General features: G+C 67.7%; 112 protein-coding genes, 1 tRNA gene and 1 pseudogene (2 of these 114 only partly in view). 76 read left to right on the top strand and 38 right to left on the bottom strand.

From position 1 onward, the window contains the following. Positions 1-224 carry the 5' end (the start) of a MarR family transcriptional regulator gene (locus AS031_RS11480; protein WP_058268281.1) on the bottom strand. The gene continues 376 nt to the left of window position 1, outside the view, so the window shows 224 of its 600 coding nt (coding positions 1-224); it begins with the start codon at positions 222-224; its stop codon lies beyond the left edge, outside the window. A gap of 56 nt (positions 225-280) precedes the next feature. Then, complete coding sequence (locus tag AS031_RS11475; protein ID WP_058268280.1) at positions 281-628, bottom strand: hypothetical protein; 348 nt, start codon at positions 626-628, stop codon at positions 281-283. Between the two features lie 123 nt (positions 629-751). Between AS031_RS11475 and AS031_RS11470 the strand changes: the two genes are divergently transcribed. Further along, positions 752-3202, top strand: coding sequence for a phosphoketolase family protein (locus AS031_RS11470; RefSeq protein WP_058268484.1), 2451 nt, complete (start codon positions 752-754; stop codon positions 3200-3202). Between the two features lies 1 nt (position 3203). Here AS031_RS11470 and AS031_RS11465 read toward each other — a convergent pair whose 3' ends face one another. From AS031_RS11465 to AS031_RS11455, 3 genes are all read right to left on the bottom strand, one after another. Next, the gene (locus AS031_RS11465) at positions 3204-3983 is read right to left on the bottom strand and encodes a DUF429 domain-containing protein (RefSeq protein WP_058268279.1); all 780 of its coding nucleotides are present in this window, start codon (positions 3981-3983) and stop codon (positions 3204-3206) included. Then, positions 3980-5332 (bottom strand): carboxylesterase family protein, encoded by a 1353-nt coding sequence (locus AS031_RS11460; protein WP_074446959.1) that lies wholly within the window; start codon positions 5330-5332, stop codon positions 3980-3982. Before AS031_RS11460 ends, AS031_RS11465 begins: the two co-directional genes overlap by 4 nt. 134 nt (positions 5333-5466) lie before the next feature. Next, entirely contained in the window at positions 5467-5955 is a 489-nt protein-coding gene (locus AS031_RS11455; protein ID WP_058268278.1) for an inorganic diphosphatase, read from the bottom strand. A gap of 157 nt (positions 5956-6112) precedes the next feature. Here AS031_RS11455 and dacB point away from each other — a divergent pair, with 157 nt between their 5' ends. Continuing rightward, positions 6113-7642 (top strand): D-alanyl-D-alanine carboxypeptidase/D-alanyl-D-alanine endopeptidase, encoded by a 1530-nt coding sequence (gene dacB, locus AS031_RS11450; protein ID WP_058268482.1) that lies wholly within the window; start codon positions 6113-6115, stop codon positions 7640-7642. A 3-nt stretch (positions 7643-7645) separates the two neighbouring features. Here the strand turns inward: dacB and AS031_RS11445 are convergent, their stop codons facing one another. Continuing rightward, positions 7646-7864: a hypothetical protein gene (locus AS031_RS11445; RefSeq protein ID WP_058268277.1), complete on the bottom strand. Its 219-nt coding sequence runs from the start codon at positions 7862-7864 to the stop codon at positions 7646-7648. 178 nt (positions 7865-8042) lie between these two features. Here AS031_RS11445 and AS031_RS11440 point away from each other — a divergent pair, with 178 nt between their 5' ends. The 15 genes from AS031_RS11440 (at position 8043) to AS031_RS11370 (ending at position 21697) form a co-directional block, all read left to right on the top strand. Beyond that, on the top strand, positions 8043-9170 hold the full coding sequence (locus AS031_RS11440) for a zinc-dependent metalloprotease (protein ID WP_058268276.1): 1128 nt from the start codon (positions 8043-8045) through the stop codon (positions 9168-9170). 75 nt (positions 9171-9245) lie between these two features. Continuing rightward, positions 9246-10301, top strand: a complete 1056-nt coding sequence (gene tilS / locus AS031_RS11435) for a tRNA lysidine(34) synthetase TilS (RefSeq protein WP_176716541.1) — start codon at positions 9246-9248, stop codon at positions 10299-10301. 30 nt (positions 10302-10331) lie between these two features. Beyond that, positions 10332-10883, top strand: coding sequence for a hypoxanthine phosphoribosyltransferase (gene hpt / locus AS031_RS11430; RefSeq protein ID WP_058268275.1), 552 nt, complete (start codon positions 10332-10334; stop codon positions 10881-10883). Positions 10884-10889: 6 nt separating this feature from the next. Next, the gene (locus AS031_RS11425; protein WP_058268274.1) at positions 10890-11261 is read left to right on the top strand and encodes a VOC family protein; all 372 of its coding nucleotides are present in this window, start codon (positions 10890-10892) and stop codon (positions 11259-11261) included. Between the two features lie 4 nt (positions 11262-11265). Further along, positions 11266-12312 (top strand): LacI family DNA-binding transcriptional regulator, encoded by a 1047-nt coding sequence (locus AS031_RS11420; RefSeq protein ID WP_058268273.1) that lies wholly within the window; start codon positions 11266-11268, stop codon positions 12310-12312. Between the two features lie 164 nt (positions 12313-12476). Next, positions 12477-14540 (top strand): ATP-dependent zinc metalloprotease FtsH, encoded by a 2064-nt coding sequence (ftsH, locus tag AS031_RS11415; protein WP_058268272.1) that lies wholly within the window; start codon positions 12477-12479, stop codon positions 14538-14540. A 9-nt stretch (positions 14541-14549) separates the two neighbouring features. After that, the gene (folE, locus tag AS031_RS11410; RefSeq protein ID WP_058268271.1) at positions 14550-15194 is read left to right on the top strand and encodes a GTP cyclohydrolase I FolE; all 645 of its coding nucleotides are present in this window, start codon (positions 14550-14552) and stop codon (positions 15192-15194) included. An 8-nt stretch (positions 15195-15202) separates the two neighbouring features. Further along, a complete protein-coding gene (gene folP / locus AS031_RS11405; RefSeq protein WP_058268270.1) occupies positions 15203-16123 on the top strand; it encodes a dihydropteroate synthase in 921 nt (306 codons plus the stop codon). 14 nt (positions 16124-16137) lie between these two features. Further along, complete coding sequence (gene folB / locus AS031_RS11400) at positions 16138-16527, top strand: dihydroneopterin aldolase (protein WP_058268269.1); 390 nt, start codon at positions 16138-16140, stop codon at positions 16525-16527. After that, on the top strand, positions 16524-17069 hold the full coding sequence (gene folK, locus AS031_RS11395; RefSeq protein ID WP_058268268.1) for a 2-amino-4-hydroxy-6-hydroxymethyldihydropteridine diphosphokinase: 546 nt from the start codon (positions 16524-16526) through the stop codon (positions 17067-17069). The genes folB and folK overlap by 4 nt, the downstream gene beginning before the upstream one ends. Then, positions 17066-17614, top strand: coding sequence for a DUF3180 domain-containing protein (locus AS031_RS11390; RefSeq protein WP_058268267.1), 549 nt, complete (start codon positions 17066-17068; stop codon positions 17612-17614). The genes folK and AS031_RS11390 overlap by 4 nt, the downstream gene beginning before the upstream one ends. Then, the gene (locus AS031_RS11385; protein WP_058268266.1) at positions 17595-18107 is read left to right on the top strand and encodes a PH domain-containing protein; all 513 of its coding nucleotides are present in this window, start codon (positions 17595-17597) and stop codon (positions 18105-18107) included. Before AS031_RS11390 ends, AS031_RS11385 begins: the two co-directional genes overlap by 20 nt. After that, positions 18104-19792 carry a PH domain-containing protein gene (locus AS031_RS11380; RefSeq protein WP_082641996.1) on the top strand — a complete coding sequence of 563 codons (1689 nt, stop codon included), beginning with the start codon at positions 18104-18106 and terminating at the stop codon, positions 19790-19792. The genes AS031_RS11385 and AS031_RS11380 overlap by 4 nt, the downstream gene beginning before the upstream one ends. Further along, entirely contained in the window at positions 19785-20678 is an 894-nt protein-coding gene (locus AS031_RS11375; protein ID WP_058268265.1) for a Rossmann-like and DUF2520 domain-containing protein, read from the top strand. The genes AS031_RS11380 and AS031_RS11375 overlap by 8 nt, the downstream gene beginning before the upstream one ends. Positions 20679-20680: 2 nt before the next feature. Further along, positions 20681-21697 carry a pantoate--beta-alanine ligase gene (locus tag AS031_RS11370; RefSeq protein WP_058268264.1) on the top strand — a complete coding sequence of 339 codons (1017 nt, stop codon included), beginning with the start codon at positions 20681-20683 and terminating at the stop codon, positions 21695-21697. A 165-nt stretch (positions 21698-21862) separates the two neighbouring features. Here AS031_RS11370 and AS031_RS11365 read toward each other — a convergent pair whose 3' ends face one another. Then, positions 21863-23725: an HNH endonuclease signature motif containing protein gene (locus AS031_RS11365; RefSeq protein WP_058268263.1), complete on the bottom strand. Its 1863-nt coding sequence runs from the start codon at positions 23723-23725 to the stop codon at positions 21863-21865. Positions 23726-24333: 608 nt separating this feature from the next. On the opposite strand from AS031_RS11365, the gene AS031_RS11360 reads away from it, so the two are divergent. Both AS031_RS11360 and AS031_RS11355 read left to right on the top strand, forming a co-directional pair. Beyond that, positions 24334-24900, top strand: coding sequence for a type 1 glutamine amidotransferase domain-containing protein (locus AS031_RS11360; RefSeq protein ID WP_058268262.1), 567 nt, complete (start codon positions 24334-24336; stop codon positions 24898-24900). Positions 24901-25026: 126 nt separating this feature from the next. Beyond that, positions 25027-26505, top strand: coding sequence for a DHA2 family efflux MFS transporter permease subunit (locus AS031_RS11355; protein ID WP_058268261.1), 1479 nt, complete (start codon positions 25027-25029; stop codon positions 26503-26505). A gap of 64 nt (positions 26506-26569) precedes the next feature. On the opposite strand, the gene AS031_RS11350 is transcribed toward AS031_RS11355, so the two are convergent. Both AS031_RS11350 and AS031_RS11345 read right to left on the bottom strand, forming a co-directional pair. After that, positions 26570-27406 carry an alpha/beta fold hydrolase gene (locus tag AS031_RS11350; RefSeq protein ID WP_058268260.1) on the bottom strand — a complete coding sequence of 279 codons (837 nt, stop codon included), beginning with the start codon at positions 27404-27406 and terminating at the stop codon, positions 26570-26572. A gap of 92 nt (positions 27407-27498) precedes the next feature. Then, a complete protein-coding gene (locus AS031_RS11345; protein WP_058268259.1) occupies positions 27499-28353 on the bottom strand; it encodes an alpha/beta fold hydrolase in 855 nt (284 codons plus the stop codon). A 68-nt stretch (positions 28354-28421) separates the two neighbouring features. On the opposite strand from AS031_RS11345, the gene lysS reads away from it, so the two are divergent. From lysS to AS031_RS11330, 4 genes are all read left to right on the top strand, one after another. After that, the gene (gene lysS / locus AS031_RS11340) at positions 28422-29960 is read left to right on the top strand and encodes a lysine--tRNA ligase (protein ID WP_058268258.1); all 1539 of its coding nucleotides are present in this window, start codon (positions 28422-28424) and stop codon (positions 29958-29960) included. A 2-nt stretch (positions 29961-29962) separates the two neighbouring features. Then, positions 29963-30133 carry a hypothetical protein gene (locus AS031_RS20035; protein WP_169793879.1) on the top strand — a complete coding sequence of 57 codons (171 nt, stop codon included), beginning with the start codon at positions 29963-29965 and terminating at the stop codon, positions 30131-30133. 139 nt (positions 30134-30272) lie between these two features. Next, the gene (locus AS031_RS11335) at positions 30273-30605 is read left to right on the top strand and encodes a histone-like nucleoid-structuring protein Lsr2 (RefSeq protein ID WP_058268257.1); all 333 of its coding nucleotides are present in this window, start codon (positions 30273-30275) and stop codon (positions 30603-30605) included. Between the two features lie 550 nt (positions 30606-31155). Further along, positions 31156-33648 carry an ATP-dependent Clp protease ATP-binding subunit gene (locus AS031_RS11330; RefSeq protein ID WP_058268256.1) on the top strand — a complete coding sequence of 831 codons (2493 nt, stop codon included), beginning with the start codon at positions 31156-31158 and terminating at the stop codon, positions 33646-33648. A 564-nt stretch (positions 33649-34212) separates the two neighbouring features. Here AS031_RS11330 and AS031_RS11325 read toward each other — a convergent pair. Together AS031_RS11325 and AS031_RS20315 are read right to left on the bottom strand one after the other, a co-directional pair. Then, a complete protein-coding gene (locus tag AS031_RS11325; protein ID WP_058268255.1) occupies positions 34213-35067 on the bottom strand; it encodes an IS3 family transposase in 855 nt (284 codons plus the stop codon). Then, positions 35064-35468 carry a helix-turn-helix domain-containing protein gene (locus tag AS031_RS20315; protein WP_371325986.1) on the bottom strand — a complete coding sequence of 135 codons (405 nt, stop codon included), beginning with the start codon at positions 35466-35468 and terminating at the stop codon, positions 35064-35066. The genes AS031_RS11325 and AS031_RS20315 overlap by 4 nt, the downstream gene beginning before the upstream one ends. A gap of 551 nt (positions 35469-36019) precedes the next feature. On the opposite strand from AS031_RS20315, the gene AS031_RS11320 reads away from it, so the two are divergent. The 6 genes from AS031_RS11320 to AS031_RS20030 all read left to right on the top strand — a co-directional run bounded on the left by AS031_RS11320 (position 36020) and on the right by AS031_RS20030 (position 41578). Beyond that, entirely contained in the window at positions 36020-38140 is a 2121-nt protein-coding gene (locus tag AS031_RS11320; protein WP_058268254.1) for a S9 family peptidase, read from the top strand. A gap of 94 nt (positions 38141-38234) precedes the next feature. Further along, a complete protein-coding gene (locus AS031_RS11315; protein ID WP_058268253.1) occupies positions 38235-38744 on the top strand; it encodes an amino-acid N-acetyltransferase in 510 nt (169 codons plus the stop codon). Between the two features lie 246 nt (positions 38745-38990). Continuing rightward, positions 38991-39992, top strand: coding sequence for a dihydroxyacetone kinase subunit DhaK (dhaK, locus tag AS031_RS11310; protein ID WP_058268252.1), 1002 nt, complete (start codon positions 38991-38993; stop codon positions 39990-39992). Between the two features lie 2 nt (positions 39993-39994). Further along, positions 39995-40627 (top strand): dihydroxyacetone kinase subunit DhaL, encoded by a 633-nt coding sequence (gene dhaL / locus AS031_RS11305; protein ID WP_058268251.1) that lies wholly within the window; start codon positions 39995-39997, stop codon positions 40625-40627. After that, the gene (gene dhaM / locus AS031_RS11300; protein WP_058268250.1) at positions 40624-41319 is read left to right on the top strand and encodes a dihydroxyacetone kinase phosphoryl donor subunit DhaM; all 696 of its coding nucleotides are present in this window, start codon (positions 40624-40626) and stop codon (positions 41317-41319) included. The genes dhaL and dhaM overlap by 4 nt, the downstream gene beginning before the upstream one ends. A 91-nt stretch (positions 41320-41410) precedes the next feature. Further along, positions 41411-41578 carry a hypothetical protein gene (locus AS031_RS20030; RefSeq protein WP_169793878.1) on the top strand — a complete coding sequence of 56 codons (168 nt, stop codon included), beginning with the start codon at positions 41411-41413 and terminating at the stop codon, positions 41576-41578. Between the two features lie 21 nt (positions 41579-41599). Here AS031_RS20030 and AS031_RS11295 read toward each other — a convergent pair whose 3' ends face one another. From AS031_RS11295 to AS031_RS11285, 3 genes are all read right to left on the bottom strand, one after another. After that, entirely contained in the window at positions 41600-42082 is a 483-nt protein-coding gene (locus AS031_RS11295; protein ID WP_058268249.1) for a hypothetical protein, read from the bottom strand. 63 nt (positions 42083-42145) lie between these two features. Continuing rightward, the gene (locus AS031_RS11290) at positions 42146-42580 is read right to left on the bottom strand and encodes a DUF3592 domain-containing protein (protein ID WP_058268248.1); all 435 of its coding nucleotides are present in this window, start codon (positions 42578-42580) and stop codon (positions 42146-42148) included. 49 nt (positions 42581-42629) lie between these two features. Beyond that, positions 42630-43556, bottom strand: coding sequence for an HhH-GPD family protein (locus AS031_RS11285; RefSeq protein WP_058268480.1), 927 nt, complete (start codon positions 43554-43556; stop codon positions 42630-42632). Between the two features lie 184 nt (positions 43557-43740). Between AS031_RS11285 and AS031_RS11280 the strand changes: the two genes are divergently transcribed. Then, positions 43741-44430 carry a hypothetical protein gene (locus AS031_RS11280; protein WP_058268247.1) on the top strand — a complete coding sequence of 230 codons (690 nt, stop codon included), beginning with the start codon at positions 43741-43743 and terminating at the stop codon, positions 44428-44430. Between the two features lie 65 nt (positions 44431-44495). Here AS031_RS11280 and disA read toward each other — a convergent pair whose 3' ends face one another. The 3 genes from disA to AS031_RS11265 form a co-directional block, all read right to left on the bottom strand. Beyond that, a complete protein-coding gene (gene disA, locus AS031_RS11275) occupies positions 44496-45572 on the bottom strand; it encodes a DNA integrity scanning diadenylate cyclase DisA (protein WP_058268246.1) in 1077 nt (358 codons plus the stop codon). Positions 45573-45837: 265 nt separating this feature from the next. Beyond that, positions 45838-46332, bottom strand: a complete 495-nt coding sequence (locus tag AS031_RS11270) for a 2'-5' RNA ligase family protein (RefSeq protein WP_058268245.1) — start codon at positions 46330-46332, stop codon at positions 45838-45840. Positions 46333-46419: 87 nt separating this feature from the next. Then, the gene (locus AS031_RS11265) at positions 46420-46626 is read right to left on the bottom strand and encodes a hypothetical protein (RefSeq protein WP_058268244.1); all 207 of its coding nucleotides are present in this window, start codon (positions 46624-46626) and stop codon (positions 46420-46422) included. A gap of 141 nt (positions 46627-46767) precedes the next feature. On the opposite strand from AS031_RS11265, the gene AS031_RS11260 reads away from it, so the two are divergent. Together AS031_RS11260 and AS031_RS11255 are read left to right on the top strand one after the other, a co-directional pair. Then, positions 46768-48381, top strand: coding sequence for a peptide chain release factor 3 (locus AS031_RS11260; RefSeq protein WP_058268243.1), 1614 nt, complete (start codon positions 46768-46770; stop codon positions 48379-48381). Positions 48382-48388: 7 nt separating this feature from the next. Beyond that, on the top strand, positions 48389-49624 hold the full coding sequence (locus tag AS031_RS11255; RefSeq protein ID WP_058268242.1) for a beta-ketoacyl-[acyl-carrier-protein] synthase family protein: 1236 nt from the start codon (positions 48389-48391) through the stop codon (positions 49622-49624). Positions 49625-49731: 107 nt separating this feature from the next. Here the strand turns inward: AS031_RS11255 and AS031_RS11250 are convergent, their stop codons facing one another. The 5 genes from AS031_RS11250 to AS031_RS11230 all read right to left on the bottom strand — a co-directional run bounded on the left by AS031_RS11250 (position 49732) and on the right by AS031_RS11230 (position 56184). Next, positions 49732-51102: an MFS transporter gene (locus tag AS031_RS11250; RefSeq protein ID WP_228379619.1), complete on the bottom strand. Its 1371-nt coding sequence runs from the start codon at positions 51100-51102 to the stop codon at positions 49732-49734. A gap of 176 nt (positions 51103-51278) precedes the next feature. Next, positions 51279-52607, bottom strand: a complete 1329-nt coding sequence (locus AS031_RS11245) for an enolase C-terminal domain-like protein (RefSeq protein ID WP_058268241.1) — start codon at positions 52605-52607, stop codon at positions 51279-51281. Continuing rightward, positions 52604-54217, bottom strand: a complete 1614-nt coding sequence (locus tag AS031_RS11240; protein WP_058268240.1) for an aldehyde dehydrogenase (NADP(+)) — start codon at positions 54215-54217, stop codon at positions 52604-52606. The genes AS031_RS11245 and AS031_RS11240 overlap by 4 nt, the downstream gene beginning before the upstream one ends. Positions 54218-54243: 26 nt before the next feature. Continuing rightward, on the bottom strand, positions 54244-55158 hold the full coding sequence (gene kdgD / locus AS031_RS11235; RefSeq protein ID WP_058268239.1) for a 5-dehydro-4-deoxyglucarate dehydratase: 915 nt from the start codon (positions 55156-55158) through the stop codon (positions 54244-54246). Positions 55159-55299: 141 nt separating this feature from the next. Further along, on the bottom strand, positions 55300-56184 hold the full coding sequence (locus AS031_RS11230) for a LysR family transcriptional regulator (protein ID WP_058268238.1): 885 nt from the start codon (positions 56182-56184) through the stop codon (positions 55300-55302). A gap of 138 nt (positions 56185-56322) precedes the next feature. On the opposite strand from AS031_RS11230, the gene AS031_RS11225 reads away from it, so the two are divergent. From AS031_RS11225 to AS031_RS20075, 5 genes are read left to right on the top strand one after another with little or no spacing between them, the layout of a single operon-like run. After that, positions 56323-57333 (top strand): tripartite tricarboxylate transporter substrate binding protein, encoded by a 1011-nt coding sequence (locus AS031_RS11225; protein WP_058268237.1) that lies wholly within the window; start codon positions 56323-56325, stop codon positions 57331-57333. A gap of 5 nt (positions 57334-57338) precedes the next feature. Next, complete coding sequence (locus AS031_RS11220) at positions 57339-57914, top strand: tripartite tricarboxylate transporter TctB family protein (protein WP_082641995.1); 576 nt, start codon at positions 57339-57341, stop codon at positions 57912-57914. 9 nt (positions 57915-57923) lie between these two features. After that, positions 57924-59468, top strand: a complete 1545-nt coding sequence (locus tag AS031_RS11215; RefSeq protein ID WP_058268236.1) for a tripartite tricarboxylate transporter permease — start codon at positions 57924-57926, stop codon at positions 59466-59468. Then, positions 59465-59872 (top strand): universal stress protein, encoded by a 408-nt coding sequence (locus AS031_RS11210; protein WP_058268235.1) that lies wholly within the window; start codon positions 59465-59467, stop codon positions 59870-59872. Before AS031_RS11215 ends, AS031_RS11210 begins: the two co-directional genes overlap by 4 nt. A gap of 13 nt (positions 59873-59885) precedes the next feature. After that, positions 59886-60206, top strand: a complete 321-nt coding sequence (locus tag AS031_RS20075) for a hypothetical protein (RefSeq protein WP_176716540.1) — start codon at positions 59886-59888, stop codon at positions 60204-60206. A gap of 48 nt (positions 60207-60254) precedes the next feature. Here AS031_RS20075 and AS031_RS11200 read toward each other — a convergent pair whose 3' ends face one another. Beyond that, complete coding sequence (locus tag AS031_RS11200) at positions 60255-60749, bottom strand: NUDIX hydrolase (protein WP_058268234.1); 495 nt, start codon at positions 60747-60749, stop codon at positions 60255-60257. A gap of 111 nt (positions 60750-60860) precedes the next feature. Here AS031_RS11200 and AS031_RS11195 point away from each other — a divergent pair, with 111 nt between their 5' ends. Continuing rightward, on the top strand, positions 60861-61130 hold the full coding sequence (locus AS031_RS11195; protein ID WP_058268233.1) for a hypothetical protein: 270 nt from the start codon (positions 60861-60863) through the stop codon (positions 61128-61130). 11 nt (positions 61131-61141) lie between these two features. Here AS031_RS11195 and radA read toward each other — a convergent pair whose 3' ends face one another. After that, entirely contained in the window at positions 61142-62515 is a 1374-nt protein-coding gene (gene radA, locus AS031_RS11190) for a DNA repair protein RadA (protein ID WP_058268232.1), read from the bottom strand. A 57-nt stretch (positions 62516-62572) separates the two neighbouring features. Then, positions 62573-63700, bottom strand: a complete 1128-nt coding sequence (locus tag AS031_RS11185; protein ID WP_058268231.1) for an FUSC family protein — start codon at positions 63698-63700, stop codon at positions 62573-62575. 251 nt (positions 63701-63951) lie between these two features. Between AS031_RS11185 and pstS the strand changes: the two genes are divergently transcribed. The 5 genes from pstS (at position 63952) to AS031_RS11160 (ending at position 68617) form a co-directional block, all read left to right on the top strand. After that, positions 63952-65073: a phosphate ABC transporter substrate-binding protein PstS gene (gene pstS / locus AS031_RS11180; RefSeq protein WP_058268230.1), complete on the top strand. Its 1122-nt coding sequence runs from the start codon at positions 63952-63954 to the stop codon at positions 65071-65073. Positions 65074-65177: 104 nt separating this feature from the next. Then, entirely contained in the window at positions 65178-66110 is a 933-nt protein-coding gene (pstC, locus tag AS031_RS11175; RefSeq protein WP_058268229.1) for a phosphate ABC transporter permease subunit PstC, read from the top strand. Next, positions 66111-67223, top strand: a complete 1113-nt coding sequence (pstA, locus tag AS031_RS11170; RefSeq protein ID WP_058268228.1) for a phosphate ABC transporter permease PstA — start codon at positions 66111-66113, stop codon at positions 67221-67223. Positions 67224-67302: 79 nt separating this feature from the next. Further along, positions 67303-68082 carry a phosphate ABC transporter ATP-binding protein PstB gene (gene pstB / locus AS031_RS11165; RefSeq protein WP_058268227.1) on the top strand — a complete coding sequence of 260 codons (780 nt, stop codon included), beginning with the start codon at positions 67303-67305 and terminating at the stop codon, positions 68080-68082. A gap of 139 nt (positions 68083-68221) precedes the next feature. Continuing rightward, positions 68222-68617 (top strand): hypothetical protein, encoded by a 396-nt coding sequence (locus AS031_RS11160; RefSeq protein ID WP_074446957.1) that lies wholly within the window; start codon positions 68222-68224, stop codon positions 68615-68617. A 24-nt stretch (positions 68618-68641) separates the two neighbouring features. Here AS031_RS11160 and AS031_RS11155 read toward each other — a convergent pair whose 3' ends face one another. The 4 genes from AS031_RS11155 to AS031_RS11140 form a co-directional block, all read right to left on the bottom strand. Next, on the bottom strand, positions 68642-69046 hold the full coding sequence (locus tag AS031_RS11155) for a hypothetical protein (protein WP_058268476.1): 405 nt from the start codon (positions 69044-69046) through the stop codon (positions 68642-68644). A gap of 164 nt (positions 69047-69210) precedes the next feature. Next, the gene (locus tag AS031_RS11150; protein ID WP_058268225.1) at positions 69211-70221 is read right to left on the bottom strand and encodes an inorganic phosphate transporter; all 1011 of its coding nucleotides are present in this window, start codon (positions 70219-70221) and stop codon (positions 69211-69213) included. A gap of 1 nt (position 70222) precedes the next feature. After that, positions 70223-70786 (bottom strand): DUF47 domain-containing protein, encoded by a 564-nt coding sequence (locus tag AS031_RS11145; RefSeq protein ID WP_058268224.1) that lies wholly within the window; start codon positions 70784-70786, stop codon positions 70223-70225. Between the two features lie 345 nt (positions 70787-71131). Continuing rightward, a complete protein-coding gene (locus AS031_RS11140; protein ID WP_058268223.1) occupies positions 71132-71791 on the bottom strand; it encodes a hypothetical protein in 660 nt (219 codons plus the stop codon). 216 nt (positions 71792-72007) lie between these two features. Here AS031_RS11140 and AS031_RS11135 point away from each other — a divergent pair. Further along, a tRNA-Lys gene (locus AS031_RS11135) sits at positions 72008-72080 on the top strand. 111 nt (positions 72081-72191) lie between these two features. On the opposite strand, the gene AS031_RS11130 is transcribed toward AS031_RS11135, so the two are convergent. Then, positions 72192-73358: a GDSL-type esterase/lipase family protein gene (locus AS031_RS11130; protein ID WP_058268222.1), complete on the bottom strand. Its 1167-nt coding sequence runs from the start codon at positions 73356-73358 to the stop codon at positions 72192-72194. 53 nt (positions 73359-73411) lie between these two features. On the opposite strand from AS031_RS11130, the gene AS031_RS11125 reads away from it, so the two are divergent. The 6 genes and pseudogenes from AS031_RS11125 to AS031_RS11105 all read left to right on the top strand — a co-directional run bounded on the left by AS031_RS11125 (position 73412) and on the right by AS031_RS11105 (position 77637). Beyond that, positions 73412-74452: a LacI family DNA-binding transcriptional regulator gene (locus AS031_RS11125; protein WP_058268221.1), complete on the top strand. Its 1041-nt coding sequence runs from the start codon at positions 73412-73414 to the stop codon at positions 74450-74452. A 95-nt stretch (positions 74453-74547) separates the two neighbouring features. Continuing rightward, a complete protein-coding gene (locus AS031_RS11120; protein WP_058268220.1) occupies positions 74548-75381 on the top strand; it encodes a DUF4397 domain-containing protein in 834 nt (277 codons plus the stop codon). Positions 75382-75500: 119 nt separating this feature from the next. Continuing rightward, positions 75501-76229 (top strand): class F sortase, encoded by a 729-nt coding sequence (locus AS031_RS11115; RefSeq protein ID WP_058268219.1) that lies wholly within the window; start codon positions 75501-75503, stop codon positions 76227-76229. Positions 76230-76244: 15 nt separating this feature from the next. Then, a pseudogene (locus AS031_RS20310) lies at positions 76245-76367 on the top strand (RNA polymerase subunit sigma-24); the annotation flags it as partial. Positions 76368-76388: 21 nt separating this feature from the next. Then, positions 76389-76859 carry an RNA polymerase sigma factor gene (locus AS031_RS11110; protein WP_371325985.1) on the top strand — a complete coding sequence of 157 codons (471 nt, stop codon included), beginning with the start codon at positions 76389-76391 and terminating at the stop codon, positions 76857-76859. Beyond that, positions 76846-77637 carry an anti-sigma factor gene (locus AS031_RS11105; RefSeq protein WP_058268217.1) on the top strand — a complete coding sequence of 264 codons (792 nt, stop codon included), beginning with the start codon at positions 76846-76848 and terminating at the stop codon, positions 77635-77637. The genes AS031_RS11110 and AS031_RS11105 overlap by 14 nt, the downstream gene beginning before the upstream one ends. Before the next feature lie 10 nt (positions 77638-77647). Here AS031_RS11105 and AS031_RS11100 read toward each other — a convergent pair whose 3' ends face one another. After that, entirely contained in the window at positions 77648-78130 is a 483-nt protein-coding gene (locus AS031_RS11100) for a hypothetical protein (protein ID WP_058268216.1), read from the bottom strand. A gap of 205 nt (positions 78131-78335) precedes the next feature. Here AS031_RS11100 and AS031_RS11095 point away from each other — a divergent pair, with 205 nt between their 5' ends. Beyond that, positions 78336-79001: a dihydrofolate reductase family protein gene (locus AS031_RS11095; RefSeq protein ID WP_058268215.1), complete on the top strand. Its 666-nt coding sequence runs from the start codon at positions 78336-78338 to the stop codon at positions 78999-79001. Between the two features lie 46 nt (positions 79002-79047). Here AS031_RS11095 and AS031_RS11090 read toward each other — a convergent pair whose 3' ends face one another. Beyond that, positions 79048-79839, bottom strand: coding sequence for an ANTAR domain-containing protein (locus AS031_RS11090; protein ID WP_228379618.1), 792 nt, complete (start codon positions 79837-79839; stop codon positions 79048-79050). Positions 79840-80395: 556 nt separating this feature from the next. Here AS031_RS11090 and arfA point away from each other — a divergent pair. The 12 genes from arfA to AS031_RS11030 all read left to right on the top strand — a co-directional run bounded on the left by arfA (position 80396) and on the right by AS031_RS11030 (position 91013). Then, on the top strand, positions 80396-81958 hold the full coding sequence (gene arfA, locus AS031_RS11085) for an arabinosylfuranosidase ArfA (RefSeq protein ID WP_058268474.1): 1563 nt from the start codon (positions 80396-80398) through the stop codon (positions 81956-81958). Between the two features lie 47 nt (positions 81959-82005). Then, positions 82006-82596, top strand: coding sequence for an HhH-GPD-type base excision DNA repair protein (locus AS031_RS11080; RefSeq protein ID WP_058268214.1), 591 nt, complete (start codon positions 82006-82008; stop codon positions 82594-82596). 160 nt (positions 82597-82756) lie between these two features. Then, positions 82757-83761, top strand: a complete 1005-nt coding sequence (locus tag AS031_RS11075; protein WP_058268213.1) for a LacI family DNA-binding transcriptional regulator — start codon at positions 82757-82759, stop codon at positions 83759-83761. Between the two features lie 87 nt (positions 83762-83848). Next, positions 83849-84406, top strand: coding sequence for a cysteine hydrolase family protein (locus AS031_RS11070; RefSeq protein ID WP_058268212.1), 558 nt, complete (start codon positions 83849-83851; stop codon positions 84404-84406). Between the two features lie 204 nt (positions 84407-84610). Beyond that, positions 84611-84913 (top strand): urease subunit gamma, encoded by a 303-nt coding sequence (locus tag AS031_RS11065; protein ID WP_058268211.1) that lies wholly within the window; start codon positions 84611-84613, stop codon positions 84911-84913. Positions 84914-84922: 9 nt separating this feature from the next. After that, entirely contained in the window at positions 84923-85276 is a 354-nt protein-coding gene (locus AS031_RS11060) for an urease subunit beta (protein WP_058268210.1), read from the top strand. Continuing rightward, positions 85273-87018: an urease subunit alpha gene (gene ureC / locus AS031_RS11055; RefSeq protein ID WP_058268209.1), complete on the top strand. Its 1746-nt coding sequence runs from the start codon at positions 85273-85275 to the stop codon at positions 87016-87018. The genes AS031_RS11060 and ureC overlap by 4 nt, the downstream gene beginning before the upstream one ends. Before the next feature lie 19 nt (positions 87019-87037). Continuing rightward, positions 87038-87523 (top strand): urease accessory protein UreE, encoded by a 486-nt coding sequence (gene ureE, locus AS031_RS11050; protein WP_058268208.1) that lies wholly within the window; start codon positions 87038-87040, stop codon positions 87521-87523. A gap of 150 nt (positions 87524-87673) precedes the next feature. Then, complete coding sequence (locus AS031_RS11045; protein WP_058268207.1) at positions 87674-88342, top strand: urease accessory protein UreF; 669 nt, start codon at positions 87674-87676, stop codon at positions 88340-88342. A 30-nt stretch (positions 88343-88372) separates the two neighbouring features. Continuing rightward, a complete protein-coding gene (gene ureG, locus AS031_RS11040; protein WP_058268206.1) occupies positions 88373-88990 on the top strand; it encodes an urease accessory protein UreG in 618 nt (205 codons plus the stop codon). 146 nt (positions 88991-89136) lie between these two features. Then, entirely contained in the window at positions 89137-89967 is an 831-nt protein-coding gene (locus AS031_RS11035) for an urease accessory protein UreD (protein ID WP_058268205.1), read from the top strand. After that, complete coding sequence (locus tag AS031_RS11030; RefSeq protein ID WP_058268204.1) at positions 89967-91013, top strand: HoxN/HupN/NixA family nickel/cobalt transporter; 1047 nt, start codon at positions 89967-89969, stop codon at positions 91011-91013. The genes AS031_RS11035 and AS031_RS11030 overlap by 1 nt, the downstream gene beginning before the upstream one ends. On the opposite strand, the gene AS031_RS11025 is transcribed toward AS031_RS11030, so the two are convergent. The 3 genes from AS031_RS11025 to AS031_RS11015 form a co-directional block, all read right to left on the bottom strand. Next, on the bottom strand, positions 91010-91459 hold the full coding sequence (locus AS031_RS11025) for a transferase (RefSeq protein ID WP_058268203.1): 450 nt from the start codon (positions 91457-91459) through the stop codon (positions 91010-91012). The two genes, AS031_RS11030 and AS031_RS11025, sit on opposite strands and share 4 nt — an antisense overlap. Before the next feature lie 118 nt (positions 91460-91577). Beyond that, positions 91578-92237: a GntR family transcriptional regulator gene (locus tag AS031_RS11020; RefSeq protein WP_058268202.1), complete on the bottom strand. Its 660-nt coding sequence runs from the start codon at positions 92235-92237 to the stop codon at positions 91578-91580. 159 nt (positions 92238-92396) lie between these two features. Continuing rightward, positions 92397-93734 carry an MFS transporter gene (locus tag AS031_RS11015; protein WP_058268201.1) on the bottom strand — a complete coding sequence of 446 codons (1338 nt, stop codon included), beginning with the start codon at positions 93732-93734 and terminating at the stop codon, positions 92397-92399. A 188-nt stretch (positions 93735-93922) separates the two neighbouring features. On the opposite strand from AS031_RS11015, the gene AS031_RS11010 reads away from it, so the two are divergent. The 5 genes from AS031_RS11010 to AS031_RS10990 all read left to right on the top strand — a co-directional run bounded on the left by AS031_RS11010 (position 93923) and on the right by AS031_RS10990 (position 98444). Continuing rightward, a complete protein-coding gene (locus AS031_RS11010; protein ID WP_058268200.1) occupies positions 93923-94747 on the top strand; it encodes a sugar phosphate isomerase/epimerase family protein in 825 nt (274 codons plus the stop codon). A gap of 100 nt (positions 94748-94847) precedes the next feature. After that, the gene (locus tag AS031_RS11005) at positions 94848-95621 is read left to right on the top strand and encodes an SDR family NAD(P)-dependent oxidoreductase (protein WP_058268199.1); all 774 of its coding nucleotides are present in this window, start codon (positions 94848-94850) and stop codon (positions 95619-95621) included. A 47-nt stretch (positions 95622-95668) separates the two neighbouring features. After that, on the top strand, positions 95669-97432 hold the full coding sequence (locus tag AS031_RS11000) for a dihydroxyacetone kinase family protein (RefSeq protein WP_058268198.1): 1764 nt from the start codon (positions 95669-95671) through the stop codon (positions 97430-97432). Further along, positions 97429-97920: an RpiB/LacA/LacB family sugar-phosphate isomerase gene (locus AS031_RS10995; protein WP_306589756.1), complete on the top strand. Its 492-nt coding sequence runs from the start codon at positions 97429-97431 to the stop codon at positions 97918-97920. The genes AS031_RS11000 and AS031_RS10995 overlap by 4 nt, the downstream gene beginning before the upstream one ends. An 83-nt stretch (positions 97921-98003) precedes the next feature. Then, entirely contained in the window at positions 98004-98444 is a 441-nt protein-coding gene (locus AS031_RS10990) for an SRPBCC family protein (RefSeq protein ID WP_058268197.1), read from the top strand. Here the strand turns inward: AS031_RS10990 and AS031_RS10985 are convergent. Continuing rightward, the gene (locus AS031_RS10985; protein ID WP_058268196.1) at positions 98422-99981 is read right to left on the bottom strand and encodes a carboxylesterase/lipase family protein; all 1560 of its coding nucleotides are present in this window, start codon (positions 99979-99981) and stop codon (positions 98422-98424) included. The two genes, AS031_RS10990 and AS031_RS10985, sit on opposite strands and share 23 nt — an antisense overlap. A gap of 101 nt (positions 99982-100082) precedes the next feature. On the opposite strand from AS031_RS10985, the gene AS031_RS10980 reads away from it, so the two are divergent. Continuing rightward, complete coding sequence (locus AS031_RS10980; RefSeq protein WP_058268195.1) at positions 100083-100835, top strand: GAF and ANTAR domain-containing protein; 753 nt, start codon at positions 100083-100085, stop codon at positions 100833-100835. Here the strand turns inward: AS031_RS10980 and AS031_RS10975 are convergent. Beyond that, a complete protein-coding gene (locus AS031_RS10975; RefSeq protein WP_058268472.1) occupies positions 100820-101110 on the bottom strand; it encodes a hypothetical protein in 291 nt (96 codons plus the stop codon). The genes AS031_RS10980 and AS031_RS10975 overlap by 16 nt on opposite strands. Before the next feature lie 184 nt (positions 101111-101294). Between AS031_RS10975 and AS031_RS10970 the strand changes: the two genes are divergently transcribed. Further along, positions 101295-102116, top strand: coding sequence for a nucleoside hydrolase (locus AS031_RS10970; RefSeq protein WP_228379617.1), 822 nt, complete (start codon positions 101295-101297; stop codon positions 102114-102116). 96 nt (positions 102117-102212) lie between these two features. Here AS031_RS10970 and AS031_RS10965 read toward each other — a convergent pair whose 3' ends face one another. Beyond that, positions 102213-103472: a glycoside hydrolase family 1 protein gene (locus AS031_RS10965; protein ID WP_058268193.1), complete on the bottom strand. Its 1260-nt coding sequence runs from the start codon at positions 103470-103472 to the stop codon at positions 102213-102215. Positions 103473-103689: 217 nt separating this feature from the next. Here AS031_RS10965 and AS031_RS10960 point away from each other — a divergent pair, with 217 nt between their 5' ends. The 6 genes from AS031_RS10960 to AS031_RS10935 form a co-directional block, all read left to right on the top strand. After that, positions 103690-105246, top strand: a complete 1557-nt coding sequence (locus AS031_RS10960; protein ID WP_058268192.1) for an ABC transporter substrate-binding protein — start codon at positions 103690-103692, stop codon at positions 105244-105246. A 61-nt stretch (positions 105247-105307) separates the two neighbouring features. Continuing rightward, positions 105308-106249, top strand: coding sequence for an ABC transporter permease (locus tag AS031_RS10955; protein WP_058268191.1), 942 nt, complete (start codon positions 105308-105310; stop codon positions 106247-106249). Further along, entirely contained in the window at positions 106246-108390 is a 2145-nt protein-coding gene (locus tag AS031_RS10950) for a dipeptide/oligopeptide/nickel ABC transporter permease/ATP-binding protein (protein ID WP_058268190.1), read from the top strand. The genes AS031_RS10955 and AS031_RS10950 overlap by 4 nt, the downstream gene beginning before the upstream one ends. Next, positions 108387-109394 (top strand): oligopeptide/dipeptide ABC transporter ATP-binding protein, encoded by a 1008-nt coding sequence (locus AS031_RS10945; protein WP_058268189.1) that lies wholly within the window; start codon positions 108387-108389, stop codon positions 109392-109394. Before AS031_RS10950 ends, AS031_RS10945 begins: the two co-directional genes overlap by 4 nt. 35 nt (positions 109395-109429) lie before the next feature. Next, positions 109430-111712: a family 78 glycoside hydrolase catalytic domain gene (locus AS031_RS10940; protein WP_058268188.1), complete on the top strand. Its 2283-nt coding sequence runs from the start codon at positions 109430-109432 to the stop codon at positions 111710-111712. 81 nt (positions 111713-111793) lie between these two features. Next, positions 111794-112256, top strand: partial view of a hypothetical protein gene (locus AS031_RS10935; protein ID WP_058268187.1) — the 5' portion only. Its footprint extends 2 nt past the window's final position; 463 of the gene's 465 nt are visible here — the first part of the coding sequence; the start codon lies at positions 111794-111796; its stop codon straddles the right edge of the window (only 1 of its three bases is visible, at position 112256).

Raw genomic sequence — 112256 nt, 5'->3', positions numbered from 1 at the left:
TTGACCGGCCCCACCCCGATGCCGACGTACCAGTACCCGCTGCGCAGTGCGATCAACGCCGCGTCCACGGCCTGTTCCGGGCATTCAACGATGCCCTGGACTTCGTCTTCGTAGGAGCGGTCGAAGTCCAGGCGCGCGGGGATATGCCGCAGCTCCTTCAGCAGCTGCGGCACCCGGTCGCCGTCGCGCCGGCTGTCCCTTTGGTTGATGGTCAGCGTGAACATTCTGGGTACACACTACCCGTAAGTAGGAAAAGCGCGAGGGGCAGTATTACGGCTGGTCAAACGTCCGCAGGCCGGTCATACGGCGGGATCGCGGGAGCCCCGGCCGGAAGCCGGGGGAACCTCCGGTCGATGGTGAGGTGGCGGCCCTTGGGTTCGGCGCCGGACGGCGCGGAACCTTCCGCCACGCCCAGCAGCAGCACCAGGACCAGGACCGTGAACAGTACGGTCCGGGCGAACATGACCCAGCCGGCCCGCCAGAAACCAGGTTCCCCGCCCGTGCTGATCCGGACAACCTCCGTTTCACTGGCCAGGGACCCAAGCGAACGGCCTCCGGCGCAGCAGAACCCGTACAGCCACGGCGCCGCCAGCCAGGTGGCGACGCCGGCACCTGGCCGGGGGCGCATACCTGGACGGCTCGACGGGTACGTCTGCCCATGTGAAAGCCGAATAGTGGTTGTGCCGGCGCCCGCAGGATGTTGCGATGGAAGCACGGCGCCCAGGCGGCGCACCCGATCGTGAGGATGGTTATGGCCGGCAGCACTGGGAATCAAGACACCGGGGTCAAAGACGCCACGCATGAGGACAGCACGCACCCGGACCCGGACCGGGACACGCTGGAACTCGTGGACCGCTGGTGGCGTGCAGCGAACTATCTCTCGGTGGGACAGATCTACCTGCGTTCCAACCCGCTGCTGCGCGAACCGCTGCAGCCGGAACACACCAAGTCCCGGCTGCTGGGCCACTGGGGCACCACGCCCGGCCTGAACTTCGTCTACGCGCACCTGAACCGCGTCATCCGCCGCGACAACCTCGAGATGCTCTTCGTGGCCGGCCCCGGGCATGGCGGCCCCGCCGTCGTCGCCAACGCCTGGCTGGAGGGGACGTACTCAGAGATCTACGCCCACGTGGGCAACGACGAAGCCGGCCTGGCCGAACTGTTCCGCCAGTTCTCCTACCCCGGCGGGGTTCCCAGCCATGCGGCGCCGGAAAGCCCGGGATCCATCAGCGAGGGCGGCGAACTCGGGTACTCCCTGGCCCACGCCTACGGGTCCGTGCTGGACAATCCCCAGCTGGTGACCGCCGTCGTCATTGGCGACGGTGAGGCAGAGACCGGGCCGCTGGCCGCCAGCTGGCATTCGCACAACTTCCTGGACCCCGCCGTGGATGGCGCCGTGCTGCCCATCCTGCACCTGAACGGCTACAAGATCGCCAACCCCACCGTCCTGGCACGGATGCCCCAGGACCAGCTGGAACAGTTGCTGCGCGGCTACGGACATGAGCCGTATTTCGTGACGGTCACGGACCCGGACAGCACCGATCAGGCGCACCGTGACTTCGCCGCGGTTCTGGACCGCTGCCTGGCGGACATCCGGACCATCCAGGACCAGCACCGCGGCGGGCGCGGGAACCAGGCCGACACCGCGGGGGAGCATGACGGGCACCGCTGGCCCGTGATCGTGCTGCGGTCGCCCAAGGGTTGGACCGGTCCGCGCACCGTCGACGGCCTGCAGGTTGAAGGGACCTGGCGGGCGCACCAGGTGCCGTTGTCCGAGGTCCGCACCAACGGTGAACACCTCACGCAGCTGGGGGAATGGTTGCAGTCCTACCGCCCGGAGGAACTGTTCGACGGCGACGGCCGGCTCCGCGCCGACGTCGCCGAAGCCGCGCCGGCCGGTGACTTCCGGATGAGCGCCACCCCGCACGCCAACGGGGGCGTGCTGCGGCGGGCGCTGGACCTGCCCGCGTACCGGGATTACGCGGTTGACGTCCCGGCGGCCGGCACGGACCGGGTCAGCCCCATGATCACGCTGGGAGCGTGGATGCGGGATGTTATTGCCCGGAACATGGAGAACTTCCGGCTCTTCGGCCCCGACGAGACGGCGTCCAACCGGCTGCAGGCCGTCTATGAGGTCACCGACAAGGTGTGGCAGTACCGGATCGACGACGCCGACGAGCACCTGGCGCGGTCCGGGCGGGTCATGGAGGTCCTCAGCGAGCACCTGTGCCAAGGCTGGCTGGAAGGCTACCTCCTCACCGGCCGGCACGGTGTCTTCAACTGCTATGAGGCGTTCATCCACATTGTCGACTCCATGTTCAACCAGCACGCCAAATGGCTGAAGGTGCACCGCCGGCTGCCGTGGCGCCAGCCGGTGGCGTCCCTGAACTACATCCTGTCCTCCCACGTCTGGCAGCAGGACCACAACGGGTTTTCCCACCAGGACCCCGGCTTCATCGACCACGCGGTGAACAAGAAGGCCGAGATCATCCGGGTGTACCTGCCGCCGGATGCCAACACGCTGCTCTCCGTCATGGAGCACTGCCTGGCCTCCACGGACTGCGTCAACGTGGTGGTCAGCGGCAAGCAGCCCTCGCCCACCTGGCTGAGACCCGCGGACGCAGCCAACCACTGCCGCCGCGGCCTGGGAATCTGGACGTTCGCCGGGTCCGAGGTCCCCGGTGAGGAGCCCGACGTCGTCCTGGCCTGCGCCGGCGACGTGCCCACGGTGGAAACGGTGGCGGCGGCGGAACTGCTCCGCCAGGGGGCACCCGGACTCAAGGTCCGGGTGGTCAACGTGGTGGACCTGATGCGTTTGCAGGATGAGAGCGAGCACCCGCACGGGCTGCCCGGGCGCGACTTCGACGGCATCTTCACCGCGGACAAACCGATCATTTTCGCCTACCACGGCTACGCCGCGCTGATCCACCGCCTGGCCTACAAGCGCACCAACCAGGACGGCCTGCACGTGCATGGCTACCAGGAGGAAGGGACCACCACCACGCCGTTCGACATGGCCATGCTCAACGGCATCGACCGTTTCACGCTGGCCATCGACGCAATCGACCGGGTGCCCGGCCTGGCCGAAAAGCATTCGCTGCTGCGGCAGGACCTGCAGGACCGGCGGAACCGCGCCCGCGAGCACACCCGTACCCACGGCGAGGATCCGGAGGAGATCCGGAACTGGAAGCTGGGCGGCTGACCTAGAAGGGGAGTTCGTCCAGCGTGCAGGACGGCAGGTGGATCCAGCCTTCGCTGCGCGCGGCAGCGGCGTGCGCAGCATCCGGCAGGAGGGTACGACGACGGCCCACGGCCCGGGCGGCCAGCGCGGCGATGACCGCGTCGAACAGGTCGTCCGACGCGGTGATCCGGTCCCGGTGGCCGGCGAGGTCCAGCCACGGGGCCCGCTCTTCAAGTAACGCGAGCAGGGCCTCCAGGCGTTCCGCCTCCGGGACGCCCCGGCCTTTGTAGCCGCGCCCGTTCAGGCCCCAGATCTTCAGCGAAGCGGCGGGGTACACCTCGGCGAGCCTGCCCGAGCCGTCGCGCGGCTGGGGGCCGTGCAGCTGCGCGATCTTTGCCTGGATCACCGCACAGCGCATGGCCGGATGGGCCAGCCGGTCCGCCGAGACGCTCAGCGGGATCAGCCCCGTGTGGGCGGTGCAGAACCGGTCCGTGTCCCGGTAGGCCAACAGCCTGCGGCCGGCGATCCCGTCGTGTTCGAGGACCGGGACGGCATCGAAGTTCAGGTGGCCCGTGAGGAAGGGGAGCAGGGCGTCCGGCCAACCCACGGGGCAGTCGACGCCGGTAATGCCGCAGGTGCCGAAGAGATCCACGATCTGCTGGTCGTCCACGTCCAGGGCCAGGTGCTCCAGCCGTGCCGAACCCTGCGTTGGGCTGTTGCTTCCGGTGCCGCCGCTCCACTCGATGACCGCCACGGCAGTCTTCCTGGTGGCTGCGGCCAGGTCAACGCCGAGGGTTCTCACTGGTCCCCGACCCTGCGGTAGTGGAGCGCATCGTCGATGGCGCCGGCCCCGCCCAGGTCCTCGCCGCGGGCAAATGAACTCCACAGTGCCCGCACGGCCCGCCCGGTCATGTCCACCTGCGCCCAGTCGGCGCCGGCAATAAGTCCCACACCATCCCAGGTTTCACGGGTTCCCAGCAGCAGCGGCAGGTCGATGGTGTGGGCGGCGCCGAAGATGTTGCCAGGGGCGTGCCAGTCCAGGACGTACCGGTGCACCCGCCCGCCCGCCCGGGCATGCCGGCGCGCGAACCTGCGGGTGGCACGGCCGTACACGGCCTGGGTGACCACCCAATCCACCGCCCGGACGGCGCCGGGACCCACTCCGGGAAGGGAACGCAGCCGCATCAGGAGCGGGCTTCGCGGCAGGAACAGGCGGGCTTCCTCAGAGGTGTGCCCGATCAGCACCTCGATGTGCGGCGCGGCACCGTTCCAGGCTGCCTCGATGTCCTTCTCCGCCGGGAGCGGGTGGTGGCCGTACTGGGTGCCGAACGGCATCGCTGCCAGCAGCCCGAACTTCCGCGCCACTTGGGCCACGTGGGCCTCCCGTTCCACCACTTCCATGGCAGGGGTTTGTTCCGTGACCGATTCGGCAGCGATGCCCATGGCACGGTTCATCCTGGTCCGCCCGCGCGCGATGCCCAGCGGTGCGCTCTGGATGATGGCCCGCCGGAAGAGGGCCGGAGCCTCGGGAACGGCCATGAGGTGGGCGATCGCATCGCCGCCGGCGGACTGGCCAAAAGCGGTAACGCGGTCCGGGTCGCCGCCGAATGCCGCAATGTTCCGGCGGACCCACCGGAACGCTTCGAGCTGGTCCAGCAGGCCAAGGTTGGCGGGCCGGCCGTTCCCGGTTGCCAGGAAACCGAAGAGTCCCAGCCGGTAGGTCACGGAGACCACGATGACCCGGTTCTCCGCCACGAGCCGGGCGGGATCGAAAATGGCCAGGTCCCCGGAGCCCGAGGTGTAGGAGCCGCCGTGGATCCAGACCATGACGGGCAGCTTTTCGTCCGGCCGGACGTCGCCGGGCAGGGTGATGGACAGGTTCTGGCAGTCCTCGCTGCCCGGCAGTTCGCCGTACCTGGTGCCCAGGACATCGTCGAGGAACGGGACCGGCGCCTGCGGGCACGCCGGCGAGAGGGACGTGGCGGAAAATTCCGTGGTCCAGTCAGGAACCGGTGCCGGCGGCTGGAACCGTGGGGCCCTGGCATATGGAATGCCGGTGGCGCGGATGACCTCGCCGTCGCGCCAGCCGCTGACGGGGCCGCACGGGGGATGGAACAGAAGCGAGGGTGTCACGGCGGGCTGGGAATTCACAGCCCCACCATGCCATAACTTCCTGGGACAACGACGGCGGGTGCCCGGCTTCGAAAAGCCGGGCACCCGCGGTCGTGCTGGTGGTTGGGCGTGTCAGAACCGCAGGGTTTCGACAGGCTCAACCATCGGGAAAGCTAGTGTCCGGTGGGGACGTAACGCTTGATGGAGGCTTCCAGCTCGGCCTCGGCAGCGGCACGGTCCGCCCAGCCCTCTGCCTTGACCCACTTGCCCGGCTCGAGGTCCTTGTAGCGGGTGAAGAAGTGCTCGATTTCCTTGATCAGGAACTCGTTGACGTCGCTGACTTCCTGGATGTGGTCGAACCGGGGATCGGCCGGGACGCACAGGACCTTGGCGTCTCCGCCGCCGTCGTCGGTCATGTTGAACACGCCGATGGGGCGGGACTCAACGATGACGCCGGGGTGCAGGTCGAAGTCCTGGAGCAGCACCAGGGCGTCCAGCGGGTCGCCGTCCTCGCCGAGGGTGTTCTCGAAGTACCCGTAGTGGGTGGGGTACTGCATCGAGGTGAATAGGACGCGGTCCAGGCGGACGCGGCCGGTCTCGTGGTCAACTTCGTACTTGACGCGCGATCCCTTGGGGATCTCGATGGTCACGTCGTGCTTCATGGAAATGCTCCTCGGCAGTTTTACGGGGGTGCGCGGCACACTTGACGGGCCCACAAAAAGGAGTGTCCGTGCCGCCGACTACAATTGAGGATATAGCGAGAGGCCCTGGAATCAGGAACTTGTGGGGAAATTTCAGGACTTGAGGACCAGCACCGGCATGACCAAAACAACCAGCGCGCAAGCGTGGCGCCGGCGCGCCCTCCAGGCCGTTGCCCCCGCGTTCCCGGGCAGGTCGGCGGGGCCCGGCAAACCCTGGCACCTCATCCTGCTGGGCGCTCTCCTGCTGGTGCTCACCATTCCGGCGGCCCTGCTGGTGGCCCCCGGATTCCTCGGCCCCGAACCGCCCGCGCCGGCGCCCGTTGCCCCGCCCTGGCAGCGCGGGCCGGCGGCCCCGGCAGCAGCCGGGGCATTGGCGCCGCTGGACCCGGCAGCTCCGGTCCCGGATCCGTCGGCAGTCAGTGCCCGCCTGGAACCCGTCCTGAAGGCCGACGGCGGCGGCAGCTTCACGGGGACCGTCCAGGACGCGCTGACCGGCCAGGTGCTCTTTGACCGGGGCGGCTCCGAAAGCCGCGTCCCGGCGTCGAACCTTAAACTGCTGACCTCCGTCGCCGCCCTCCGCGCCCTCGGCCCGGACCGCACTTTCGCCACCCGGGTGGTGCCGGGCCCGGACGCCAACCAGGTGGTCCTGGTGGGCGGCGGCGACGTCCTGCTCGGCGCGGGCGAATCGAACCCTGCCGCGGTGATGGGCCGCGCCGGCCTGGCTACCCTTGCCGCCCGGACGGTGGCATCGCTGCAGGCCGCCGGGGCGGCGGGGGAGATCAAGGTCCTGCTGGACGACTCCCTGTTTTCCGGCCCTGCCCTCAACCCGGCCTGGGAGTTGGGCGATGTGGCCGCCGGGGAAGTGGCACCGGTGTTTCCGTTGGCACTGAACTCAGCCCGTTACGACGCCGCCGTCACCACCGGACCCCGCCCGCAGGATGCCGCCATGGCCGCGGCGGACGAGTTCGCCGCCCGGCTTCGCGCGGCCGGTGCAGCCGCCGGACTGACGGTGGCGGCCGGAGTGGACCGGTGGCCCGGGGCGGGCACAACGGGTTCCGACGCCGACGCGGGCCTGCCCGGTGTGCTGGCCGAGGTGCAGTCCGCGCCCGTCTCCGACCAGGTGGACCTGCTGCTCCAGGTATCGGACAACTACCTCGCGGAGGTCATGGGCCGGATGACGGCAGTGGCCGCCGGGCAGCCGGCCAGTTACGACGGCGCCACCGCCGCCGTCCGCGGCCAGCTGGAAGAGGCGGGGATCCCCACGGGTTCCGTCACCCTCGTGGACGCCTGCGGGCTGGCCATGGGCAACCAGGTATCGGCATCGCAGTTCGCGGAGGTGGTCCGCGCCATCACCACCGGACCGGACAGCAGGCTGCGGTCGGCACTGGACGGGTTCCCGGTGGCCGGCCTCACCGGCACCCTCGACACCCGCTACGGCGACCAGTCCACCGTCCAGGGCGCCGGGCTGGTGCGCGCCAAAACCGGGACACTGAACACTGTGCTGGCCCTCAGCGGCTATGTGGTGGACGCGGACGGCCGGCTCCTGGTCTTCTCCTTCATCGGCAACGGCCTCACCCCGGGCGCCGCGGGCAATAAGGTAGCGCTGGACCAGGCAGCCACGGCGCTCGCAGGCTGCGGCTGCCGGTAGCCGCTAGGAATTTCGGCGCGCGGGCACGGTGGCTGACCCGGTTCCCGTGGCCGTGGCCGTGGCTGCCGGAGCCGACTGGCCGGCAACGCCCACCGGTTCCGCTGCGACGGCCACTGGTGCGGTGGTACCCAGCAAGGCAGCGACCAGCACGGCTGCCACTACGGATGTCCAGCCCTTCTTCGGGCCGGCGGTCAGGGGAGCGATGGGACGGTACGGAATCATGGTGTCCTCCTGAAGGGTCGGGCCGCTGGTGCGGCGTCAACACCACGCTGCCGGTGCGGGCTGGGCATGGCCTTTCGCCATCCTGTGCCGGGGCTGTGACGTGAAGCGGCGGCCTGCTCCGCTTCCCCGTGGGCGAACTTAAGGACGATCCCCAGCCTGCTGTGTTCTGATGGGAGCTATGGAGTCCACTGCAGCCCCGTCAGCGCCCGGCACCTCAACGGCATCCACACTGATCAACTGGGACCTGGCCGCCTCCGCTGCGGCCCGGCTGGCTCCGGCGGGCCCGGACCTGAAACCCGCGGCGATCAACGAAGCCGTGGACAGCCTGCGCCGGCTCGCCGACGCTTCCGTTCCGCACGTCCACGAGATCACGGGACTGGAAGCCGCCCGGGATCTCCGGGACTCCTCCGTCCTGGTGGTGGACCGCGCTTCCTGGGCGAAGGCGAACACCCAGTCCTTCGCCGTCATGCTCAAACCCGCCATGCAGAAGATGCTGGACAACCGGCGCGGGTCCCTCAGCCCCTCCGCCGCCAGCGTCAGCGGCGCCATCACCGGCAGCCAGCTCGGCGCCGTCCTGGCGTTCCTGTCCAGCAAGGTCCTGGGCCAATACGACCCCTTCGCCGCCCTTGCGGAAAACTCCTCCGCCCCGGCAGCCGGGCGGCTCCTGCTGGTGGCGCCCAACATCGTCTCGGTGGAGCGCGAACTCAACGTCACCCCGGAGGATTTCCGTCTCTGGGTGTGCCTGCACGAACAGACCCACCGCGTGCAGTTCGCCGCGGCGCCCTGGCTGCGGCACCACATGCTGGAGCAGATCGACAATCTCAGCGGCCACCTGCTGGGCAACGTCGATTCACTCATGGAGCGGGCCACCGCCGCCGCCCGCTCGCTGAAGGACCGATCGGCCACCGGCAACACCCCCGGCCGCGGTGCCATCCTGGACCTCCTCCAGGACCCGGAGGAAAAGGCCGCCATCTCCCACCTCACCGCCGTGATGAGCCTCCTGGAAGGCCACGCAAACGTGGTGATGGACGCTGTGGATGCCAGCATCGTCCCCTCCGTCAAGACCATCCGGCAGCGGTTCAACGACCGGGGCAAGGACCGCGGCGTGATCGAGAAGTTCATCCGCAGCCTGCTGGGCCTGGACGCCAAGATGCGGCAGTACTCCGACGGTGCCCGCTTTGTCCGCGCCGTGGTGGACGTCGCCGGCATGGAGGGCTTCAACCGGGTATGGGACTCGGCGGACAACCTGCCCACGGAGCCGGAGATCCACGACGCCAAACTGTGGCTTGAACGGATGGGTCTCTGATTGCCTTCCGCACCACAACACAGCGGGCGACGCCGGCCCGGCAGGCTGGCGCCCGTCGTCGGCACCGCGCGCAAGATGCTGGGCGACGCCCTGGCGCAGGCCGGGTTTCCGCGAAAGGTCTTGGTGGCCTGCAGCGGCGGCCCGGACTCCCTGGCGCTCGCCGCCGTCGCGGCCTACTTCGCCCGGCGCGGCCATGTTGACGGCCACCCCGTGTCTGTCGGCGCCGTCGTCGTCGACCATCAGCTGCAGGAGGGCTCCGGCCAGGTAGCTGCCATCACCGCGGAAGTGCTCGCGGACCTGGGGCTTGCGCCCGTGGACGTACGCACGGTCACCGTCTCTGGCGAACGGATGGGGCCGGAAGCGGCCGCCCGCGAAGCACGGCACGCAGCCCTGGAAGCCGCCGCCGCGGAACATGGAGCCGATGCCGTCCTGCTGGGCCATACCCTGGATGACCAGGCCGAACAGGTGCTGCTGGGCCTGGCCCGCGGTTCCGGAACCCGCTCCCTGGCGGGAATGCGGCCGGCCCGCACCGCCGCCGGCGGGACAGTCCTGCTGCGGCCGTTTCTGGGCCTTCGCCGTGCTGACACCGAAGAGATCTGCGGCGTGGAGGAGCTGGAACCCTGGCATGACCCCACGAACACCGACCCCGCGTTCGCCCGGTCCCGGACCCGGGTGGAAGTGCTGCCCCACCTCGAGGACAAGCTCGGTCCCGGTGTGGCCGAGTCCTTGGCCCGCACCGCGTCCATCCTCCAGCTTGATGCCGACTACCTCGAGGATGTGGCGGAAAGCACGTACGCGTCCCTGGTGGAGTGGAACGGCGCCGAGGCGGGCCTGCCCGAAGAGGCGCTTCGCGCCCTGGCCCCCGCCATCAGGTTTCGTGTCCTGGCGAAGGCGGCTGCCGCCGTCGGGGGCCAGCAGCCCAGCTACCGCCGCCTGGTGGCGGCCGAGGCGCTGCTCCGCCGCCACGGGTCCGCGGGCCCGGTGCAGCTGCCCGGCGGAGTGGCCGTCTACCGCCTGTCGCTGGCGGAACTGGAAGGCCTCGGCCGGCAGGAGGGCGGCGGAACAGGTCCCCGGGAAGCCGCGCGCTGTGGGAAGCTAGTATTCCGGCCGCAAAAACGGCCCGCAAAATAGTCGCACCCCGCATCTACACAGGAGCCATTGGTGGATTCAAACGACGTCCAGGCAGACCTCAAGCACGTTCTCTACACCAAGGAACAGATCCAGCAGCGCATCACCGAGCTCGCTGCGGAAATCGACAAGGACTACGAAGGCCGCGAACTGCTGATTGTGGGCGTGCTCAAGGGCGCTGTGATGGTCATGGCTGACCTGGCCCGCGCACTGCACAGCCACGTCTCCATGGACTGGATGGCCGTGTCCTCCTATGGCTCCGGTACGCAGTCCTCCGGCGTGGTGCGCATCCTGAAGGACCTGGACACCGACCTCATGGGCAAGGACGTCCTGATCGTCGAGGACATCATCGATTCCGGCCTCACCCTCTCCTGGCTGAAGACCAACCTCGAATCCCGCGGCACCGCGTCCGTGGAGATCTGCACCGCGTTCCGCAAACCCACCGCCGCCAAGGTCGAAATCGACGTCAAGTACGTCGGCTACGACATCCCCAACGAGTTCGTGGTGGGCTACGGCCTGGACTACGCCGAAAAGTACCGCAACCTGGACTTCGTCGGCACGCTCGCCCCGCACGTCTACGAGTAGGCCGCCATGCAGCTCGGCGGATTCTCGGTGGGCCTGGCCGTGGCGGACCTCGCCGCCTCCATGGAGTTCTACGGCAAGCTCGGGTTCACCCAATACGCCGGCAACCCGGAACAGAACTGGGTCATCATGAAAAACGGTGACACCAACATCGGGCTGTTCCAGGGCATTCTCGAGAAGAACGTGCTGCTCTTCAACCCGGGCTGGAACCAGGCCGCCGAGCCGCTGGATTCCTTCACGGACGTCAGGGAGCTGCAGCGGCAGCTCAAGGCACAGGGCGTGGCCCTGGCCAGCGAGGCCGACGAGGAAACCACCGGGCCCGCCAGCTGCATCGTGCTGGACCCCGACGGCAACCCCGTCTACCTCGACCAGCACGTCTGACGCCGTGGCAAGGTCCACGATCGGCATCAAGGACGTGGCTGTTGCGGCCGGGGTGTCCGCCACCACCGTGTCCCACGTCCTCAATGACGTCTCCTACGCCAGGATCAGCCCGGAAACCCGCCGCAAGGTCAAAGCCGCCGCGCGGCAGTTGGGTTACGGACCCAACCGTGTGGCCCAGGCGCTCCGGAACCGCCGCACGGGTGTCCTCGGGCTGGTGAGCGAGGATGTGGCCACCACCCCGCACGCCGGCCGGATCATCCAGGGCGCGGACGACGCCGCCCGGGCCCGCGGCTACACGCTCATGCTCATCAACACGGCCGCGTCGGCCAGCCCCGCTTCCCGGGAAGGCGACGTGGACGCCGTGCTGGAACGCCAGGTGGACGGCATCCTCTACGCCACCATGTACCACCGCGTCCTGGAAACCCCGGCCAACCTGGGCAAGGTCCCGGCGGTCCTGGTGGACGCCGTCACGGCCGACGGCAGCTTCCCCTCCGTGGTCCCGGACGAGTACGGCGGCGCCCGCGCCGCGGTGGCCGCGCTGCTTGAAGCAGGGCACTCCCGCATCGGCTTCATCAACAACGTCGAGGATGTCCCGTCCACGTCGGAACGCCTCCGCGGATTCCGCGAAACGCTCACCGCGGCAGGGCTCGACGGCGGGCAGGCGCCGGTGGAGGCCTCGTCGTCGGACGCTGCGGGCGGGTACGAGGCGGCGTCACGGATCCTGCGCAGGACGGACGCGCCGTCCGGGCTGTTCTGCTACAACGACCAGATGGCCATGGGCGCCTACCGGGCCGCAGCGGAACTTGGCCTGGCCATCCCCGCCGACCTGTCCGTCGTCGGCTTCGACGACCAGGAACTGGTGGCCGGCAGCCTCTTTCCCGGACTCACCACGGTGGCGCTGCCCCATTACGCGATGGGAGCCTGGGCCGCGGACCGGCTCATCGACATCCTCGAGGGCGATCCGGACGCCGGTGGGGAAGAACCGGGGACCACCGTGCTGGAATGCCCGCTGGTGGTCCGCGCCTCCGTTGCCGCGCCCCGGAACCCGTAGCCTGCCTGCGCCGATGTCCGCTACGCCCACAGGGAACTTTTGCTTTTCATCATGCGTGATGTACTCCGGACGGTGTATAGCTAGTAGCTGACGCAGCACCATCACGCGCGCAAAGTACACGCCGTGCAGCACTACCGGAAGGGACGGGGCCAGCCCCCGAACAGATGAAAGCTAAGAATTTCTTCAAAGGCCCCGGCATCTGGATCGTCGTCGTCGTCGGTCTGCTCCTGGTGGCTTTTGCAACGCTGGCCCCGGGTGGCGCGTCGCGGATCGACACCGACAAGGGCCTGGAACTGCTTGCCGGGAACAACGTGGAACAGGCCAAGATCTTCGACGGTGAGAACCGCGTCGACCTCACCCTGAAGGACGACCTCGAAGTTGACGGGCAGAACAAGGGCAAGAGCGTCCAGTTCTTCTTCGTCGACGCCCGCGCCCAGGACGTGGTGAAGGCTGTCACCGACGCCAAGCCAGCGCAGGGCTACACGGACCAGCCGATCGAGAGCAACTGGTTCTCCGGCCTCCTCTCCCTCCTGATCCCGGTCATCCTGCTCGGCGCCCTCTTCTGGTTCCTGATGACCCGCATGCAGGGCGGCGGCTCCAAGATCATGCAGTTCGGCAAGTCCAAGGCCAAGATGGTCAGCAAGGACATGCCGCAGGTGACCTTCGCCGATGTCGCCGGCTCGGACGAAGCCGTGGAGGAACTGCAGGAAATCAAGGAATTCCTGCAGGAACCGGCCAAGTTCCAGGCCGTCGGCGCCAAGATCCCCAAGGGCGTGCTGCTCTACGGCCCTCCCGGCACCGGCAAGACGCTGCTGGCCCGCGCGGTCGCCGGTGAGGCCGGCGTCCCCTTCTTCTCCATCTCCGGCTCGGACTTCGTGGAAATGTTCGTCGGCGTCGGCGCCTCCCGTGTCCGCGACCTCTTCGAGCAGGCCAAGGCCAATTCCCCGGCCATCATCTTCGTGGACGAGATCGACGCCGTCGGCCGGCACCGCGGCGCCGGCATCGGCGGCGGCAACGACGAACGCGAGCAGACCCTCAACCAGCTTCTGGTGGAGATGGACGGCTTCGACGTCAAGACCAACGTCATCCTGATCGCGGCCACCAACCGGCCCGACGTCCTGGACCCCGCGCTGCTGCGCCCGGGCCGCTTCGACCGGCAGATCGGCGTCGAGGCCCCGGACATGATCGGCCGCGACCAGATCCTGCAGGTGCACGCCAAGGGCAAGCCGATGGCGCCCGGCGTCGACCTCAAGGCCGTAGCCAAGAAGACGCCCGGTTACACCGGCGCCGACCTCGCCAACGTGCTGAACGAGGCCGCACTGCTGACCGCACGCTCCAACGCCAACCTGATCGACGACCGCGCCCTGGACGAGGCAATCGACCGGGTCATGGCTGGCCCGCAGAAGCGAAGCCGCGTCATGAAGGAACACGAGCGCAAGATCACCGCCTACCACGAGGGCGGCCACGCCCTGGTGGCTGCCGCCCTGCGGAACTCCGCCCCGGTCACCAAGATCACCATCCTTCCCCGCGGCCGCGCCCTGGGCTACACCATGGTGGTGCCGGACAACGACAAGTACTCCGTGACCCGCAACGAGCTGCTGGACCAGATGGCGTACGCCATGGGTGGCCGCGTGGCCGAGGAAATCGTCTTCCACGACCCCTCCACCGGCGCCTCGAACGACATCGAAAAGGCCACCGGCACGGCCCGGAAGATGGTCACCGAGTACGGCATGAGCGAACGCGTTGGCGCGGTGCGCCTGGGCCAGGGCGGCGGCGAGCCGTTCCTGGGCCGCGACGCCGGCCACGAGCGCAACTACTCCGACCAAATCGCCTACGTGGTGGACGAGGAAGTGCGACGCCTGATCGACCAGGCGCATGACGAGGCCTACGCCATCCTCACCGAGAACCGTGACGTCCTGGACCGGCTCGCGCTGGAACTGCTGGAGCGGGAAACCCTGAACCAGGCCGAGATCGCCGACATCTTCCGTGACATCCGCAAGCGCGATTTCCGCGAGGTGTGGCTGTCCAAGGAGACCCGTCCGGTACAGGCCGCAGGTCCTGTGGAAACCCCGCAGGAACGGGCTGAACGCGAAGCCCAGGAAGAAGCCAAGCAGGCCCGGCTGGACGAGCCGCTGGACGCCCAGCCGCCGCACCCGCAGGGCGTTCCGGAAGACGCTCCGTTTCAGGGCGGCGTCCCCGAATCGGGGCCGGACACCCTTCGCGGCTAAGCTTTCTCTGTGACTTCCTTCGACGACGACGCCGTTCCCGCCTCCGCCGCCTACGCCACGGAGGACGGTTCCTCCCAGGCCAGCCACCAGAAAGTGGACCGGCCCAGGATCGAGGCGGCCGTCCGCGAGATCCTGCTCGCCATTGGTGAGGACCCGGACCGCGGCGGCCTTATCGACACCCCAAAGCGGGTGGCCAAGGCGTACGCGGAGGTGTTTGCGGGCCTGCACCACGATCCCGCGGACGTCCTGTCCACCACCTTCGACCTGGACCACGAAGAACTGGTCCTGGTCAAGGACATCCCGTTCTACTCCACCTGCGAGCACCACCTGGTGCCGTTCCACGGTGTGGCCCACATCGGCTACATTCCGTCCCACGACGGGCGGGTCACCGGGCTGAGCAAGCTGGCCCGGCTCGTGGACATCTACGCCCGCCGTCCGCAGGTGCAGGAGCGGCTGACCACGGAGATCGTTGAGGCGCTGGTCCAGCACCTCAAGCCGCGTGGCGCCATTGTCGTTATCGAATGCGAGCACATGTGCATGTCAATGCGCGGTATCCGCAAGCCCGGCGCAAAGACCGTCACCAGCGCGGTCCGCGGGCAGCTTCATGACCCGGCCACCCGTGCCGAGGCCATGAGCCTCATCCTCGGAAGGTAACAACAACCATGGATTCACTCGCTGCAGCTCCCGGAACGGGACCAGCCACCTCGCCGCTGCCCATCCTGCGTAAACCGCGGCCGGCCGCGCGCTTCGAGGACCTGCCCACCGACCGCACCCTGGTCATGGGCATCCTCAACGTCACCCCCGACTCCTTCAGCGACGGCGGCAAGCACGCCACGGCGGACACCGCGATCGCCGCCGGCCTGCGCATGTTCTACGCCGGCGCGGACATCATCGACGTCGGCGGGGAATCCACCCGCCCCGGCGCCGAGGACGTGTCCCCGGATGAGGAACAGAAGCGCGTCATCCCCGTCATCGAAGCGCTGGTCAAGGCCGGCGCCCTGGTGAGCATCGACACCACGCACGCCTCCACCGCCGCCGCGGCGCTGAAGGCAGGCGCCGCGATCATCAACGATGTATCCGGGCTGACCATTGAACCGGAGATGGCTGAACTGGTGGCCTCCTCCAAGGCGCCGTACATCCTCACCCACCGCCGCGGCGATGCCCGCACCATGAACTCCCTGGCGGAGTACACGGACGTTGCCGGTGAAGTGGTGGCCGAACTGGCCGGAGTGCGGGACAAGCTGTACGCGGCCGGTGTCACCGCCGATCAGATCATTGTCGACCCGGGCCTGGGATTCGCCAAGAACGACGCCCAGAACTGGGAACTGCTGCAGAACCTGGACCAGCTGGAAAGCCTGGGCCACCGGGTGCTCGTGGCAGCCTCGCGCAAAAGGTTCCTCGGCACGCTCCTGACCGTGGCCGGCAAGTCCGCCGCCCCGGATGAGAGGGACGCGGCCACCGCAGCCATCACCGCCATCAGCGCGGCCCGCGGTGCCTGGGCCGTGCGCGTGCACGACGTCGGGTCCAGCCTCGACGCCGTCAAGGTTGCCGCGCGCATGGCGGCAGTACCCAGAACACCGTAAGGGCCGGGGGACCCATGGACAGGATTACGCTGAGCGGTGTGACAGCCGTAGGCCACCACGGAGTGTTTGATTTTGAACGCCGCGAAGGCCAGCCTTTTGTTGTGGATGCGGTTCTCTACCTGGACTTCGCCGCCGCGGCGGCGTCCGACGACGTCCGCGACACCGCCCATTACGGCGAAGTGGCGCAGCGTATCACCGAGTGGATTTCCGGCGAGCCGCTGAACCTCATCGAGGCCTTGGCCGTCCGGATCGCCGAGGGCCTGCTGGCCGAGTTCGCGCTGCAGGCCGTGGACATCACGGTGCACAAGCCGCAGGCACCCATCGAAGTGCCTTTCGGCGATGTGGCGGTGTCTGTGCACCGCGCCCGGCCGGCCGGCGACTCGGGCGTGGAGGGGACCCCATGAACGCGGTGTACACCAAGGCGGTCCTGGCCTTGGGCAGCAACCTGGGCGAACGCAATGACACCCTCTCCAGCGCCGTGGCGGACCTGGTGGACCCGCCGGAGGTCCGCCTCCTGGCCGTGTCCCCGGTCATCCAGACCAAGGCCGTGGGCGGTCCACCGGACCAGCCTGACTTCCTGAACATGGTGGTGACGGTGGAAACCAGCATGTCTCCCCGTGAGCTGCTGGAACACTGCCAGGCCGTGGAAAACAAGCACCACCGGGTCCGCGAGGTGCGGTGGGGGCCGCGCACCCTCGATGTGGACGTCATCACCTACGGCGACCTGCGCAGCGACGACCCCGTGCTGACCCTGCCGCATCCCCGGGCGGCGGCACGGGCCTTCGTCCTCTATCCCTGGTCCCTGATCGATCCCGCCGCCACCCTCAATGGTGAACGCATCAGTGTCCTCGCAGCCCGGGCGGAGGACTACGGCGACATTGCCCCGTTTGACGGGTTCGGCGATTTTGACGGCATGCCCACTGCCGGGGCGGTGACGGAGCTTTGAAGCCCATCAATCCGCTGCGGCTGATCCTGATCGGCGTCATCCTGGCGGTGGCGGGATGGTCCGGCACCGTCATCACCAGCCGCTACGGCATGGCCACGCCGGTCCTGCCGGCCACGGCGCTTGCCACCATGGGGGTCATCGTTGCCATCACCCTGATCCTGGGCATCCGGGTGCTGCGGTGGCGGAACAGCGTCAAACCCAACAGCACCGCGAAAAAGACAGCCCTGGACCCGTTGCTGGCCGCCCGCACGCTGGTCCTGGCGCAGGCCTGTGCCTACGCCGGAACGGTGCTGCTGGGCTGGCATGTGGGGATCTTCCTGGACCAGTTGCGGATCTGGAGCTTCCGCAGCAACCAGGACATCACCTGGCTTGCGCTGGGCATGGCCGGCGGCGGGCTCGTGATGATCATCGTCGGCCTGGTGGTGGAACGCTTCTGCCGGATTCCTCCGGAGGACGGCGACACCAAGGGCATGGACGGCAAGCCGGGCCGCGCGGCACGGGGGGAAGCCACGGGGGAAGGCGAATATGCATACAGAGGCGATTGATCCCCCAGGCATCGACTGGCAGCGGGTGTCACCCAAGTTCGTCACGGTCAGGGTGGTGCAGTGGGCCCTGGGCAACCTCATGGCCGTGGCGCTCCTCAGCCTGCCGCTGCTGTTTGTGCTCCTGGGCTGGTGGCGATGGCCGCCGCTGTGGCTGGCCATTGCCCTCCCCGCCGTCACCGTGGTGGCAGCGTTGTGGCGGTTGGCGCTCATCCCGCGCCAGGTCCGGGCCATCGGCTACGCCGAACGCGACGATGACCTGCTGGTCCGGACGGGCATCTTCTTCCAGCGGACCATGGCCGTTCCCTACGGCCGCATGCAGTACGTCGATGTTGCCGTGGGACCGGTGGAGCGCAGCCTCGGCCTGTGCACCGTCAAGCTCCACACGGCGTCGCCCGGTACGAATGCCCACATTCCGGGCCTGCCCGCCGAAGAGGGGGCGCGGCTCCGCGAGCAGCTGGCTGCCCGGGGCGAAGCCAGGCTGGCAGGGCTGTGACCGCTGACGGGCGGTTCCCCGGCCCGGGCACGCAGGATGCCGATTCCCCGGCCGAAGCCACTGCACCGGCCCTTTCCGGGGCGCCGGGCAGCACCGGCACTGCCAGCGTCAACGCATCGGACGGCGTCACCGCATCCGCCAGCGTCACCGCGTCCGACGGCGCGTGGCTGCGTGTCCATCCGGCGTCGCCTTTCGTGCGCGGCTGGGTGGCGCTGGCCGCCATCGGCTTCTTCTTCGGACGGGACATCTTCGAGCGGTCGCTGCAAGGCAGGCCGCTGTTCGAGGACGGATTCGCCGGGCGGGTGCCGTGGCTGGTGGCGGCCGGCGGAACAGTGCTCCTGGTGGCCGTCCTCAGTTTTGTCCTCACCTGGTACTTCACCAAATACCAGGTCTCGGGCGGCTACGTCCGCGTGAATACCGGGTTCCTGTTCCGCCAGCAGCGCCAGGCCCGGCTGGACCGGGTCCAGGCCATCGACATTGTGCAGCCGCTTCTCGCCCGGATCTTCGGGCTGGCCGAGCTCAAGTTCGAGGTGGCCGACGCCGGCGAGTCGGCGGTCCGGCTGGCCTACCTCAAAATCGACGAGGCCCGGCAACTGCGGGCCACCATCCTGGCCCGCGCTGCCGGCATCGGCGAGGACATGGAGAATCCCGGTGCGCCCGCACCCGAGGCGCCGGAGCATCCGGTACTGTCCGTGCCGCCGTCGCGCCTTGTCGGTTCCCTGCTCCTCAGCGACCAGAGCTTTTTCGTGGTGGTGGGCGGCGTGGCGTCCGTGGTGCTGTCCGCCGTCACGGACAACAGGGCCTTCTACTTCTACCTGATTCCGGCGGCCCTGGGCCTGGCCGCGAGCTACTGGAACCTGTTCAACAAGGGCTACAACTTCACGGCCGCCATTTCACCTGACGGGATCCGCCTCCGGTACGGACTGCTGGACACGCAGGCGCAGACGCTGCCGCCCGGCCGGATTCAGGCCCTGAAAATCAGCCAGCCCCCGCTGTGGCGGCTGTTCGGCTGGTACCGGATCCAGGTCAACGTGGCCGGTTACGGGCTAGTGGACAACGCGGGGGAGGCCTCGGCGAGGACCACCTTGCTCCCCGTTGGAACCCTGGACGATGCCATGGCCATGCTGTCGCTGGTCCTGCCCGACCCGGGTACCGGCCGGCCCGCCGAAGTTTTCGGGGCAGGGCTCACCGGACTGGATGCCGGCGCCGGATTCACCACCACGCCCCGCCGGGCCCGTTTCCTGGCCCCCTTGGGGTGGCGGCGCAACGGGTTCACCGCCACCGATACCGCCCTGTTGATCCGGTCTGGCCGGTGGTGGCGACAGCTGGTGGTGGTGCCGCACCAGCGCACCCAGTCCATGGCCTTGCACCAGGGCCCGCTGGCGCGGCGGTTCCGGGTGGCGGACCTGGTCCTGCACACCACGGCGGGGCCGGTGGTTCCCCGCCTGACCCAGGCCGGACTGGATGAGGCGAGGGCGCTCTTCGACGCCCAGTCGGCCCGCGCAAGGCTGGCCCGCACACGGCAGACGACGGAGCAGTGGCTCCGCCAGGTGGCCCCCCAGGCAGACGCCGGTGCCGTGGACGGGCAGGACCCGCCGTCGGCGCCACCCGGCAGCGACGGCGAACCGGCAGTACCCACGCAAGCCCCTCCACGGCAGCAACAGGAAGGCCCCCACCATGGCTAAACCCGGACGCCTCGGCGTCGGCATTATCGGAGCCGGGAAAGTAGGCGCCGTCCTGGGCGCCGCGCTGCGTTCCGCCGAACACGCCGTCGTCGGAGTCTCCGCCGTGTCCGACGCAAGCCGTGAACGTGCCGAGACGCTCCTGCCGGGTGTTCCGGTCCTCGAGGTCCAGGAGATCGTCGAGCGTGCCGAGCTGGTGCTTCTCGCCGTGCCCGACGACGCCCTGCCGGGCCTGGTGGACGGGCTCGCCAAGCTGGGCGCCTGGCAGCCGGGACAGCTCGTAGCGCACACCTCGGGGCGGTTCGGGGTTGGCGTGCTGCACCCGATACGGGCGGCCGGCGCAGTGCCCCTGGCCCTGCACCCGGCCATGACATTCACCGGGATGAGCCTGGACCTTACCCGGCTGCTGGACTGCACGTTCGGAGTCACGGCGGACGCCGCCATGCTCCCCATCGCCCAAGCGCTCGTGGTGGAAATGGGGGCCGAGCCGGTGGCTATCGCCGAGGCGGACAGGACGCTGTACCACGCGGCACTGGCCCACGGATCCAACCACTTGGTGACGCTGGTGGCGCAGTCCTCCCAGTTGCTGCGGGAGGTGGGAGTGGAGCAGCCCGAACGCATGCTGGGGCCGCTGCTGCGGGCAACGCTGGAAAATGCCCTGGCATCCGGTGAATCGGCACTGACCGGGCCTGTGGCCCGGGGCGACGTGGGCACTGTTGAGGCGCACGCGCAGGCTTTGCGGGAATACGACGGCGGCGGACACGGGGATGTGCTGGCCGCTTACCTTGCCATGGCACGCGCCACAGCCCGCCGGGCCGAGGGCCGGGGCCTGCTCAAAGCCGACCAGCTGGAGGGCCTGAACCGCGCCCTCGATACCGAGGAGGACTGACCATGCCCATCACACTGGTGACCACGGTTGCGGAACTGCATGCCGAGAGCGCCCGGCTGCTGGCGGCGAAGCGGGGAACCTCCCAAGGGCTGGTGCCCACCATGGGTGCGCTCCACGAGGGACACGCCGCCCTGGCGCGGACGGCCGTGGAACAGAACGACGTGGTGGTGGCCAGCATCTTCGTGAACCCGCTCCAGTTCGGCGACGCGGTGGACCTGGACCGGTACCCGCGGACACTGGACGCCGACCTGGCCCTGCTCGACGGGCAGGGCGTCGATATTGCGTTTGCCCCGTCCGTTGAAGAGGTCTACCCGGGAGGGGAGCCCCTGGTACGGGTCACCTCCGGACGGCTGGGGGAGAAGTGGGAGGGCGCTTCCCGCCCGGGGCACTTTGACGGCGCCCTCACGGTGGTGGCCAAGCTCCTGCACTACGGCATTCCGGCCGCCGGTTCCGCCGGCCCTGTCGGCCCTGCCGCCCCTGCCGGCGGCTCCGGTCACTCCGGCGATGCGGGTCATTCCGGTAACGCGGGGCCTTCCGGCGATGCGGGCGCTGCCGGGTCCGCGCCGGGCCGGGAGGGACTTGCAGCCTACCGGGCCTACTTCGGGCAAAAGGATGCCCAGCAGTTGGCGCTGGTCCGGCGAATGGTGGCGGACCTGAACTTCCCGGTGGACATCGTTGGGGTGCCCACGGTCCGTTCGGCCGACGGGCTGGCGCTGTCCAGCCGCAACCGTTTCCTGTCCGGGGAAGAGCGGGACGCTGCCCTGGTCCTGTCCCGTGCCCTGCGCCTGCTGGAGCAGCGTGCCAACGCCCACGAGCCGCTGGACCTCGACTCCGCGGTGGCGCTGGTGGAGTCACAGCCGCTGGTGGAACTGGACTACTTCGACGTCGTGGACCCGGCCAGCCTCGAGCCCCTGGCCGAAAACTGCCGCGAGACGCCTTTCCGCGGCGAAGGCCTGGCCCTGATCGCTGCCAAAGTGGGGCCGGTCCGGCTGATCGACAACATGCCGCTGAGTTCCTAGGCCGCTGGCGTCCTGGGACGTTGGCTTCCTGCGCTGCTGGCGTCCTGGGACGTTGGCTTCCTGCGCTGCTGGCGTCCTGGGACGTTGGCTTTCTGCGTTACTGGCTTCCCAGCCCGGTGCCCGGAAGTTCGCAGCCCGTGACCATTAATGCGCAGCGCCGAGTGGCTAACCGGTGTGGGCGGTTTCCAGCTGCCATTCCCATTCCGTCAACGGGTCCGGCGGCAGCACGAATGGCGTGGCATAGAAGGCTTCCCACAGGGGGTCCTCAGGTGAGAGGTCCTCAAGGTTGATGACCTCCTCACCGGGCAGCGCACCATCGGGGATTCCGCCGTCGGAAAGTCCGTCGTCGTCGGGAGGGTCGGCGAGGACATATCCGGGGCATACCGGGAGGCCCGCGAGGATCTGCTCCTCCAATGAGGTCAAGGCTGCTGAGTCCAAGGCTGCTGGGTCCAGGGCTTCACGGTTTCGCTCGATGGGCGCGCTGCCAGGTTCAAAGTCCATCCGTCGATCCATCCTTTGGGGAACGTCAGGCAGGAGCGGACTGTCGGGCTGGCCGGTGAGTAGTCCTGGTGGCCAGTGGGGTGGTTGTGGGTCGGGTTGGTGGGCCGGGTAGTGGCGGCCTGTGGGTGAGGTCCAGCCGGGTGGTTTGGTTGTGGTGGCGGGTGTGGGTGTCCAGTCGCTGTTGTGCTTGAGCCTGTGGTGTTTCGGGCATAGTTGTGCGAGGTTGCTGACGCCTGTTGTTCCGTGGTGGTGCCAGGCGGTGAGGTGGTCGGTGTCGTTGTCGGTGCTGGGGTTGGTGCAGCCGGGGAAGGTGCAGTGTCCGTCGCGCATCCTGATCCAGCGTTTCATTGCTTCGGTGAGCCGGTAGCTGGTCCGGCCGATCTCCAGTGGTGCACCGTTGCGGGGGTCAACCAGGACCCGGTAGAACGAGTGGGCCCCGTTGGCGACGAGTTTCCGGGCCATGGCGGCGGGGATGGGCCCGTACCCATCAAGGTCGGCTGGCTCGTCGGTGCTGCCCAGCAGTGTGAATATCGGGATGGTGACCAGGACGTCGGCCCTGGGGGTGGGGATCTTGCTGAGGTCAACGGCATAGGGGTCGGTGACCTGGTTGCGGGTGTCGTGGGAGCCGGCTGTGTTGCCTGGTTGTTGGCCGTCGTCGTGCCGGTCCGGGGCCGCGGTACCGGTGTGGGCGCCGAGCAGGAGTGCTGCGGCGACGTCCGGGCGGAGCTGGGTGAGGGTGCGGGTCTCGTCGGGTCCCTGCAGGCCGCGGGCGATGGCTGTGGTTTTGTTCCAGATGGCACACGCGGTGTCCCCGGGCAGGTGAAGGTTGATCCATGCCATCCCGTCGGCGTCCGGGCGGTATTCCATCCGCCGGTCCGCCACACACCTGATGTGCCGTTCCTGGACGGAGGCGGGGTAGGTGCGTTCGCGCCAGGTCCTGACTTTCCGGCGGAACCGGGACGGGACGAGGTCCCCGGGCTCCGACCCCCGGGCACGGTGGGGTGCGTCCGGGTCGAAGAAATGCGCCACCAAGGCCGCGGCACCGTCCGGGGCAAGGCAGTCCGCTTCGTCGGCCACGATCACCGCGTGCCGCCAGGACATCGACCCCGCCGCCAGCGCACCCGCGACCGCTGGCATCGCGCAGACTTTCCGGGACTGGCTGATGAACGCTGCCGCGGCGCCCGGGCTGAGGGTCAGGACCCCGGCGACCTCCGCCGTCGTGGACATCTCCACGAACGCCCGCTCCGACCCTGTGGCACCCGGCGGCGTCACCGCCTCCTGGAACTCCGCGAACTCCGCAGCGTCCAATGCCTTCCCCGCCGCGACCTGGGCTTCCAGCCGGCTCCACAACGCCAACCGCTCCAACCGAAGCTCCGACTTCCGCTCCAAAACATCGACCGCTTCGCAGTCCACGGCATGAGGGTCAGCCCGGTCCAGCCCCGCGTCCGTCAGGAACAGCGCGCCAAGGGCGTCAACGGAGGCCTGCAGGCCTTCCAATGCCGCCACCTTCGCTGCCGCGTTTCCCATAACAACATCATCCAAGGAGGGTCTGACATTCAGAGGGAGGGGAGTCAACAGCCGTGGATTCTCCGGCGGCATCCCGGCGGAAGGGGAGGGAGGAACGGATTCCTAGATTGCTGTCCCGGAATTTCGGGCCTTCTCAAGGTCGTACGACCTCAGCCCATGTTTCACGCCCAAGCGAATAATCCAATAGAGCAAGACGCCAAGGACCAGCGCCGGTACAGCAAATGCGGCAATTGAAGCGATTATCGAGATCAAGATTCCCCCAGAGTGTGTTTCCTGACAGCCTCTCACAAGCGCCTCGATACCCGCCGTCGTCGCCAGGACCTGCGGTCCCGGCTGCCAACCTCCAAGGCCCCGCTCCGAAAGCCGAGGCCAAAAGCGAAAGCCGCCCTCCGCCGTCGTACGTTCCAGGGAGCTTGGTGCAGCCGCCTTGCCCGTATCTCCACGCTTTGTTGCGGGGCTTCCAGCAATCCACGCTTCCAACAAGATAATCAGCTTGCTTATTACTTTTGGATTTCCTAGGCTGGAATCCGTCAGGCAAACAACTCTCGAAGCAGTGCGGCGTGCTCCCGGACGGGTGGACGCCGGCCCGCTTCAAGCGAGGAGGAACAATGTCAGAACACAGCATCGCAGGCAAGAAGGTCGCGTTCCTGCTCACGGACGGCGTGGAGCAGATCGAGCTGACCAGCCCGTGGCAGGCGGTCAAGGACGCCGGCGGCGAGCCCACCCTCGTGGCACCGAAGAGCGGCAAGCTGCAGGGATACAACGGCACGGACAAGGGCGATACTTTCGACGTCGACCTGACGGTGGCAGATGCCAACGCCTCCGACTTTGACGCGCTGGTCCTGCCGGGCGGCGTCGTCAACGCCGACCACCTGCGGGTGGACAAGGACGCGCAGAGCTTCACCCGCAGTTTCTTCGAGCAGCACAAGCCGGTGGCGTCCATCTGCCACGGACCGTGGCTGCTGATCGACGCCGGGGTAATCCGCGGCCGGAACGTCACGTCCTACTTCACCCTGGAAACGGACCTGAAGAACGCAGGCGCCAACTGGACGGACCAGGAAGTGGTGGTGGACCAGGGCCTGGTGACCAGCCGCAACCCCGATGACCTGCCCGCCTTCAACAGCAAGCTGGTGGAGGAAATCTCCGAAGGCCAGCACGCGGGCCAGACCGCCTGACACCTGCTGTTCCCTCAGGGTTTGAGAAAAAATCCGGTGCGGAGGAATTACTCCAGCCGGTAGAGTGTTGGCATCTGCAGCGGCCAGGTTCGCGCATCACTCACCACTCTCCCTGAGGGAACACTCATGTCTACCGAAGTCTCTCCCAACGCCAAAGGACAGCACGTCCAGGCGGAAGGAGCCACCCCCGCCGCGCCGGAGAAAATGTCCCGCGAGTCGGTGACCATTATCAGCACGCTGCTGGTGGCCACCTTCGTGGTGATCCTCAACGAAACCATCATGAACGTGGCCCTGCAGCGGCTCATGGTGGATCTCCAGGTGGATGCCCCCACCGTCCAGTGGCTCTCCACCGGCTTCATGCTCACCATGGCTGTGGTCATTCCCACTACCGGTTTCATCCTGCAGATCCTTTCCACCCGGGCCGTCTTCATGCTGGCCATGGGGCTATTTGCCGGCGGCACCGCGCTGGCCGCCGTCGCCCCGGGTTTCGGGATCCTGCTGCTGGCCCGCATCATCCAGGCCGGCGGAACCGCCATCATGCTTCCGCTGCTGATGACCACCATCCTGACGCTCGTCCCGCTGGCCAGGCGCGGCGCGGTGATGGGCAACGTCAGCATCGCGATTTCTGTGGCGCCGGCCATGGGTCCCACCGTGTCCGGGCTGATCCTCGAGCACTTCACCTGGCGCTTCATGTTCGTGTTCGTCCTCCCCGTGGCCCTGGTGGCCCTGGCCATCGGCGCCAAGTACCTCACCAACGTGGGTGAGGTGGAGAAGGCGAAGCTGGACGTCCTGTCCGTGCTCCTTACCGTGCCCGCGTTCGGCGGCCTGGTGTACGGCCTGAGCCAGATCGGCGGCGGCCACGGCGGCCAGGCCGGTCCCAGCGCCGGAGCCGTCGCGGCCCTGGTGATCGGTGTGGCCGCGCTTGCCGTGTTCGTCCTCCGCCAGGCCCGGCTGCAGAAGACCGAGGCTCCGCTGCTGGACCTGCGGGCCTTCAACTTCCGGATGTTCACCGTCTCGGTGCTGCTGATGGTGGTGGCCATGATGGCCCTGTTCGGAGGGGTGATCCTGCTGCCGCTGTACCTGCAGGAAGTCCGCGGCCTGGGGTCGCTGGAAACAGGACTGGCGCTGCTGCCCGGAGGCCTCGCCATGGGCCTCCTTGGCCCGGTGATCGGCCGCGCCTTCGACAAGGTGGGGCCGCTGCCGCTGACAGTCAGCGGATCCATCCTCATGGTGATCACGCTGTGGCAGTTCTCCATGCTCGACGCCGGCACACCGGTCTGGTGGATCGTCACCTTGCACGTGGGGTTGAGTTTCGGCCTGGCCCTGCTCTTCACGCCGGCATTCACCACCGGCCTGAACCCGCTGCCGCCGCACCTGTACTCGCATGGGTCGGCGATCATGAGCACCACGCAGCAGGTTGCCGGTGCCGCCGGCACGGCGCTGCTGGTATCCATCTTCTCCGTGGTGAGCGCGACGTCGGGACTCGTCGCCGGGATGAGCGCCGCCTTCATGACGGCAACCGTCATAGCCTTCGCCGCCGTCGTACTGTCCGCGATGATGCGCAAGACCGAAGGCGCCGGAGCGGGCCACGGCCCCGCGCACTGACCAGCTAAGGCCCAACCAGAAAAGCCGTTGCTCCCGATGTTGGCAGCGGCTTTTTCGTGCCGGTTCAGCCGGAGTAGAAGTCGCTCAGTTCCTTGACCAGTTTGTCCGGCGCCTTGATGACGCCGTCGTGCCCATAGCCCGGCAGGATGGTGTAGCTGGAGCCGGAGAGGACGTCGTGGATCTGGCCGCAGGCCACGCCAAAGTAGGCCGGGCTCTTTTCCCCCACCACGATCAGCGTTTCCAGCGGCAAAGCCAGGAAAGGTTCGGCCGGCATGTCCGCGGCGATGATCGCTTTGATCTCGCGGACGCCGGTGCGCATCAGCTCACGCTGCTGCTTGCCCTCGGAGGTCCCTGCGGTCAGCTTGTTGGCCAGGGTCATCATGGACAGCGGCATCCGGGAGGATAGCGGCCCCGGGGCTTCGAGGCCGCGCTGGATCACGGCCAGGGCGCGGTCGTCGTCACCGGCGGCGACGGCAGCCTCGTACTCGCCGATCCAGTCCGCCTTGACCGACTGATTGACGGACACTGCGGGATCGTAAACGGCCAGGCGCTCCACGGGGAGCGTCCGTGCGGCGTGCAGGGCCACCGCGCCACCGAAGCTGTGGCCAAAGACATCGGTGCTGGAGGTGTGCTTCATGACGGTGTCGAGGTCGCGGATGTCCACATCGAGGGTGTAGTCCTCGGGCTGCGGTGACGAGGAACCCCGGCCGCGGCGGTTGAACGTGTGCACCGGCCTGCCCAGTGCTGCGCTCAGCTTCTGGGCGAACTTCGTGTAGTCGGCCGCGGTCACCATGGACGGCGGCACCACCACCACGCCTGAGCCGCCGGAGGCCAGGTTGGCCCCGGTGGTGAAGAGCTCCAGAGTTCCGCCGTCGGGGGTCCTGATGTTCTCGCGCGTCATGTCCTGAGCCTATCGGAGCAACCTGAACGGCGGCGCAATGACACCGGAGGCGCAATGACACCGGCGGCGCCGCTGCGGCAGCGGGGAAGGAGTCAGCCCCGGAAGTACCCGGAGATGTCCGTCACGAGTTCCTTCACCGCTGCGGGTATGGAGCCGTGGAAGCACTTGGGTGAGAGCTGGAACGTGCTGCCCGGAACCGCTGCGTGCAGCCGTTCGGCCGTCACCTTGTAGTAGCTGGGGCTCTTCCCGCCTGCCATGAAATGGGTGCCGTCCGGCAGCACGCTGAAGTCCCGGGCATGGTCCTTCTCGTTGTACGCCGCCCGCAGTTCGCCCACGGCACTGGGCATGACCTGGCGGAAGACCTTGTTGACCTTGGTCCGCGACAGCAGCGCCATCAACCCGGCCAGGACCGGCTCGGGAATCCGCGCCATGGCGGAGCCCGGGCTGGTGGCCTTCTTCATGTGCGCCAGGGCGTGGCCCACCCTGCCCTCGTTGACGGCCCGCTCGAACCCGTCCAGCCACTTGATGTCGATGCTGCCGTCGATGTTCACCGCGGCGTCGTAGACCGCCAGCTTGTCCGGCACGTGGGAGCTTCCGGTGAATTCCTGGACGGCGTTCAGCGCCACGGACCCGCCCAGGCTGTGGCCCAGGATGTTGCGGGCTCCGGTGGCATCCAGCACCGTGCGGACATCCTCGATCTCGGTGGCCATTGAATAGCCGGCCGGCTGCCCGGAGGAGCTGCCGCGGCCCCGGCGGTCGTAGACGTCCACGGCCCAGCCGTCCCCCAGGCCTTTTGCCAGCGCGATGGAGAACGGGCGGTAGATCAGCGCGGTGAGGAAGGCGCCTCCGATCAGCACCACCCTCTTCCCGCCAGGTGCGTCCTCGGTGCCGTAGCTGTACAAGGCCAGGTGGCCGCCGTCGTGCGTTGGAAGGACCCGTTCTTTCACCCGCCCATCCTAGGGCGCATGCCTGCAAGGGAGCTGAAAACCCGGTTTTGTAATGCCCGGTAAACTTGATGATTGTGACTTCCCAAAACACCCCCGCGCCCAAGAATGCCCCCGAGCCCCTCGATGCCAGCGAGCAGATGCGGATCCGCATGGAAAAGCGCGCCAAGCTCATCGAGCGCGGCGCCGAGGCTTACCCCGTGGGTGTTGAGCGGACCCACTCGCTCTCGGAAATCCGCGAGAAGTATGCACACCTGGAAGCTGACGACACCACCGGCGACATCGTCGGCGTCACCGGCCGCGTGGTCTTCGTCCGCAACACCGGAAAGCTGTGCTTCGCCACGCTCCAGGAGGGCGGCACCGACGGCAAGGGAACGCGCCTGCAGGCCATGCTGAGCCTGGCCAACATCGGCGAGGAAGCGCTGGCCGACTGGAAGGCCCTGGTCGACCTGGGCGACCACGTGTTCATCAAGGGTGAGGTCATCTCGTCCCGCCGCGGCGAACTGTCGATCATGGCCGAATCCTGGTCCATGGCCTCCAAGGCCCTGCGCCCGCTGCCGGTGCTGCACGCCGAGCTGAACGAGGAAACCCGCGTCCGCCAGCGCTACGTGGACCTGATGGTCCGCGATGAAGCCCGCGAAATGGTCTACACCCGCGCGGCCATCACCCGTTCCATCCGCGAGACGCTGTTCCGCCACCAGTACGTCGAGGTGGAGACGCCCATCCTGCAGCTGGTCCACGGCGGCGCCCTGGCGCGGCCGTTCGAGACGCACATGAACGCCTTCGACCAGAAGATGACCCTGCGCATCGCCACCGAGCTGTACCTCAAGCGCGCCGTGGTGGGCGGCATCGACCGCGTCTACGACATGGGCAGGGTGTTCCGCAACGAAGGCGTGGACTCCACGCACAGCCCGGAATTCACCACGCTGGAGTGCTACGAGGCGTGGGCGGACCAGTTCGTCATGGCGCAGCGGATCAAGGAGATCATCCTCGACGCCGCAGACGCCGTAGGCGCCGGCCGCACCATCCAGACGGAGGCCGGAGAGATCAACCTCGACGGCGAGTGGGCATGGCTGGCCGTCTATCCGGGACTGTCCGACGCCGTTGGGCAGGAGATCACGCCGGAGACGTCCGTCGAGGTGCTTCGCGGAATCGCGGAAAAGCATGAGGTCAAGGTGGATCCCAAGTGGGACGCCGAGAAACTCGTGGTTGAACTCTTCGGCGAGATCGTGGAGCCCACCCTGCTGAACCCCACGTTCGTCTACGACTATCCGCCGTCCGCCCAGCCGCTGGCACGCCCGCACCGCGAGGACGGCCGGCTGATCGAGGCGTGGGACCTGATCATCGGCGGCATGGAGCGCGGCACCGCCTTCTCGGAGCTGATCGACCCCGTCATCCAGCGCGAGCGGCTCACCGAGCAGTCGATGCATGCCGCCGCCGGCGACGTTGAGGCCATGCAGTTGGACGAGGACTTCCTGCGCGCACTCGAATACGGTGCCCCGCCCATGGGCGGCATCGGCCTGGGCATCGACCGTTTGGTCATGCTGTTCACCGGGGCGGGTATCCGCGAAACAATCCTGTTCCCACTTCTTAAGCCGGAAGGACACTGACCATGGAATATGTAGCAGTCCTGCTCCCCTCCATTGTTGTGGGCCTGTTGTTCTGGTTTGCCATGAAGTCTGTCTTTAACGCGGATAAAGCGGAACGGCAGGCCGAAGCGCAGGCGCAGGCAGAAGCGGATGCGCGGACGCTGGCCAACCCTGCCGAGCCGGACGCCAAATAGAAAAATCCCCTATCTCCCCCTGTTATCCCCATGGAACCTATTGACGCTTTGACGTGCTGCCATTAGAAGGGCGATAATTCTTTTGGGAAACATCCTGCTTTTCTGAACAGCAAACTTTCCAGCAAGAGGAAGACCTTTAATGGCACAGAAAGTAAACATCATCCTCGTTGATGATCTGGATGGGGGATCCGCAGACGAGAATGTTAAGTTCGGCCTCGATGGGGTCAACTACGAGATCGACCTGTCGGCGGCAAATGCCACCGAGCTCCGGTCTTCACTCGAACGTTTTATCGACGCTGCACGCAAGACCTCGGGGGGCCGCACAGCCGCCCGGACCAAGGCTCCTTCCGGGGGCCGCAGCCATGACTCGGCGCAAATCCGCCAGTGGGCCCGGGATAACGGGTACACCGTTAACAGCCGCGGCCGTATTCAGGCGGAAATCCAGGAGGCCTACCAAAAGGCCAATTCCTAGCATCCGCAAGGGATCCTGTTTCAGGCCCCGCTCCCCGATTCCGGGGAGCGGGGCCTTGCTTTTTACGCGCAGCAGGCGGGGAACAGGGGAAACCCGTCTTCGTCACCGCCGGGATAACCTGCCTGTGGCACACGCAGCTGAATGTTTTCTGTGAAATTTTGCGTGCCCGGCATTAAGGGCGGCCGCTTCATTCGCGGTATTATCCCGCGCGCGCCGCGAGGGGAAATGCCGGCGCCGCCGGGATCCGCGCGGTATATGCCAGGGATTTGGGGGCCGGTAAGGCCTGTTTTGCCGATGTCCTAATTCCCGGCGCCGCCGGGAAGTCATTCCGCAGCGACGCCACCCGGGCGGGAAATGCTCCCCATAGGGCTGTCAAGGCAGGGGGATACCGGCAGCCCTCAGGGTCGGGCCGCGCCATAGGCAAACGTCCTGGGGCCAACCTTGGTTGCACCCCTGAAAAGGGTGTGGGTTTCCCCTGTGGCGAACACGCTCCCCAAGACCGGGTCCGCCCCGTAGCATCAAAGTACGTCGTAGCTAGGAGTGTGGCGAAATGTTTGAGCGATTTACGGACCGTGCCCGTCGCGTAGTTGTGCTTGCCCAAGAAGAGGCACGCATGCTGAACCACAATTACATCGGTACCGAACACATCCTCTTGGGTCTGATCCATGAGGGTGAGGGCGTTGCCGCCAAAGCTCTTGAGTCCTTGAGCATTTCGCTCGACGGCGTTCGCGAGCAGGTGCAGGAGATCATCGGCCAGGGCCAGCAGGCTCCGTCCGGCCACATCCCCTTCACGCCCCGCGCAAAGAAGGTGCTGGAGCTTTCCCTCCGCGAAGCCCTCCAGCTCGGCCACAACTACATCGGCACGGAGCACATCCTGCTCGGCCTGATCCGCGAGGGCGAGGGCGTCGCAGCCCAGGTCCTGGTCAAGCTCGGTGCTGACCTCAACCGGGTCCGCCAGCAGGTCATCCAGCTCCTCTCCGGCTACCAGGGCAAGGAGACCACCGGCGCAGGCGTCGGCGGCGGCCAGCCAGAAGGCGCTCCTGCCGGTTCCGTCGTGCTGGACCAGTTCGGCCGCAACCTGACCCAGGCTGCGCGCGAGAACAAGCTCGACCCCGTCATCGGGCGCGAGCAGGAGATGGAACGCGTCATGCAGGTCCTCTCCCGCCGCACCAAGAACAACCCCGTCCTGATCGGTGAGCCCGGCGTGGGCAAGACCGCCGTCGTCGAGGGCCTCGCCCAGGCGATCGTCCGCGGCGATGTCCCGGAGACCATCAAGGACAAGCAGCTCTACACCCTGGACCTGGGTTCGCTGGTGGCAGGTTCCCGCTACCGCGGTGACTTCGAAGAGCGCCTGAAGAAGGTACTCAAGGAAATCCGCACCCGCGGCGACATCATCCTGTTCATCGACGAGATCCACACCCTGGTGGGTGCGGGCGCCGCCGAGGGTGCCATCGATGCCGCCTCGATCCTGAAGCCCATGCTGGCCCGCGGCGAGCTGCAGACCATCGGTGCCACCACGCTGGACGAGTACCGCAAGCACATCGAGAAGGACGCCGCCCTGGAGCGCCGCTTCCAGCCCATCCAGGTCAAGGAACCCTCCGTGGCGCACGCCATCGAGATCCTCAAGGGCCTGCGGGACCGGTACGAGGCACACCACCGCGTCACCATCACCGACGGCGCCCTGGCCTCCGCCGCGAGCCTCGCCGAACGCTACATCTCGGACCGATTCCTCCCCGACAAGGCCATCGACCTCATCGATGAAGCCGGCGCCCGGCTGCGCATCCGCCGCATGACCGCTCCGCCGGAGCTCAAGGCCATGGACGAGCGCATCGCCAAGCTGAAGATGGAGAAGGAATCCGCCATCGACGCCCAGGACTTCGAGGGTGCAGCTTCGCTCCGCGACAAGGAGCAGAAGATGATTTCCGAGCGCGCGGAGAAGGAGCGCCAGTGGAAGTCCGGCGGAATGGACGACATCTCCGAGGTGGATGAGGATCTCATCGCCGAGGTGCTGGCCAACTCCACCGGCATCCCCGTCTTCAAGCTGACCGAGGAAGAGTCCTCGCGGCTGCTCAAGATGGAAGAGGAACTGCACAAGCGCGTGGTGGGCCAGGACGAGGCCATCAAGGCACTGTCCCAGGCCATCCGCCGCACCCGTGCAGGGCTCAAGGACCCCAAGCGTCCCGGTGGCTCGTTCATCTTCGCCGGCCCCACCGGCGTCGGCAAGACCGAGCTGGCCAAGGCACTTGCGGAGTTCCTGTTCGGTGAGGAGGACGCCCTCATCACCCTGGACATGTCCGAGTACTCCGAGAAGCACACCGTTTCGCGGCTCTTCGGTGCCCCTCCGGGCTACGTGGGCTACGAAGAGGGTGGCCAGCTGACCGAGAAGGTCCGCCGCCGTCCGTTCTCCGTGGTGCTGTTCGACGAGGTGGAAAAGGCCCACGCGGACCTCTTCAACTCGCTGCTGCAGATCCTGGAAGACGGCCGCCTGACCGACTCCCAGGGCCGCGTGGTGGACTTCAAGAACACCGTGATCATCATGACCACCAACCTGGGTACCCGGGACATCTCCAAGAGTGTCGCCACGGGCTTCCAGTCCGGCACCGACACGCAGACCGGCTACAACCGCATGCGTGCCCGCGTCACGGAGGAACTCAAGCAGCACTTCCGCCCCGAGTTCCTCAACCGTGTTGACGACGTCGTGGTGTTCCCGCAGCTCACCCAGGACGAGATCATCGAGATCGTGGACCTGTTCGTTACCCGCCTGGAGAAGCGCCTCAAGGACAAGGACATGGGCATCGAGCTGACCAAGGCCGCCAAGGTCCTCCTGGCTACCCGCGGCTACGATCCCGCCATGGGTGCCCGGCCGCTGCGCCGCACCATCCAGCGCGAGATCGAGGACCAGCTGTCCGAGAAGATCCTCTTCGGCGAGATCCACACCGGCGACATCGTCGTAGTGGATGTCGAAGGCGAAGGCGACGATGCGAAGTTCACCTTCGCCGGCAACGCCAAGCCGCGCATCCCGGAAATCGCCCCGAGCCACTAGGCTCCGGCAGTCCCGAAAGCCCCGCCACTCCACCATGAACTGGTCCCCGAAAGTTGGACTCGTAAATGTGCGAGCTCCACTCTAGTGGTTAGCGCCGACTCTTCACGGAAGTCCCCGTCCCGTTTGGACGGGGACTTCCGTCGTTGCTGAAGGTTCTATGTCCGGCTAGTGAGCACCAGCTTCGCAGCATCACAAGGGGCTACTCGAGGCGGGCTCACGGTCGTAGACTCCCGGTATCGCAAGGGAATTGAGGGCAGCGTCGATGAGAGTGCTTCTGAAGATACTCATCTCTTTGCTGATCATTGCTGTGGTGACGTTCGGCTCTACATGGCTTTTCGGTCCTGAGTCTGCAGGTGCGGCACTTTTGATGATCTGCATCTTTCTCGGCGGGTACTTTGGAGCCGGGTGGGGCGGACGTCAGGCAGCAAAGACGGATCAATACCGTCAGGAATGGCTTTCGAGGCGAAAAGAAACGCGCCGAACGCCACCCGAGCGGCCGGAGGACCCTCAGTAGACCGGATCCTGGGGCAAGGAGCCGTCCCACTAACCGTTGGGAAAAGGGAGCTAGGCCGCAAGCATCTGGGCGCGGTACTGTACCGGGCTCAAGCCTTTGAGCTTGGTGGATATTCGCTCGGTGTTGTACCAGTGGATGTATTCGTGCAGTGCTGCCGTTAGGGCTTCAGTGTTAAGGAAGCGGACACGGTGGAAGAGTTCTTCCTTGAGGTGTCCGAAGAAGTTTTCCATCACGGCGTTGTCGTAGCAGTTGGCTTTGCGGGACATTGATTGGACTGCGCCGGCGTTCGCCAAAAGGGTGCGCCACGAGATGTGCTGGTACTGGAATCCCTGGTCGGAATGCACGAGTGGCTGCTGCCCATGCTCCAAACATTCCAACGCTGCACGCAAGGAGTTGTTAGTCAGATCCAGGTTCGGGGATGTGCTGATGCTGTGGGAGATGATTTGCCGGTCGAAGAGGTCCATGACAGGCGAGAGGTAGAGCTTGCGGTCTCCGACGCTGAACTCTGTCACGTCAGTGACCCACTTCTGGTTGGGTGCAGTCGCATCGAACTTCCTGTTCAGGAGGTTCGGCGCGATCATGCCTTGCTCGCCTTGGTAGGAGCTGCAGCGCTTCCTGCGTCGGACCTTGCAGAACAGGCCGAGTGCCCGCATCAACTTCAGCACGGTCTTTTTTGCCACCACCCAGCCAAGATTGAGCAGCTCCCTGTGCACCCGCCGGTGCCCGTATCGGCCATGGTTCTTCTTGAAGATCTCCCTGATGGAGGCCTTGAGCTCCTCTTGCGGGTCAGGGACTTGAAGGCGCGCCTGGTGATAGAAAAACGTGGATCGCGCCAGGCCCGAGACCTGAAGAAGAAGCGGCAGCGGGAAGTCAGCCTTGAGGGCGATGAGGGCCTGGACCTTCACCTTTGTTTTGAAGCCCTCAAGGCTCGCAATTTTCCCAGATACGCGACTTGGGCCCGCAGGCGTTCGTTCTCCCGCCGTAGCCTTTCTAGCTCGGATACTTCTGCAGGCGGTGGGGAGTCCGGCTTCCGGGGTCTGCCCTTGGGCTTGGGGCGTAAGGCGTCCACGCCTTCACGACGGTAGGTACGCACCCACGACTTGAGTACCAGGGCCGAAGATAAGCCGGCCTCTTCAGCCAAGGCCGGTGCAGTCTCACCCGCGAGGAACCGATGCACCAGGGCGAGCTTGAATTCGAACGTGTATGACTGAGCAGGCTTCGTCACCAGCGCACCTTGCCCATGGATCCTCCACCGCCGATACAGCCTCTTAACAGGCCCACTAGAGTCACGAGACACACCCAGCATGGTGGCTGTCGCCGTGTATGCAAGGCCCTTCTCAAACCACGCTACAGCCGTTGCGCGCTGATCGGCCGACAAAGAACTACTTGAACGCAAAACTGCTCCCCGGAAGTCGAAACTGAATTTTCAGTCCAACTTCCGGGGAGCAGTTCACCAGGAGCGGCGGGGCTTTCTCCGTTAAACCCACCGTCCGTGGTTGAGCCCGGTGACGGCCACCAGAGATTTCCCGGCGCCTGCATAAATCCCTGATACCCGCCACCTCATGCGCACGGGCTTTTGGCTAAGAACGGCCCGGACCCGCATAAGCGTTGCTGGCCAACAACGCTTATGCGGCCCAGGGCCGCTTGAGTCCCATCCTGTCGTGGCACGTCCTGTGCGCGGCTCCTAGCGCAGGCGCCGGGGTCATTTGTGTAGCTTGCGTCAAAGCGAGGAACGAGCAGCAAGCGGCAAATGGCCCCGGTGGCGGCGCGCCCCAACCGCGGGGGAGGCGCCCGGGCATGCGGCGGGTGCCGTGTGGCGGCTGTGATCGGCAGCACATAGCGTGTTGAATCGGATGCATGGCTAACGAGAATCCGGCGATCCCGGACGAGCAACCACTGACCCCCTTCCACGACCTCGACCACTACCTGTCCATCCCCCGGGTAGGCGGCCTGGCACTGAGCCCCGACGGCTCCCGGCTGGTCACCACCGTGAGCACCCTGAACGGCAAGGGTACGGCGTTCGCCACGGCGCTGTGGGAACTGGATCCGACCGGCCAGAAGCATGCCCGCCGCATCACCCGCAGTGCCAAGGGCGAGGCCGGCGCTGCGTTCGCCGCCAACGGGGACGTGTACTTCACGTCCGCGCGCCCCGACCCGGACAGCCCCGACGACGAACCCGTCAGCGCGCTGTGGCTCCTGCCGGCCGATGGCGGCGAAGCGCGGGTGGTCCTCAGCCGGCCGGGCGGCATCAGCAAGGTGCTGACGGCCAAGGCCGCCGATGCCACCTTCGTCGCGGCCGAGGTCCTGGCAGGGTCCACCAACGAGGAGGATGATGCTGACCGCCGCAAGGTCCGCAAGGACAGGAAAGTCTCCGCCATCCTGCACAGCGAGTACCCGGTGCGCTACTGGGACGCAGACCTGGGCCCCGGCCAGCCAAGGCTCTTCGCTGTGGAGCCTGGCGGTGACACCGCATGCGGGAAGCCGGCGACCGTCGACGCCGCGGCCCCGCTGGCGCTCCGCAACCTGACTCCCGACGCCGGCCCGCGGCTCCGCGAGGCCGACACTGTAGTCAGCCCCGACGGCCGCACCATCTACACCAGCTACACCAAGCCCCTCGCGAAGGCGGACAGCCGCTCGGTGCTGGTCGCCGTGAACGTGGCCTCAGGCAGCATGAAGGTGCTGCTGGACCGCGAAGGCATGAGCTATTTCCCCGGCCCGGTCAGTCCGGACGGCCGCACCCTGGCCGTGGTCAGCGAAAGCGATTCCACTCCCCGCCAGGCGCCCGCGATCCGGCTGCACTTGCTCGATGTCTCCGGGGACGCCGGTGCCGGCGATGGTTTGCTGCCCCTGGCCCACGACTGGGACCGCTGGCCCCACCCGGCTGCCTGGCTGCCCGACGGGTCCGGACTCCTGGTCACGGCAGACGACGACGGCGCGTCGCCGGTATTCCGGATCAGCGTTCCGGCTGCTGCCGCCGAAGTGGGTGTCACGCGGCTGACGCAGGACGCCGCCGCCTACTCCGACGTGGTGGTCTCACCCGAGGGACGCTACGCCTATGCGCTCCGCAGCTCCTACGAGTTCCCGGCCGAGGCCGTGCGGATCGACCTGGCGACCGGCGAGACGACGCGCCTGCCGGGGCCGGTGGAAAGGCCGGCCTGCCCGGGCAGGCTGGAACGGATCGCCGCCACGGCACCGGACGGGTCCCGGGTTCCTGCCTACCTCGCCCTGCCGGACGGAGCAACGCCCGCGTCCCCCGCGCCGCTGCTGCTCTGGATCCACGGCGGCCCCCTGGGGTCCTGGAACGCGTGGACATGGCGCTGGAATCCGTGGCTGATGACGGCCAAGGGCTACGCGGTGCTGCTCCCGGACCCGGCCCTGTCCACTGGCTATGGGCAGGCGAACATCCAGCGCGGCTGGGGGGAGTGGGGCAAGGCGCCGTTCACGGACCTGATGGCCGTCACTGACGTGGCCGTGGAACGGCCCGACATCGACGAAACCCGGACAGCCGCCATGGGCGGATCCTTCGGCGGCTATATGGCCAACTGGGTGGCAGGCAACACGGACCGGTTCAAGGCAGTGGTCACCCATGCAAGCCTTTGGGCTCTGGACCAGTTCGGCCCCACCACCGACGCCTCGCAGTACTGGCTCAAGGAAATGACCGAAGAAATGGCGATGGAGAATTCTCCGCACCTCCACGTGGAGAATATCGCCACTCCCATGCTGGTGATCCACGGCGACAAGGACTACCGGGTACCCATCGGCGAGGGCCTGAGGCTCTGGTACGAGCTGCTGTCCAAGTCCAGGCTCCCCGCCGACCAGGACGGGCAGACTCCCCACCGCTTCCTCTACTTCCCGGATGAGAACCACTGGATCCTGCAGCCGCAGCACGCCAAAGTCTGGTACCGCGTGGTGGAGTGGTTCCTGGCAAAGAACGTCCTGGGCCAGGAGGTGGAGCTGCCGCCCGAACTGGGCCGCTGAATCAGTCGGCTCGGCCCGGCGCCGTCGGCCGAGGCATTTGCCGGCGCCTGCTCCTGCATCCCCACTGGCTCCCTGGCCTCGTAGGATTGAATCCGTGACCGATTCCTTCCAGATACGCCCAGCACGCACCACCGACGTCCCCGCCATCAAGAGGCTGGTGGAGCCCCTGGCCGAGGAGCGGATCCTGATGGCGAAGGAAACCGTTGCCTACTACGAAAGCCTCCAGGAATTCCTGATCGCCGAATCGGACGCCGGTGAGGTCATCGGCTGCGGCGCGCTGCACGTCATGTGGGAGGACCTCGCCGAGGTCCGCACCCTGGCGGCGGCCTCCGACTGGCGGGGCAGGGGAGTGGGGCATGTCCTGGTGGAAAAGCTGCTGGAGCAGGCCCGGGCCCTCGGGGTGGCCCGGGTCTTCTGCCTGACCTTCGAAGTCGATTTCTTCAAACGCCACGGCTTCGAAGTGATGGCGGACCAGTCCGCCGTGGACCCGGTGGTCTATTCCGAGCTCCTGCGCTCCCATGATGAAGGCGTGGCGGAGTTCCTGGACCTTGCCCGCGTCAAGCCCAACACTCTGGGCAACACCAGGATGATCCGCTCCCTGTAGGAGCCTGGCCCCGCGCCAACAGCATCAGCAGAGTGCAAACTGCCCTTCCACCTGCACTTCCTTTTACTCGAATTGATGGATAAACTGGGTTCCGGCCGGGTTGGGGGGCCCAGGAAAAGGGACAGTCATTGGGGGCTGTCCCTTTTCTGTGCCCGGGCCAGGCCGGACCCTATCGCAGGCCCATTTGCCGGTAGTAGGGTCGGGATTGTCATCCTCCAGGAGCACAGCACAGCCAGGAGCACCGCCATGAAGAAACTCATTAACGATCCCAGGTCCGTTGTCACGGAATCCGTGCAGGGCTTCGGGCAGGCCCACGCAGACCTCGTCACGATCAACGAAGATCCCACGTACATTACGCGCAAGGACGCGCCGGTTAGCGGCAAAGTGGGCCTGGTCTCGGGCGGAGGCAGCGGGCACGAACCCCTGCACGCCGGCTACGTCGGATTCGGAATGCTCGACGCCGCCGTGCCGGGGGCGGTGTTCACCTCGCCCACGCCGGACCAGATCCTCCCGGCGACCCTCGCCGTGAACTCCGGCGCCGGCGTCGTCCATATCGTCAAGAACTACACCGGTGACGTGCTGAACTTCGAGACAGCGGCCGAACTTGCCGAAGCCGAAGGCGTCAGCGTTCGGACCGTCCTGGTCAACGACGACGTTGCCGTGGAGGACTCTCTCTACACCGCAGGACGCCGTGGTGTGGGCGGCACGGTACTGGTGGAAAAGATTGCCGGTGCCGCCGCTGAGCGCGGTGACGACCTGGACGCCGTGGCCGCCATCGGCGAACGGGTCAACGCCAACGTCAGGACCATGGGCGTGGCACTGTCCGCCTGTACGGTGCCGCACGCCGGCTCCCCAAGCTTCGACCTGGCTGACGACGAGATCGAGATCGGGATCGGCATCCACGGGGAACCCGGACGCCACCGCATTCCCCTGGAGAACGCCGACGGCATCACCGACCGCCTCCTTGAACCGGTCCTGGCAGACCTGAAGATCGGCTCCGGCGACAAAGTGCTGCTCTTCGTCAACGGCATGGGTGGTACGCCCCTCAGTGAGCTCTACATCGTCTACCGGCGCGCGGCGCAGGTCCTCGCGGACAACGGCGCCACGGTGGAGCGCTCCCTGGTGGGCAACTACATCACCGCGCTGGAAATGCAGGGCTGCTCCATCTCCGTCCTCCGACTGGATGACGAGCTGACCGGCCTGTGGGATGCTCCTGTCCACACCGCTGCCCTCCGCTGGGGCGCCTGACCATGGAGCTGGACATCGCCTGGACCGTGAAATGGCTGCAGCTCTGTGCCGAGGCAATGGCCGAACACCGCGTGGAGCTGATCGAACTGGACCGTGCCATCGGCGATTCCGACCATGGGGAAAACATGGACCGCGGCTTCCAAGCGGTCTTGGCCAAGCTGGCCGATGGCCCGCCCGAGACGCCGTCGGCGGCGCTGAAGCTGACTGCCATGACGCTGATGTCCACGGTGGGCGGCGCGGCGGGGCCACTTTACGGCACGGCCTTCCTCCGTGCGGCCACGTCACTGGGCGATGCCGCCCGGATTGATCCGCCGGCGTGGGCGGCGGCGCTGGCCGCAGCAAGGGACGGCATTGTGGCACGGGGCAAGGCCGAGCCCGGCGACAAGACCATGGTGGACGCCTGGACCCCCGCCGTCGACGCCGCCCGTAACGCCGCGGACGGCGGCAACGCGGACAACCTGGCAGTCCTGGTGGCCGCCGCGGAAGCGGCTGAGGCCGGGGCTGTGGCCACCGACCCCATGGTGGCGCGCAAGGGCCGGGCCAGCTACCTGGGCGAACGCAGCGCCGGCCACCGGGACCCGGGCGCGGTTTCCAGCGCACTGATCCTCCGGGCTGCCGTGGAGGCCGCCGCGTGACAGTCAGCCTGGTAGTGGTCTCGCACAGTGAAAAAATTGCCGACGGCGCCGCGGAACTCGCCGCGCAAATGGCACCGAAGGTCCTGATCCTGCCGGCCGGCGGGACCGGGGACGGCAGGATCGGCACCAGCCTGGAGAAAGTCATGGCAGCCCTGGACAAGGCCGCCGGCGGGGACGGAGCCGTCATCCTGGCCGACCTGGGCTCAGCGGTGATGACCGCCGAATCGGCGCTTGAGTTTGTGGACGACCCCGCCGGGTTCCTGCTGGCCGATGCTCCCCTGGTGGAGGGGCTCGTGGCCGCCGCCGTGGCAGCCGAGGGCGGGGCGGACGTCCAGGCCGTCAAGCGTGCCGCAGAAGGTGCCCGCGGGCCGGCCCACCCTGACGGGCCCCTGGGGCAGCAGCTGGTGGCCGAGGGGCCGGTCACCGGGCAGGGCCCGGACTTCACCGGCGACTTCGAACTGGTCAACCAGGCCGGGATGCACGCCAGGCCGGCCGCCAAGATCGCTGGCGGGCTGGCATCGCTTGAGGCGGACGTCACCGTCAACGGCGTGGACGGGGCATCCATGACGGCGCTCATGACGCTCGGAGCGGGCAAGGGGTCGGTGCTCCACGTGGAGGCGTGGGGCGCTGATGCCGAGCGGGCCGTGAACTACGTGGGCGGGCTGGTGCAGGCGGGCTTCGGGGAGCCGTAGCCGGGGGTGCGGCAGGGGGACGCCGGCCACAATCCGGCCGGTCCGGTGTGTCCGCGGCTCCGGGCCGGACCGTGCCCATAAGCTCGAAGGCATGGAACAGCTCCACCCTGAAGACAACTCCCCCATGATCGAAGTGCTGGACGGGCAGATGTCGGTGGAAGAACTGCTGGCCGACCTTGGTTTCGAGTGGCATCCGCATCCGCTGGCGCCCGGGGAGGGCTCCGGGGCGGTTCCGTTCAGCCAGCCGGCGCTGTTCTAGGCTGGTTCGCCCAAATGCCGGTCAGCCGGGTTCCCGCAGGTAGTCCCGGTCCAGCACCACTGACGCCGTGACGAACTTTCCGCACTGTTCCCCGAACGGGTAATTGGCACGCGGCCGGAACTCGAGCGTGCGGACCGGCAGTGCGGCGCCGTCGGCCGCCGTTCCCGAAACCGTCACGGCCATCGCCGACTCCGTCAGCGTATCGAGCGCCAGCATCCCGATCTTTGTCCCGTCCGGCGATGCGGTGGCCGAACAAACACCCTCCCGGGTGCAGCCCTGGTCGACGCTGGCGCTGCCGGGGGTGAGCCCGACGTCGCCTTCCTTGCAGGCACCGTCCTGGCAGGCCTTCACATGCAGCCTGTCGACCACGGGCGCGTAGCCAGCAGTGACGGTCACCGACACGGCGGTGGCCTGGGCGATGGCCGGGCACCCTGCGGCCTCGGGGCCGCAGCCCGTGGCGAGCCCCGCCGTCGCGATCAATGCCAAAAGCAGCCGTGTGCGCACGTCTTCAGCGTAGGCCCGCCGGAGCGGGCTGGGGCCGGCCCCGGCAAAGTGGTGCCGGCATTGTTATGAGGGCAACGGAAAGGCACTGATGAACCAGAGCAGGGCCAGCGCGAAGACCGCGAAAAACGGGATCAGGCAGCCAAGGGTGGTCCGGGGTGCAGGCGAGACCTGGAGCGACTCGTTGGGGTTGGCCGGGTTGTAGGCGACCTCGATCAAAGAGCCCGGGGCGGGTGCTGCGGCGGTGGAGATCTCGGACTTGCCCATGAACAGGGTCCCGCGCGGGTCCGTGAACTGGTAGGTGGGGAAGAACCGGCGGCTGCGGCTGGAACCGCCTCCGCCGCTGGTCCACCCGGCAACGCTGCCGGTGACGGTCGCCTGCACCTTGGGCCAGCTGGCCATCAGCTGTTCCTGGCGCCGGGTCCTGCGGAGCGCATGGATCATGGCAAAGACAGCGGCCGCGACGAAGAGCGCCCACACGATGTAAAGGATGATTCTCAAGGCTTCCCCCGGTTCCGGTCACCAAGAAGTATGCCACCCCGGCCGCCGGTCACGCGGGCAGCCGGTAGCCGCCATCGTGGATCTCGGCCAGGCCGTCGTTGAGCAGCCCGGCCAGCGCCCGCTCCAGCTGCTCGGGAGCCGAGTTGAGCCGGTGCAGTGCCGCCAGCGGAACCCCAACGCCTTCCGGGGCGAAACCAAGGTCGGCTGGCGCCTGGTGGAACATCTCCGGCGGGACCGGTGTGTCCGCCTGGCGCAGTACGGCCATCACGGCTCCGCGGACCTGGCGGTCGGTGCCGTGCCACGCCTGGCCTTTGGGGATGTACGACGGCGGCGGCTCACCGGCGGCGAGCCACGCGCAGGAGTCCTTCACCGGGCAGGCGGCGCATTTGGGAGACCTGGCAGTGCAGACCATGGCGCCCAGCTCCATGACCGCCGCGTTCCAGCGGACGGAGGCCGCGCCGTCGTCCGGCAGCAGCGAGGCGGCCAGCCGCATCTCCGCGGCCGTCAGCGCGGGGGCGGGCAAGGCGGTGCCGGTGACCAGCCGGGCATGCACCCGCCGGATGTTGGTGTCCACCACCGTTTCCCGCCGGCCGTAAGCGAAGGCGGCCACCGCAGCGGCGGTGTAGCTGCCCACCCCGGGGAGGGCCAGCAGTTCCGCGTAGGTGTCCGGGACCCTGCCGCCGTGGTCCTGCACGATGGCCGTGGCCGCCGCATGCAGCCGGAGGGCGCGGCGCGGGTATCCCAGCCGGCCCCACGAGCGGACGGCTTCACCTGCGGGCTCAGTGGCAAGGTCCGCAGGAGCCGGCCAACGCTCCAGCCACTGTTCCCAGACCGGGAGGACACGCACCACGGGAGTTTGCTGGAGCATGATCTCGCTGACCAGCACCCCCCAGGCGGAGCAGTCCGGGTCCCGCCACGGCAGGTCGCGGGCGGTCTCAGCGAACCAGCCGGTGATGCGGCGGTGCAGGTCGTCCAGGAGCGGCCGGCCGGCAGGGCGTGGCGGTACTCCCGCAGGAGCGGCGGCTGAGGGGGCTTGAGTATCGATGCCAACACTGTAATGGATGCCTTTCCCGTGCCGGAAAACAGGATGTGACCAGAGCAATGGGGTGCCGGCGGCGTGGTGGAAGGGCAGAACCCGGGACGTTCCCTAGCCTAGGAAGATGGGCAGGCAAGGCAATCCACCAGCACGAGGCACGGCAACGGCACCCGGCTCCGGCGGTGCCCGGAAGCCGAGCGCTGCCGTGTACCGGCGCCGGCGCCTGTTCGTCGGTGGCGCATTGCTGATGGCCATCGCCCTGGTAGTGACCGGATTTGCCGTCTCCGGGATGTTCGGTGGAACGTCCGAGCAAGCCTCCTCAACGGCCCCGACCACGGCGGCACCGTCCGCGTCCGCTGAAGACCAGGCTTCGGCGTCGGGCACTGCTTCCGCCACGCCGACGCCCACACCGTCCGCCACCCCGGGCTGCAACCAGAACCTGGTGACAGTGTCCGCCTCAACGGACAAAGCCGCCTACGGCGATGGCGAGAACCCGCGGCTCACGCTGAAGGTGACCAACGGCAACACCGTGCCCTGCGAGGTGAACCTGGGAACCTCGCAGATGGAATTCCTGGTCACCAGCGGTGCGGACAGGGTTTTCTCCTCCAAGGACTGCCAGGCCGCCAGCGAGGACCTCGAAAAGACCCTGGCGCCCGGTGCCAGCGAAACAGCCAACTTCACCTGGCAGCGGAACCGAACAGTGGAGGGGTGCCAGGCGGTGGCGGCCAGGCCCGGAACCGGCGGCGCCTACTACATCTTCACCGCCAAGCTCGGCTCCAAGGCCAGCCCCAAAGCGGTGTTCCAGCTGAACTAGGACATTCCAACTGGACCCGAATGCTGCGCCGGTTGCCGGTGCAACCGCCCCTCAAACGGGCGGCGTCAGAGGAAGCGGTCCAGCAGGCTTGCTTCGGCCATCCGGCTGAGGCCTTCGCGGACCGTCCGGGCGCGCTGGTCGCCGATGCCGTCCACTGTCATGAGGTCGTCAATCGTGGCGGCCATGAGGAACTGCAGCCCGCCGAAGTGGTCCACCAGGCGGTCCGCCACAGCCTTCGGCACCGCCTTGAGTCCGGACAGCAGCCGGTAGCCGCGGGGCTGGACGACGGCGTCGAGCGTGTCCACGCCGCCTGCGAAACCGATGATGCCCGAAATCTTGCCGAGGTCGATCAGTTCCGTGGGACCAAGGTTGAGCAGGGCGTTGACCGCCTTGTCGATGTCCTCCGGCGAGGCGTCCGGGCCGGCGTAATCGCGGATGATCACATCACTGCCGGGGCCCCGGCCGACTGTCAGCTCATCGAGCTGGAGGGACAGGAGCCTGCCGTCCTCGCCAAGTTCCAGGACGTATTGCGAGATTTCCTCCGAGATGCGGCGGACCATTTCCTGCCGCTGGAGTGTCACGGCAACGTCCCGGACGGTGACCATCGCCTCGATTTCCAGGGCGGAGAGGGAGCTGGTGACCTGGTCCAGGCGGGCGCGGTACCGTTCCAGCGTGGCCAGCGCCTGGTTGGCGCGGGCCAGGACCTTCTCGGATCCTTCCAGCACGTGCCGGAGCCCGTTCACGTACAGAGCGATGATCTGCATGGACTGGCTGACGGAAATCACCGGGACACCGGTCTGGATGGCCACCCGTTCCGCGGTGCGGTGGCGGGTGCCCGATTCCTGGGTTTCGATGCTGGAATCCGGGACCAGCTGCACGGCGGCGCGCAGGATGTTGCCGGCGTCCTTGTCGCAGATGATGGCGCCGTCCATCTTGGCCAGCTCGCGCAGGCGGGTGGGGGAGAATTCGATGCCGATATCGAAGCCGCCTGAACAGATCGAATCAACGGTGCGGTCCGAACCCAGAACGATCAGTGCGCCGGTGCGCCCGCGGAGGATCCGTTCAAGTCCGTCGCGGAGGGGAGTTCCGGGGGCCACCCGGCCCAGAGTCGCCCTGAGTGATTCTTCGGGGCTCCGCGCCATAAGTTTTTCCCTTCAAAGGTGCGGGCACAACACCCCGCAAGAATGCCGGTACCTGCGCCTCTAAGGCCGGACCAAAAGTACTCATTTTCCCGCAAGCTCAATGATAGGGCCATCACCCACCCAATTCCGCACGGGCAAGCCCCAAAGTGCACCATGGGGGGTGTCCGGGAAGTGGCAGGACCGCGGGCGGGGCGTGCTGCGCGGAAGGTGCACTTTTCGGGCAACGGCGCCAAGGGCCGGCGGCCCGTCATGCCGGGTGCCGTGGCTAGAGTGCGGTGACCGACTTCGTGCTGCTGTCCCAGAGCCTGGCCCCTTCAATGCGTCCTTCGAAGGGCAGGTCCAGGAGGTCCAGGGCGCGTCCCAGCTGTTCGCCCGTGACCCGCCGGGCGAGGGTGACGTGCGGCGTCCAGGCGCCCGGCAGCGTCAACGCCACGGCACCTCCGATGGTGGCGTGGAGGTCCCGGTGCACCTGGGCAAGGGCGGTGGACAGCACCACGGAACGGGCCAGGACGTACTTGTACCGGCCGCCGGCAAACACCTGCACCCCGGAAAAGGCGACGTCCAGGGGCAGGGTGCCGCGGAACACCTCGAGGGTGTCGGGAACCAGCAGTCCGCCGCCGGCTGCCAGGGTCATGTGCGGCCGGTTGCTGGGGGCAGTATGTGAGGCAAGGCTGGGAAGGCCCGCCGCTGCAAGCCGCGACCAGTCGGCAGTGATGGCGGACTCCGTTGCGTCGTCGAACACCAGCTCTATGCTGCGCATCCACCCATCATCCCGCGGAACGGGCCTGTCCGTGCCGGAAGCCGCGCGAGGCGGTGACGGCCCGGGGTGCGGGAGGCCCGGGCAGGGTCAGCGGGCGCGGGCGCGCATCATCCGCTGCAGGTCCTCGCTGACCTTGGCCAGTGAGGCGGCACGGAGCGCCTTGAGTTCGGCCGGCGTCTGAACACCGCGTTTGCCGGAGCCGGCGTCCGCGTGGCCGGAGCCGTGCTCATGCATGCGGGCGGGCGCCAGGCCGGTGGTGAAAGGATCGTGGAAAGGGCTGCCGGGGTTCGTCATGCCGCCACGCTAGCGGCCGCCCGTTTCGCGGCTTTGAACTGCTGGTTTCACGGGTGTTAAGCGGACCGGCGCCGGTTTGCGGCCCTGCGATAAAATTGTCTTTTGGCTGTTTCCGGCCGCACCCGCAGCGAAAGTAGCACCGTGTCCCAAGATGTCCTGACCCCCGCCCGGATCAATGCGATTCACAAGGAAGCGGGCCGCCGCAGGACCTTTGCCGTCATCTCCCACCCCGACGCCGGCAAGTCCACGCTCACGGAAGCCCTCGCCCTGCACGCCAAGGTGATCGGCACCGCCGGCGCCTCCAGCGGAAAGGCCAACCGCAAGGAAACCGTCTCTGACTGGATGCAGATGGAGAAGGACCGCGGCATCTCCATCAGCTCCGCGGCCCTGCAGTTTTCCTACCGGGACACCGTCATCAACCTGCTGGACACCCCCGGCCACGCCGACTTCTCCGAAGACACCTACCGCGTACTTGCCGCCGTCGACTGCGCCGTGATGCTGGTGGACGCCGCCAAGGGCCTGGAAACCCAGACCATGAAGCTGTTCGAGGTCTGCAAGCAGCGGAACCTGCCCATCATCACCGTGATCAACAAGTGGGACCGCCCGGGCCTGGACGCTTTGGCCCTCATGGACGAGATCACCGAGCGTACCGGCCTGCAGCCGATGCCGCTGACCTGGGCCGTGGGCATTTCCGGCGACTTCCGCGGCGTCTGGGACCTCCGCAATGACCGTTTCGCCCGGTTCCAGCGCAATAACGCCGGTGCGCAGATCGCGCTCACGGAGTACTTCACCCCGGAAGAAGCCGCGGAGAGCCAGGGCAGCAACTGGTCCGACGCCGTGGACGAGGCCGGACTGGTCATCGAATCCAACCTCGAGTTCGACGTCGACGCCTTCCACGCCGGCAAAGCCACCCCCATCCTCTTCAGCTCGGCCGCACTCAACTTCGGCGTCAAGGAACTCCTCGACGCACTGGTGGACTTCGCCCCGCCCGCTGCGCCCCGCCCCGACGTCGAGGGCAGCCCCCGCCCCGTTGAATCACCGTTCTCCGGATTCGTGTTCAAGGTCCAGGCCGGCATGAACAAAGCCCACCGCGACCATGTGGCCTTCATCCGTGTCTGCTCCGGCGTCTTTGAACGCGGCATGGTGGTCACCCAGACCCGCACCGGCAAGTCCTTTGCCACCAAGTACGCCCAGCAGGTGTTCGGCCGTGAACGGGAAGTGATCGACGAGGCATACCCCGGCGACGTGGTGGGCCTGGTCAACGCGTCCTCGCTGCGCGTCGGCGACAGCCTCTTCCTCGAGGAACCCGTGGAATACCCGGCCATCCCGCTGTTCGCCCCGGAACACTTCCAGGTGGCACGCTCCAAGGACCCCAGCAAGTTCAAGCAGTTCCGCCGCGGCATCGAACAGCTCGAGCATGAGGGCGTCATCCAGGTGCTGCGCTCCGACCTGCGCGGGGACCAGGCGCCCGTGCTCGCCGCCGTCGGCCCCATGCAGTTCGAAGTGGTGGAGGACCGCATGGCGCACGACTTCAGCGCCCCCATGCGCCTGGAGCGCCTGCCCTACTCGCTGGCCAGGATCACGACGGCGGACGCCATGCCTGCCCTGGCCAACGTGATCGGCGCGGAGGTGCTGCTGCGGTCCGACGGCGAATACCTCGCCCTGTTCAACGACGTCTGGGCCCTGCGCCGGATCGAAAAGAACCACCCGGACCTGACCCTGGTGCCCATCGGCACGCACAACCCCGCAAAGTAAGGGCACCATGACGGAACCCACCACGGCCAGGCCGCGCGCCCTCGTTACCGGCGCCGGTACCATCAACCCTCTTGGCGCCTCCATGGCGGAGACGTGGCAGGCGTTGCTCGCCGGAGAATCCGGCATCACCGCGCTGGAGGAGGACTGGGCCGGGCAGCTGCCCGTCAGGATCGCCGGCCAGGTGTCCGCGGACCTCTCGGAGCACCTCAGCACCCGGGAAATGAAGCGGATGGACCGCTGCGGCCAGCTCGCACTGATTGCCGCGCGCGAGGCGTGGGCCCAGGCCGGTGCACCGGAGGTGGACCCGGAACGCTTCGCCGTGGTGATCGGCTCCGCGTACGGCGGACTGAGATCCACCATCGAACAGGACCGCGTGCTGGCGGCGTCCGGACCCCGCAAGGTCTCGCCGCACACCCTCACCCGGCTGATGGCCAACGGCCCCGCCGCCTGGGTGTCCATCGATCTCGGTGCCCGCGGCGGGGCCCGGACTCCGGTCAGCGCCTGCGCTTCCGGGGCTGAGGCGATTGTCCAGGCAGCCGGGATGATCCGGTCCGGCGCTGCCGACGTCGTGATTGCCGGCGGCGTGGACGCCTCCGTTAACGACCTCGTGATCAGCGGTTTCTCGCAGATCCGCGCACTGTCAACACGCCCGGGCGACCCGCGGGAAGCTTCCCGGCCGTTCGACGCCGGACGCGACGGCTTCGTGCTGGCCGAAGGGGCCGGCGTGGTGGTGCTGGAGAGCGAGGAGCACGCCCGTGCCCGGGGCGCCGCGGTCCTCGGCGAAGTTGCCGGCGGGGCGGTGACCTCGGATGCGCATGACATCGTGGCCGCCGATCCGGATATGCAGCGCCGCGTCATGCAGAAAGCGCTGGCTGCGGCCGGCATGGAGGCCGGCGACATCGGATTCGTCCACGCCCACGCCACCTCCACCCCGGTGGGCGACCGGCTGGAGGGACAGGCCATCAGCGCCGTTTTCGGCCCGGACGTGCCAGTGACCTCCACCAAGGGGCACACCGGCCACCTGCTGGGCGGCGCCGGTGCCCTCGCCGCCGTCGTGGTCCTCGAAGCGCTGCGCACCGGGCAGCTTCCCGGAACGTTGAACGTGGATGCCTTGGATCCTGAGGTGGACCTGAACGTGGTCACTGAAGCTGCCCACGCCTTGCCCGCCTCCGCCCGCGCCGGGCTGGTCAACGCCTTCGGCTTCGGCGGGCACAGCGTTGCCCTGGTGATCTCCGGCGCGTAGCCACAACGCCGAAAACGCCGGAACGGTGCGGGGACGCTGTACCTGATCAGCGTCCCCGCACCGTTCCAGCGATTTGAACGCAGCGGCCGGGTGTGGAGGGCTGCGCGTCAGGCGCGGGCGGCCACCGGTTGGCTGGCTGCCTCAGCTGCCTTTGCTGAAGGGTTCGCGGAATTTACGACGGCGTCCCCTCCGCTGCGCCGCTCCTTCAGGAAGTAGACCAGGCCGGCGGCGATGGTGGACGCCGCCGCCAGGGCGAACAAGCCGGGGATGACGCTTCCGGTCTGCTCCTTGATGATGCCGAAGCCGAACGGGGCCACGAAGCCGCCCAGGTTGCCCAGCGAGTTGATGATGGCGATGGCCGGAGCCAGGACCAGCGGATGCAGCCCGGACTGCGGGATGGTCCAGAACAGCGGCGATGCGCTCTTGAACCCCATCGCGGCGACGGCCAGGAACACCAGCGCCATCACCGGGGATGCCACTGCGGCGGCGAACGTGCCCACCGCGGCCACCAGCAGGGCTGCCACCAGCAGCGGCTTCTTGGAGCGGGCCTTGTCCTGCAGCTTCGCGGCGAAGTACATGGCGAACACGGCACAAACCCACGGGATCGAGGACAGGAAGCCCACGGTCAGGTCCGTGGTGCCGGGGATCTGCTTGATGATGCTGGGCAGCCAGAACGTGTTGGCGTAGATGGACAGCTGCACCGAGAAGTAGATGCCGCACAGCAGCAGGATCTGCGGGTTCAGGAGCATCTTCCAGCGGTTGAGCTTGCCGTTGCCGGCCTTCGAGTGTTGCGCGTCCTCGTCGGCGATCGCGCCGGACAGGGCGTCCTTCTCGGCCGGAGAAAGCCACTTGGCGTCCTGGATCCTGGCGTCCAGCACGAAGAACACGGCCATGCCCACGACGACGGAGAGTGCACCTTCGAAGCCGAACAGCCACTGCCAGCCGCGCAGGCCCAGGGCACCTTGGAGGCTCAGGAGCGATCCTGCCACCGGGCCGGAAATCGCTGCGGCCACGGACGATCCGGCGATGAAGACGGCGGTAGCCTTTCCGCGCTGGCCGGCCGGAACCCAGCGGGCGAAGTAGAAGATGACGGCGGGGAAGAACCCGGCCTCGGCCGCGCCCAGGAGGAAGCGGAGGACGTAGAACATGGTTTCGTTCTGCACGAAAGCCATGAGGAAGGACACGGCTCCCCAGCTGATCATGATCCTGGTCAGCCACACCTTGGCGCCGTACTTCTCCATCATCACGTTGCTGGGCAGCTCGAAGATGGCGTAGGCGATGAAGAACAGGCCCGCCCCGAAGCCGTAAGCGGCCGCTCCGATGCCGACGTCGGCCTGCAGGTGGTCCTGCGCGTAGCCGATGTTGGAGCGGTTGAGCTGGTTGCAGACCAGCATCACCAGCATGATGGGCAGGACGCGCTTGAAGAACTTCTTCGTAGCCGAGGCCACGTCCGCGACAGCATTGTCCACAGACACCATTGAATGTTTCCTTTGGGGTAGATCAGCGGCCGGCGGCGGGGCGTGGGAATGTGCGGCCCGCCACACCGACTCCATAACTTTAGGGGATGGGCATGGGGAGGGCCCCTTTTGTTGCCTGCTATCAGGACAAAAGGGGCCCCCCAAGTGTTGGCAGCGCCGGTCAGTGCTGTTGCCTGCTACCTGACCAGGCAGGGCCGCTTCGGGTCGAAGGACCAGCCGTCTATGTAGTACTGCATGCCGATGCTGTCATCGCGGGCATCCAGGCCGTGCTCCAGGTACAGCTGGTGCGCCTTGTCCAGCGCCTCGCGGTCCAGTTCGATGCCCAGGCCGGGTGCTGCCGGGACCTCGATGGCACCGGCCTTGATCTGCAGCGGGTTCTTGGTCAGGCCCTGCCCGTCCTGCCAGATCCAGTGCGTGTCCAGGGCGGTGATCTCGCCGGGGGCAGCGGCCCCGGTGTGCGTGAACATGGCCAGCGAGATGTCGAAGTGGTTGTTCGAGTGCGAGCCCCAGGTGAGGCCGAACTCGTTGCACAGCTGGGCTACCCTGACTGAACCGTGCATGGTCCAGAAGTGCGGGTCCGCCAGCGGGATGTCCACGGCGTTGCTGCGGATGGCGTGCGACATTTCGCGCCAGTCCGTGGCGATCATGTTGGTGGCCGTCTTCAGCCCCGTGGCCCGGCGGAACTCCGCCATCACCTCGCGGCCGGAGAAGCGGCCCTCGGCACCGCAGGGGTCCTCGGCGTAGGCCACCACGCCCTGCATCCGCTTGCCCAGCCGGATGGCGTCGTCCAGGAGCCAGCCGCCGTTCGGGTCAAGGGTGACCCGGGCGTCCGGGAAGCGCCTGGCGAGGGCGGTGACCACGTCCACTTCCTCGTCGCCGGACAGGACGCCGCCCTTGAGCTTGAAGTCGCTGAATCCGTAACGCTCCTGTGCCGCTTCGGCCAGGGCGACGACGGCTTCCGGCGTCATGGCCTCCTGGCGGCGCAGTTCCTCCCACCGGTCCGACGGCGATTCCTCCACGAGGTAGGGCAGGTCGGTCCGTTTGTGGTCGCCCACGAAGAACAGGTAGCCGAGCATGGGCACCGACGTGCGCTGCTGCCCGTCGCCGAGCAGCTCCGCCACCGGGACGCCCAGGAACTGGCCGTGCAGGTCCAGCAGCGCGGATTCGACAGCCGTCACGGCGTGCACTGTGGTGCGCAGGTCGAAGGTCTGCAGGCCGCGGCCGCCAGCGTCGCGGTCGGCGAACTCGGCCGCGACGTCCCGCAGCAGGGAACGGTACCGGGCCACCGGCTTGCCCTTGATCAGGGCGCCGGCTTCCTCGATGGTGGTCCGGATCTTCTCGCCGCCGGGCACCTCGCCGAGGCCGGTGCGGCCGTCGGAGTCCGTCAGGATCACCACGTTGCGGGTGAAGAACGGGCCGTGGGCGCCGCTCAGGTTCATCAGCATGCTGTCGTGGCCGGCTACCGGCACTACCTCGATGCCGGCGATGGTGGGCTGGTTGCTCATGCGCGGGCCCCTGCTTTTTCTTCGGCCGGCAGCACGTTGCCGTCGATCCGGCGGTTGAGGTGCCAGGGGTTTTCGTCCTGCAGGGACGCGGGGAGGAGTTCCTGGGGGAGGTTCTGGTAGGCGACCGGGCGGAGGAAGCGGTGGATGGCGAGGGTTCCGACGGAGGTAGTGCGGGAGTCGGAGGTGGCCGGGAAGGGGCCGCCGTGGACCATGGCGTGGCCGACCTCGACGCCGGTGGGCCAGCCGTTGACGATGATGCGGCCCACTTTCTGTTCGAGGACGGGGATCAGGGGTGCCGCCGTCGCGTAGTCCTGTTCGGTGAGGTGCAGGGACGCGGTGAGCTGGCCTTCGATCCGCGAGGCCGCCTCGATGAGGTCCTCGGTGCCGGTGTAGCGGATCACCAGGGAGGCCGCACCGAAGATCTCCTGGTGCAGCACCTCGTTGGAGACGAAGTCCCTGACCTGGGTGCCGAAGATGGCGGGCGCGGGGGCGTTCTTGGTGGGCCCGGGGGTTCCCTGGCCGATCAGTTCGACGCCGGCGGCGCCGCTGAGGGCCTCGGTTCCGGTGTTCCAGGACCCGGCGATGCCTTCGGTGAGCATGGTCTGCCCGGCGCAGGCGGCAACGGCGCGTCCGACGGCGGCGGCGAGTTTGTCCCCCGCCTCGCCTGCGGGGGCGAACAGCAGGCCGGGGGAGGTGCACAGCTGGCCGGAGCTTCCGGTGACGGCGGTGACGTAGGCGGCCGCGAGGGCGTCAATGCTTGCGGCGTCACCGGAAAGGGCACCGTCAAAGACGAAGACCGGATTCAGCGAAGACATTTCGGCGTAGACGGGGATGGGCTCCGGGCGGTTGGCGGCAGTGCGCATCAGGGCGATTCCGGCCGACTGGGAGCCGGTGAACCCGACGGCCTTGATGGCGGGGTCCGCCACGAGGGCCTGGCCGATGCTGGAACCGGGGCCATAGATCAGGGAGAACACGCCGGGGTGCAGGCCGTGGTCCTTGACGGCTTTGGTGACGGCGTGGCCCACGAGTTCGCTGGTGCCGGGGTGGGCGTTGTGGGCTTTGAACACCACGGGGCAGCCCGCGGCGAGGGCGGAGGCGGTGTCGCCGCCGGCGGTGGAGAAGGCGAGCGGGAAGTTGCTGGCGCCGAACACGGCCACCGGGCCGAGCGGGACCTGGCGCTGGCGGATGTCCGCGCGGGGCAGGGGTGCCCGGTCCGGGATGGCCGGGTCGATGCGGACGCCGCGGTGGTCGCCCTGGCGGACGACGGCGGCGAAGAGGCGCAGCTGGCCCGTGGTGCGGGCGCGTTCGCCCTGCAGCCGGGCTGCGGGGAGGCCGGTTTCCTGTCCGGCGCGGGTGATGAGTTCCTCGCCGATGGCTTCAATGTTGTCCGCAATGGACTCAAGGAACGCGGCGTGGGTGTCCGGATCCAGGGTGCTGAAGGAGGCGAACGCGTCCGCGGCGGCGCGGGTCGCCGTCGTGAGCTGCTCCTCGGTGACCAGCGTGTAGGCGGGCTCAAGGGCCTCGTTGGTGGCCGGGTTGAATCCGGTGGTGGTTTTGCCGTTGCCGGCAACCGTCCGGCCCGCGATGAGTGAGTGTCCGGTCAGGGTCATGGGTTCTCCTGTGTCTTCGGTGACGGCTAGGAAACGGTGGCGATCAGGGCTTTGAGGTCCGCGAGGTCCTGCGGTGCCAGGTTTTGCAGCGGTGTGCGGACCGGTCCGGCGGAGCGGCCGATGGCGTCGAGGCCGCCCTTGACGATGGACACAGAGTAGCCCTTCACGCGGTCGCGGATATCAAGGTACGGGATGACAAAGTCGTTGAGCTTCTTGTTGACGGCGGCACGGTCCTGGTTGCGCACGTCCTGGTAGAAGTCCAGGGCGAACTGCGGCACGAAGTTGTACATGGCGCTGGAGTAGGTGCTCATCCCAAGCTGCAGCAGCGGCAGCGCGAAGGTTTCTGCTGTGGGCAGGCCGCCCAGGTAGAAGAGCCGGTCGCCGAGCTTTGCGTACACTCGGGCGTCGTGTTCCAGGTCGCCCACGCCGTCCTTGAAGCCGATGAGGTTGGCGTGGCGGTCCGCCAGGGTTGCCACCGTGGTGTCCTTGTAGATGGCGTTGGCGCGGTTGTAGATGATGACGCCCAGCGATGTGGCGCGGCAGACGGCGCTGACGTGCTCCACCAGGCCGGCCTGGTCCGCTTCGGTCAGGTACGGCGGGAGGAGCAGGATGCCGTCGGCCCCGGCAGCCTCAGCGGCCTTGGCGTTTTCGATGGCCTGGGCGGTGGATCCGCCGGCGGAGGCGAGCACCGGGACCCGGCTGCCCACTTCGTCGACGGCGGTGCGGACCACGCGCTCGGACTCGGCCGGGGTGAGGGAGAAACCTTCGCCGGTGCCACCGGCGGCGAAAAGGCCCGCCACCGGGAAGCTTGCCTGCCACGAAAGATGCTTGCGGTAGTTCTCCTCATCGAACTGGAGGTTGGCGTCGAAGGACGTGACGGGGAAGGACAGCAGGCCTTCCTTGAGGGTGTCCGCCAGTTCGTTGGGGGTGTACTTTGCCACGGTGTGGTCCTCCGGGTGTGAGCGCCGCGAAGGCGGCAGGCTGATGATTCCCTCCCAGCGTAGGAGCGCCGCCTATGCCTGTCTAAGTGCATTTTTATATGTATTGATACCTTCCGGGCATTATCCAGCGGGCGGCCGCGGCTACTCCATCGCGAACTCCAGGTCACGCAGCAGGCGGGCCAGGGCCGGGTTGGTGATCCTCCGGTTCCACAGTGCATGCAGCTCCACTTCTTCCCCGCGGCCCGCTTCCAGCGGGAGGAACTCGACGTCCCGGATGCCCAGCATGGTGGCGGAGTGCGGGACGAAGGCCAGTCCGCGCCGGGCGGCCACGAGCGAGACCATGGTGAGGATCTGGCTCACGGTGTGGACCACGTTGGCGTGCCGGATGGGCAGCATCCGCACCACCAGGTCATAGAAGTACCGGGCCTGGGTGGGAGAGTGCATGATTAGGGGCTCGTCCTTGAAGTCCTCAGCCGTGATGTCCCTGCCCAGCAGTGTCAGCGGGTGCCCGGCGGGGACCGCAACCACCATGGACTCCCGGTAGAGCAGGTGCGAGTCGAAGGTCTCCCGGTCGAACGGCGGCCGGGCCAGGCCCAGGTCCAGTTCGCCGGTAAGCAGCCCGTTGAGCTGCTCGCCCGTCACCAATTCCTGAAGGTCGATGTCCACGTCCGGGATGATGCCCGCAAGTTCGCCCAGCAGCGGGCCAAGGATGCTGAAACCGCTGGCTGCGGTGAACCCGATCCGGAGGACGCCCGCCCGGCCGGAGGCAATCCGCCGGGCAGTGGCCGGAGCCCGCTCGGCGAGTGCCATCAGGCGGCGTGCCTCGTCCAGGAACGCCTCGCCGGCCGAGGTCAGGGTGACTTTCCTGTTGTCCCGCTCCAGCAGCTCGGCACCGATGATCTTCTCGAGTTTCTGGATCTGCCGGCTCAGCGGCGGCTGCGTCATGTTCAGCCGCTCCGCTGCACGTCCGAAGTGGAGTTCCTCCGCAACGGCGATGAAGCCTGCCAGCTGGTCGAAAGTAAACATGATGCCTTCCGGGTATCAAATGATGCAGATTCGGGCTTAGACAGGCATCATAGCCGCCCCTACACTCGACACAGCGAACGGGGTGACCCGGTTCACAGATTGTTCCGGGCCCCACCCGGAGATTAACGAGGAGTTCCAATGAAGCACTTCCCCACCCGCCGTGCCATCCTCGGCACCGCATCGGCCTTCACGCTGTTGGCCCTGACGGCATGCGGCGGCAACGTCGGCGGCGGCGCCGCGGCCGGTAATTCGTCCAAGTACCCCAGCGGCCCGGTCACCCTCACGGTTGGCCAGGCAGCCGGTGGCAGCACCGACCTCATTGCCCGCGCCCTCGCCGAGGGGGCAGCCAAGACCCTCGGCTCGCCCATGCCGGTAGTCAACAAGCCCGGCGCCAACGGCGCACTCGCCACCAAGGAGGTGTCCGGCAAGCCCGCCGACGGGCAGGAACTCGTGCTGCTGACGGCATCGCTGATCACCATCACGCCGCTGGCCGTCAGTGCCGACGAGGCCGTCAACATCGACGACCTGGACATCATCGCGGGGCTGTCGCAGGACGACTACGTGCTCGTGGCCAGCCAGCAGTCCGGCTTCAAGAGCTTCAAGGACGTCACGGACGCCGGCCGCAACGTCACCTTCGGCACCACCGGTGTGGGCACCGGCAGCCAGTTGGCCCAGACTGTCCTGTTCAAGCAGGCCAACGTGAAGGGCACGGACGTTCCGTTCGACAGCGGCAAGCCTGCACTCACCGCGGTCCTGGGCAACCAGGTGGAACTGGCCACCATCCAGCTCGGCGAGGCCATGGCGCAGATCGAGGCCGGCAAGGTGTCCCCGCTGCTCGTGTTCTCCGAGGAGCGCAACAGCTTCCTGCCGGATGTTCCGTCCGCCAAGGAAGCCGGTTACGACGTCCCCGTCGCCCAGTACCGTGCGGTTGCGGCGCCCAAGGGCACGCCGCAGGAGGTCAAGGACAAACTGCTTGCTTCCTTCCAGGACACGTTCAAGACCGACGCCTACCAGGAGTTCAACAAGAAGAACCTGCTGACGCCCAAGGAGCTCACCGGAGAGGAAGTCGTCACCGAGTGGAAGGGCTACGCAGAGAAGTACAAGGAGCTGGTGGGGAAGTACGACATCAGCCTCGGCGGGAACAAGTAAGAACCATGGAGACAACTCCAGCAGTAACCGCCGGACGGGACGGCAGCACCGCCGCCCCGTCCGGTGGGGACACCAGCCACGACGTCCCCGAAGCACTGACGCCGGAACAGCTCGCGGCACAGTGGGAGGAAGAGAAACCGCCTGCCGCCGGCCCCCTGGCCAACGCCGCCTCCTCCCTGGTGGTCCTCGGGCTGGGCGTCGGGGCCCTCATCCTGTCCGTTGCCATGGGCCTGGGCACCCTCTCGGCACCGCAGCCCGGGCTCTGGCCGTTCATGGCCAGCTGCGTCATGGTGGTCCTGGCCGTTTGCCAGCTGACCCTTGGCCGGCGCAACCGTGACGCGGAAAAGTTCACGCGCATGTCCGTTGCCGCGCTGACCGGCCTGGCCACCCTCGCGGCGATGGTGGCCCTCATGCCGGTGATCGGCTTCGAGATTCCCGCCCTGGTCCTGTGCATCATCTGGATGAAGTTCCTCGGCGGGGAAACCTGGCGGTCCACGCTCCTGGTCAGCGTCCTGGTGGTGGTCGCGTTCTACGCCATCTTCATCCTGGCGCTCGCCACCTCGATTCCCCACCTCTTCTAGGAGACCACCGTGGATTTCCTCAATCCTGTGCTCAACGGGTTCTCGGTCGTCCTGGAACCCACCAACCTGCTCTACTGCCTGGTCGGCGTCGTCATCGGCATGCTGATCGGCGTGCTGCCAGGCCTCGGCCCGGCCGCCACGATCGCCATCCTGCTGCCTTTGACCTACGGTGTTGAACCGGTCACCGCCATCATCATGCTCGCCGGCATCTTCTACGGCGCCCAATACGGCGGCACCATAACGTCCGTGCTGCTCAGGCTGCCCGGCGAGGCGTCATCCGTGGTCACCGTGTTCGACGGCTACCAGATGGCGCGGCAGGGGAAGGCCGGCACCGCGCTGGGCCTGGCCGCCATCGGATCCTTCATCGGCGGTACCGCAGCCATCATCGGGCTGACGTTCCTCGCACCCCTCGTGGCAGGGTTCGCCCTGGACTTCGGTCCGCCCGAATACTCCGCCCTGGCCATGCTGGGCATCCTCCTCGTGGCCACCATCAGCGGCGGGTCCAAGGTCAAGGCACTGATTGCCGCCTCGGTGGGGCTCCTGCTGGCCACAGTCGGCCGCGACATCTTCACCGGCGAAAGCCGGTTCACGTTCGGCAGCCTCCAGCTCGCCGACGGCATCGACTTCGTACCGATCGCCATGGGCATCTTCGGCCTGGGCGAGATCCTTTACAACCTCGAGGAGCGGCACCGCGCCGCCAAGGCGCCGTCGAAGGTCTCCAACGTCTGGCCCTCGCGCGGCGACCTGAAGCACGCCTCCGGAGCCATCGGCCGCGGCTCCGTCCTGGGCTTCTTCCTCGGCATCCTCCCCGGCGGCGGCGCCACCATCGCCTCCATGGCCTCGTACGCCATGGAAAAGAAGCGCGCCAAGAACCCCGAACGGTTCGGCAAGGGCGCACCGGAAGGCGTTGCCGGCCCCGAGACGGCGAACAACGCGGCCGCGACGTCGTCGTTCATTCCGCTCCTGACCCTCGGCATCCCCGCCAACGCCACCATGGCCCTGATGTTCGGTGCGCTGCTGATCCAGGGCGTCACCCCGGGCCCGCAGCTGGTGGACCAGGAGCCGGAGCTGTTCTGGGGCGTGGTGAACTCCATGTATATCGGCAACATCCTGCTGCTGATCATGAGCCTGCCCCTGGTGGGGATCTTCGTGCGGATCCTCCGGGTCCGCGCCGCCATCCTCGCCCCGATCACCGCCCTGATCACCCTGCTGGGTGCCTACACCATCAACAACAGCATGTTCGACGTGACCCTCGTGGTGGTGTTCGGCGTGGTGGGCTACCTGATGAAGAAGTTCGGCTTCGAACCCGGCCCCCTGGTCCTGGCCTTCGTCCTGGGCGAACTGCTGGAAAGCTCCCTGCGCCGCTCACTGCTGGTGTTCGACGGCGACCCCACAGGCTTCTTCACCCGGCCCATCTCGGCCACCCTGCTGGCGGTCTTCGTCCTGGTGGCAGTGCTGCCGGGCATCCGCAGCGCAATAGCCAAGCGCAAAGGCACGACGGCGGCCGGCGCCTCCGCCACGGACATCACCAACAACATCAAGGAGAAGGTATGAGCATCATTGTCGGGTTCGTCCCCACACCCGCCGGTGAGGCTGCCCTCGCCGCCGGGATCGCCGAAGCGCAGCTGCGGAACCAGGAGCTGTTCATCGTCAACTCCGCCCGCCAGGGAGCCCTGGTGGACAAGTCCGTTGCCCCCGACGACGTGCTGGCCCAGGCAGAGGCGCGGGCCACCGCAGCCGGGGTGAAGGCCACCGTCATCCAGCCGCCCTACCAGCACGACCTGGCGGACGAGTTCCTGGACGTGGCCAGGGAGGTTGACGCCTCACTCATCGTCATCGGACTGCGGCACCGCACCCAGGTAGGCAAGTTCATCCTGGGCAGCCACGCGCAGCAGATCCTCATGCAGGCGGACCGGCCGGTGCTGGCGGTCAAGGCCGCCAACGGGCACTTCCAGTAACGGGAGGCCTGCCATGTACCAGCGGCATTCGACCCGGCGCGGCGCGCAGCCGGCGGTCCGGCGCAGCCACCCCCAGGGCCCTGCGGCCATCCCCGACTGGTCGAAGTTGGGCAAGGAGGACACCGTGGAGGTCAGCACCTCCGGCGGCAGCGTCATGGCAGGAACCATCGACATGATTGCCCCGGACCGCAGCGTGTTCTGGCTGATCCGCCACGACGGCGGCGGACGGACCATGGTCTGCTGCGGCGACGGCGTCTCCGTGGTGAAAGTCCAGGACGCCGGGGGTGCGCCGGTAGGGGAGCGCGCGCCGGGCTGCGGCCCGGCCGCCGGATGACGTGGAGGGCCCTGGCTGCAGCCGGGAACGGGGCAGCGGTTCCGGCTCCTACGTGTCCGTGCTGACCAGGTCCAGCAGCGCATCCAAGACCGGCAGCTGGCCCTTCACCAGCTTCTCCCGGGCCTCCGTCAGCGGGAACCAGCGGGCATCGTCGATCTCCGGATAGTGCTGGATCCGGCCCGAGCCCCTGGGCCACTCCATCGGGAAGGTGTTGCTGGTGATGTGGCCGGGCCGGAAATCCTGCTCCGCGGTGTAGACCGTGATGCGCTTGCCGCTGGGCTGCCGGAACTCTCCCAGCAACACGTACTCCGCGGCAGGGGCCGGGCTGCCCATTTCCTCCCCGAACTCCCGGAGGGCCGCCGCCAGCGGGTCCTCCTGGTCGGTGTACTCTCCCTTGGGTATGGACCAGGCGTGGGCGTCCTTGCGCGCCCAGAACGGGCCGCCCATGTGGGCGATCCACACCTGCAGCTGTCTGTCCGCAGGTGTGCCGACGGAGTCGCCGCCCACCCGGTACAGCAGGAGCCCCGCGCTTAGAACCGGCATTTTCCCCTCCACTGCAGGCAACGCTTTGGAAACTGTTTCCACGGGTTAACCCGCAGTTCACGGTACTGCTTTAGGTTATTCCTTCAGGCACTTCGCTCGAAGGGACCCATCATGGCCAACATCGCTGAGGTTTTGGGACGGCTGACGCCGGAAGAACTTGATGAGCTGCACAGCCTCGGGCCGCAGGGCCATGTGCCCCGCCACCTCCAGGACGCCTTGGACCGTGCGGCCGGTGGCCCCGGTTCCGGCCGCGGCTACTACGTGCCCACCGGAAACGTCAGCGCCACCGGCGGGCCTCTGATGGTCCTGCGCAGCGACGTCGCCGGGTGGCTGTTCAGCGCCCACCGGGACGATCCCAACCAGCTTCCGCAGCATCCCTGATCCGCCGGCCGCTAGCCGATCAGGAGGCTGAGGGCTTCCGTCAGGTGCTCCACCTCCCGGACTGAGAACCCGGCGGGGACCGGTCCGGGGCCGGTGTGGCTGGCAGGGACCACGGCATGCGTGAATCCCAGCCGGTGGGCCTCCTGGATGCGCTGGTTGATGCCCGGGACCGGGCGGACCTCCCCGGCCAGTCCCACCTCGCCGAAGGCGATCAGCCGGACGGGCAGCGGTTTGCGTGCCTTGGCTGAGGCGACGGCCAGGGCCACTGCCAGGTCCGTGGCCGGTTCGCTGAGCTTCACGCCGCCCACGGTGGCCACGTAGGAGTCGTCCTTGTGCAGCTGGGTCCCCGCGCGCTGCTGCAGCACGGCCAAAAGCATGGACACCCGGGAGCTGTCCAGGCCGCTGGTGGCGCGGCGCGGCTGCGAGTTGGGGCTTTCGGCCAGCAGGGACTGCACCTCCGCCAGCAGCGGGCGGCGGCCCTCCATGGTCACCGTGATGCAGGTTCCGGACACCGGGTCCTTGGTGCGGCTGACGAACAGCCCGCTGGGATCTGCCAGCCCTTCGATGCCGTTCTCGTTCAGGTCGAAGCAGCCGACGTCATCCGTGGGGCCGTACCGGTTCTTCACGGCGCGGAGCAGCCGCAGGCGGGAGTGCCGCTCACCCTCGAACTGGCACACCACGTCCACCAGGTGCTCCAGCAGCCGTGGCCCGGCGATGGATCCGTCCTTGGTCACGTGGCCCACCAGGAGCGTGGTCATGTTCCGGCGCTTGGCCGCGGCGATGATGGATGCCGCCACCTCCCGGACCTGGGACACGCCGCCGGCGCTGCCGTCCACGTCAGCGCTGCTGAGCGTCTGGACCGAGTCCAGGATGAGCAGGCGCGGTTCGATCTTCTCAACCTGCCCCAAGGCCTGCCCGAGGTCCGTCTCCGCGGAGAGGTAGAGGGATTCGGCGACGGCGTCGATCCGTTCGGCGCGCAGCTTCACCTGAGCAGCCGATTCCTCGCCCGTCACGTACAGGACGTCCTGCGCCGTCCGCGCGAACTTCGCGGCCACGTCCAGCAGCAGCGTGGACTTGCCCACGCCCGGTTCCCCGGCCAGCAGGATCACCGCGCCGGGAACCAGGCCGCCGCCCAGCACCCTGTCCAGCTCGGCCACGCCGGTGGGCATGAACGCCGCAGTGGTGGCGTCCACCTCGGCGATGGGCCGGGCAGGCTCCACAACGGTAGTGGCCGCGGTGGTCCTGGCCACCGCGGTGCCCGTTTCCTCAACCGTGCCCCACGACTGGCATTCGCCGCAGCGGCCCACCCACTTGACGGTGGTCCAGCCGCACTCGGCGCATTTGTACGCGGGCGCCTTGGAGGCCCGGGAAGTCTTTGATGCCATGCGTTCAACCCTAGCGGCGGGCACCGACATCGGAGCCTTCGGGGCAAAGACCGGCTGTTACAGCGCCGGAAGGATGTCCCTGGCCTCCCGGGCATCCATGCCCGTGGCCTCGAGCAGGTCCACCATCAGGGGGCGGAACAGCATCACCACGGTTTCCCCCTCAAGGCGCTGGACCCCCAACAGCTTCGGGTGCAGCCGCAAGGCGATTTCACTGAGGTCGTTGCGGGCCGTGCGCAGGTGGGCGCGCCGGACGCCGTCGTGCGTTTCCGCCAGTCCAAGCGAGAGCTCGTCAATCGCGGCAGCGGTCTCCCGCAGCACCTCGGTAATGTTCTCCGTCGCCTCGTCCGAGAGCGCGGCATGGTTGATGGCGCTGGTGAGCCGCCGGGCAAACACGCGGCTGTTGCGCAGCGCCAGGTCAATGAAGTCCAGCGACTCCTTCAGCCGGTCCAGCTCGTCCCGGTGGCGCCGGTAAGCGGGCGCCAGCCGGGCCACTTCGTTGGAGGCGCGCAGCGAGTGCCGCATCCCGTCCACCAGGGGCTGGCAGTTTCGGCCACGCACCAGGGCGTGCCAGGCCCTGGTGGAGTCGCTGTCCACCAGGGCGTCCGAGCACTCGCGCAGGACTTCCGCCAGCTCGTGCAGCAGTTTCTGGACGTCCCGGCGCGGCTCCCGGCGGGGGTCCTTGGGCATGAGGATGGTGACCAGCAGCGCGCACAGGCCGCCCACCACGGCGTCGATGCTGCGGGTGAACGGGCCCCCGGACGGCGCCGGCAGCAGCACCACCAGCAGCGACTGCAGCGCCAGCTGGGTGGTGAAGATGTTGCCGCTGTCCAGGAAGCGGGCCAGCAGGATGGAGAACAGGAGCACGACGGCGGCCTGCCAGATTCCGCTGCCCAGCCAGTGCAGGAGCAGGTCACCCACGGCGATGCCGATGGTGCAGCCCAGGCCCACCTCCAGCACGCGCCGCAGCCGCGGCTCACGCGAAAAGCCCAGGGCGATCAGCGACGACGTAGCCGCGAACAAGGGCCCGGAGTGGCCCAGCACATACTCGGCGAAGGCGTAGGCGCCCACCGCGCAAACCGTCATCTGGATGGCCGGCACCAGCGAATTGCGGCTCCTGATCAGTCCCGTGCGCATGCGGCCGCGCAGGAAGTGCCTGCTTGCTGTCAGTCCTGCTGCGGGGGCCATGGCCCCAAGTCTATTGCGGCCCGGACGCGGCCCGGCGCGGACACTGCACTACGGCGGCGAATGTGATCTGCGCAATGGTGACCCGGCATTTGTTAACCAAAATCCCGCGGTCGTTAAGGTCCCGTTCACTTTGCGCAGCCCATCCCGTTACCTGCGGCCCATAACTTTCTTGAAGGTACAGAACGTACGCATCGCGCAGCAGGGTTCTCCGTCCCTGCCCGCACTGAATCACCCTGGAAGGGGTACATCTAGTGAAGGCACTCCGCTTTGGCCGCCACGCGGCTATCGCTGTTATCGCAGCAGGCGCACTCGCGCTGACCGCCTGCGGTTCAGACAACGCCACTGGCACCACGCCCGCCGGCAACCAGACTTCCTCCGGCCCCAAGGTGACCGGCACGCTGACCGGCATCGGCGCATCCTCCACCGGCGCGGCCATGGACGCCTGGAAGGCAGGCTTCGCCTCCGCCAACCAGGGTGCCACCGTGCAGTACTCGCCGGACGGCTCCGGCGCCGGCCGCAAGGCCATCATTGACGGTTCGGCCCAGTTCGCCGGCTCCGACGCGTACCTCAAGGACGAAGAGATCGAGAGCTCCAAGGCCGTCTGCGGCCCCGACGGCGCCATCAACATCCCCGTCTACATCTCGCCCATCGCGGTGGCCTTCAACATCCCCAACGTCACCGAGCTGAAGCTGGATGCCGCCACGGTGGCCAAGATCTTCCGCGGCCAGATCACCAACTGGAACGATCCCGCCATCGCCGCCCTGAACGAGGGAGTCACCCTGCCGGACCTGAAGGTCACCCCGGTCAACCGCTCCGATGACTCCGGCACCACCACCAACTTCACCGACTACCTGGCCTCCGCCGCCCCCGAGGTCTGGACGGACAAAGCCTCCGGCGTCTGGCCCTCCAGCCTGCAGGGCGAGAACGCCAAGGGCACCTCCGGCGTCGTCAAGACCGTCACCGACACCCCCGGTGCGGTCACCTACGCCGACGACTCCGCCGTGGGCGGCAAGCTGGGCACCGCCTCCATCAAGGTGGGCGAGGAGTTCGTGAAGATCTCCGCCGACGCCGCCGCCAAGGCCGTCGAAGCCGGCAAGCCGGTGGACGGACGTTCCGCCAACGACGTCTCCATCAAGCTGGACCGCAAGACCACCGCATCCGGCGCCTACCCGGTGGTCCTGGTGTCCTACCACGTGGTGTGCAGCACCTACGACAAGCAGGAAACCGTTGACCTGGTCAAGGCCTTCGAGAACTACGTAGTGTCCGACGCCGGCCAGCAGGCCGCCGCCGACTCCGCGAAGTCCGCCCCGCTGTCCTCCTCCCTGGCGGAGAAGGCCCAGAAGGCCATCGAGTCCATCAAGGTCAAGTCCTAACCACGCACCGCCACCGGGTTCCCCGCCTGCCGAGAGGCAGGCGGGGAACTTCGGTTTGGACGCAGCAACTTTTTCGTGCACGAAACCGATCGAAGGGCCGTCGAATGACCGCCACCTCCCTGACCAGCACCCAGGGCGCGGGCCGCGCCGGGGACAAAGTCTTCTCGGGCGCCGCGCTTGCCGCCGGCTGCCTCATCCTCGCCGTCCTGTTCGGCGTCGCACTCTTCCTGGTGGTCCAGGCAATTCCCGCCCTGACCGCGCCTGCCGCGGAAATCCAAGGCGGAGCAGGCTTCTTCGCCTACATCTGGCCCATCGTGATCGGCACCCTCATCGCCGCCGTCATCGCCCTGGTGATCGCAACCCCGATCGCCATCGGGGTTGCCCTTTTCATCTCGCACTTCGCCCCGCGCGGACTGGCCGCCGGCCTGGGCTACGTGGTGGACCTGCTCGCCGCCATTCCCTCCGTGGTCTACGGTGCCTGGGGTGCCACGTTCCTGGCCCGCGAAATCTCCCCCGCCTACAACTGGCTGGCGGACAACATGGGCTGGCTGCCCATCTTCCAGGGCCCGGCCTCCGCCACCGGCAAGACCATCCTGACCGCGGGCATCGTCCTGTCCGTCATGGTGCTGCCCATCATCACCTCGCTGTCCCGCGAGATCTTCCTGCAGACCCCCAAACTGCATGAGGAAGCAGCCCTGGCCCTCGGCGCCACCCGCTGGGAAATGATCAAGATGTCCGTCCTGCCCTTCGCACGGCCCGGCATCATCAGCGCCGTCATGCTCGGTCTCGGCCGTGCCCTCGGGGAGACCATGGCCGTGGCCCTGGTGCTGTCCTCCGGAGCGTTGACCGCGAGCCTGATCCAGTCCGGCAACCAGACCATCGCCGCGGAGATCGCCCTGAACTTCCCCGAGGCCAGCGGCCTGAAGGTCAGCACGCTCATCGCAGCAGGCCTGGTCCTCTTCGTCATCACCCTGGCCGTCAACATGCTCGCGCGCTGGATCATCACCCGGCACAAAGAATTCTCGGGAGCCAACTAAATGACCTCCACGCTTACCCCGGTGCGCAGCAAGCGCTCGCAGCTGACCAAGGGCCAGCTGCCCAAGTACGCCCCGTACGCCGTCCTCGGTGCCGCGCTGATTGTCGGCGCCGCCGTCATGGCCCTGATCGGCTTCAACGCCTTCGGGTGGGGCATCGTCTCGGCGCTGCTGTTCGCCGTCGGACTGGTCAGCTGGAGCGCGGCCGCTGAAGGTTCCCGCAAGGCCAAGGACCGCCTGGCCACCTGCCTGGTGGTGGGCTCGTTCCTCATTGCGCTGCTGCCGCTGATCTCGGTCATCTGGACCGTGCTGGTCAACGGCATCCCCGGCCTGCTGAACCCCGGGTTCCTGGGCAACTCCATGAACGGCGTCACCGGCGTCTACGACAACCGTGCCGTGGAGGAAGGCGGCCCCGTGCTGGGCGGTGTCTACCACGCGCTGCTGGGCACCGTGCAGATCACCCTGCTGGCCACCGTCATCTCGGTACCGGTGGGCCTGCTCACCGCCATCTACCTGGTGGAATACGGCAACGACGGCCGGCTGGCCCGCGCCATCACCTTCTTCGTGGACGTGATGACCGGCATCCCGTCCATCGTGGCCGGCCTGTTCGCCGCGGCGTTCTTCTTCGCCGTGGTGGGTCCGGGCACCAAGACCGGCGCCGTGGCCGCCGTCGCGCTTTCCGTGCTGATGATTCCCGTGGTGGTCCGCTCCAGCGAGGAAATGCTGAAGATCGTCCCCAACGAACTGCGGGAGGCGGCCTACGCCCTTGGCGTCCGGAAGTGGCGCACCATCATCAAGGTGGTCATTCCGACGGCAATCTCCGGCATCGCGTCCGGCGTCACACTGGCGATCGCCCGCGTCATCGGCGAAACGGCCCCCATCCTTGTCACCGCCGGATTTGCCACCAGCATCAACTCGAACGTCTTCAGCGGCTGGATGGCATCGCTGCCCACGTTCATCTACACCCAGATCCTCAACCCCACCTCGCCGGCCAACCCCGGGCCGTCAGCGGAACGGGCCTGGGGCGCAGCCCTGGTGCTGATCATCCTGGTCATGATCCTCAACCTCGCGGCACGCCTGATTGCCAGGATCTTCGCTCCGAAGACCGGCCGCTGACCGGCGCGGAACACCGCCCTTCCGGCCCGGCCGGCCGGATGCCAGACTTCAATTCATCCCCACTTAGTGAAGGAACACCATGTCTAAGCGCATCGACGTCAAGGACCTGAACGTGTACTACGGCGACTTCCTCGCCGTTGAGGACGTCTCCATCAACATCGACGCCAAGTCCGTCACCGCGTTCATCGGCCCCTCCGGCTGCGGCAAGTCCACCTTCCTGCGGACGCTGAACCGCATGCACGAGGTGATCCCGGGCGCCCGAGTGGAGGGCGAGGTCCTGCTTGACGGCGACAACCTGTACGGCCCCGGAGTGGACCCGGTAACGGTCCGTTCCCAGATCGGCATGGTTTTCCAGCGGCCCAACCCGTTCCCCACGATGTCCATCCGGGACAACGTGTTGGCCGGCGTGAAGCTGAACAACAAGAAGATCTCCAAGGGCGAAGCAGACGTGCTGGTGGAGCGGTCGCTCAAGGGCGCCAACCTGTGGAACGAGGTCAAGGACCGTCTGGACAAGCCCGGTTCCGGCCTGTCCGGCGGACAGCAGCAGCGGCTTTGCATTGCCCGGGCCATCGCCGTGGAGCCGCAGGTGATCCTGATGGACGAGCCCTGCTCCGCCCTGGACCCCATTTCCACGCTGGCCATTGAGGACCTCATCAACGAACTCAAGGACCAGTACACCGTGGTCATCGTGACCCACAACATGCAGCAGGCAGCCCGCGTCTCGGACAAGACCGCGTTCTTCAACATCGCCGGGACGGGCAAGCCGGGCAAGCTGATCGAGTTCGGTGACACCCACACGATCTTCAGCAATCCGGTGGAGAAGGCCACGGAGGACTACGTCTCCGGCCGCTTCGGGTAAACCCTGCAGGGCGCCGGACCGGGCAGGCATGCCGGCGCTACAGGCGCCGCTGCAGGAGCACTGGCGGGATCCGGATCTATTTAGTACGCTGAACTAGATACTTACCGGACTAGTAATAAGCCAGCATAGGAGCTACGCAGTGACGGACATTGCCAGCGGTCCCCGAGTCCCCCAGCTTGACCTTTCCGGACACGGAAGCCGTGACATGCTGCCGCTGGCGGACCCGCTTCTCCAAGGGTATTCCAGCCTCGCCGGCGCAGGGACGCAGGTGCCGCTGGATCCGCCCGCCCCGGCCCTGTACGCGGAACCGGACGGCTCCGGCGATGACCTGCTCTCGGCCGTGTGGCGCACCAGTTCCTACGTGGAGAGCGTCCAGTGGGAACTCGACTCCGCCCACGGCCAGCTGGTCCAGGCGGTACGGCAGGCTGCCGCCGCGGGCGTGGCCCAGGATGTCCTGTGCCGCGCGGCCAACCTGGCGCCGGAGGAACTGGCCGCGGCGCTGGAAGACAACCACCCTGGCGGTCCGGTCTTCTGACCAGGCGGCGCCGTCCGGGCACCGCTATTCCGGCACCTCAAGCTGGAAGCCGCAGCGGCAGCGCAGCACCCGGGTTGGCAGGCATACGGCGCTGAGCCCGCTGCCTGACCGGCTGCTCCGGTAGCAGAGCCGCTCGATCTCGAATTCGGCTTCCTCCATGGGGTAGCCGCAGTGGACATAGTCGTCGCCGAACATGATCACCTGGGCCATGAACCGCACCTGGTGCAGCGCGGCGACGACGTCGGAGGCGTAGGCCGTGTGCTCCTGGAACCTGTCACAGTCCCGGCAGGTATAGGAAACGCTCACCAGGTCTCCGCCGGCGCCCAGGGCGCTGATGGCATGGATGGTCAGCTGGTGCTCCGTGCCGCACTCCTCGCAGCGGAGCTGGCGTGGCTGGGGCAGGGGACGCCGGGGATGGGAGGAAGACATGCTTGCCTGCTCTTTTCCGGGACGTGCATCCTTGCCGCCGGTATGCTGCAGCGGCGCGGCCGGCACCTGCACTCAGCGCCGGACCGGTCCCCGGCTACCCAGCACTGGGGGACGTCTTCCGAATCTACGTCAACGCTGACCGGCCGGACAAGGGAAGGGGGCCCCTATCCCAAGGGGGAGAGGGCCAGGGCCAGGACGAATGCCAGGGCCGCCGTGACAACCGGTGTGAGCACCCACAGCCCCACGATCCGGATGACCAGCCGGCGGTTGGTCACGGAAAAGTGCTGGTTTTCCCCCGCGCCGAGTACGGCCGAGGTTACGGTGTGGGTGGTTGACAGGGGCCAGTGCAGGGCCAGTGCCCCGACGAAAAGCATCAGGGCGCTGTACATCTGCGCCACCGAGCCGCGCAGGGGGTCGATCCGGGTGATCCGGTACCCGATGGTGCGCGAGATGCGCCAGCCGCCGAACAGTGTTCCGGCGGTGATCATGACCGCGGACAGGAGCGCCACCCACAAAGGGATGCTCCCGCCGTCGGAATAGCCGGCGGCCAGCAGCGCCAGCAGCAGCACGGCACTGACCCGCTGGCCGTCCTGCAGGCCGTGGCCGAAGGCGACGGCCCCGGCGGCGATGGACTGGCTGCGGCGGAACCGCTGGTTCACCACGCTCGGCTGCGTGTGGCGGGCGGCCCAGGTGGCCGGGTACACCAGCAGGAACGCCCCGCTGTAGGCCACGAGCGGTGACAGCAGCAGCGGCAGGACCACCTGGAGCAGCAAAGACTGGTCCACCCCGCCGACGCCGGACCCGCCAACGGCCAGGCTGGCCAGGCCAGCGCCGGCCAGGCCACCCACCAGCATGTGGGTGGACGGGACGGGGATGCCGCGCCACCACATCAGCAGCCCCCAGGCGCACGCGCTCAGCAGGCCGGCCACCAGGATGTGCAGTCCGTCGGTGCCCGGGGGCAGGCTGATCCAGGTCTCGCTGACCGCGACGGCCAGGGTGGCGCTGAGCAGGGCGCCCACGAAGTTGAAGAAGGCTGCCAGGAGTACGGCCACACTCGGTGTGAGCGCCCGGTTGCGGACGGGCAGGGCGGTGGACAGGGAGACGTCCCGGAAGCCGTTGAGGAAGGCAAACACGGCGGTCAGGAGCACCACCACGCCAAAGATGGCGGCTGTCACCTCAGGATTCCTTGACGATGATGCTGCCTACCTGGGTGGCGATCCGCCGCATGTCCTTGGTGACTTCCACCAGCTGGTTGGCGACGTCCCGGTTGCGGGAGTACTGGGCCCACTTCATGTCCGCCATCATGTCCGCAACCCACACGCGGTGGGTACGCTCCGCCCGTTTGGTGAGGCGGAGGACCTCAATCCAGTAGTCCTCAAGGTCGTCCAGGTTGTTAAGCCGGCGCATCGCATCCACGGTGAGCTCTGCCTGCCGGCTGATGATTTCCAGCTGGTCGGCAGCGCGCTTGGGCAGCCTGTCCAGTTTGTAGAGCGCCACCAGCTCGGCGGCGGCGTCCATCTTCTCCATGGCCTCATTGAGGTACCGGGACAGGCTGTACATGTCCTCGCGGGGGAGCGGGTTCACAAAGCTGGTGCGCATGTGGGTCAGGAGGGCAAAGTGCAGCTCGGAAGACTTGGCGTCGTGGTTGTGCATGTCCTCCACGAGCCTGGCGTGGTCCGCGGCGGACACCCCCAGGATTTCGGCGAGCGTGCCGCTGGCCAGGACGATCTGCTGCGCCATCTGGGAAAGGAGTTTCAGCCCGGCGGGCTCCTGGGGAAATAGACGCAGCTGCTTCACGTAATTACCGGTCTCCGGGGAAAGTTCAAGGGGGGACTGCCGCCGTGTGACTTGACCCCGGCGCGCAACTGGAGCTAACTCTACCGGTCAGCCGGTGCGCCCCTGAAACGGCGCGATGGCCTGAGGGCAGAAAAATGGTGCCGAACCGGATACGCCTCTCGGCGGTAGGCCGCTCTAGGCGGCTGAGTGTTGAAGCCCGGGGGTTTCGCGGTTCGGCACCGGTTTCAGTCTTCTACGATGCTCTGCCCAAGTCAATCTTGACAGCGGGCCGGCCTTTGGGCAGCAGGGTCAGTCGAGCTCGCCCAGGCGCCACGCGTTGGCCGCGTGTTCCAAATCCTCGGCGGTTTTGACCAGTTGGTGAGAGTTGCGGGTCAGCCGGCTGGCGTGGGCCTCGTTGGCGTGCTCGGCACCGTCGGCGAGGGTTGCCTGGCCGAGCGCCACGACGCGGCAGAACGCGGCGGAACGTTCCAGCGCGACGTCGAACTCGCCGTCGAACGCGCCGGAAAGGATGGCGTCCGCCATGGTGCGCATTTCGTCGGCACCGGGCGGTTCCGCCGCCCCGGCCACCACGTTGGAGACCTGTGCGGTGTCCCGGCCCGCGCGGAAGTACACGGAGATGCGTTCCGGGTCCTGGACGGTGGCGGCGCGGAGGGCGTACAGCCGCCACAGCGCGCCGGGCAGCGAGCGGGCCGGGCTTTCAGCCCACATTTCCGCGATGGCTTCCAGGCCCTGTTCGTCGGCGAGCTTGACCAGGCGTTCGGTGATCATGGGGTCGTCGCTGTCGCGGCCGTGGCGGACCAGTGCCTGGGCTGCCAGGTGCGCTGCTTCGGAGACCCTGGCGGGATCGGCTCCGCCGGCGAAGGGCTCAAAGTCGATGGGCGCGAACGGTTTGGGCTTGTGGTGCCGGTTCGCGCCGCCGTATGGCTTAGGTCCTGCTTGCTCGCTCATGCCCCCACGCTACTCCTGTGCCGTGCCCGAATCGAGCATGCGGCAGGGGCGCATCGGCCGCCGGGCACTGCGGGCAGGACCTGTGCGGAACGGCCGACGGCGGCACCCGGCCTGGGTGCGGAGGCGCCGGAACCATGCGTTACAGTATTAACGTCCAGAAATGGATGGGCCGGTCCGGAGGCAGCGGCGATTACCGCAGCGTCAACGAACCGGCTGGGGCCTTTAGCTCAGTTGGTAGAGCATCGGACTTTTAATCCGTGGGTCGTGGGTTCGAGCCCCACAGGGCCCACCCTTGCAGCGGGCCGGAAGCCAGTGGTTTCCGGCCCGCTGCGTTTTTCCGCCTCCCAACCCGGGCTTGTTCGCGGATCAGGGCCTTGACGGCAGGGGTCTGCGGACTGGCTTAGGACAGGATGCCCTCGGCGTCCGGAAGCCAAGGGCTGCCGGCTGCGAGGGCCGTGAACCGTTCGCCGATCAGGCGGTAGCCTTCGGTGTCAGGATGGAGCCGGTCCGGAAGCAGGTGTGCGTCGCCGGCGCCGAACAGCCGCAGTCCGTCGACGTAGTGCAGGTTGCGGTCCAATGCGCCGCGCCGGGCGGCGGCGTCAGCGATGATGGCCCGGGCGTCCCGCAGCGTTAGCAGGCCATCCCCCTGCCTGCGGGGAAGGTCAGTCGCCAGGAATTTTCCGTCCACCAGCCGCGAGGGGCCGGGGGCCTCCTCATGCTCCGGGCAGTAAATGGGGGACACCAGGACCACCGGGGTGGTGGGATGGCCGTCCCGCACCGTGTCCAGGAAGCCATGCAGGGCCGGGGCGAAGGTGCGCCGGCGCAGGCTGGCACTGTTGATGATGTTAATGCCCACCTTCAGGGTGATCAGCTCCGCCGGCTGGTCCCGGATGGTCCGGGCAGCGAACTGGTCCATGTGCGCGGAGCCGGCAAGCCCCAGGTTGTACAGGTCCAGGCCCAAGGCCCCGGCGGCGATGACCGGCCATACCCCCAGGGGCGTCTCCGCGTGTGAGGACTGGCTGATGGAACTGCCGTAGTGGATCCACCGGGGCGCCGTGGCCGGAGCGGGGTGAAGGGCGGCATCGGAGCGGACGCCGTGGATCAGTACCGTGCCGCGGTGGGGAAGCCACAACGTGACGGTGCGTTCCCGCCGTGGTCCGGGGAAGTCGAAGCGGGCCACCGACGGGGTGCCCGGGGTGAGCGTGCTGCTGCCGTCCGGGAAGGTTTCCAGCACGTCGCCCTCGTGGAAGAGCAGGCTCCCGGTGAGCCCGTCCGACGTCGTCATCCCCACCGCTGCAGGCTGCAGCGGACGCCAGCGCCAGGCGGCCGATTCCCGGGTGAAGGTCAGGTGCAGTTCCAGCCAGGATGCGTCCGTCCGGTACTCCAGCCGTACTCCGGACGCGGTGGCGTTGGCGGCGGCCAGGGCGGGGTCGCCGCCGAACTGGTCCTGCGCCCATCCCGGCAGGCGCCTGATGGCGATGCCGGCCGGTCCGTCGGTGATGTCCAGGGCGCCCCGGAGTCCTGCGCGGGCGGTTTCTCGTGCCGTGCCGGCGGGGTCCAGGGTCATGCTCCCATTCCACCATGGCCGGGCCATGGCGCTCCGCCGGGGACAATGGGCGTATGGCAAAAACCACCAAAGGCAGGATGCCGAGGCTGGAGGACGTGGCGGAGGTGGCCGGTGTCTCACACCAGACCGTCTCCCGCGTCATCAACAGCCACCCCAACGTCAGCAAGGCCACCCGGGAGAAGGTGGAGGCCGCCGTTGCGCAGCTGGGCTACCGGCGCAACACGGCCGCCCGCAGCCTGGTGACCAGGCGCTCGCAGACCATCGGCGTCCTGGCCAGCGAACTGTCCCAGTACGGACCCGCGAACACCCTCCTGGGCGTGGAACAGGCCGCCCGGAATGCCGGCTACTTTGTCAGCATCGCAGCCCTCCGTGAAGTCGGCGGGGAAGCCATCTCCGCCGCCGTCAGCCACTTCCTGGACCAGGCCGTGGACGGGATTGCCGTGCTGGTGCCGCACGCCGGGACGCTGCAGGCCCTGGCCGGCATGGACATCCCGGTGCCCGTGGTGGCGGTGGGGTCGCCCGGGAGCTCCAGTTTCAGCGGTGCCATGGTGGACCAGCGCGCCGGTGCCCGGCTCGCCGTCGAGCACCTCATTGCGCAGGGCCATCGGCGGATCGGCCATGTGGCCGGACCGCCGGACTGGATTGACGGCGCCGAACGCGCCGAGGGCTGGCGTGAAGCCCTGGCCACCGCCGGGCTGCCGGACGACCTCTTCATGGAAGGAGACTGGAGCGCCGGCAGCGGGTACGCCGTCGGCCGCCGCCTCGCCGCCGAACGCACCGCAACCGCACTCTTCGTGGGCAATGACCAGATGGCGCTGGGCCTGCTGCGTGCCTTCGCCGAGGCCGGCGTCCGCGTGCCCGACGACGTCTCCGTAGTGGGATTCGACGACCAGCCGGAATCGGGGTACTTCAGCCCTCCCCTCACCACCGTCAGGCAGGACTTCGAGGAACTGGGCCGGCGGTGCATGGACACCATGCTGAAGGAAATCGAGGCCGGGGCGCCGGTCAGTTCCACCGTGGTGGCGCCGGGCCTGGTGGCCCGCGCCAGCACCGCACCGCCCGGCCAAGCGCCGGAGGGCACGCCCACCCCATAAATTTTCATGAATCTGCATCCAACTTCCTGCCTGCGCCAGTAGTAGGGGTGTCAGCAAAAATCAGCCCGCCCGGCGGGCCGAGCAAGGAGAAGGACATGCGCAGAAGGATCTTCACGGCAGGTGTTGGTGCGGCAGCAATCGCAGCTTCCATCGCACTGGCCGGTCCCGCCAACGCTGCCGAAGGAGACGCCCAGCTTTCCGTGCTGCACGGCGTCCCCAACCTGACGGTGGACGTTTGGGTCAACGGCAACCGCACCCTGGACGACTTCACCCCGGGCAGCCTCGCGGGCCCGCTGGCACTGCCCGCAGGGGCGTACCAGATCGCCATCACCGCCGCGGATGCTCCTGACGCCTCGGCCGCGGTCATCGGTCCGGTCTCGGTGAACCTGGCAGCCAACGGCAACTACACGGCAGTCGCCAACCTCGACGCCGCCGGCAAACCCACGGCCAACCTGTTCACCAATGACATGTCCCAGATCCCGGCCGGCAAGGGCAAGCTCACCGTCCGGCACACCGCCGCAGCGCCCGCCGTGGACGTCCTGGCCGGCGGCAGCCCGGTGATCACCAATCTGTCCAACCCCAATGAGCAGACCCTGACCCTGGACCCCGGAACCATCTCCGCTGCTGTTGCCGCCACCGGCACCACCGCTCCGGTGATCGGGCCCGCCGATGTCACGGTGAAAGAGGGCACGCACACGATCGTCTACGCGTGGGGCAGCCTGACGGACAAGAACCTGCAGCTCGCAGTGCAGACCATCGACGGAATGCATTCCGCGCCGGGCTCGGTCCCCGGTGCGCGGGACGGATCGGCTGACGCAGCCCCCGCTCCGGCCACGCTGGCACTGGGCTTCGGCGCCGCCGCCCTGGTCCTCCTGCTGGGAGGCCTCGGCGTGGCCCGCACCGCCGCAGCCCGCAACCGGCAGCAGTAACTCCGCGGCAACCGCCGCACAAGGCAGGCCGCCCGGTGTCGTTGTCCCCGCGCACCGGGCGGCCATCATCTCCGGCGCCTTTCCGGCGCCAACCATCGAACGGCAGGGAGGCGCGGCTCATGACAGGGCGCACGACGACGGCAGGCGGGTCCCGCCGTCGTCCTTCACGTTTTCAGGGGGCCGGGTTGCTCGCGGCGGCCCTCCTGCTGACCGCCTGCGCGCCGTCCGGCGCCGGAACAGCGCCCGCCGGCCCGGCGTCCACCGGCCCTCTTCCGTCCGTGGCTGTGCCGTCCGCCGCCGCGCCCGGGACGCCTGCGGCGGCCGGCACCACGGCACCGCCCGCCACCCCGCCGGCCTCCGCCGTGGTCCCCATCCATCCGGCAACACTCCAGGCCCCGCAAGCCGATCCGGCGCCCACTTCGCTGACCGTCGAGGGGACCGCCATCGACATGCCGGTGCAACCCGGAGGCGTGTCGGACGGGGGAGCCATGGAGATTCCGGATGCCTTCGACCAGGCGGCCTGGTACCGGTTCGGTCCTGCCCCGGGGGCGTCCCAGGGCGCTGCCGTGATCGCCGGCCACATCGACACCACTTCGGACCGGGCGCCGTTCTCGGCATTGAAGTCACTGGTTGCGGGAACAGTTATCAGGGTGGGCCGCGACGGTGCCCCGCCCCTCACCTACCGGGTGACCCGGGTTGAGCTGATGGCCAAGGACAAGTTCGACGGCGGCGCCCTGTTCCGCCGCACAGGGCCCCACGAACTCAAGGTTGTCACCTGCGGCGGCAGGTGGCTGGACGAGCGGATGGACTACAGCGACAATGTGATAGTCACCGCCGTCCCCGGATAGGCGGCGGCAGCCGTGTTTCTCGTCGCCGACGCCGGGAAGGAGTCCCTGATGGCACTTCCCGCGCAGCCCTCCCGGGGGTGGGACGACGCACTCACCGCGTCCTTCCTGGCGGGTGACGAGTCGGCCCTCGCGGCGGCCTACCGTGAATTCGCGCCGCTGGTGCACACCCTGGCGCTGCGCTCCCTGGCGGACCGGGCCGCCGCCGACGACGTCACCCAGGAAGTCTTCATCCGGGTCTGGCGCTCGCGGAACACCTTCAACCCGCAGGTGGCGCGCCTTCCCGCATGGATCGTGGGCATCACCCGCAACGCCATCGCCGACGCCCATTCGTCCTCGGCCCGGGAAGCCCGCAAGGCGTACGCAGCCGCCGGCGCCGGGCTGGCCGCCGCGGACACCGGTGCCGGAACGGAAGCCGCTGAAGTCCTGGCGGACCGGCTGCTCCTGGATGGCGAACTGGAGCGGCTGGGCGAGCCCCAGGGATCCATCATGAAACTGGCGTTCTACGAGGATCTGACGCACGAGCAGATCTCGAGGAAACTTGACCTGCCCCTTGGTACGGTCAAGAGCCACATCCGCCGCAGCCTGACGCATTTGAGAAGCAGATTGGAGGTAGACCATGCCGCATCTTGATCCGGAACAGTTGAGCCTCCTTGCGCTGTACGAGGGCTGGGAAGACCCGGAAGGCCGGGAGCACCTTGAGGGCTGCGCTGAGTGCGCCGCTGATTACGCCGCACTCCGCCGCACCGTTGACGCTGTCAGGACCACGCCGGACACCAGCCGGCTCTCCATTCCCGGGCCGCAGGTGTGGGCGGGAATCCACGGGGAACTGGGCCTCGGCGAATCCGTGCGGGAGGACCCCCTGACTGCTGCCGCCCCGACGGCGGCCGCCGGCGGACAACCTGCCGCAACCGAAAGGAATGCCGGGGAACCCGCCGGCCCGCCGCCGTCGAACGTTGCCTCATTTGTCCCGCGGAAGAAGGCCTGGTGGCAGCGGACGGGAACCTGGGTGGCTGCTGCCGCGGCCGTGGTGCTGGTGGCGGCCGGGGGAATCTGGGCGGGAACCCGTCCGGCCCAGCCCACCCAGCTGGCGCAGGCGCAGCTCACGCCGCTGGCGCAGTACTCTGCCACAGGGTCCGCCAAGGTGGTGGAGTCCGCTGACGGTTCCCGAAGCCTGCAGGTCACCCTGGACAAGGACGAGGCGCGCGGCTACCAGGAGGTCTGGCTGATCGCCCCCGACCTGTCCCGACTGGTCAGCCTGGGTGTGATGAACTCAGACTCCGGGACGTTCCAGGTCCCTGCCGGCCTGCAGTTGGCGGACTACCCGATTGTGGACGTTTCCGATGAACCCGTGGACGGCAACCCGGCCCATTCCAGCGTCAGCATTGTGCGTGGGACCCTGACCTCCTGAGCGCCCCAAGCTAGGCCTGCTCCGGACCGGCCACTGCCAGGGCTGCAGGCTTCGCCGCGGCCCTGGCGAGCCGGCCGGTGGCCCACGCCGTCACCAGCGCCGCCCCCATGTGCAGGTACAGCAGGAGGTGGAGGTCGTGCGGTGCGGTTGCCTGCGCTCCGCCGCCTGCTGTATCGGCGGCCGGGGCGCTGCCATGGCCGTGGGTGGGCAGGTCGATTCCGGTGGACACTGAGAAAGCTGCGAAGGCCAGGTGGAGCACTTGCTGGACAACCCCGGATAACAGCAGCAGGCCCCACCCGGGCAGCCGCCACGGCCTGCCGATGGCGGCCGCCATGCCCAGCAGCGCCGCCAAAGCCACCACGATCAGGGGAGCGGGGGAGGCGCCGCCGCCCAGGACGTGCGCCGCGAGCCCCAGGCCGGTGGCAAGGGGGCCGGGCAGCCAGGCCAGCGCGGCAAGGCGAGGCCGGTGCGGTGGTGTTCCGGCGGTGTTCACGCGGCTTCCCCTCTGCGTGCGGTTGGCAGTACCAGTGGACCGTACCCCGGTCTGCCTCCTTTGAACGGGTTTTCGCGGGCGTGGTTTCCCTGTCCCGTGCCCATGCGCGGAATTCACTGCGCCGAAACCTCTGGAGTTGGCCGGCCCCGCAACCCTAGAGTGGGTCAACCGGGGTGATCTGGACCCGCAGCCTTCAGGAGATGACATGTCCCTCGTCCGTGTGCACAACTTCTCGATTTCCCTTGACGGCTTTGGCGCCGGCGAGGGGCAGACGCTTGAAACCCCGTTCGGCCATGCGGGATCGCGGCTGATGGAATGGGCGTTCGAGACCCGCACTTTCCGGGAAATGGGCCTGCACGGCACCACGGCCGGCAGCCGCGGGGTGGACGAGGCATTCGCCAGCCAGTGGGGCAACGGAGTCGGCGTCGAGATCATGGGCCGGAACAAATTCGGCCCACAGCGCGGACCCTGGCAGGACGAGGAATGGAAGGGGTGGTGGGGTGACAACCCCGTCTTCCACACCCCGGTGGTGGTGCTGACGCACCATCCCCGGCCCGTCCTGGAGATGGAGGGCGGCACCACCTTCCACTTTGTGGACGCGGATCCGGCCGCCGCGCTTGAGCAGGCCCGCGCCCTGGCCGATGGCGGCGACGTGCGGATCGGCGGCGGTGCCGCCACCGTCAGGCAGTTCCTGGAAGCAGACCTCATCGACCACCTGCACGTCGTGGTGGTGCCAATCATCCTGGGGCGCGGCGAGCGGCTCTGGGACGGGTTGGAGGGGCTCGAGGAACGCTTCGACATTGAGGCCACCCCGTCCCCGTCCGGGGTGGTCCACATGGTCTTCAGCCGCAAAGCCGCGCCGCAGGACTGAATTCCTGGACTGAAAGCTGGTCCGGACCGGCCGTGGCCCGATCCGGTCAGTGGCCGAAGTGCGACGGGGGCGCGCCTTCCGGGAGCCGCTCCAGGATGTCCTCGGCGATCCTGCGCACCTTGACATTACGGTGGCTGGACGCCTTGGCCAGGATGGAGAACGCCTCGTGGTACGAGCACCGGTTCTGGGCCATGATCACCCCGCATGCCACGTTGATGGACGTCCGGCTGTCCAGTGCCGAGCGAAGGTCCGAGGCCATGGAACGGGCTGTGTGCAGGTCGATGGCCATCTGGAGGCTCCGGGCCGCGAGGCCGGCGAAAGCCCGGGCCTCTGCGATGGCCTGCAACGGGAAGGCCTTCGCGTCCTGGGCGAAGAACGCCAGTGCCGCCTGGGTCTCCGTGCGCCGGTCCGGCAGATGCCCGTCCGGCCCGCCGCCACCGGGGTGGCCTGCCTCGGGGCCCTCAAGCCGAAGCCGCACGCCCAGGACGCTGCCGAACCCGGCATGCTGGAGTTCGCTGCAGTAGCGCGGCCAGCGGAAGTCGCCATGACGTTGCAGCACTGCCACCGGATGGCCGCCGGCCAGCACCTCGCTGGCCGGGCCTTCAGCGGCCTGCTGCTCCCACGCCATCATGTGCACGGCCTCCGGAGAGGTGCCGGTGATCGAAGGCGTCCGCCGCGCCTGGTGCAGGACCGCGGCGCAGGCAATGCCGCGGCCGGCGGTTCCCCGCACCGACTGGGCCGCTGCGGCCGCCAGCCGGTCAAGGGACTCGGTCAGGGATTCCGCCCCGGTGACCAGGTCCAGCAGCATGGACTGCCCGGCAGCGCCAGCAGCCGGCACTGGGTGGGCCGGTGCCGGTAAAGCGGATGCCCCCGCCGGGTGCGGGCTGGCCTGTCGGGCGGCGCCGGGCGGTCCCTGGGACCGGGCACCGCGAAGGCGCGGAGACATGAGAGGGCCGGCGACGGCTGGGGGAGAGGCCTTGGTCTCAAAGGCCTCCTCGTCGCCGGCCCCGCTAATTACCCGTGTCCGCTGGACCGGGAAGTTTTGGCTCACCTGCCGTGCATGAACTGCCACTCTCACTACCCCCTGGTGAGCTGAATTCCTCCGGGACAAACCCCGTCATGTCCCTGTGAAAAAACCTAGTGGGCGGGCCGCCGGGGGTGAATGAGTAAGAGGTACTCGTCTTTCAGATTAGGTATTACTTGGATTCGCCGGAGCCCTACCTGCGCTTTCCCGTAGCCGCAGGTGGGCCGCGCGCGGGCTCAAAACAGGTGCTGGCCCCATAGCGGCAGCGGTGGTGCGACGGCGTACGCGGCCTCCCTTGACTCGTTCCGTCCGAGCATCAAGAATGTCTTTCTATAACGTTGTAAATTTGAAAGAGAACGAGGACCTTTCTGTGGCAACCCCTGAATCCCACTCCCACGCCGGACCCGCGGCCAAACAAGAGCCCGCAGCAGCCAAAGTAACCATCGATCCGGCCTTCACGGTCGGCCCCGTCCGCCGCCGGACCTTCGGCGCTTTCGTGGAGCACCTGGGCCGGTGCGTGTACACCGGCATCTACGAACCCGGGCACCCGGCCGCCGATGAAGACGGCTTCCGCACCGACGTCCTGGAACTCACCCGCGAACTCGGCGTATCCACGGTGCGCTACCCCGGAGGCAACTTTGTCTCCGGCTACCGCTGGGAAGATGGGGTGGGCCCGAAGGACCAGCGGCCCGTCCGGCTCGACCTCGCCTGGCACTCCACGGACCCCAACCAAGTGGGGGTGGACGAATTCGCGGCCTGGTCCGCCAAAGCCGGCGTTGAGCCCATGATGGCCGTCAACCTGGGCACCCGCGGAACCCAGGAGGCGCTGGACCTCCTGGAGTACTGCAACATCGACGGCGGGACCAGCCTCTCGGACCAGCGCCGCGGCAACGGCGCCCCCAACGGCTACGGCATCACCATGTGGTGCCTGGGCAACGAAATGGACGGCCCGTGGCAGATTGGGCACAAGAATGCCCTCGAATACGGGCGGCTCGCCGCGGACACCGCCCGCGCCATGCGGATGGTCGAACCGGACCTGGAACTGGTGGCCTGCGGCAGCTCCGGACCCACCATGGACACGTTCGGCGAATGGGAGCGGGTTGTCCTGACCGAAACGTATGACCTGGTGGACCTTATCTCCGCCCACCAGTACTTCGAAGACTTCGGCGACCTCCAGGAGCACCTTTGCGCCGGCCACCGGATGGACGCCTTTATCCGGGACATCGTCAGCCACATCGACCATGTGAAGTCCGTGAAGAAGTCCACCAAGCAGGTGAATATCTCCTTCGATGAGTGGAACGTCTGGCACATGAGCCGCGGTGAGTCCAAGGCACCCTCCGGCAAGGACTGGCCCGTTGCCCCCGTCCTCCTGGAAGACACCTACACCGTGGCCGACGCCGTCGTGGTGGGCGACCTGTTGATCACCTTGTTGAAGCACACTGACCGGGTGCACTCAGCGTCCCTTGCGCAACTGGTCAACGTGATCGCCCCGATCATGACCGAACCGGGCGGCCGCGCCTGGAAGCAGACCACTTTCCACCCGTTTGCCCTGACCTCGAAACACGCTTCCGGCACGGTGCTGCAGCTCGCCGTCGAATCCCCGCTGGTCAGCGGCGGCACGACGGCGGACGTCGCCGCCCTGTCCGCCGTTGCCACCTTCGACCCTGACAAGGGCGAGGCCGTGATCTTCGCCGTCAACCGTTCCGCCGAGAATGCACTTGCCCTGGACGCGGCCATTGCCGGGCTGGGGGCCGTCCGTGTGGTGGAGGCCCTCACCTACGCCAACAAGGACCCCTACTGGCAGGCGGGCGCGGACGATTCCACGTCCGTCCTGCCGTCCGACAACGGCTCCGTCAAGGTCGACGGCGGCCGCCTCACCGCCGGGCTTCCGGCCGTTTCCTGGTCCATGATCCGGCTGGCCGTGGACAACTAGCCGCCCCGAAGGCGTCCTCATGACGGCGGCGGCGCGCAGGTGGGAGGATGGACGGCATGGAGCTGCACATCACCGGTGATCCCGCCGCGGACAAGTTGTTGAGTGAGGACGCCTTTGCGCTGCTGACAGGCATGCTGCTGGACCAGCAGGTAACCATGGAGTCAGCCTTCGCAGGGCCCGAGAAAATCCGGACCCGCATCGGATCCCTGAAGCCCGAAGCCATCGCCAAACACGATCCCCAGGCCTTCGTGGAGATGTTCAAGGAACGGCCCGCCGTCCACCGTTTCCCCGGCTCCATGGCAGCAAGGGTCCAGGCGCTTGCCGAGACCGTGCAGAACGAATGGGGCGGCGACACCACGGCCATCTGGACCCAGGGCAACCCCGACGGCGCAGAGGTGCTGAAGCGCCTCAAGGCCCTGCCCGGCTTCGGCGACCAGAAAGCCAGGATCTTCCTGGCCCTGCTGGGCAAGCAGTGCGGCCTCCAGGCGCCCGGCTGGCGCGAGGCCGCAGGCCACTACGGCGACGACGGGTCCTACCTGTCCGTCGCAGACATCGTGGACCCTGAATCCCTGGTGAAAGTCAGGGCCAGCAAGCAGGCTGCCAAGGCCGCGGCAAAGGCGGCCAAGGCAAACGCCTGACCTCCCGCCGTCGTACGCCCTTTGGAGCCGGACAGGCGTTGCTGGGCCCGGACCGGAGAGCCGTTCCGCTCCTCGGGAGACCCCCCGGTTGCCGTCCCGGAGCCATCGTCTGCAACGATGTATCCCAGCATCCGGCCATCCCACGAAAAGGAGCCACCCTATGGCGGTCACCATGAACGACGTTGCAAAGGCGGCCGGTGTCTCGCTCAAGACCGTTTCCAACGTCCTGAACAACTACGAATTCATCCGGCCCGCCACCAAGCAGCGGGTCCAGGACGCCATCGCCGAGCTGGGCTACGAAGCCAACCTGACAGCCCGGAGCCTGCGGTCCGGGAAGACCTCTATGCTGGGCCTGGTCCTCTCCGACCTCTCCGCGCCCTACTACGCCGAGCTGGCGTCCAAGCTGATGAACGCCGCCGCCAGGCACGGCTACCGGGTCCTCGTCGAACAATCCGACGCCGACCCAGGGGCCGAACTCAATGCCCTCCAGGGCCCGTTCCGGCAGCTGACCGACGGGCTGTTGTTCACCCCGCTGTCCATCGGTGCCGACGCCATCGCCGGGCGTGCTGGCAGCAAACCGCTGGTGATGCTCGGCGAGCACATCGTGGACCCGCGGTTCGACCTGGTGACCATGAAGAACGGGGAAGCGGCCCAGGCACTGACCGCCCACCTGCTGGCCGGAGGCCGCCGCCGCATCGCCGTGATCGGCGCCCACCCGGAGGAGTCCGCCGGCACGGCCGGGCTGCGGCTCCACGGCTACCGCCAGGCGCTCGACCAGGCAGGTGCGCCCTTTGACCCGGCGCTGATCGCTCCCGGCGAGTGGCGGCGCGACGCCGGTGCGGCCGCCGTCGCCGGGCTGCTGGACTCCGGTGTGGAATTCGATGCCGTCTTTGGCCTGAACGACGTCCTGGCGCTGGGTGCCCTGCATGAGCTGCTGATCAGGGGGGTCAGCGTACCGCGGGACGTGGCCGTGGCCGGCTTCGACGACATCGACGAAGCCCGGTTCGCCTCGCCGTCGCTGACCACCGTCTCACCTGGCATGGACGAAATCGCGGAACGGTCCGTGGCACTCCTGCTGGACCGGCTCTCAGGCCGCGAAACCGCCGAGGCCGGAGTGCACGTGGAATCAGGGTTTGAACTGCGGATCCGGGAGTCGGCCCCCTGACCATCGAGCAGGTGACAGCGCCCCGTTTCGCCTGCCCGGCCCGAGGGTACGTTTCCCCCAACGGAGCGGCGAAGGAAAGGTGCGCACATGATTGCCCTTCTGGTCATCGACATGCAGAACGCATTCTTCGAAACACCGGAACTGGCTGAACAGCAGGACCGCGTGGTCAGCGAATGCAACAGGCTGCTCGAAGGCTTCGCAAAGGCAGGGCACGCGGCGCTGCTGGTGGGCACCGAGCACGAGCGTGACAAGTCCACCTGGACCCTGAGCATGCTCGACGACGACCAGGGCTTCATCTTCCGCGGCAGCGCGCAGGCGCAGTCCGTGCCCGGTCTGGCCAAGGGGGACCTGCCGCAGCTGAACAAAACCCGGGACAGCGCATTCGTGGGCACCAACCTGCTCTCCCGCCTGCGGAACTGGGGCGCCGACGAGGTGGTGCTGGCCGGCGTCTCCACCCACAACTGCATCGCCCAGACGGCTGCCGACGCGTTCGCGCACAACATCCGGGTCACATACGCCAAGGACGCCATGGCCTCGGAAGCCGACCAGGACGCCGCCGACATGCTCCGGATCCTGTCCACCACCTACCGGCAGCCCATCCAGTCCACCGAGGAAATCCTGGCCCGGCTTGACGGAGCAAAGTAGGGGCCGCTGAATCTCCCCGGCTTTGGGGAAGGACGACGGCGTGTCCCGGCCAATCGCCGTCGTCCGCGCTTCCTTTGACGTCAAAGGTGGGGAATTTCAGCGGGGCCGCGCGCAGGCGTCCGGATGATGGTCCTGAAACGTGGCGGAAACGTTAGCGTCCTACTCTGGGTCCACGCCGTCCGCAGGCCGCCGAAGGGACCCTTGATGCATCTGATGCCACGCGAGCAGGAAAAACTGATGATCGTGGTGGCCGCCGACCTCGCCCGGCGCCGCCAGTCCCGGGGGCTCAAGCTCAACTACCCCGAGGCCGTGGCCATCATCAGCTACGAGCTCATCGAAGGTGCCCGCGACGGACGCACCGTGGCCGACCTCATGAGCTACGGCACCACACTGCTCACCCGCGACGACGTCATGGAAGGCATCCCGGAGATGATCCATGACGTGCAGATCGAAGCCACCTTCCCCGACGGCACCAAGCTGGTCACCGTCCACGATCCCATCCGCTAAGGAGCCACAGTGATTCCTGGGGAATACATCCTCCGGCCCGAGCCCGTGACGGCCAACGCGGGCAGGGACGCTATTGAACTGTCCGTGACCAACACCGGCGACCGGCCGGTACAGGTGGGTTCGCATTTCCATTTCGCAGAAGCCAACGCTGCGCTGACGTTCGACCGGGAGGCGGCGTACGGCCGGCGCCTGGACATCCCGGCGGGCACAGCGGCCAGGTTCGAACCCGGGGACTCGCGGAGCATCCGGCTGATCGAGCTGGCCGGGCGCCGCGAGGTGTACGGCCTCAGCAACGCGGTCAATGGAAAGCTCGACGGCGGCACCCGCCAAAGCGGGCCTCTTACGGAAGGGGACGGACAGTGAGCTTCGAGATTCCGCGCCGGCAGTACGCCGACCTGTACGGCCCGACGACCGGCGACAGGATCCGGCTGGCGGACACCGAACTGTTCCTTGAGATCGAGCAGGACCTCACCGTGTACGGCGAGGAGGTGGTGTTCGGCGGCGGCAAGGTGATCCGCGACGGCATGGGCCAGAACGGCCAGGCTACCCGGGACGGGGACGGCCGGCAGGAGGACATTCCGGACACCGTGATCACCAACGCGGTGATCCTGGACTACACCGGCATCTACAAAGCGGATGTGGCGCTCCGGGACGGCCACATCCTCCGGATCGGCAAGGCCGGAAACCCGCAGATCACCGACGGCGTGGACATCATCATCGGGGCCGGCACCGAAATCATCGCCGGCGAACGGAAAATCCTCACCGCCGGCGGCATCGACACCCACATCCACTTCATCTCACCGGACCAGATCCCCACCGCCCTGGCCAGCGGTGTCACCACCATGATCGGCGGCGGCACCGGCCCGGCGGAGGGCACCAAGGCCACCACCGTCACCCCCGGAAAGTGGCACATCCACCGGATGCTGCAGGCGGCCGAGGCGTTCCCCATGAACATTGGACTGTTCGGCAAAGGCCACGCGTCCGCCGTCGAACCCCTGGCCGAGCAGATCCGCGCCGGCGCCATCGGCCTGAAAGTGCACGAGGACTGGGGCGCCACCACCTCCTCGATCGACACCTCGCTCACCGTGGCCGACGAATACGACGTCCAGGTGGCCATCCACACCGACACCCTGAACGAGTGCGGCTTCGTGGAGGACACCATCCGCGCCATCAACGGCCGCGTCATCCACACGTTCCACACCGAAGGTGCCGGCGGCGGGCACGCACCGGACATCATCAAGATCGCCGGCATGCCCAACGTCCTGCCCGCCTCCACCAACCCCACCCTGCCGTACACGCGCAACACCATCGAAGAGCACCTGGACATGCTGATGGTCTGCCACCACCTCAACCCGGACATCCCCGAGGACGTGGCCTTCGCCGATTCCCGCATCCGCGCCGAAACCATCGCCGCCGAAGACGTCCTGCAGGACCTGGGCGTCTTCTCCATCACGTCCTCCGATTCCCAGGCCATGGGCCGCGTGGGCGAGGTGATCACCCGCACCTGGCAGGTGGCGGACAGCATGAAGAAACAGCGCGGCGTGTTGGAAGATGACGACGGCGGCGCGCACGGCAGCGCCGGCAGCGACAACTTCCGGCTCAAACGCTACGTGGCCAAATACACCATCAACCCCGCCCTCGCGCAGGGCATCGCGGACACGGTCGGGTCCGTGGAGGAAGGCAAGTTCGCCGACCTGGTCCTCTGGGATCCCGCGTTCTTCGGCGTCAAACCGGAACTGGTGCTCAAGGGCGGGCAGATCGCCTGCGCCCTCATGGGGGACGCCAACGCCTCCATCCCCACCCCGCAGCCGCGCACCATGCGCCCCATGTTCGGCGCCTACGGGAAGACGGTGCAGCAATGCTCCATCACGTTCCTGTCCAAAGCCGCCATCGACGCCGGTGTGCCGTCGGAACTCGGCCTTGAAAAGGTTATCCGGCCCGTCTCCGGCATCCGGCACCTCACCAAAGCAGACCTCAAATACAACGACGCCACCCCCGACATCCAGGTGGACCCGGAAACCTACCAGGTCACTGTGGACGGCGAGGACGTCACCTGCGAACCCGCCGACGTGCTCCCCATGGCGCAGCGCTACTTCCTCTTCTAAAAGACTCCGGAGAACCCGCATGATCATCGACAAAGTCCTCGGCAACCTCCACGACCTGCCGGACCCCGACCTCACCGCCTACACCGGGCTGCACCGCGAGAAGGTCGTCCTGCCCAGCGCGGCCCTGGTCAAACGCATCCAACGGGCGACGACGGACCACGGCAACGAGATCGGCATCCGGCTCCCGTCCGGGGCCGGCGACCTCCGCGACGGCGATATCCTGCACGTCGCCGACACCAACATGATCGTCGTCTCCGTCCTGCCCACCGACGTCCTGGTCATCGCACCCCGCAGCATCCACGAAATGGGAGTCACCGCCCACTCCCTCGGCAACCGCCACCTCCAGGCACAATTCTTCGACGCGGACAGCGAATACGGGGCCGACGTCATGGTGTGCGCCTACGACCACACCGTCGAGGACTACCTTCGTCACAACGCCGTGCCCTACACCCGCCAGGAACGGGTCATGCCCGTGCCTTTCCGCCATGCTGAACACTCGCACTAATAACCCTGTCGCAGCGCTGCGCGCTCTACGGGAGGTGTCGCTTGGGTGCGCCGGCCCGGTTTGGGGGCCGTGCCCGCTTCGCGGTGCCCGCCACGCCGCGGCCCCCAAACCGGGCCGTCGCGATGCTCCGTTCCGTCGGGCGGCAGTGCGGTGAGCAGTTATCAGCTTGCTCTTCAACAGTTGGTTGATTCCGCTTTGCCTACTGGGGCTTTTGCTCACTCTTTTGGGTTTGAAACATACATCGATGCCGGGGTGGTCGCTGATGAGGCTTCTTTTGGTGGGTGGCTGTCGGCTTTTGTGGCGCAGTCCTTGACCTACTCCGATGGGTTGGCTGTTCGGCTGCTGTATGAGGGTGTTGGGCTGGGGGAGCTGGACTCTCTTTTGTCCGCTTCTCTGTTGCCGCGGCAGGTTCGGGAGGCGAGCGTGAAGATGGGCTCGCGGCTGCTCGAGATCGGGGCGGAGGTCTTTCCCTCGCCCGCGCTGGAACTGTACCGGGACCTGGTGGCCACCGGCCGGGCCGCAGGGCACCAGCCGCTCGCGTTCGCCGTCGTCGCCCGCTCCCTGGGCGTGCCGCTGCAGGAGGCGCTCGCCGCCTACCTCTTCGCCACCGTCACGTCCCTCACCCAAAACGCCGTCCGCGCCATCCCGCTCGGCCAAAACGCCGGGCAACGGGTGCTGCGCACAGCGCACGACGACGTCGCTGCCGCCCTCGACGCGATCGCGGACCTCACGCCGGACGACCTCGGCGCCGTCAGCCCCGGACTCGAAATTTCACAAATGCGGCACGAACGCCAACGTGCCCGGATGTTCATGAGCTAACCGTGCTTTCCGCTTCACAGGAGGAACACCATGACTGAACCCATCAAAATCGGCATCGGCGGGCCCGTCGGCGCCGGCAAAACCCAACTCGTGGAACGGATCACACGGCACATGAGCGGCGGCATCTCCATGGCCGCTATCACCAACGACATCTACACCATCGAGGACGCCAAGATCCTCGCCGCCAACGGCATCCTCCCCGTGGACCGCATCATCGGCGTCGAAACCGGCGGCTGCCCACACACCGCCATCCGCGAAGACACCTCCATGAACACCGCCGCCATCGAGGAACTCAAAGCCCGGCACCCCGACCTGCAGGTCATCTTCGTCGAATCCGGCGGCGACAACCTCTCCGCCACCTTCAGTCCCGAACTGGTCGACTTCTCCATCTACATCATCGACGTGGCCCAAGGCGAAAAGATCCCCCGGAAAGCCGGCCAGGGCATGATCAAGTCCGACCTCTTCATCATCAACAAAACCGACCTCGCCCCGCACGTAGGGGCAGACCTGGCCGTCATGGAGCGGGACTCCAAGGAATTCCGCGGCAACAAGCCCTTCTGCTTCACCAACCTCAAAACCGACGAAGGCCTCGAGAAGGTCATCGAATGGATAAGGCATGACGTGTTGATGCTTGATTTGGCGCAGTAGACATGGCCTCTCTCCACGTGCACGAAGGTGACGTTCGCGCTGAGGCGGCGAGGCCGGATTTTGGGGCCGCGGCGTGGCGGGCACCGCGGAGCGGGCACGGCCCCAAATCCGGCGAAGCCGCCGGACGCAACCACGGACAGTCACCAATGGGCGAGCTTGAGCTTGTGGTCGCCGTCCGGGGTCAGCGCTCAGTTGCTTCGCATCAGTACCACCGGGGTGCCTTAAGGGTTATGCGGCCTCATTATCTCGATGGCTCTGGGCAGGTTTGTTATGTCGTTGTGAATCCTGGCGGGGCTTATCTTGGGGCGGATCTCTTTCTGCTGGATATTGAAGTCCAGGATGGGGCTGACCTGCTGTTGACGACGCAGTCCGCTACGAAGGTGTATCGGACTCCGGGGTCTTTTGCGGAGCAGCGGATGGTTGTCCGGTTGGGGGAGGGGGCCCGGTTGGAATTGATGCCGGACCAGCTCATCGCCTACCGGGACGCCAGCTACCGGCAACGGACCTCCGTGACTTTGCGGCCCTCGTCGTCCCTGGTCATGGCCGAGGTAGTGACTCCCGGCTGGTCGCCTGACGGCGCCGCGTTCCGGTACGAGGAAGTCCGGCTGCGGAACGACATCCGGGTGGAAAAGGAGGCCGGCACCGAACTGCTGGCACTGGACAACCTGCTGATCCGGCCGCCCCACAACGACGTGACGGGACTCGGGTTCATGGAGGGATTCAGCCACCTCGGCTCGCTCGTCGCGGTGGACGCCCGCGTGGACCAGGCGCTCGCCGACGACCTGCACTCGCTGGCACAGGATCACCAGGCCAGGACCGGCGTGTCACTGACGCGCACGGTGCTCGGGACCACCGGGCTGGTGCTGCGGTCCCTGGCCAGCAACACTGAAGAACTGAACCGACTGCTCACGGCCTGCACCGGCCTCCTTCGGGAACGCTGGCGCGGGCAGGAGCCGCTGAAGCTGAGGAAACACTGATGACCGCGCTGACCAACATCGCCACCATGTACCAGCGCCGGGACGCCCTGCCGGTCAAGACCCGGCTGCTCTTCACCTTCGGTGCCGTGGCCGCACTGCACGCGGCCGCCGTCGTCCTCCTCCTGGCCGGACACGCTGGTGCAGACGGTCCCCAGGTGCTGTCCTGGGGCTTGGTGGCCACCGCCTACCTGGCGGGGGTGAAACACAGTTACGACTGGGACCACCTGGCCGCGATCGACAACTCCACCCGCAAGTTCGTGGCGCAGCGGCAGGACCCGGTGAGCGTTGGTTTCGCGTTCAGCCTGGGCCACAGTTCGGTGGTGACGCTGGCCGGTGTCCTGGTGATCGCCGGCGCTGCCATGGTGGGGGAGTTCATGCAGGACGGAACCACCGCAAACCTGGTCCTGGGGCTGATCGGCAGCGGTGTGTCGGGCCTGTTCCTGCTGGCCATGGGACTGTTTAACGGCTCGGCGTTCGCACGCTCGGCCCGGGCTTACCGCCGCGCACGGACCGGTGCCGCCGTCGATCCCCGCGAACTCGAACCGCAGGGACTGGTGGCTCGGCTCCTCAACCGGCCGCTGTCCAGGGTGCGGCGGCCGCGGAACATTTACGTGATCGGGTTCCTGTTCGGCCTCGGCTTTGACACCGCCACCACCATCGGGCTGCTGATGATGACGACGGCGGCCTCGCTGGCCGGGGTGCCGCCCTTCGCTTTGCTCGCGCTGCCCCTCGCGTTCACCGCAGCGATGACGCTCTGCGATTCGCTGAACGGCGTGGCCATGATGCGGATGTACCGTTCGGCGCTGGGGGATCCGCGGCGGACGCTGGGGTTCAACGCGCTGGTCACCGGCATCTCCGCCGTCTCGGCCCTGTTCATCGCGGTCATCACGCTCGGCGGATTCCTCCACGCCGCCTTCGCCCTCGAGGACCCGGTGACGGAGTGGCTCGGTGCGATCGACCTGGGCGACGCCGGCCTGCTGTTGGTGGCGCTGCTGCTGGCCGTGTGGGGCGGGGCGGCAGTGAAGGGACGGCGGTCCGCTTCCTAGGCGGCCATTCCGCGGGTCGGCCTGCGGTGCTGGCGGCTCTTGGCCGGCGTGACGGCCGGACGCGTTCCCTGGACCCGCTCCCCGCCGTCAGGGATGGTGGTGTCTGAATGGAGGTGGACCCCATGGCCGATCAGCACGCCGGACCCGATTCGGGAATGGCTGCCGATGTTGGCCCGGTTGCCGATCACGGTCCCGCGGCCCACCCGTACTCCATCACCGATCACGGTCCGGGGACCCACTTTCGCCTCACGGTCAATCCAGCTGCCGTGGCCGATCCTGCAGCCCGCGCCCACTACCGCGCCGTGCTCCACATAGCTCATGGGGCCGATCCTTGCGCTCTCGGCAACCACGGCGCCCGGCGAAACGTAACCACCGCCGTTGGCATGCCGAACGTAGCGGGTGACTTTGCCGGCGTCGTCCTCCACCGATTCAAACTTTGTGCTCATCACATCCCTCGTCAACACTGCGGGTTTTCTACCGCACAGTAGGTTAACGGTTGACATGCCACAGGGATTCCCGGAGCGTCAGCCCACGAGGCACGAGCCGGAATTGCGGTCCCGGCAGTCAGGAAACAAGGTTCGCGGCGGCGGTATCCATGTGTTCCAGGATGGTCTTGCGGGCAAGCTGGGCATCGCCGGTATCAATGGCGGCCACGATGTCGCGGTGCCGGTCGACGCTCATGTTACTGACTGCCCGTTCCAGGCCGGCAAACATGATGGACATCCGGATGGAGCCCTCCAGTGATTCCCAGGAGTGCAGCAGGGTTTCGTTGCCCGTAAGCCGGCACAAGGTGCGGTGGAACTCCAGGTCCGATTCGATCTTGTCCTCAAGCGATGCGGACGCACCTTCAGCCATGACGTCGATGGCCTTGTGCAGGGAATCGGTGACGTGCTGCCGCTCCGGCAGTTCGCACAGGGTCCGGGCGGCAAGCGATTCCAGGGCCGCGCGGACGGCGTAAATGTCCCGGATTTCCTTTTCGTCCAGGTGCCGGACCGAGAGGCGGCCACGGGGGCCGGCGGACAACAGCCCTTCCTGCTCGAGCTGGCGCAGGGCCTCACGCAGGGTTCCGCGGCTGATCTGCAGCATCTCGGACAACTCGGTTTCCACCAGGTGCCTTCCGGGCGCGAGTTCACCACTGGTGATCGCGGTCCGCAGCGCCGAGAGGGCCTGCTCGCGCAGGCTTTTCTTTTCCAGTCCCAGCAGCGGGGCGGTCAGTCCGGCCATGGCTTCTGTCCTCAATGTCATAAGTCGACTGTTTACAGTCGTGTGGATTCGATACTACGGCAGAAAGCACGGTACCGGCGGGTGCGGTGCCGTGCTTTCTGGCGGTGCCTGCGGGTGGGCGGCTTGCTGGTTACGCACCCAAGGCGGGGTGCTGTCGGGTCAGGCGTTCACCGGGTTGGGGGTGCTTTTGCTGGCCTCTTCCGCCAGGTCGCGCTCCCGCTTGCCCCAGGTTTCCCTGGTGGCGACGGCTGCCCAGAGGCCCACGGCGCCGTAGATGCCGAACAGCATGGCCGGGCCCATCCAGCCGAAGCTGACGAACAGCAGGGTGGTGATGAAGGGGGTGAAGCCGGACACCATGGCGGAGATCTGGTAGGCCAGGCTGGCGCCGGAAGCGCGGGTCTTGGCCTGGAACAGCTCCGGGAACCAGGCGCCCTGCGCACCGGCCAGGGAGTTCTGGCACACCGCGTAGGAGATCACGATCGTGGCGATGATGAAGATGAACATGCCGGTGTTGACCAGCAGGAACATGGGGATGGCGAACAGGACTGCAAATGCGGTGGACCAGACGTACAGCGGCCGGCGGCCGATCTTATCCGTCAGGGCGGCCCAGGCCTGGGTGGCGAAGATGCCGATGGCGGAGGCGATGCAGAGGGCGATCAGCGTCTGGGTCTTGTCAGCCAGGTGCTGGCTGTTGAGGTAGGAAATCATGTAGGTGATGGACACTGCGTAGCCGGCGGTCTCGGCGACGCGGAGGCCGATGCCCTTGACGATGTTGCGCCAGTCCGTCTTGATGACCTCCACAATGGGGGACTTCACAATGGCGCCGCTGTCCTTGACCTCGTCGAAGACCGGGGACTCGGGAACCTTGGAGCGGATGATCAGGCCCACTGCCACCAGCACGATGCTGGCCAGGAAGGGGATGCGCCAGGCGAGCTCGCCGCCCAGGTTGACGCTGAAGAGGAAGGTCAGGTTGGCCAGGAGGAGGCCTACGGGGAAGCCGGCCTGGACGATGCCGGTGTATTTGCCCTTGGCCTTCCATGGTGCGTGCTCGTAGCTCATCAGGATGGCTCCGCCCCATTCGGCGCCGAAGGCCAGGCCCTGGACGATGCGGACGAAGACGAGGAGGGCGGGGGCGAGCAGGCCGACGGCGGCGTAGGTGGGCAGCAGGCCGATCGCGAACGTTGCCAGGCCCATCAGGATGAGGGAGGTGACCAGGACGGGCTTGCGGCCCACCTTGTCACCAAGGTGTCCGCCGATGATGCCGCCGAGGGGGCGGGCGGCGAATCCGACGCCGAGGGTGGCGAAGGAGGCGAGGGTGCCGGTCACGGGGTCGCTTCCGGGGAAGAACGCGGTTCCAAAGTACAGCGCGGCAGCGGTGCCGAAACCGATGAAGTCATACGTCTCGATCACAGCGCCCACGCCGGAGCCAATGGCAACGCGCTTGGCGTCCTTGGTTCCGTGGACCGGACCGCGCATGGTCAGAGCATCTTTGCTCATGTGTGGTTCCCTTTCGAAAAGCGGCCGAAGGAAGTCCGCCGCTGTCGACTGTTAACAAATGATACGCCCCAGTGTGACCCGCATCATGCGTCAATGTCAACAGTCAACTCCATGGGTTGACTGTTGACAGTTAACCAAGCTACTGTGGTGGCCATCACTACTGCTCCGTACGAACCAAGGGATCAACGATGTTCCATTCCAGACTCGGTTGCTCATCGATCAGCTTCCGCCACCAGGACCTGGGTGCGGCCCTGCACACCATGAAGGGGCTGGGCTTCGAGGAAATCGACCTGGGTGCCTTGCCCGGCGTCTGCGACCACGTCCCGTACGAGCTCAATGACCCGGCCGTTGCCGCAGTTTCCGCGGAGGTGATTGCCTCCGGGCTCCGTGTCCGTTCGGTCAACGGGGACATCGGGGACCTCAACGCCGTGCTCGACGCCGATGCCCAGGCAGCGAGGGGGCGGCACCTGGATGCACTGCTCACCCTTACTGCCAACACCGGCGCCAAGGCGCTGGTCCTTCCGTGCGGCGCACTCAACCACGACCCCCTCCGCAGCGAAGGCGAGGACCTGGACCTCATCGCCGCCCAGCTCATCGGCGCCGGACAGCGGGCGGCGGAGTTCGGCGTCGAACTCTGGACCGAATCCCTGCACTTCCTGCGGTTCTGCTGGAACCTGGACCGGGCAAAGAAGCTGGCGGACCGGCTGGCAGGATCCGGCGTCGGGATCGTCATGGACTTCAGCCACATCGTCGCGTCCGGCGAGGACATCCAGGAATACCTGGACGTCCACCAGGGCCGGGTCAGCCACGTCCACCTGCGCGACGCCGTCCCGGGGAACATCAACCTCAGCATCAGCAACGGCCAGGCCGACTTCGCCGGCGGCCTGAAAAGGCTTGCCGCGGACGGCTACACCGGCCACTTCTCCCTCGAACTCGAAACCCGCGACGTCACCCACGACGAACGCCCCGCCGCCGCCGCCAAGGCAGCAAGTTTCATCACCGACCTCATCTGACCAGACCCACCATCGATTGCTGAGCAACTGCCGTTTTGACGCCTCATAAGGGCCGTTACGGAGCAATCGATCCACCCAAACAATTCAAGGAGCACCCACCATGACCACCATCCAGCGCACCGCCGTCCTCACCGGAGCCACCTCGGAGCGGGGCATCGGCCTCACCACCGCCCGGCGCTACGCCCGCCAGGGCTGGGCCATCGCCATCCTGGACCTCGACGGCGAGAAGTCCGCCAAGGTGGCAGCGGAAATTGGCAACGAATTCAACGTCCCCGCCTTCGGCCACGAGATCGACGTCGCCAACGAAGCCTCCGTCACCGCCGCCCAGGCCGCCGTCGCCGCCGAAGTGGCAGCCGGCAACCTCCCGCCCGTGGGTGCCCTGGCCAACATCGCCGGCATCACCTCGCCCGTCCCGTTCCTGGAAACCACCCTGGAGCTGTGGCACAAGGTCATGGACGTCAACGCCACCGGCACCTACCTGGTCACCAAGGCATTCCTTCCGGACATGATCGAGAACGGCTGGGGCCGGATCGTGAACATGTCCTCCGTGTCCGCGCAGCGCGGCGGCGGCGTGTTCGGCAAGGTCCCCTACTCCGCAGCCAAGGCCGCCATCCTCGGCTTCACCAAGGCCCTGGCCCGTGAACTCGGCACCACCGGCGTGACCGTCAACGCCATCACCCCCGGCGCCGTGGACACCAACATCCGCGTGGGCAGCACAGAAGAGCAGGAAGCCGCCATCAACGCCGGCATCCCGCTGGGGCGCAACGCCACCACCGAGGAAGTGGCCTCCGTGATCACCTTCCTGTCCTCCGAGGACTCCGCCTACCTAACCGGAACCGTGGTGGACATCAACGGCGGAAGCCACATGCACTAAGGGCCCCACAGCCCTTTCGAACCCCAACGGACGCCAGAGAGCCCACCATGACAAAGATCTTCAATGACCCCTCGGAGTTCGCCGAGGAAGCCCTCGCCGGCTTCTGCGATATCCATTCCGGCCTGGTCCGCCAGGTTCCCGGCGGCGCCGTCCGCCGGTACCGGCCCGCCCGTCCCAAGGTGGCAGTCCTTGCAGGCGGCGGCTCCGGCCACTACCCGGCCTTCGCCGGGCTGATCGGCACAGGGTTTGCCGACGGCGCCGTGGTGGGCAACATCTTCACGTCGCCGTCCGCGCAGCAGGCCTACTCCGTGGCCAAGGCAGCAGAATCCGGCGCCGGTGTCGTCTTCACCTACGGCAACTACGCCGGCGACGTGATGAACTTCGGCATGGCCAGCGAGCGCCTCGCCGCCGAGGGCATCGCCGTGGAAAACGTCCTGGTGACGGACGACATTGCCAGCGCCCCGCCGTCGGACATGGCCAAGCGCCGCGGCATTGCAGGCGACTTCACCGTCTTCAAGGTGATGGGCGCCGCCGCCGAAAACGGCGCGGACCTCGCCGAGGTAGTCCGCCTGGGCCGCAAGGCCAACAGCCTGACCCGCACCATCGGCAGCGCGTTCGCAGGGTGCACTTTCCCCGGCGCCGACGCGCCGCTCTTCACGCTGCCTGAGGGGCAGATGGGGCTGGGCCTGGGCATCCACGGCGAGCCCGGCCTGCACGACACCGACCTGCCATCCGCGAAGGAACTCGGACAGGAACTGGTGGCACGGCTGCTGTCAGAAACGCCGCCCAACGCGGGGGACCGGATCGCCGTCATCCTTAACGGGCTCGGCTCCACGAAGCATGAAGAACTGTTCGTCCTGTGGGCCACCGTGGCGCCGCTGCTCCGCGCGGCCGGCTACACGCTGGTGATGCCCGAGGTGGGCGAACTGGTCACCAGCCTGGACATGGCCGGCGTCTCGCTGACCGTCACCTGGCTCGATGACGAACTCGAGCCGCTGTGGGTTGCCCCTGCCGAGACCCCCGCCTACCGGCGCGGGACCGCGGCAGCCGAGGTGGGTGCCTCCGCCGGGGAGGACGCGGACGACGCCGGAGCGGACGCGGGTGCCTACAGCGCCACGGACGCCTCCCGCGGGTACGCGGCCTCCTGTGTTGCAGCCATCGACGCCGCGCGGACCTCCCTGCACGAGGCAGAGGAACGCCTGGGCCGGATGGACGCCATCGCCGGGGACGGCGACCACGGACGCGGCATGGTCCGCGGTGTGGATGCGGCGGCCGCAGCCGCAGCGGCTGCCCTCGAACAGGGCGCCGGCGCGGGCGACGTCCTGGCGGCCGCCGGAGACGCCTGGGCCGACAAGGCCGGCGGCACCTCAGGGGTCCTGTGGGGAGCCGGGCTGCGTGCCTTCGGCGAAACGGTGGGGAACTCCGCCGCGCCCGGCGAAAGGGACCTGGCGGCCGGGGTGGCCGCCTTCGCGGACCGGATCATCCAGCTGGGCAAGGCCGAGACCGGCGACAAGACAATGGTGGACGCACTGCTGCCGTTCACCGCAACCTTCAGCCGCAAGGTGGCCGAAGGCTCTGCCCCCGTGCAGGCCTGGGCGGAAGCCGCCGCTGACGCCGCAACCGCTGCCGAGGCCACCGCCCAGCTGCTGCCCCTGAAGGGCCGGGCCCGTCCACTGGCAGAAAAGAGCCTGGGCACCCCGGACCCGGGGGCCACCTCGCTGGCCATGGTGTTCCGGGTCATGGGCCCGCACTTCGCCGGGAACATCCCGGCAGCACAGGAAAACACTTCCCGGGAAAGCATCGGGGCATGAGCACGGAAGGACAAGCCATGAGGCTGAGGCTGATTGTTGGCGCTGACGAAGCGGGCGTCGACTACAAGGACAAGGTCCTGGAGGACCTGCGCAACGATCCCCGTGTCAGCGAGGTCATCGACATCGGGGTCAACCGCGGGGATGCCCCGGACGACTTCACCAAGCCGTACCCGTATGTGGGCATCGCTGCCGGTGAAATGATCCGGGACGGGGCCGCGGACCGGGCCATCCTCTTCTGCGGCACCGGCATCGGGGTGGCCATCGCCGCCAACAAGGTCGAGGGCATCCGGGCCACGGCCGCGCACGATTCCTTCTCCGTTGAGCGCTCCATCCTCTCGAACGACTGCCAGGTCCTGACCATGGGCCAGCGGGTGGTGGGCCTCGAGCTGGCCCGCCGGCTGGCCAGGGAATGGATCGGGTACACCTTCGACCCCGGGTCCGCCTCCGCGGGCAAGGTCAAGGTTCTGACGGACTTCGAGGCCTGCTAGCGGGTTCACTCCCGGGGCGGGGCGGCACGGCAAAAGTTCCCAAGGCCTGCCGCCCGGCCCCGGCGTACTCCTAGACTGGGGTGATGATCACAGTCTCCGGAAGTGTGGAAACCAAACTGTCCGCTGAGAAGGCCTTCGCCTTCATGAGTGAGTTCGAAAACACGAGCAAGTGGGACCCCAATACCCCGGTGATGGACAAGATCACCCCGGGTTCGGTGGCTGTCGGCCACAAGTACCATGCCGAATCGGAGTTCCGGGGCAAGCGCCAGACCCTCATCTATGAGGTCATCGAACTGCGGGACGGCCACATCAAACTCCGTGGCGAGAACAAGACCGTCACCGCCTTCGACTCCATCGACGTCAGCCCCAACGGTGCCGGCTCCGTGGTGAAGTACACGGCCGAATTCAGCATCAAGGGCCCGGCAAAGATCGTGCAGCCGCTCCTGAAGCCGATGTTCATGCAGTTGCGCGACCCTGCGCTCAAGGGAATCCGCGACACCCTTAACGGGCTGGCAGCGTCCTGACCCGGTTTTCGGCGAACAACCTGCGGATCGCTCCGCGCGGATCCTCCTCCACTCGCGGGACCTCGTCGAGGATGAGGGTGCACCGGTCCGGTCCGTAGTCCGGCCAGGCCAGCCCGGGTTGGTCCGGTGACCCGGTCCGGGCGAAGGCAGCCCATGCCCCGCTCATCGCATCGCCAAGGGCGGCCGGGGCTTTCCCGCGGGTCAGGTAGGCGGCCTCCGGGGACAGCAGGTGCCGGAAAACAAACGGGATCTCCAAGGTGTGGCAGGAGCCCAGCTTTCCACCCATGGCGGGACTGGGCCAGGTGAAGAGGTAAGCGAACGTCCTGCCCGTGGCCACGCCGTCGGACCCCGGCCTCGCGTCAAGCAGGTTGTTGCTGGGCTGGCGGTACACCGAATCGGCGATGGCCGCCTCCAGCAGTTCCCTTCCACGGGGCGGGCGGCCCAGGACGTCCGCCACTGCGTCCGGGTAGCCCGGAATGCGGTCTTCCGGCAGGCCGCCGTCGGCCAGGACAGCGGCGGCGCGGTCCGGGTACTCCGGATCCCCGGGGCGGTCCGGCCGCAGCTGGACGGCGAAGGACCCTTCGTTGAGGTTGGTGCCCACGATCAGGTCCACGCCGCTGTTGGTCCCGCGCCTGATGCTGTCCAGCGGCGGTTCCGGCAGGGACGGTGTTTCCGCGCTGGGCTGGAACGGCAGGGGAATGGCGAAGCTGCCTGCGGCCAGATGGTCCTCCAGTTGCCGCTGGGCCCGCAGGAGGCGCTCCACGGGCATGGTCAGGAGTTCGCTCGCCGAGCTTTCATCCAGGCCGCACAACCGCAGGAACCCGGCCGTCACCCGGGCCGATGCCTCCGGCGTCCGGAAGCGCTGCGCGGTGCCGCTTTGCATGATGGCCCGCCGGAAGAGGCCTTCCGACGCCGGCATGCCCAGCAGGGTGCCGATGGCCGCCGCACCTGCGGACTCGCCGAACAGCGTGACGTGGTGGGGGTCGCCGCCGAAGGCTTCGATGTTGCCCCGCACCCAGCGCAGCGCCTCCAACTGGTCCAGCAGGGCAAGGTTGGACGAATCCTCGAAGCCTTCACCGAGCAGATGTGCCAGGTGGAGGAAGCCAAGCGCCCCCAACCGGTAATTGATGGCCACGACCACCGTGCCCGTGGCGGCGGCGAGGTTGGCGCCGTCGTACATCCCGTCACTGTTGGCGCCCATCAGGTACGCGCCGCCATGAATCCACACCATGACGGGCCGGGGCGGACCGTCCAGGTCCGGCGTCCAGATGTTCAGGTTGAGGCAGCCTGCTTCGCTCCAGCGGTACGGCTCATCACCGGGCGGCGCTGCAGCGTCCGGATTTTGCGGAGCGGCCGGCCCGTGCGAGGTGGCGTCCATGTCACCGCTGTGGCCGGACACGGGGACGGGAGGGCGGAAGCGGCGGTCCCCGGCCGGGGACCCGGCGTAGGGGATGCCGAGGAACCGGTGTACGGTGGCGCCGTCCACGTCCTCGGTGCTCCCGAGGAAGGTCCCGCAGGGGGCAAAGGCAAGCGTCATGATTCACACCCTACGGTGTTCGCACGGGTACGCTGTGAAGTACCGTTCGGCAGGGGGCGGCCATGGTTCCATGGCTATCAAATGTGTCGAGAGGAAGACTGGTGGTTGACACCGGGATATCAGGTGGCGGGGTTTTCGACGATGTTGCGGCCCACGTTCAGGACCTGGTCCTGCAGAGTCCTGATGTAGCACGGCTCCTGGACAGTCTCGCCCTGTACGCTGTGGCCCGCCTGGGCAGCGTGGGCCCCGATCTGTTTTGCGGCATCTCCGTCAGCCGTCCCAAGAAGCCCACGGCCGCAGCAGCCAGCGATGCCAGGGCAAGGCTGCTGGAGCAGCTGGAATTCAAGTTCGGGCAGGGCCCGGGGGACGCGGCCGTCAGTACGGCGGCGACCGTCCATGTGGAGGATCTGCAGGGCGAGGAACGGTGGCCGCGCTACGCTGCCGCCGCTGTCCACCAGGGCGCAGGCTCGGTCCTTGCGCTGCCGCTGCAGCTCGAAGGCGCCGACAACGGCGTCTTCACCCTGTACAGCAGCGAGCGGTCCGCCTTCAGCGCCGAGGCCATCTCCACGGCGGAAGCATTCACGGAACAGGCTTCCAAGGGCCTGACGTTGACCCTGCGGATGGCCAAGCTCCAGGACACCAAGGACGGCCTGACGGCAGCCATGCAGACGCGGACGGTCATCGACCTTGCCACCGGCGCGATCATGGCCCAAAACCGCTGCAGCCAGGACGAGGCGTTCAAGGTGCTGCGGGAAGCCTCCAACAGCAGGAACATGAAACTGCGGGACGTGGCGTCCCTGGTGGTGTCCTCCGTCGCGGGCGGCGCGAAGACCTTTACCTACTTTGACGAATAGGGATCCTTGGGGCCGGCATGCATGACGGCCAGCGGTGAATTGCTGTACGGCGCCCTGACCACCAGGTCCGCCTCGGCGCAACGTTCGTTGACGCTTTGGGACAGGGCATCCCGCTCCTTCTCCGGGAGGGTGCCCGTCCCCAGGCTGTAATCCCTGATCTCCTGCTCCGAGGCGTCCCCGCCCAGGGCAACGTAGTCAAGCCACAGCTCGGCGATATCAAGGTTATGCAGTTTGATGACGGCGCCGGTCAGGGCCTGCTGGTCCACTGCATCCATCATTCCCTCCTAGCAAAGGCAGGTTTGGTCTCCAGTGGTTCGGTGCTGCAACGGCCGGGGATGGGCGGGACCTCGAAGTTTTTTCACCGGTTCAGTGTGCCGCTGATTGGAAAACCGGCTGCTCCTGCGGCCGGGATCCGGCGAAGCTGGGCGGACACACCGATCACCAAGGACCAGGATGGACATGATTTCCGTTGAACCCCGCTGCAGCGTCATCATCGACAACGACTGGGCCGGGGACCCGGACGGGCTGGTCGCCCTGGCCCACCACGCGCTCTCGCCGGCTAACAGGATTGTGGCCGTCACGTCGTCGCTGACAAACCCCATGTTCGGGCCGCCGGAAGGGAAGGCGGAGGCGGGCGCACGGCTTGCCGGGAAGCTTCTGGGGGTAATGAAGGTGAAGGTGCCGGGAGGCGTCCACGCCGGACCGGACACCGGGTTCACCGGTACGCCCCGCAGCAACCCTGCAGCGCATGCCATCGTTGACGCCGCTGCCGGGGAGGGGCTGCCCCTGGTCCTGGTCTGCGCCGGTCCGCTGACCAATGTTGCTGATGCGCTGTTGCTGGAACCGGCCGTGGCCTCCGCGCTGACGCTGGCGTGGGTGGGCGGGGCTGCGGGGGAGGAGGAAGAGTACAACCAGTACACCGATGCCGCCGCTGCCGACTTTGTCCTGGGGAACCCGGAGCTGGCCGTGTGGCAGTTCCCCGCCGAGACGTACCGCCAGCTCGCCGCCCCCGTGACCGAACTGGACCTGGCGTTCCGCGAGGGCGGGCCGGCCGGGGCGTGGCTCTGGGAACACTTCAACAGCCTCGAGGTGCCGGACTTCGTGAAATTCGGGCCGCTGTGGCGCCTTGGCGACAGCGCCCCGCTCATCGTGACGGGGCTTGACGGGGCCGGCTCCGCCTACGAAGAGTCCGGGTCCAGGCGCCGGACCTACACCTCCGTGGACAGCCGGCTGATCGTGGCGGACTTTGTGGCGAAGCTGAGGTTGCAGCAGTACACCTGAGCCCGGTGGCCGGGCCGGCGAGCGTGGCCTGCGCAGACACCAGTGGCCCGGACCCGCTGCGGCAGGTCCGGGCCACTGGTCGTGTCCGGCGGGGTATCAGGCGGGCTGGGTGACCCGCGCTGCAGTATGCTCCCGGGCGAAGGTCCCCAGCCACCGTCCGCTGTCCTTCGGGGTGCGCTCCTGGGTGGAACGGTCGACGGCGATCAGGCCGAACTTGGGCCGGTAGCCGAAGATCCACTCGAAGTTGTCGAACGCCGTCCAGGCAATGTAGCCCCGCACGTCGATGCCGTCGGCAAGGCAGGAGGCAACGCCGTCGACCGCGGTCTTCAGGTACGCCAAACGCTGCGTGTCATCCTCGGTGGCAAGGCCGTTCTCGGTGACGATCACCGGTACACCGGCAACACGCCAGGCCTCCCGGACGGTTGCCTCCAGGCCCTGCGGGTAGATCTCCTCACCCATCTGGTTGGTGGCGGCTCCCTCCGGGGCGGGAGCGTGCCCGTCCGGGCCGTAGACAGTTCGGCCGTAGGTCTGGATGCCCACGAAGTCGTCGCCGCGGGAGGCCTCGAGGAACCGTTCGTTCACCTCCCGGCGGACCCGGTCAGCGATCTCCTCGCCTCCGGGGGCCGACTGGATGTCCGAGTTCGCCAAGGTCCATCCCACCTGCAGGTCCGGGCGGTGCGCCTTGATCGCTGCGGTGCCTGCCCGGTGGGCGGCGAGCTTGACGGCGAAACCGGCCCCCGTGGAGCAGAACTGGAACGGTGCCACTGTGGCGGCATCGACGCCCAGGCGCTCAGCGGCGGCTGCCCACACGGGAACCTTGCCGCGGTTCTCCGGTGCCTCGCCCCCAATGCCGAAGGATTCCAGCAACCACGGCAGGTTGGGTTCGTTCAGGGTGCACGCGACACCGATCAGGTCGCCGAGGTGTGCCATGGCCCGGTCGCAGTAGCGGGCGAAGAGCTCCGCTGTCCGGTCGCTTTCCCAACCGCCGGCCCGCAGCAGCCACAGCGGCGAGGTGAAGTGGTGGAAGGTGACCACCGGAGTGAGGCCATGCTCGTGGCAGGCCTCAAGGACCCGCCGGTAGTGGTCCAGTGCAGCGGCCGAGAAGCGCCCCTCCTCGGGTTCGATCCGGGCCCACTCCAGGGAAAAGCGGTAGGTGGTGAAGCCCAGCCCGGCGATCAGCGCAATGTCCTCGCGGTACCGGTGATAGTGGTCCACCGCGTCCCCCGACGGTTCAGCGAAGATCGTCCCGGGCAGGTGCTCCAGGAACCAGGTATCGCTGTTGACGTTGTTGCCTTCCACCTGGTGGGCCGCGGTGGCCACGCCCCAAAGGAAGTCCTGCGGAAACGGGTTGGTCATGTGGTTCCTCTCGTGATGGGGCCCGTGGGGCTCCCAGGCGTCTCTGCCTTCATCCATCCTGAGCGGGTGCGTGACGCCCGCCACAATACTTTTTCAATCAATGACATTGTCATGTCTGGTCCTTCTCGTCCCGCCGATTCTTGAAGGGTGCCGGAGACCCCCGGCCCCCTGAATTCTTTTCCGTTTGCAGTCACCGACGAATGCGAAGGCGCACCAGATGAAACTCCTGACCACCACCGCCCGCGGCAGCGCTGCCGTCCTTACCGGCGCCCTGCTGATGGGCTCACTGGCCGCCTGCGGCGGCGGGGCCCAGTCCGCCAACTCCACCGTGGACAAGTCCACCCTGACCATCGGCGTGGAAAGCGACTCGGCCTCGTTCGGCTACGACCCGATCCGCGTGGCGGACGCCCAGCGCCAGTTCATGGAGGGCCTCTACGACACCCTCCTGGACCTGCAGCCCGACGGAACGGCCGGCCCCGGCCTGGCCACGAAGTTCGACTACAACGCGGACAGCACCGTCCTGACGCTGACGCTCAAGGAAGGCGTCACCTTCACGGACGGTTCAACCCTGGACGCCGCCCTGGTCAAGGCCAACCTCGACCGGCGCAGCGACACCGCCCTGAGCACCTACTCCGCCATCGCCAAGGGCGGCGCACAGGAAATCGCCAGTGTCGACGTCGTCAGCCCCACCCAGGTGGCCATCACCTTCGCCAAGCCGCAGCCGGGCTTCGAAAAGAACCTCACCTCCACGATGGGCATGATCGTGGGCAAGGCGGGTGTGGCGGACAGCGCCAGCCTGGCCACCACCCCGGACGGCTCCGGCCCGTACACCCTTGACCCGTCCACGGTGAAGGGCAACAAGTACGTGATGGTCAAGAACGACAAGAACGACGACGCCGCCGACTACGCCTACAACAAGATCGTCTTCACCGTCATCATGGACCCGCAGGCCCGCGCCAACGCACTGGTGTCCGGCCAGGCCGACGTTGCCCAGCTGACCTCGCCCACCGTGGACTTCGCGAAGTCCAAGGGCGTCGGGGTGTCCCGGATCGGCGGAACCGTCCAGACCATGGTCTCCTTCGACAAGACCGGCAAGACGGCCCCCGCGTTCGCCAGCGAAAAGGTCCGCCAGGCCATCCAGTACGCCATCAACCGGCAGGCGCTGGTGGACGCGCTCCACAAGGGCGACATCCCCACCTGGAACGCCCTGCCCAAGGACTCGGCCGGCTTTACCGGGGACCTGGAAAAGACGTTCGCCTACAACCCGGAGAAGGCCAAGAGCCTGCTGGCCGAGGCAGGCTACGCCAACGGCTTCGAGTTCACCATCATCGCCGGCGCCCAGACCCAGACGGACCTGCAGGCCGTCCAGAAGGACCTTGCCGCCGTCGGCATCACCATGAACGTCAAGATGGCCGCGTCCACCGACGAAGCCTTCGCCGCCGTCGCCACCACCCCGCTCGGCTACGCGCCGCTGGGCTGGGACAACCCCGTGGGCCTGATGTACGGCGCCATCCTGAACGGCTTCACCAACGTCCAGAAGGCCACCGATGACCAGCTCAGCGCCGCAACGGGCGAGGCAGCCGCGGCCAAGGACGACGCCGCGAAGAAGGCCGCCCTGACCAAGCTGAACACCCGCCTGGTGGAGTCCGGCTGGCTGATCCCGCTCTACGAGTCGCTGTCCAACTGGGGCTACAACACCAAGAAGGTCTCCGAGGTGACGTTCGCCGGCACCAACGCCTACCCGCTGCTCTCCTCCTACAAGCCCGCCAACTGATCCAATCCGCCCGGCGCCCCGCATCAACCGGGGCGCCGGGCCTGACCAACGGAGGTCACCCATGGCATTGTTCGTAGCCAAGCGCCTGCTGATGGCGCTCGCCACGGTGCTGGTGGTGGCGGTGCTGGCATTCCTGCTGGTGCACGCCATGCCCGGCAGCCCGGGAGCTGTCTCGCTGGGCGCCGGCGCCTCCCAGGACGCGATCGACCAGCTGAACCGGCAGCTCGGCTGGAACGACCCCCTGGTTTCACAGTTCGCCCGCTGGCTGGGGGACGCGGCGCAGGGAAACCTGGGCGTCTCCCTCATCGACGGCCGTTCCATCACCGCAGACCTTGCCAACCGGCTCCCCGTGACCGCTTCCCTCGCGGCCGGCGCCACCATCCTCAGCGCCGTCCTGGGCGTCGCGCTGGGCGTGACGGCGGCCGTCCGCGGCGGGCTGCTGGACCGGGCCATCGGCGGTTTCGTGGGACTCCTGGTCGCACTGCCCGCCTTCTGGGTGGGCATCATCTTCGTCTACCTCTTCGCCGTGCAGTCCTCCGTCTTCCCCGCCACCGGCTACGTGCCGTTCGAGGTCTCGCCGCAGGACTGGGCGCTGTCCCTGGCGCTGCCTGTGATCACCCTGGCCGTGGGCGGCGCCGCGTTCATCGCCCGGCAGACCCGGGCCTCCATGCTGGAGGCGCTGCAGCAGGAGCACATCCGCACCCTGCGCGCCACAGCCACCCCCACCTGGAAGATTCTCTACGTCCACGCCCTCCGCTATGCGAGCCTGCCCATCGTGGCCGGCATCGCCCTGCAGTTCATTGGCCTGTTTGGCGGCTCCGTCATCGCGGAACAGCTGTTCGCCATGCCCGGGCTGGGCCAGGCCGTCCAGACCTCCGTCAGCACCCACGACGCCCCCGCCGTGCAGGGCGTGGTGGTGATCGCCACCGTGGTGGTGGTCGCCGTCAACCTGGTGCTGGAGCTCGCCACCAAGTTCCTCGACCCGAAGTTGCGTGCCTCATGATCCCCACAGTTGCCCCGGCTCCCGCGGACGCGGACCAGGCAGGAAGTACGACGGCGGCAGGAGCCCCCGTGCCCCGCCCCGGCAGGGCGGCCCTCACCAGGTTGTCCCGGCACCGGCTGCTCGGCTCACCGGGAGCGGTGGCAGGCCTGGTGTGGCTGGCGGCGCTGGTCATCGCCTCCCTGACGGCACCGTTGTGGCTGCCGTTCAAGACTGAGGACCAGGACTTCACCGCCGTCCTTTCCGGTCCTACCGCCGCGCACTGGTTGGGCACCGACGAACTGGGCCGGGACATCCTCAGCCGCATCTTCGCCGCCGCGGCCGGCACCCTGGGGACGTCGATGATCACGGTGATTGTCGGCGTCGGACTCGGCACCATCCTGGCCATGCTCGCCGCCGGCGCGGGGGAGCGGACCGAAACGGCGATCAGCCGGGTCACCGAAGTCATGATGTCCCTGCCGGGAACCGTGATCATCCTGGCGGTCATCGGTGCCGTGGGTACTAACATTCCCTTGGTCATGGCCATCCTGGGCATCCTGATGTCCGCCGGGATTTACCGCGTGATCCTGGGCCAGGCCAAGTCCCTGCAGTCCCAGCTCTACGTGGACGCGGCAAAAGTGGACGGACTCGGGCCGCTGGGCATCAGCGTCCGGCACGTCCTTCCCGGCCTGGCCAACACCGTGGTGGTCCAGGCGGCGCTCATTTTCGCCGTGGGCATGCTGATCCAGGCCGGCCTGGCGTTCATCGGTTTCGGACCGCCCATCCCGCAGCCCAGCTGGGGCGGCATGATCCAGGGCGCCTCCCAGCATGTCTACGACGCCCCCTGGATGATGGTGCCCACCGGCGCCGTGCTGGCGCTGACCGTCCTCTCCGCCAACGCCATCGGCAACGCCCTGGGCAAGGCGCCCAACGCCGCAGCCCCGCACCTGCCCTCCGCGGCGGACCGCCGGCAGCGTGCCAAAGCAGTGGCGGCCATTGCCGCCGCGGCGCGGGACGCGGAGGAAACGGGCGACGCCGGAACTGATGCTGGCGCGAAGGGGACGCTCAGCGTCCGCAACCTCTCCGTCGGCGTCGACAATGCGGGCACCGGCACCGGCGTCCAACTGGTCACCGGCGTCTCCTTCGACGTCGAACCCGGCACGGTCCTGGGCCTGGTGGGGGAATCCGGCTGCGGGAAGACCATGACGGCACTGTCCCTCCTGGGACTGCTGCCCTCCGGGGTCTCCGCCACCGGCGGGCAGATCCTGTGGAACGGCAGGAACCTGGCCGCCACCCCGGACAAGGACATGCAGTCCGTCCGCGGCCGGGAGATAGCGCTGATCAGCCAGGAGCCCATGCGAGCCCTGGATCCCATGTTCACGGTGGGGTACCAGCTCACCGCCACCATCCGCCGGCTCCGCGGCATGGGCCGGTCCGAGGCCCGGGCCGAGGCGCATTCCCTGCTGGAAAAGGTGGGCATCGTGGACGCCGGGCGCATCCTGAAGACCTACCCGCACCAGATCAGCGGCGGCATGGCCCAGCGCGTGGCCGTCGCCCTGGCCCTCTCCGGCCGCCCCAAACTCCTGGTGGCGGATGAGCCCACCACCGCCCTGGACGTCACGGTGCAGGCCGAAATCCTGTCACTGCTCCGGGCGTTGGTGAAGGACACCGGCATGTCCGTGGTGATGGTGACCCACGACCTCGGTGTGGTGGCGGACATCTGCGACCAGGTGGCCGTCATGTACGCCGGCCATGTGGTGGAGAACGGCAGGACAGCCGCCATCCTGGACAACCCCCGCCACCCCTACACCCTGGCGCTGCTCGCCGCAGACCCGCACGCCAACCATGCGGACTCCATGCCCGAACGGCTCGCCACCATCAGCGGCCAGGTGCCGCAGCCCAAGGACTGGCCCGCCGGGTGCCGGTTCGCCGCCCGCTGCCAGTTCGCCGGGTCCGCCTGCCTGGAACCGGTCCCGCTGCTGCCCTCCAGCGCCGGCGACGGCCTGGTCCGCTGCGTGAAGGCGGACCAGCTGGCCATCGAAGGCATGGACTGGCTGGCCACGGATGTTCCCGCCGGCCGCCTGCTGCCGGTCAGTCCGGTCAGCTCCGCCACCCCGGAACCCGCCCCGGAACAAGACAGCATCGTTGAAAAGGACCTGGCATGAGCACCGCCGTCACGGAACGCCGCGATTCCACTCCCTCCGCCGCCGGAACGCCCGTGCTGGACGTCAAGGACCTGGTGGTCCGCTACGGCCGGGGCCGCAAGGCAGCCGCCGCGCCGGCCGCCGTCGACCGGGTCAGTTTCAGCATCGCGCCGGGTGAGACCGTGGGCCTGGTGGGAGAGTCCGGGTCCGGCAAGTCCACCATCGGCAAGGCGATCCTGGGCCTGCAGAAGGTTTCCGATGGATCCATCAGCTACCAGGGCAAGGACATCACCTCCGCCGGCCCCGCCCAGCGCAGGGCACTCGGCGGGGAACTGCGGGCAGTCTTCCAGGACCCCAATTCCTCGCTGAACCCGCGGAACACCATCGGCACTTCGCTGGCTGAGCCCCTCCGGCTCCGCGGTCTTTCACCGGCGGAAGCCAGGGCCAAGGCAGAGGACATGCTGGAACGCGTCGGCCTGCCGAGGGAGGCCGTGGACCGGTACCCCAGCCAGTTCTCCGGCGGCCAGCGGCAGCGGATCTCCGTGGCACGCGCCCTGATCTGCGACCCGAAACTGGTGGTCTGCGACGAGGCCGTCAGCGCCCTGGACCTCTCCACCCAGGCCCAGGTCCTCAACCTCCTGGCCGACCTCCGGGACGAACGCGGCCTGAGCTACCTGTTCATCGCCCACGACATCGCCGTGGTGCAGTTCCTGGCCCAGCGCGTGGTGGTGCTTTACCGCGGGCAGGTCATGGAAACCGGTCCGGCCGCGGCCGTCACCGAAAATCCCAGGCACCCCTTCACCCAGGCCCTCGTGGCCGCCTCACCCGTACCCCGTCCGGCCGAACAGGCCGCCCGCCGCGAAGCCCGCGAGTCGCTCGGCGTCCGCACCGGCGCCGCCGCCGTCCCCGGGCCCGGCGGCTGTCCCTTCCGGCTCCGCTGCCCGCTCGCCACGGACCTCTGCGCCACCGAACGGCCGGCACTGCGCCGCGTGGGCACCGCCGACGTCGCCTGCCACTACGCCTAGATTCCTTGACCTCTTTCAGAACGGACCATCTCCGCATGACATCCACCCCCTGGCACGCCGCCATGATCACCCCGGACAACGACTTCGACGGCGCCCCGCTGCTCCGCAAGGAGTTCACGCTCGAGGAGGGCCACGGCGCCGTGGTGAGAGCTGTGCTGCGCGCCACCGCCCTGGGCGTCTTCGAGGCGTTCATCAACGGCACCCCCGTGGGCGACGACGTCCTGAGCCCGGGCTGGAGCTCCTACGAGTGGCGCCTCCGTTACCGCAGCTACGACGTCACGGCGCTGGTTGGCCCGTCCACGGTGATCGGTATTGAGTTGGGCAACGGCTGGTACCGCGGCCGCCTCGCCTGGCACGGGCTGTCCAACCTGTACGGCGACGAGCTGGGGTTCTTCGGGCAACTCGACATCGAGTTTGAGGACGGCCACGTGCAGGCGGTCGCCTCGGACACGTCCTGGCAGGCCGGCCCGTCCGCCACCACCGCCAATGACCTCTACGACGGCCAAACCATCGACGCCCGCCGGCTCCAGGCAGGGTGGGCGGAGCCCGGCTTCGCCCCCGGTCCGGACTGGACCGGCGTGCGCGGGCTGGCGTTCGACGGCGTCCGGCTGGCCGAGCCGGTGGGCCCGCCCGTGGTGCGTGCCGGCGTCGTCCGTCCCGTGGACATCTTCACCTCACCCAGCGGCAAGACGCTGGTGGACTTCGGCCAGAACCTGGTGGGCTGGCTCCGGTTCAGTGTGCAGGGGGAGGCCGGACAGGCCATTACCGTCCGGCATGCCGAAGTGCTGGAGGACGGCGAGCTGGGCGTCCGGCCGCTGCGCTCCGCGAAGGCCACGGACACCTTCATCCTTTCCGGCGGCCGGGACACCTTCGAACCCACCAAGACGTTCCACGGATTCCGCTACGCCGAGGTCACCGGCTGGCCCGGAACCCTGACGGCGGATGACCTCGAAGCCGTGGTGGTTCACTCCGACCTGGAACGCATTGGCACCTTCCAATGCTCCAACGACCTCGTCAACCAGCTGCACCGCAACATCGTCTGGGGCCTGCGCGGGAACTTCCTGGACCTGCCCACGGACTGCCCGCAGCGCGACGAGCGGCTCGGCTGGACCGGGGACATTGCCGTGTTCGCGCCCACCGCCGCTTACCTGTACGACGTCAAGGGCTTCCTGCAGGACTGGCTGCTGGACCTCGCCGCGGAGCAGAAGGCGCAGGACGGGCTGGTGCCCATCGTGGTCCCGGACGTCCTGAAGTACTGCCCGCAGCCGCCGGAGTTCCCGTCGCCCGAGTCCTCGGCACTGTGGAGCGAGGCGTCCGTCTGGGTGCCGTGGGCGCTCTGGGAAGCGTACGGGGACCTCGGCGTGCTGGAAACGCAGTACGACTCGATGGCGTCGCATACCCATCGCGTGGAAGGCCTGCTCTCACCTGCCGGGCTGTGGGACTCCGGGTTCCAGTTCGGCGACTGGCTGGACCCGGACGCCGCGCCGGACCAGCCGTGGGCGGCCAAGGCGGACACCGCCGTCGTGGCCACCGCCTGCATGTACCGCACCGCGCGACTCACGGCGCAGGCCGCGGGGCTGCTGGGAAAGCACGACGACGAAGCCCACTTCAACGCGCTCGCTGTCCGGGTGCGGAACGCCTTCGCCGAGCACTACGTTGGGGCCGGCGGCACCATTCGCAGCGACTGCACCACGGTTTACGCGCTGGCCATTGCCTTCGACGTGCTCCAGACGCCGGAACTGAGGGAGTTCGCGGGCAACCGCCTGGCGGAGCTGGTCCGGAACAACGGCTACCGGGTGTCCACCGGCTTCGCCGGCACGCCGTTCATCACCCATGCGCTCACCGACACCGGCCACGTGGACGAGGCGTACCGGCTCCTGCTGGAGGAGGGCTGCCCGTCCTGGCTCTACCCGGTGACCATGGGTGCCACCACCGTGTGGGAGCGCTGGGACTCCATGCTTCCGGACGGCTCCATCAACCCCGGCGAAATGACCAGCTTCAACCACTACGCCCTCGGCGCGGTGGCGGACTGGATGCACAAGGCCATCGGTGGCATCCGGCCGCTGGAACCCGGTTATGCCCGCGTCCTGATCCAGCCGCAGCCGGGGGACGGCATCGACTGGGCCCGCACATCCCTGAAGACCCCGCATGGTGAGGTCCGCGTGGAATGGAAGCACGACGGCGGGGAGTTCCAGCTTGAGGTGACCGTCCCTGACGGGGTGGCGGCCGACGTCGTGCTCCCAGACGGTGCACGGCACACGGTTGAGGGCGGGGAGCACCGTTTTGAAGCGGCAGGGCTGGGCCTGGCGGTGCGCTAGCCCCGCGGAAACCCGGAAAATGGTGCAGCCGGAGCCCTGATCTGCAACGATGTGCCACAGGACCAAAATTCAGGAGGAGCCATGCCGTACACCGTGGATTTCAAGGACGTCTCAACCACCGGCTTGGAATCTTCGCCGGTGGCGGACGCGCTGGCCGGGCTCCGGGCCAACGAGGCGCGCTACTACAAGAACAAGTACGGCCATGACTTCACGGTCACCCCGGCGGAGGAGGACCCGCAGACGCTGGAGTACATCAACAACATCCTGTCCTCCGAGCGGAACCTGGTGATCGCGTCCAAGCCGCTGGAGGTGTCCTCCTTCGAGGTCGACGGGCTGCGGATGGCCTACGTGTTCTATGAGTCAGGGCTGTCCATCAACGTCATGTACGGCGTCGACGAGGGCGGGAAGCGCGCGGTCGGGTTCAAGCTGTCCGACGGCATGGAGGTACCGGAGGAACTGGCGTCCAGCTTCAAGTTCGCGCGCCAAAAGTCCAAGCTTGCCGGCACCATCCGCGGCTCCTACTTCGTGATCAAGGGCCAGTACT

Origin of the sequence: Pseudarthrobacter enclensis (genome assembly GCF_001457025.1) — a bacterium.
GTDB classification, from domain to species: domain Bacteria; phylum Actinomycetota; class Actinomycetes; order Actinomycetales; family Micrococcaceae; genus Arthrobacter; species Arthrobacter enclensis.
Note: the sequence above shows the minus strand (reverse complement) of the source record. Positions and strands in the feature narration are given on the sequence as shown.

What these genes read in the sequence shown, in the direction of transcription:
- AS031_RS11475 (WP_058268280.1), bottom strand. Translation starts at nt 628, where the DNA reads ATGCGCCCCCGGCCAGGTGCCGGCGTCGCCACCTGGCTGGCGGCGCCG.
- AS031_RS11470 (WP_058268484.1), top strand. Translation starts at nt 752, where the DNA reads ATGGCCGGCAGCACTGGGAATCAAGACACCGGGGTCAAAGACGCCACG.
- AS031_RS11455 (WP_058268278.1), bottom strand. Translation starts at nt 5,955, where the DNA reads ATGAAGCACGACGTGACCATCGAGATCCCCAAGGGATCGCGCGTCAAG.
- dacB (WP_058268482.1), top strand. Translation starts at nt 6,113, where the DNA reads ATGACCAAAACAACCAGCGCGCAAGCGTGGCGCCGGCGCGCCCTCCAG.
- AS031_RS11445 (WP_058268277.1), bottom strand. Translation starts at nt 7,864, where the DNA reads ATGATTCCGTACCGTCCCATCGCTCCCCTGACCGCCGGCCCGAAGAAG.
- AS031_RS11440 (WP_058268276.1), top strand. Translation starts at nt 8,043, where the DNA reads ATGGAGTCCACTGCAGCCCCGTCAGCGCCCGGCACCTCAACGGCATCC.
- tilS (WP_176716541.1), top strand. Translation starts at nt 9,246, where the DNA reads ATGCTGGGCGACGCCCTGGCGCAGGCCGGGTTTCCGCGAAAGGTCTTG.
- AS031_RS11425 (WP_058268274.1), top strand. Translation starts at nt 10,890, where the DNA reads ATGCAGCTCGGCGGATTCTCGGTGGGCCTGGCCGTGGCGGACCTCGCC.
- ftsH (WP_058268272.1), top strand. Translation starts at nt 12,477, where the DNA reads ATGAAAGCTAAGAATTTCTTCAAAGGCCCCGGCATCTGGATCGTCGTC.
- folP (WP_058268270.1), top strand. Translation starts at nt 15,203, where the DNA reads ATGGATTCACTCGCTGCAGCTCCCGGAACGGGACCAGCCACCTCGCCG.
- folB (WP_058268269.1), top strand. Translation starts at nt 16,138, where the DNA reads ATGGACAGGATTACGCTGAGCGGTGTGACAGCCGTAGGCCACCACGGA.
- folK (WP_058268268.1), top strand. Translation starts at nt 16,524, where the DNA reads ATGAACGCGGTGTACACCAAGGCGGTCCTGGCCTTGGGCAGCAACCTG.
- AS031_RS11385 (WP_058268266.1), top strand. Translation starts at nt 17,595, where the DNA reads ATGCATACAGAGGCGATTGATCCCCCAGGCATCGACTGGCAGCGGGTG.
- AS031_RS11375 (WP_058268265.1), top strand. Translation starts at nt 19,785, where the DNA reads ATGGCTAAACCCGGACGCCTCGGCGTCGGCATTATCGGAGCCGGGAAA.
- AS031_RS11370 (WP_058268264.1), top strand. Translation starts at nt 20,681, where the DNA reads ATGCCCATCACACTGGTGACCACGGTTGCGGAACTGCATGCCGAGAGC.
- AS031_RS11365 (WP_058268263.1), bottom strand. Translation starts at nt 23,725, where the DNA reads ATGGGAAACGCGGCAGCGAAGGTGGCGGCATTGGAAGGCCTGCAGGCC.
- AS031_RS11360 (WP_058268262.1), top strand. Translation starts at nt 24,334, where the DNA reads ATGTCAGAACACAGCATCGCAGGCAAGAAGGTCGCGTTCCTGCTCACG.
- AS031_RS11355 (WP_058268261.1), top strand. Translation starts at nt 25,027, where the DNA reads ATGTCTACCGAAGTCTCTCCCAACGCCAAAGGACAGCACGTCCAGGCG.
- AS031_RS11350 (WP_058268260.1), bottom strand. Translation starts at nt 27,406, where the DNA reads ATGACGCGCGAGAACATCAGGACCCCCGACGGCGGAACTCTGGAGCTC.
- lysS (WP_058268258.1), top strand. Translation starts at nt 28,422, where the DNA reads ATGATTGTGACTTCCCAAAACACCCCCGCGCCCAAGAATGCCCCCGAG.
- AS031_RS20035 (WP_169793879.1), top strand. Translation starts at nt 29,963, where the DNA reads ATGGAATATGTAGCAGTCCTGCTCCCCTCCATTGTTGTGGGCCTGTTG.
- AS031_RS11335 (WP_058268257.1), top strand. Translation starts at nt 30,273, where the DNA reads ATGGCACAGAAAGTAAACATCATCCTCGTTGATGATCTGGATGGGGGA.
- AS031_RS11330 (WP_058268256.1), top strand. Translation starts at nt 31,156, where the DNA reads ATGTTTGAGCGATTTACGGACCGTGCCCGTCGCGTAGTTGTGCTTGCC.
- AS031_RS20315 (WP_371325986.1), bottom strand. Translation starts at nt 35,468, where the DNA reads ATGCTGGGTGTGTCTCGTGACTCTAGTGGGCCTGTTAAGAGGCTGTAT.
- AS031_RS11320 (WP_058268254.1), top strand. Translation starts at nt 36,020, where the DNA reads ATGGCTAACGAGAATCCGGCGATCCCGGACGAGCAACCACTGACCCCC.
- dhaK (WP_058268252.1), top strand. Translation starts at nt 38,991, where the DNA reads ATGAAGAAACTCATTAACGATCCCAGGTCCGTTGTCACGGAATCCGTG.
- dhaL (WP_058268251.1), top strand. Translation starts at nt 39,995, where the DNA reads ATGGAGCTGGACATCGCCTGGACCGTGAAATGGCTGCAGCTCTGTGCC.
- AS031_RS20030 (WP_169793878.1), top strand. Translation starts at nt 41,411, where the DNA reads ATGGAACAGCTCCACCCTGAAGACAACTCCCCCATGATCGAAGTGCTG.
- AS031_RS11280 (WP_058268247.1), top strand. Translation starts at nt 43,741, where the DNA reads ATGGGCAGGCAAGGCAATCCACCAGCACGAGGCACGGCAACGGCACCC.
- disA (WP_058268246.1), bottom strand. Translation starts at nt 45,572, where the DNA reads ATGGCGCGGAGCCCCGAAGAATCACTCAGGGCGACTCTGGGCCGGGTG.
- AS031_RS11270 (WP_058268245.1), bottom strand. Translation starts at nt 46,332, where the DNA reads ATGCGCAGCATAGAGCTGGTGTTCGACGACGCAACGGAGTCCGCCATC.
- AS031_RS11265 (WP_058268244.1), bottom strand. Translation starts at nt 46,626, where the DNA reads ATGACGAACCCCGGCAGCCCTTTCCACGATCCTTTCACCACCGGCCTG.
- AS031_RS11255 (WP_058268242.1), top strand. Translation starts at nt 48,389, where the DNA reads ATGACGGAACCCACCACGGCCAGGCCGCGCGCCCTCGTTACCGGCGCC.
- AS031_RS11250 (WP_228379619.1), bottom strand. Translation starts at nt 51,102, where the DNA reads ATGGTGTCTGTGGACAATGCTGTCGCGGACGTGGCCTCGGCTACGAAG.
- AS031_RS11245 (WP_058268241.1), bottom strand. Translation starts at nt 52,607, where the DNA reads ATGAGCAACCAGCCCACCATCGCCGGCATCGAGGTAGTGCCGGTAGCC.
- AS031_RS11240 (WP_058268240.1), bottom strand. Translation starts at nt 54,217, where the DNA reads ATGACCCTGACCGGACACTCACTCATCGCGGGCCGGACGGTTGCCGGC.
- AS031_RS11230 (WP_058268238.1), bottom strand. Translation starts at nt 56,184, where the DNA reads ATGTTTACTTTCGACCAGCTGGCAGGCTTCATCGCCGTTGCGGAGGAA.
- AS031_RS11225 (WP_058268237.1), top strand. Translation starts at nt 56,323, where the DNA reads ATGAAGCACTTCCCCACCCGCCGTGCCATCCTCGGCACCGCATCGGCC.
- AS031_RS11220 (WP_082641995.1), top strand. Translation starts at nt 57,339, where the DNA reads ATGGAGACAACTCCAGCAGTAACCGCCGGACGGGACGGCAGCACCGCC.
- AS031_RS11210 (WP_058268235.1), top strand. Translation starts at nt 59,465, where the DNA reads ATGAGCATCATTGTCGGGTTCGTCCCCACACCCGCCGGTGAGGCTGCC.
- AS031_RS20075 (WP_176716540.1), top strand. Translation starts at nt 59,886, where the DNA reads ATGTACCAGCGGCATTCGACCCGGCGCGGCGCGCAGCCGGCGGTCCGG.
- AS031_RS11200 (WP_058268234.1), bottom strand. Translation starts at nt 60,749, where the DNA reads ATGCCGGTTCTAAGCGCGGGGCTCCTGCTGTACCGGGTGGGCGGCGAC.
- AS031_RS11195 (WP_058268233.1), top strand. Translation starts at nt 60,861, where the DNA reads ATGGCCAACATCGCTGAGGTTTTGGGACGGCTGACGCCGGAAGAACTT.
- radA (WP_058268232.1), bottom strand. Translation starts at nt 62,515, where the DNA reads ATGGCATCAAAGACTTCCCGGGCCTCCAAGGCGCCCGCGTACAAATGC.
- AS031_RS11185 (WP_058268231.1), bottom strand. Translation starts at nt 63,700, where the DNA reads ATGGCCCCCGCAGCAGGACTGACAGCAAGCAGGCACTTCCTGCGCGGC.
- pstC (WP_058268229.1), top strand. Translation starts at nt 65,178, where the DNA reads ATGACCGCCACCTCCCTGACCAGCACCCAGGGCGCGGGCCGCGCCGGG.
- pstA (WP_058268228.1), top strand. Translation starts at nt 66,111, where the DNA reads ATGACCTCCACGCTTACCCCGGTGCGCAGCAAGCGCTCGCAGCTGACC.
- pstB (WP_058268227.1), top strand. Translation starts at nt 67,303, where the DNA reads ATGTCTAAGCGCATCGACGTCAAGGACCTGAACGTGTACTACGGCGAC.
- AS031_RS11155 (WP_058268476.1), bottom strand. Translation starts at nt 69,046, where the DNA reads ATGTCTTCCTCCCATCCCCGGCGTCCCCTGCCCCAGCCACGCCAGCTC.
- AS031_RS11145 (WP_058268224.1), bottom strand. Translation starts at nt 70,786, where the DNA reads ATGGCGCAGCAGATCGTCCTGGCCAGCGGCACGCTCGCCGAAATCCTG.
- AS031_RS11140 (WP_058268223.1), bottom strand. Translation starts at nt 71,791, where the DNA reads ATGAGCGAGCAAGCAGGACCTAAGCCATACGGCGGCGCGAACCGGCAC.
- AS031_RS11130 (WP_058268222.1), bottom strand. Translation starts at nt 73,358, where the DNA reads ATGACCCTGGACCCCGCCGGCACGGCACGAGAAACCGCCCGCGCAGGA.
- AS031_RS11125 (WP_058268221.1), top strand. Translation starts at nt 73,412, where the DNA reads ATGGCAAAAACCACCAAAGGCAGGATGCCGAGGCTGGAGGACGTGGCG.
- AS031_RS11120 (WP_058268220.1), top strand. Translation starts at nt 74,548, where the DNA reads ATGCGCAGAAGGATCTTCACGGCAGGTGTTGGTGCGGCAGCAATCGCA.
- AS031_RS11115 (WP_058268219.1), top strand. Translation starts at nt 75,501, where the DNA reads ATGACAGGGCGCACGACGACGGCAGGCGGGTCCCGCCGTCGTCCTTCA.
- AS031_RS11105 (WP_058268217.1), top strand. Translation starts at nt 76,846, where the DNA reads ATGCCGCATCTTGATCCGGAACAGTTGAGCCTCCTTGCGCTGTACGAG.
- AS031_RS11095 (WP_058268215.1), top strand. Translation starts at nt 78,336, where the DNA reads ATGTCCCTCGTCCGTGTGCACAACTTCTCGATTTCCCTTGACGGCTTT.
- AS031_RS11080 (WP_058268214.1), top strand. Translation starts at nt 82,006, where the DNA reads ATGGACGGCATGGAGCTGCACATCACCGGTGATCCCGCCGCGGACAAG.
- AS031_RS11075 (WP_058268213.1), top strand. Translation starts at nt 82,757, where the DNA reads ATGGCGGTCACCATGAACGACGTTGCAAAGGCGGCCGGTGTCTCGCTC.
- AS031_RS11070 (WP_058268212.1), top strand. Translation starts at nt 83,849, where the DNA reads ATGATTGCCCTTCTGGTCATCGACATGCAGAACGCATTCTTCGAAACA.
- AS031_RS11065 (WP_058268211.1), top strand. Translation starts at nt 84,611, where the DNA reads ATGCATCTGATGCCACGCGAGCAGGAAAAACTGATGATCGTGGTGGCC.
- ureE (WP_058268208.1), top strand. Translation starts at nt 87,038, where the DNA reads ATGATCATCGACAAAGTCCTCGGCAACCTCCACGACCTGCCGGACCCC.
- ureG (WP_058268206.1), top strand. Translation starts at nt 88,373, where the DNA reads ATGACTGAACCCATCAAAATCGGCATCGGCGGGCCCGTCGGCGCCGGC.
- AS031_RS11035 (WP_058268205.1), top strand. Translation starts at nt 89,137, where the DNA reads ATGGGCGAGCTTGAGCTTGTGGTCGCCGTCCGGGGTCAGCGCTCAGTT.
- AS031_RS11030 (WP_058268204.1), top strand. Translation starts at nt 89,967, where the DNA reads ATGACCGCGCTGACCAACATCGCCACCATGTACCAGCGCCGGGACGCC.
- AS031_RS11025 (WP_058268203.1), bottom strand. Translation starts at nt 91,459, where the DNA reads ATGAGCACAAAGTTTGAATCGGTGGAGGACGACGCCGGCAAAGTCACC.
- AS031_RS11020 (WP_058268202.1), bottom strand. Translation starts at nt 92,237, where the DNA reads ATGGCCGGACTGACCGCCCCGCTGCTGGGACTGGAAAAGAAAAGCCTG.
- AS031_RS11015 (WP_058268201.1), bottom strand. Translation starts at nt 93,734, where the DNA reads ATGAGCAAAGATGCTCTGACCATGCGCGGTCCGGTCCACGGAACCAAG.
- AS031_RS11010 (WP_058268200.1), top strand. Translation starts at nt 93,923, where the DNA reads ATGTTCCATTCCAGACTCGGTTGCTCATCGATCAGCTTCCGCCACCAG.
- AS031_RS11005 (WP_058268199.1), top strand. Translation starts at nt 94,848, where the DNA reads ATGACCACCATCCAGCGCACCGCCGTCCTCACCGGAGCCACCTCGGAG.
- AS031_RS11000 (WP_058268198.1), top strand. Translation starts at nt 95,669, where the DNA reads ATGACAAAGATCTTCAATGACCCCTCGGAGTTCGCCGAGGAAGCCCTC.
- AS031_RS10995 (WP_306589756.1), top strand. Translation starts at nt 97,429, where the DNA reads ATGAGCACGGAAGGACAAGCCATGAGGCTGAGGCTGATTGTTGGCGCT.
- AS031_RS10990 (WP_058268197.1), top strand. Translation starts at nt 98,004, where the DNA reads ATGATCACAGTCTCCGGAAGTGTGGAAACCAAACTGTCCGCTGAGAAG.
- AS031_RS10985 (WP_058268196.1), bottom strand. Translation starts at nt 99,981, where the DNA reads ATGACGCTTGCCTTTGCCCCCTGCGGGACCTTCCTCGGGAGCACCGAG.
- AS031_RS10975 (WP_058268472.1), bottom strand. Translation starts at nt 101,110, where the DNA reads ATGGATGCAGTGGACCAGCAGGCCCTGACCGGCGCCGTCATCAAACTG.
- AS031_RS10970 (WP_228379617.1), top strand. Translation starts at nt 101,295, where the DNA reads ATGATTTCCGTTGAACCCCGCTGCAGCGTCATCATCGACAACGACTGG.
- AS031_RS10965 (WP_058268193.1), bottom strand. Translation starts at nt 103,472, where the DNA reads ATGACCAACCCGTTTCCGCAGGACTTCCTTTGGGGCGTGGCCACCGCG.
- AS031_RS10960 (WP_058268192.1), top strand. Translation starts at nt 103,690, where the DNA reads ATGAAACTCCTGACCACCACCGCCCGCGGCAGCGCTGCCGTCCTTACC.
- AS031_RS10955 (WP_058268191.1), top strand. Translation starts at nt 105,308, where the DNA reads ATGGCATTGTTCGTAGCCAAGCGCCTGCTGATGGCGCTCGCCACGGTG.
- AS031_RS10950 (WP_058268190.1), top strand. Translation starts at nt 106,246, where the DNA reads ATGATCCCCACAGTTGCCCCGGCTCCCGCGGACGCGGACCAGGCAGGA.
- AS031_RS10945 (WP_058268189.1), top strand. Translation starts at nt 108,387, where the DNA reads ATGAGCACCGCCGTCACGGAACGCCGCGATTCCACTCCCTCCGCCGCC.
- AS031_RS10940 (WP_058268188.1), top strand. Translation starts at nt 109,430, where the DNA reads ATGACATCCACCCCCTGGCACGCCGCCATGATCACCCCGGACAACGAC.